Below are 110963 nucleotides of genomic sequence, written 5' to 3'. Positions count from 1 at the left end.
ATCTTCCTCAAAGACTTTCTTCCGGGCCTGGTAGTACATCACCTGATAGCCGCGCGTGACCATGGTGTAGAACACGTTGAGTCGCGTTTTTTCTGCCGGCTCGAATTCATCAGCCCCCTGTTCGAGGCCCCGCAGAAAAAGGTCCACCATGCCCGCCTCGCTCAGGATTTTCATATGGTCGCGGAAAATGTCGTAATAGCCGACCGCCGTTGCGATACGCTGCTGGTTCGCTGAATGCCTCAGCTGGAATCCGACAAAGATCAACGACGCAATCACCGCAATGGATGAGATGATCCCCGCCAGGAAGTATGTCTGTTCGAGGGTCATCCATGCTGCCTTTCAGTGGATTTCATTGGGTGCATCAGGCTGACCCGGCGCTCAGTCTGCATGATCATCTGCATCAAGGATGTCTCGTATCTGCCGTATCTTGCTTTGGCTGATCCGGATATTGATGTACCTGCCGATCTGAAGTCTCAAATGCTGCTGCGCTGCGACGCTGAAATCAGGATCTGTCCGCATCGCCTCGAAATCGAAAGATGTTACCAGGGGCAAGCTGACGTCCTGAAAACTGAAGTCCTCACCATCAGGTATTGCGTGCGCGGCGCTGAAGGTGACGTGCCGCCTGAAAGCGACATTATATTGAGCCAGCATCGCATTGATGTTGGCGTCGGACGCGACGATGTTTTCAAGGCTCTGGTCATACTCGATCAGACGCAAACGCAGTTTCTGGTTGTCGATCAAGGCAAGATTGCCCGAGCTGTTGAGATCTCGAAACGTGCCGGAAGGAGGCGGCGGATCGCCAAACACCTCTCCGTAGGCCAAGGCGTTTATGATGTCGTCTGACGTGTCAGGCGACACTTCTCCTCGCTCTAGGGCCACTACGAGAACTTCAAGGTCCTCAACGATCTCTCGGTAGAACTGGGAAAGCTCTGAGGCTGCTGCGTCAATATCCGCAAACTCCCTGCGCAGTTCCACGATCGACTGATCCGAGCGCGCCTGCAGCGATTGATCCTCATTCCAGTTGCTGACCTGCAAACCAAGGAACACACCCACGACCACGATCAGAAAGTCCAGCGCGACCGCAAACCAGTTCTGCTCTTTGACGTGTTTGGTGAGGCGCCGCAGGATCATGTAACCGCCTCCCTTTTCATGCCGTCCGCTGTGAGATCGAAGCTTCCGTCTTCAGCCTTTCTCAGTCCCTCCATGAAGGTGACAAACTCCGGATGGAGCCCTTTCCTGCCGAACGCCTCCCAGACCCAGAGCCCGCCTGGCGAATTCATCACGGAAATCATGTCCTTGCGGCAGTTGTACCATTGCGTTTCGGGCAACAGCTTCTCCTGATGCAGCTCATACATGGTCGAATAGACCTGCAGGAAGTGGCCAAGGTGGATGAGGAACTGCATGCGCTCGTCATCGTCCAACTGGTCGGGATTGTCCCAGCCTTTCCGGAACATGGACGCAACCTGGACGCTCCCGGCCGTCAGCGCATTGAATTGCCCCGACGCTTCGACCCATTGGAACCGCGCCGTTGCCCGCAGCTGCTGGGTGTTCTGGCGCACCTGCAGGGCCAGGTAGAGAATGCTCGGCGCGACGAGCACCACGGCCACGATCTGCGACAGGAGGTAGGCGTCATTGAGCGTCATTGGACGGGCTCAACCAGGCCGGCGATCGCGGGCGAGGCGGCAGGAATCTTGAGCCGGTCCATATACGCGGAGAGGAAATTCTCATCGACCGCGTCCACGATGGGGGTGGCATCCCTCTGCATGGCCGTGCCTTCCCAGCCTGCGGCCTGCATCGCCCACCAGTGCTTGGCGAAACGTGATCCGAAATAGAAGGGCGCCGTGTTGCTGATGTGCTGGCGCACCCGGGCGTCGGAGATCAGCCCGGCGTCGCGCATCATGAACATCTGGTCCCATTGCAGCATGACCGACACCAGGATGCTGCCTGCGGCCTGGACCTCGGTATCGCTCAGCGCTTCGGGCGTGCGGATCGCCTTGACCCAGATGGCCGACATCTCAGGCTTGGCGATATTGAGTTCGATCTCGGCAAGGAAGTTATTCTTCTGTTGGTCCATGGCGGCATGCGTCAGCGACGCATTCTGGCGCACCTCGATGATCAGCACGATCAGTCCCAGCAGCACGCCAAGATTGGCCGCCAGTGTCAACCAGCGATTGAGCCGGTCGAGATGCCTGCCGCGAACGACTGACTCTTCCTGTTGCGCCGTTTCGACTTCACCCGTGTCCACCATGCTCATCCCCCTGACGGGCGAGATTAACGGGAATTGCTGATTTGCCTAGAATTTTCCGAAATTGACCGAGTTCGGAACACGTATTGGGCGCACCGGCCGGCGATCAAAAACCGACTCACACAGGCCCGGATTCCAGAACCAGTGAGTCAAAGCGCCGGATATCTTCATAATATTTCTCGGTCAGTGGCTGGCGTTCCAGAAACGCATCCACTTCGGACACAAATATAGGGTTGAACCCCATCCGCCCGACGGTTTGCCACCACTTCCGGGTTCTCGGAATACCAAGATGGAGCGCGATCACGCCATGATAGGCTTCGTAGACCTGCTTGTTGATGATGCCGTCCTTGTACTGGAACCACTCCCATTCCCGCTGCCGCATCGCCGATATGAGGAAAAAGTGCATCTTCGACTGCGTCTCGGCGGACGGCACTTTCGAGCTCAGGAAAGCCTCACGCAGGTCGGGATTATCAATCCACTGATAGAGCTCCTGCTGGGTCTGCTCGATCATCCGTTGGCGAGACTGGGAGCGGGCCAGCCGGTTCGACTGCTCCACCTGAATTGCGAGATATATCAGCGTGGCGAGGACCGCGATCGCTGAGAGGAGGTTCGCAACTGCACCTATGTCACTGAGACTCATCACGCACCTGCCCCCGAATATCGACCCAAAGTGGTCACCCTTGCGATCAAGCTTTGCCGCTCTTTTGCATCATCCGCCACATGCCGGTGAATACAGGACGGCGCGGCGTCAGTCCGCCAACCGGTCTAGTGAACGTTGGAGGTTGGATCGGGCGCGCGCGTCCCAGAGGCCTCGGCCCGCATCCGTGAAGTAAAGTTCCTGGCGCTCGGCAAAGCCCTTCAGAATGCGCGCCCGCCCGGCTCGGAACGCCTCGTCGGGCACGAACCCATACTCCCTGCGCACATCGGTCTCGTACCGGTCAAACACAGCTGTCGGCGCACCCAGGATCGACAGGTCGATGTCGAGAAACAGGGCAAGGTCATGTGCATCGCTCGCGCTTAGACCATCCGGCACTTCATGCTTCGCCGTCGCCCGGATGATTTTCGCCGCGAAAGTTAGATCATCATCACTGATATGCCCGCGCCCCTGCTCCTCCAGCAGCTGAGCGCTCAGTTCCTCATTGTCCCCGCGTGTCGGATCGTAGATCGCATCGTGCCAGTAGAGCGCCCAGAGCACCGGCTCGGGCCGCGACCAGGCATCCGACAGGCTGTCATAATGTCGCTTCAGCGCGGTGATGTGATCCCAGGTATGATAATGCCGCTGCGGCTCGCCATAGCGGGCCTTCAGGCCCTCGATCAGCTCCGCAGGAACGCTCAAATCTCAGCCGGCTCCAGCGTCTCATTGAACCGCACCGGCTTGCCGCCGCCTTGTCGCGTGATCTCGCCGTCGCGCATCACGAAGCGCCCGCGGATGATGGTCGCCACAGGCCAGCCTTGCGCCTCGAAGCCGTCATAGGGCGTCCAGCCACATTTGGCCTTGGCCCATTCATGCGTGATGGTCTGCTTGTGCTTCATGTCAACGATGGTGAAGTCGGCATCATAGCCCTCGGCAATCCGGCCCTTGGTCGCGATGCCGAAGACGCGCTGCGGCCCGGCACTCGTCAGCTCGACAAAGCGGCGAAGGCTCAACTTGCCATTGTTCACATGCGTCAGCATCACCGGCACGAAGGTCTGCACACCCGGCATACCAGACGGAGACGCTGGATAAGGCCGCTCCTTTTCCTCGCGCGTATGCGGCGCATGGTCGGTCGCGACGACATCCACGATCCCGGCATTCAAAGCGCGCCAAAGCGCATCCTGATGGCGCTGCTCGCGCACCGGCGGGTTCTGCTGGGCAAAGCCCTTGAGCCGGTCATAGCAATCGGGCGCAGCCAGCGTCAGATGGTTCGGCAGCACCTCGACCGACGCGACATCCTTCGCATCGCGCAAGAGCTCCATCTCTTCCGCCGTCGAGATATGCAGCACATGGATGCGCTTGCCGGTCTTGCGGGCAATCTTCAGCAGCCGCCTGGTCGAGCTGACCGCCGCCTCGACATCGCGCACCACAATATGGCTGTGCCAGTCGCCTTCAACCGCAAGAGAACGCCGCTCTTCCAGTCTGTACTCGTCCTCCGAGTGGAACGCCGCCCGCCGCTTGATCGCGCGCAGCACGGCCTCAACGCCTTCGTCATCCTTCACCAGCAGGTCACCCGTCGATGCGCCCATGAAGACCTTCACACCGCAGCAGCCCTGCATCTGCTCCATCTCGGCGAGCAGGTGCGGGTTCTCATTCGTCGCGCCGGCATAGAAGGCATGGTCGACATCCATCCGGCCCTTCGCGCGGGCAAGCTTGTCGGTCAGCATTTCCGGCGTCGTCGTGGACGGGTTGGTGTTCGGCATCTCGAACACCGCCGTCACGCCGCCCAGCGCCGCAGAGCGCGCTTCGGTCTCAAGGTCGGCCTTGTGCTCCAGCCCCGGCTCACGGAAATGGACCTGGCTGTCGATCACCCCCGGCAGGATATGAAGCCCGGTCGCGTCATAAACTTCGCCAGCCTGCGACGCCTCGAATTTGCCGATGGCGACAATCTTCTCGCCGCGCACGGCAACATCGACAAGCTCTTCACCGCCCGGCGAAACCACCGTGCCATTCTTCAGGATAAGGTCATAGGTCTGGGTCATGGGGGCGTTATGCGCCGCTTGGTGCGGAATGTCACGAATGGCATGACATTCAACTGATCAAGTGAAACGGCGAAGTTTATCGTCACCCTCGACGGGCGCAGCCCGTCAGAGGGCCCATCTCCCATTATCAAGGAAGGCACCCGCTGGAGCGGCAGGAGATGGGCTCTCAGATGACCCTGTCGGCTCATCGAGAGTGACGCGTCAAAAGCAGGCGGCGTCCGTCGCTACCCCCCAAACGCCTCCAATTCCGCGATCAGCTCATCGGTCCGCGCTGTCACCTTGTCATAACTCTCATAATAGGCGCGGTAGCGTTCAGGCGGTGGCGGGTTCAGCCGATAGGTCGAGGTGTAGTCGAGGCAGGCTTCCGGCCGCCAGGTCTCATTGGCCCGCGTGAAGTAGGCCCGTTCGCTGTCCGCATCGGCGCGCAGGATCTCAAGGCGCATCACCCACGCCGATGCCTCACACGTGCCCAGCCGCGTGTCGCACACTCGCGCCGCGGCCTCTGCCGCCTGCAGTTCAGGCTCCACACTGTCGAGGAACGCCGCCGTGTTCGAAATCGCTGTCTTCAGCCGCTCCACATCCTGCTTGCAGGCAGAATAGGATTTGGTGGTCATACAGGATGCGAGCGAGACAGCGGCCAGCGGCAATGCGGCGATCAGAACCCGTTTCATCCTATCCTCCAGCCTCGCAGCGCAGACCCGAATCGGCACCAGCGCAACCTGCGCGAGCTAAGCCTGCATCGCATGCGCCTGCAAGCCAGACGGCAAATTCGCTCCGGGCTTGACCCGGCCTGCTGGACCCCGCACAGCGCTCGCAGACCAACCAGAACACAAGAGCCTCCCGCATATGCAAGCCTCCATCATGACCGGCCGCATCCAGCTCCTTCGCAAGACCGCCATTCTGATCGCTGGCGTCGCGCTGCTGACGGCCTCGTCCTATGCAGCCGTCCCGATGGTGCCGGTCCCTATCACCCTGCAGACGCTCGCCGTCCTCCTGGTTGGTGCCATCGCCGGTCCGCGCATGGGTCTCGCTGCGATCGTCTCCTGGCTCGGCCTTGCGGCTCTAGGCTTGCCTGTGCTTGCAAACGGGAATGGCGCGGCCGCCTTTGTCGGCCCGACCGCGGGCTTCCTCTTTTCCTTCCCGATTGCCGGCTTCCTTGCCGGTGTCGCCACCCGCACGATCGCAAAGAGCCACGTCTCCCGCTTTGGCGCCTTCATCACATTGCACCTCCTCATACTGGCCATGGGCTGGGCCTGGCTCGCGACAATCATCGGCCCCGAAGCCGCCTTCCTGTCCGGCGTCGTCCCGTTCATTGTCGGCGGCATGATCAAGAGCGCGCTCGGCGCAGCCATCCTCGCTGCGCTCGACAAAAACGGCCGCAGCGCCAAATAGACGGGAATCGGCCAGCCATCGGCCCATGATCGGCCCGGTTTCGGCCTGCCTGAAAACTGCTCACAGTTACGGAAATTTCTGGCGTATCCCGGCGGATATCCTAAATGCCTCCTATGGAAACACGCATTGTCCCGAACCGCTCCATCCTCGTCCTCGACGGCCCTGATACGCTCGCCCTGCTGGAGCGGCTGGTCACCAACAACACCCAGAACTGGCAGGCCGGAGAAGCCCGCTACGGCGCCCTGCTTACCCCGCAGGGCAAAGTGATCGCGGACTTCATCGCCCATCGCACAGAAACCGGCGCTGAACTCGATGTCGCTACCAATGCTGCCGGCGACCTCTCCAAACGCCTGATGATGTTCCGCCTGCGCGCCAAGGTCGAGATCGCTGTCAACGGCAGGCTCGCAGCAGCGATTGGCGACGATTTCCCGGCAGACCCACGCTCGGCTGACCTGCCCGGTCGCGGCGTGGTTGCGACAGGTTCCGCCCCGGAACTTACGCCCGAGGAATGGGACGCGATCCGCATCCCCGCCGGCATTGCTGAGTGGGGCAGCGACTTCCAGGGCGCAGACGTCTTCCCATGGGAGATCAATATGGACCGCATGGGCGGCGTCGACCTCAAGAAGGGCTGCTTTGTCGGCCAGGAAGTCGTCAGCCGCACCCATCGCCGCGGCAAGATCCGCAAGCGCACCTATGTCCTCCACGCGGAAAATATCACGCCCGCACAAGAGGTTACAGCTGGAAACGCCGTCGGCGAAGTTACCAGCGCGAGCGCCACGCACGCCCTCGCGCGCCTTCGCACAGACCGCCTCGCCAGGGCGCTGGAGGACGGCGAAACCCTGTCAGCCGCGGGAAAACCGGCCGAACTCGAAACGCCCGATTGGCTTTCCAATGAAATGGCGGCAAGCTTGACCGATGGGAATGAATCTCTCGCCTGACGAAACGCTGGCCTGCCGATGGGCCCCGGCAGATGATGTGCTTTACCGCGCTTATCATGACGAGGAATGGGGCGTGCCCGAATACGACCCGCGCGCTCTCTGGGAAAAGCTGCAACTGGACGGCATGCAGGCAGGCCTGTCCTGGATCACCATCCTCAGGAAACGTGACACCATCCGCGAGGAGTTTGACCTCTTCGAGCCGGAAAGCATTGCCCGCTGGGATGCCACCCGCATTGAAAAAGCCCTGCAGAATCCGGGCATCATCCGCAGCCCCAAGAAGATCCAGGCCACGATCGGCAATGCGCAGGTCTATCTCGACATGATGGACGCCGGCGAAAACTTCTCCGACTGGCTGTGGGCGTTCACCGGCGGCAAGCCCATCGTCAACCAGCTCACCGACATCAGCCAGGTACAGGCCAGGACGCCTTTGTCAGAAGACATGTCGAAAGCCCTCAAGAAGAAGGGATTCAAGTTCTGCGGCCCGGTAATTGTCTATGCCTTCATGCAGGCTGTCGGTATGGTCAACGACCATGAGACGCGGTGCCCTCGCCACCGGGAAATACAGGAGCTTTATTCATGAAAACCAGTGCCATCGCCGCCCTGACCGGCCTTATCGCCCTTGCCGGATGCGCCAGCTGGGAACGCCCATATGTCAGCGATGAGGGGGCCTGCGACGAGATTGTCGACCAGCGCGCCCGCCTCGACTGCGTTGCTGCCGCAGAACAGGCAGAGGATGACTGGCGAGAGGAAAAACGCCGCGAGGAAGACTGGAAGGACAAGGCCGACTGACACGTTTGCGCAGGGCCGGCCTCGACGTTGCCGCCCGCTTGGGTCTAGTCTGGCCCACATGATACTCCGGTCGCTGCCACGAGCCGGACAATGGGAGAATTTGAAACCTCATGACACCCGTCATTTCGGCAACCGGCCTGTGGACGCCGCCCTATTCCGTCACGAATGCTGAACTGGTCGAGAGCTACAATGCCTGGGCCGACCGTTGGAACCGGGAAAACGAAGCTGCCATCACGGCTGGCGATGTCGAGGCCAAGACGCACTCCTCGACCGAATTCATCGAGAAGGCGTCTGGCATCAAATCGCGCTATGTCGTTGAAAAGACAGGCGTGATTGACCCGGCCTTGATGCGCCCGGTCATCCCCGAGCGGTCAAATGAGGAAATCTCCATCCTCGCCGAGATCGCCGTAAAGGCGGCCCGTCAGGCGCTGGAGACGGCAGGCCGTGACCCGAAGGATGTCGACGCCGTCATCTGCGCCGCCTCCAACATGCAGCGCGCCTACCCGGCGATGGCGATCGAAGTGCAGGAGGCGCTCGGCATTGATGGCTTTTCCTTTGACATGAATGTCGCCTGCTCATCGGCCACGTTCGGCATCCAGACAGCGGCCGATTTCATCCGCGCGGGCAATGCGAAATCAGTGCTGATGGTAAATCCGGAAATCACCTCCGGTCACCTCAACTGGACTGATCGCGACAGCCATTTCATCTTCGGCGATGTTGCCACAGCCGTGCTTGTCGAGGACGTCTCCATCGCGCCGAAAACCCACTGGAAAATCCTCGGCACGCATCTCAAGACGAAATTCTCGAACAATATCCGCAACAATTTCGGCTTCCTCAACCGCGCCGACCCGTCTGGCATTGGTCAGCCGGACAAGCTTTTCGTCCAGGAAGGCCGAAAAGTGTTCAAGGAAGTGGTGCCGATGGTGTCGGAGATGATCCTGTCGGAGCTTGATCGCCTCGACCTCAAGCCCGAACAGCTCCGCCGCCTCTGGCTGCATCAGGCCAATGCCAACATGAACCGGCTGATTTCGACCAAGGTGCTCGGCCACGAAGCCTCGGACGATGAGAGCCCGACCGTCCTCGACGAGTACGCCAATACATCATCGGCCGGCTCGATCATCGCTTTCCACAAGCATTCCAGCGACTTCAGACCCGGCGACAAGGGCCTCATCTGCTCCTTTGGAGCAGGCTATTCTGCCGGGACGGTCTTTGTCGAAAAGGTCGGCTGACGCGACTAGTCGTCGTGGTCGTCTTCGCCGATGTCACCCCACAGGATGTGCTTGCTGGAACGGGCGGCCTCAACCGTAATGATCAAGGCCGCGCCAGCCAGGACCCACCACGCTGTAGCTGTATTGTTTGCTACGCTCATCACCAATTCCACCATCGTCATCACGCCTCGGGGCTTATCTTTGTTTCGTTGAGCCGACTATGACCCGCAGGCCTTAACGAGACCTGATCAGATCGCGGCTTAACTGCCGCAATTGGTAAGCAAAATGAGGGCTTTTCTTTACCCCGCTTTCCAGATGATTAAACAGTGCCCCCATGAGTTCACGTCCCGTCCCCGTTCCAAAAAAAGTCCCGGCCCGCGTCTGGCAGAGAATGCTGTCGGGACGCCGCCTTGACCTGATGGATCCGTCCCCCGTGGACATTGAGGTGGATGACATTGCGCACGGTCTTGCCCGCGTTGCACGGTGGAATGGCCAGACCATTGGAGACCACGCTTTTTCGGTCGCCCAGCACAGTGTGGTCGTGGAATCGATCTGCGGCCTGCTGGAGCCTGGGCTACGCCCCGGCGAACGGTTGATGGCGCTGCACCATGACGCCGCAGAATACGTCATCGGCGACATGATTTCGCCATTCAAGGCCGTGCTCGGCGATGGCTACAAGGAGATCGAAAACCGCCTGTCAGAGGCCATCCATATCCGCTTCGGCCTCCCAGCCCGTATGCCCGCCAGCCTGAAACGCCTGATCAAACGCGCCGACCATATCTGCGCCTGGTATGAAGCGACCCAGCTGGCAGGGTTCGGAACCGCTGAAGCCGACCGTTTCTTCGGCTCCCCGCCCCGCTCTATCCGGCTGGAGCTTGACCCGCAGGCCCCGACGCTCGCGCAAAAGACCTTTATCGACCGGCACGAAACCCTGCTTGCCGAGAAGGAAAACCGCCGGTGAGCAAGACCGCCCTGATCATCGGCCTGTCCGTCGTGATCGTTGCGACCGATGGCGGCACGCCCAGCGTGCTTGTCACCAGCCGACAGGGCGATCTGCGCGCCCTGCCCTTCGGTGCCTTCGACCCGGAACGCCACCGCACCTTCGAACTTGCCCTGCGCGGCTGGGTCCGCGAACAGACAGGGTTCGACCTGGGTTATGTCGAACAGCTCTACACATTTGGCGACCGCGACCGCGAAACGCCGGAAGCCACCCTCATTGATGTGCCGTCCAACGCCCGTGTCGTCTCGGTCGGCTATCTCGGCCTGACACCGGACCAGCAGCGCCTGCCGGAAGTCCTCGAAGCAAAATGGCGCGGCTGGTACAGCCATTTCCCATGGGAAGACCATCGCGGCGGCCGGCCGGCCCTCATCGATGCCGAAATCGCACCGCGCCTGCGCACCTGGGCCGCCGGCAGCGATACTCGCCAGGCGCGCGCCAATCTCGCCTTTGGTCTTGGCGGTCAGGACTGGATCGATGACCGGGTTCTCGAACGCTATGAGCTGCTTTACGAGGCCGGCCTCGTGACCGAATGCGCGCGCGATGCAGGCCTGCCCATACCCGATGTAAAACTTGGCGAACCGATGGCGTCTGACCACCGCCGTATCCTTGCCACTGCCATGGGACGCCTTCGCGGCAAGATCCGCTATCGCCCGGTCGTCTTCGAACTCATGCCCGAGCGCTTCACGCTTTCGGCCCTGCAGACGGTGAGCGAAGGCATTCTCGGCCTGCCGCTGCACAAGCAGAATTTCCGGCGCGCGCTTGACCGGATGGGCATGGTCGAAGGCACGGGCGAGATGATGTCGGAAACCGGCGGACGGCCCGCTGAACTGTTCCGCTTCAAGCGCGAAAAATTCCGCCGCAGCGCAGCGCTCGGGATCGCCACCCCGGCGGTCAGGCAGGGCAACTAGTCCAGCAGGCGGATGCCGGGACGCATGATCTTGATCATGACGGGAAACAGCACGAACCCGGCAACGAGCCCGCCAATATGAGCGGCCCAGGCAAGGCGCATGCCCAGCAGGCTTTGCACGAGGTCCGGCCCGGCCACCGCAATCACCAGATTGATGACCAGCCAGGGGAGCGACAGGCGCAACGCGCCGCGCAGACCGCCCATCATCCATCCGGCTGCAGCGAAGAAGCCTGACAGGGAAGACGATGCGCCGAGCGCAAAGATGGGATCCTGCTGCAGCATGGCCCAGCCGATCTCGGCCAGCGCACCCGCACCGGCACAGGCAAAGAAAAAGACGATGAAGGCCGCCGCGCCCCTCACATCCTCGCCGAAAGCCTTCGCGATGGCTGGCCCGAAAGCCACCATCATCGCCATGTTCATGAACAGGTGAAACACGCTGCCATGAAGAAAAACGTGCAGGAAAAGCGGACCGACATCGCCCAGCGGCCTGCCGACATAGGTGGTGTCGGGATCGTAAGCGACGACACAGAGATTCCAGAGATAGTCGCGAATCCCCCCTCCTCCCATCAGGTCGGCCAGGGACACGGCAATGATCGCGCCCGACAGCAGCAATACAATAAGGGGGAAGCCGTTGAAGACCGGCTCACGCGGAGGAGGGATGACCTGTTCCTGCTCATCAATTCGCATGCAGGCGATATGGGATGATGCGGCACAGATTGGAACCACAGCATGAAAATGCATTTGTGAGGCGATGTCATTTTAATGCAACACCGGACGCTTTGACCCAAAAACAGTCTGCGTTGACGCAATTTTATTGCCGCAAATTTCGCATTTTTAGAATTTATATCTCGAAAAACCCCAATCAGCCCTTAAACCGGTTCATATTTGGAGCATGCAAACTATATTAAAGTAGCTTGACCGCCTTACAATTTCCGAGCATGCGCAAGTCAAGGTTCCGCAAAGAGAACCTGACTTACCAGCTTCACCATGGGAGGATTCATTGACTGGCAAATTACTCTACACCTGTGCGCGGTCGGCGCTTGCGGTCGCATTGGGGACGACTTTCGTCGCAACGGCGAAGGCGCAGGAAGACAACACTCCGATCAGCGTGGAAACACCGGCAGGCGAAGACAGCGCGGAACTGCGTCAGACAAAAGTCACGGTCACCGGCTCATTCATTGCAGGCACGCCGGAAGATGCAGCGCTTCCGGTGGACGTTTTCGACTCTGCCGAGCTTGACGCCTCCGGCATCAGCTCGCCGCTCGAATTCATCAAATCGCTTCCATCCGTCGGCTCTGTCCTTGGGGACTCCAACCAGTTCAGCGGTGACGCTCAAGGCGCACAGGGCACAGGATCGATCAACCTTAGAAACCTCGGCGCCTCGCGCAACCTGGTGCTGATGAACGGGCGCCGCACCATCAACTCGCCAGGCGATGGCTTTGCCAATACCAACCTCATCCCTCTCTTCGCGCTTGAGCGGATCGAAGTTCTGAAAGATGGTGCGGCAGCGACCTACGGATCAGACGCCATTTCCGGCGTGGCCAACTTCATCACCAAATCCGGCTTTGACGGCATCGAGCTCAAGGGCGACTTCACCGCCATAGACGGTTCTGACGGCGACTATGAATACAGCGCCCTCTTCGGCAAGAACTTCGACAATGGGAACGTGATGATCGGCATCGGCCAGCAGGTCCGGTCCGAGCTCTCGACCACCGAGCGTGACTTCGTCATCCGTCCGTTTGACGTCAACCCGGCCCAGTGGTCGGTGCTAGGCAATCCAGGCACTTATATTCCAAAACTCGGCCCGATCTCGCAGGGCGCCGCCGGCACCTCGCTGGGCCTTGCCGTCGACGGTTCAGCGATCGGTGCATGCGACGCTATTGGCGGTACAGGCGGGACGCTCTCGGGCTTCCCGATCTGTCGTTTCAACTATGTCCCGTTCGACAATCTGGTTGAAGACCAGACCCGCACCCAGGTCTACGCGCAGGCAGATGCGGACCTGTCACCCAGTTTCCGTATTCACGCTGAAGCCCTCTATGCGAAGACGGATCAGACCAACAACCGGTATTCTCCCAGCTTCCCACCAACCCAGGGGCCGCTTGGACCGGGAAGTGCACAGGCCTTTTTCGTGCCCGACACCAATCCCGGTTACCAGGCTTTTATCAACCAGTCCGGCCTGGCAGGCGGTGCAGCCGATCCGGGCACGCCAGGCAGTTTCGCCAACCTGTTCGGAAGCTATGCATCCATACTTTTCTTCCGCCCCATCGGCTTTGGCGGCAATGAAGAGCTTTATGGCGGCAAAGGCGGCCAGGTCGGCCAGTCGATTGACGAAGCCTTTCGTGTTTCAGGTGGCTTCGCATGGGATATTACTGACAATCTGACCCTCGACACCGCCGCAACCTACTTCGAATCGGATCGCACCTTCTACACGCCGGATGTGGTCGGTCAGCGTTTGCAGGATTCCCTCGAAGGCTTCGGCGGCGAAAATTGTGACCGCGCGACCGGAACGGCTGGCGTTGGTGACTGCTATTACTTTAACCCGTTCCTGAACGGCCATGCGGCCAATCCAGCCCTCGGTATCGACAATCCAGGCTATGTACCCGGCAACGAGAACTCCCGCGAAGTGCTCGATTACATGTTCGAACCGAACGGCACCGACCAGAGCGAGGAAACGCTCATTCTGGACGCCGTCCTGTCAGGCGAATCTGGCATCCTGCTGAATGGCGGCAACCTCGCTTATGCCGTAGGTGCCCAGTATCGCCACAATGAGTTCTTCAGCGATCCGCTGAACAACCTGTCGAACGCTGACGTAAACCCGTGCCCGGTCGAGGGAGAGGTTGACTGCCCCCTTCCGCTCGGACCTTGGATCTTCCTTGGACAGACGCGCGAGAGCCGCTTGTCACAGAGCGTTTACGCGCTCTTCGGCGAAGTTTTCCTTCCGATCATCGATGATCTCGAAGCCACCGTCGCCGTTCGATACGAAGATTACGGTGGTTCAATCGGTTCGACGACCAATCCGAAAGTTTCCCTCCGCTACACGCCGACCGAATGGCTCACCGTGCGTGGCTCGGCCGGCACCACTTTCCGCGGCCCCGGCCCGGGCGTGGTCCGCGAAGGCCGCCTCACTACCGGCCTGGTTGGCATTGCGGCAGCCGGGAACAACTTCAAATCGGTCGATACGTTCGGCAATCCAGGCCTCAGCCCGGAGACCGCCTTCACTTATAATGTTGGCGCAATTTACGATAATGCCGGCCTGTCCGTGTCGGTCGACTATTGGAGCTATGACTTCGAGGACGAGCTCACACTGACGCCCGTCCAGGCCGTTGCGAGTGCTGTCGCCAATGGTCAGACCTCCGGCACGTTGCCGGTCAACTGTTCGCATCCGCTCGTTGACCGGATCACATTTGCCGACAATCAGTGTATCCAGGGCGTCACCGTCGGGAACGACATCCAGCGCGTGCGTGCCGACAACGTCAATGGTCCGGGGGTGAAGACATCCGGCATCGACTTTGCGGCAAGCTATGACTTCGATGCAGGCCCAGGTCTTGCGACGGTTGGTGTCAACGGCACCTACACGCTCGAATACGATGTTCGCGAATTCTCGCTGAGCGGCACCGTATTCGCACCGGCCTTCGACGCGGTGGGCTATGCCAACCTTGATCGCAGTGCAGCCCCGATTTCAGAGCTGAAAGGCAACCTGATTGCCAACTATGCGCTGGACAATATCAACCTGCGCTACACGCTCGACTATCTGAGCGGTGTGGAAGACAATCGCGGACCGACCGCTGCCGGCACGGGCACCACCAATTTCGGTGTCGCGGCTTCGGACTACATCCAGCATGACCTGCACGGCTCCTGGACGCTCCCCGTCGAATTTGCCGAAGTGCAGCTGACCGGCGGTATCGAGAACATCACCGATGAGGAGCCGGCACCGGCTCGCCTCGAACTCTCCTATAATCCGTTTGTCGGCAATCCGCTCGGCCGCACCTACACGGTCGGATTGCGTCTGCGCTACTGATCCGCTGCGGATCCAGCACCCCAAAAGCCCGCCGCCTCGTGCGGCGGGCTTTTTCTTTGCCCCGACGTCATCAATTGATTTCGCTCGCGCCCGCGTCACCATCGCGTGATGAGCAAGACACGAGACATCACTTTCGACAGCCTGCGTCCCCCTGCCCCCTGGATGGATGACACACATTCCATGTGGCGCCGCTCGGTGCGCGCCTTCATCGATAAGGAACTGGTTCCAAACATCGAGACATGGGAAGCCGACGGCGTCATTCCCCGCGACGTCTATCCGAAAGCGGCGGAAGCCGGCCTGATCGGCATGGGCTATCCGGAAGAGTATGGCGGCGCGGGCACCGAGTTTGACCGTTTCCACGGCACGGTTACCTCTGAAGAACTTGCCCGCATGGGGGCTGGCGGCGTCTCATCCGCCCTGATGATTCACGGCATCGGCCTGCCGCCCGTCATGGCACTCGGGACTGAAGAGATGAAACGCGAAATCGCCCCGCAAGTCCTCTCCGGGAAGAAACAGATCAGTCTCGGCATCACGGAGCCGGGCGGCGGCTCTGACGTCGCCCAGCTGAAGACGAGCGCGAAACGCTCCGGCAATGGCTGGGTCGTCCACGGCTCGAAGACCTACATCACAGGCGGCTGCACCTCGAAATGGCTGACGACGGCTGTGCGCACGGGCGGCGAAGGCATGGGCGGCATTTCTCTCATGCTCATCGACCTCGAAGCTGAAGGCGTCTCGCGCACCTCCCTGCCCAAGATGGGCTGGTGGGCGTCTGATACCGCCACCATCCATTTCGACGATGTCTTCGTCCCGCCGGAAAACCTGATCGGCGAAGTCGACAAGGGCTTTTACGGCATCATGGCAAATTTCAACGGCGAACGGCTCGGCATGGCCGCGCAGGCCACCGCCTATGCCCGCGTCTGCATTGAAGAAGCCGCCAGCTGGGCGCAGCAGCGCGAAACCTTTGGCAAGCGCCTCGCAGACCATCAGGTCATCCGCCACAAGATCTCGTCCATGTGCCAGCGCGTCTGGGCCACGACAGCCATGCTCGACCAGCTCACCTGGCGCGTCCAGAATGGTGAAGCGCCTGTCGCCGAGCTTGCCATGCTCAAGGTGCAGGCGACCGAGACGATGGAATTCTGCGCCCGCGAGGCGATGCAGATCCTCGGCGGGGCCGGCTTCATCCGGGGCCACCGCGTCGAGCGCATCTACCGCGAAGTCCGCGTCATGGCGATCGGCGGCGGCTCGGAAGAAATCATGCGGGACCTCGCCGCGCGGCAGCTGGGTGTATAGACCTTCAGCCCGGAAGCACTGGTAATTCCCGGCGAAACGTCCGACATTGAGCGTATGGCCCACGCAGAGACGCACGATCACATCCACGCCAACACGCCCTGCAGCCCGCAGGATGTGGACGCCTTCCTTTCAGAGGCAGAGACGCTTGCCGAGCGCAAGGGCCAGAAGCTGACCAAGATCCGCCGCAAGGTCCTGCGCCTCCTGCTCGAAAGCGCCGAACCCTCCAAGGCCTATGATCTGCTCGCCAATCTCGATGGCGAAGGCTCTGCCAAGCCGCCAACGGTCTATCGCGCGCTCGACTTCCTTCAGGATGTCGGCCTCGCCCACAAGATCGAAAGCCTCAACGCCTATGTCGCCTGCGGCCATGCGAGCCACAAGCACTCGGCCGTCTTCCTGATCTGCGATACATGCGGCGGCGCCGAAGAGTTGCATGCCACTGCCACAACTGATGCCCTGCAGGCCGAAACCAGCGCCGCTGGCTTCAGGCTGCGCCACGCCGTCATCGAAGTGCGCGGCACTTGCCGGGCCTGCACCGCGTGAGATGGACGATTGCCGCCATCGCGGCGTTTGCGTCCTCGTCCATCGCCCATGCCAGCGATGAAGACTTTCAGACGGCGGCCGCGGCTGGTGCGTGGTCCGGCTGCGTCTTCGAGGATGGCTATGCGCCCTACCCCATCGTATTGACGCCGCGCGGCAAGGACTTTTTCGTGTCCTATCCAGGCCTGTGCACTGGCGGCCATATCGGCCCCGAACTCGATGCGCCCTATGACGCCATCGAAATCATCATCGTGAACGCCGACAAATGCCTGCAAGGCCTGCCCATGGTCTACACGCTCGATCGCGAGACGTTGCGGATCGATTACCTCGCGGCAGGCACAGGCACCTATGCCTTGCTCACCCCTACTTCGCCGGGTATCACCCCTGCTGCTTGCAGCACCGTGGAGGCTATATCGTGATCGATCTCTGGAAAGGCATCGCCAACACCTGGGATTGCGACGAGATGGGCCACATGAATGTGCGGGTCTACATCCAGAAAGCGTTCGAGGGTCTCGGACACCTCGCCGGTGCCTGCCATCTCTCACACGCCTTCAAACCCAGCTCGCCGTCCACGCTGGTCCCTGCCGAACAGCATATCCGCTTCATCAGGGAAGCCCATCCCGGCCGCCCGCTCAACATGGTCGGCTGCACGCTCGACGTCGATGAAACCAGCACGACAGTATACCAGGAAATGCGCCACGGCGATGGCTCGGTTGCCGCTGCTTTCCGCACACGGTTGCTGCACGTCGACGCGACCAGCCTGAAACCCTTTCCATGGAACGCGCGGACGCGCGCCGCGCTTGAAGCTCTGCACGGCGAACCGCCTGCCGCCACCGCCCCTCGCGGGCTGGACCTCTCAGTCGCCCCGTCGCCGACGGACGAGATCTCACGCGAGATTGCCAGCGAGCGCGGCGCAAAGGTCATCGGCCTCGGCATGGTCCCGCCCGCCGATTGCGATGTGTTCGGTCGCATGAATCCCCACATGTTCATCGGCCGGATTTCAGACTCCGTGCCGAACCTCCTGCATGACTGGCGCAGCCGTGTCGCAAGCTCGGTGCCTGGTCAGGAAATGGGCGGCGCCGTGCTGGAAAACCGCATCATCTATCGCCGCTGGCCCAAGGCCGGTGACCTGTTCGAAGTTCGCTCATCGCTCGGCCGCGTGGAGGAAAAGGTCCATTCCCTCATCCACTGGATGCTCGATCCAGACACCGGAAAGCCATGGATGACCGCCGAAGCCGTCGCTGTCACCTTCGATCTGAAAAAACGGAAAGTCATCCCGACACCGGCCGCCTTGATGGACGAACTCGCCACCATAGCGCCTGGTGGTCTCTACCTCTAACCTGTCCCGTGCAGGCTGCGCCGCATCGGCCCTTCATCGCCGGCGGAAAAGCCTTCGATCAGACGCGCAATCGCAAGCGACAGCTCATCGCGAACCTCATAAGGCGCTTCCATCGGGTGGAAATGGCTGGTGTTCGGCCGCTCCTTGAGGACCAGGTCGGGGTTCTTGCGAACCATGAGATCGGTCACCCTCTCTGACAGGACCGGCTTGTGTTCAGGCCGCAGCACGACAATCGGGATCTTTTTCTTGCGGATCTTGCGCAAGGCGCCCCAGGGCTGGTTGCGCTGGCCATTGAAGGTGGCAGCTTCCCATTTCGGCTCGCAATTGAGGCGCCAGACCTGATCTTCACTGTCCTGCGGATTGTCATCGATGCGGCGAAAGCCATCCATGATGTAGTCATCGAGGAAAGGCGCGCGCCAGGATTTGAAGGCGCCCTTGCCATGATAGGCCTGCCGGATCGCTTCCTGGCTCGCAAACTCTGCGCGCCGCTTTCGGGCCTGCCGCGCCATTGCGTTTCCGCCACTCAGGACCGGCCGCAGGAAGGGCATCAGGTGCGCAACGAAATAGAAGCGCCGTGACAGGATCACCGGATCGACCAGGACGAGGCCCTTGACGAGGTCCGGTCGCTTGCCAGCCACCAGAACGGCGACGCATCCGCCCATGGAGTGTCCGCCGAGCACGACAGGCCGCGTCGCATTCTTTTCAAGCCACGCGATGACATCGTCGCGGTAGCGGTGCCACGACTTCATCTTCGCTGGAATGGCTGGCAGCCTGGTGCGCCCATGCCCGCGCAGGTCCAGCGCCGTTACCTTGGTGCGCAGGCCAAGCGGCGCCAGCAGCGATTGATACGTCATCGCATTGAAGCCCGTCGCATGCAGCCACAGCGCGGCCATCTCCAGGGCTGGATTTCCGAAATCGATGGCCTGCATTTCGCCATCGGGCAGGTCTGAGAAGAAGCGGCGCATCAGACGGACCCGAAGACCTTTCTGAGCAGCTCCGTCGTGCGGGCAACTGGGTTGTTCCGGATCTTCTTCTCCTCGACGGCAAGATAGTCAAACATGCCATCAAGGCCGAGATTGACCGCATGCGTGGTGAGCGAGGACTTGTAGTCGGTCGCCGCAACCGCCAGCATCGGAACGCTGGATGTCGCCGAATCGAGCGCCTGATAGGCTCCCGAACTTGTCAGCGCATTCTCGACATAAGGTGTGAACAGCTGGCGCAAAGAGGATTCCGTGCGCCCGCGCAGGAAATCGGTCGCCGCCGTGTCACCGCCGCGCAGCAGCCCGACAGCATCCTCGATCGTGATGGACTTCACCGCGTCAATGACAATCGTCTTGCCGGCCGGGACAGCGCTCTCGGCTGCCCTGTTCATGCGAAGCTGGAGGTCATCAAGCGGCGCAGACAGGCCAACCTTGGCAAGCTCACGCTGCACGTCGCCCAGCCTGCCCGGCAGCGGGATGCGGATGTTCGGGTCGGCCCAGTAGCCGTCCACGACACCAATCTGCGCGGCAACCCGCTCGGTGCCGATTTCAAGCGCCTGGCGCAGGCCTGCATCAATTTCGAATTGTGAGAGCTCTCCAGAGGTGCCCGATTGCGGATAGGAGCCGAGCACTTCTCCAAGAACGGCGCCGAACTCACCGCCCGTTCCATCTGTGGCGCATCCCGCCGGGAGCAGGCATGTCGCCAGGGCACCAATCATGATGGTACGCATCGTCTCTCCCTACGCCAGCTCTTTTGCTGATCCCGCTTTCAAAGTCTCATGCCTGATTGGCGAAAATCAATTCAGGAGGACTCTGCACCTGCACCGGTCGAGTGTAAAGCGCTGTCACGCGGCAGCAGCGAGTGATTTCACTGACGTCTCCGGACAGACGCGAACGCCCGTAATTTCCAATTTTATGTAAATTGGTGAGCTTAAGACAGTCTGAAGATCGCTGTCGCCTTGAGGAGGTGTCGGCCCGCCGTTGAGACATAGGCATGCATGAAGATCAGCGTCCGGGTCTGGCGATCGACCGTGCACTCGACATCCACTGCACCGCCCCGAAAATCCTCGCCCGTAAAGTCCAGACTCACTGAAACCGTCGAGGCGGACATTTGCCCCGCCACGTCGCTTGCGACCTGTTTCATGGCTGTGAGGATCAAGCCCGACAGGGCGGTTTCCGCACCGCTGGAAAGTTCGGCGCTTGCCTTGCCTTCCTGTGAGACCTGGAGCGAGGAATGGAGTTTGATGTCGGCTGGCGTGCTCATTGCGGTTTGCTAGGCGTTCCCGGTGCAAAAGAAAAGGCCTGCCGCGCGGGCAGGCCGATCCAGAGGACGTGATGGTGAAAGCGGGCCTCAGGCGACGGCGGCCTTGCGCTCTTCTGCTGCGGCCGGGTCGGCCACGACGAGATCGCCAAGATGGCCGATGCCGCGAATATCGTATGTACTCTCCATATAGCTGCCGACGCAGCCCATGAGCTGGCCGATCTGCTTGTGACCAAGGCCTATTTCGTGAAGCTTCGAAAACATGGCCAGCGAGACGTGCTGGCGCCCGCCTGGCGTCTGTTCGATAAGTCGGGCGATTGTACCGGTGGCAGCGCCGGTCTGCGCGCCGGTCGTGGCTGAAAGGGTGCGGGCCCCTGGCATGCGGGAGAAGACCTTCTCGATCAGCGGTGCACCCTGGCGCTCTGCCGTGTTGAATAGAACACCCAGCGCCTGGCGGGCAGATGCCTCGTCCAGACCGGTGGTCTTTGCCGTGGTGGAAATCAGGTCGTTCAGCATCGGGTCAGCCTCCTCGTCTCATGCCTCTGAGACTTCAGGATACGAGCCCGCTCTTGCCCGAAGGTTACCGAGAGGCCCCTCTGGCGTTCATTTTTCAGCCCCAATCCTTAAGGCACGTTAGGGCCGGGTAAAAATTTTGAGAGATTTCGTTAACCTTCGCGATGCCCGTAGTCACACAAGGCTGCGTCACCCTCGACCGCGCCGCGGTCTGAGGGCCCATCTCCGGACAGATCAGTTGGACCACGCAGAGGCCGTAGGAGATGGACGCTCAGATGAGCTGACGCTCATCGAGCGAGACGCATCGATATGGCACTGAATCAAATTTACATTCGCTCCGGCGCTTCGATGCCGAGAATGCCGAGCCCTGCTTCAAGCTGCTTGAGGACCGCTTCACACAGCGCGAGCCTTGAGCCACGCAAGCCCGCATCGCTCTCATTGGCAATCGGGTGCGCTGCATAGAGCGCGCTGAACGCCTGGGCGAGCGAGTAGACATGCTCACAGAGAATGTGCGGCTGGCGTTTGGCATGGCTCTGGGCGAGCGCGTTCGCAAACCCGTCCATGGCGAGCACCAGCGCTCGCTCCGTATCGCTTTCGATCCTTACTTCGCCCGGCTCGTGCCCTGCCTCTTTCGCGCGCCGCAGCAGCGACTTGATCCGCACAGCCGCATAGAGGAGATACGGCCCCGTCTTGCCCTCAAAGCTGGTAAAGCGCTCAAGATCGAAGACGTAATTGGTCGTGCGGACATTCTGCAGGTCGGCAAAGCGCAGCGCCGCCCGCGCCACAAGCGCGGCGATCCTTGCGCGCTCGTCCTCGCCGATTTCATCGGAAAGACCATTTTCGCCGATCTTCTTCTCGGCCTCGGCCAGCGCCATCGCATTGAGGTCGGCGAGCCTCAGCACGCCGCCCTCGCGCGTCTTGAACGGTTTGCCATCGGTCCCATTCACCGTGCCAAAGCCGATGTGCTCCAGCCTGTCTTCGCCGATCAGCCCTGCCATGTCGGCGGCGCGGAATACCTGTTCAAAGTGCAGCGCCTGCCTCTGGTCGACCACATAAAGCATGCGGTCGGGCTTCAGCGTGTCCATTCGGTCAACAATCGTCGCAAGGTCGGTCGCGTGATAACCGGTGCCGCCGCGCGAATTGATGACCATGAAGGGCGGCATCTCCTTCTTGTCGTCTTCGCGCGCGACATCGATGATCCAGGCTCCGTCATCCAGTTTGGCGAGGCCCTTCTCCTTCAACATCTCCACCATGTCGGGGATCAGCCCGTCGACGTCGCTCTCCCCCTTCCAGAGGTCGAACTCTACCCCGAGGAAAGCGTAATCGACTTTCAGCGCATCGACGGACACATTGATGAAATGCCGGAGCAGCGCCCGGTAGCCAGGATGCCCTGCCTGCATCTCGGCCACAGCCAGCTGGCTGGCCTCATTGCGTGCGGGGTCTGCTTTCGCCTTGGCGGAGGCCTGCGGATAGAGGCGTCCAAGATCCTCAATGGTAACCGGCGGCACCTCAGGATACGGCCCCTTGAAGTCCGGATCGAAATAGACAAGGTCCGGCTGCTCGGCGAAAAGCTCCGTGATGAGGTGGCCCATCTGCAGGCCCCAGTCCCCAAGATGCGCGTCGCCCGTGACATCATCGCCAAGGAACCGGAACAGACGGCACAGCGTATCGCCGATCACCGCAGAGCGCAGATGACCGACATGCATCGGCTTGGCTACATTCGGCCCGCCAAAGTCGAACACGACCTTTTCCGTTGTATCCAGCGTGCCGCCGCCAGCCTTGGCATCGCTGCGAATGGCTTCGGTCGCTTCAGACAAGGCCTCGCTTGAAACGCGGATGTTCAGGAATCCCGGTCCGGCAACATCGACCCGTTCGATTGGTCCCTGCCCTGAAATCCGCTGCGCAATTTTCGCGGCCAGATCGCGCGGCACCAGCCCCTGTGACTTGGCCGCGCCCATGCATCCATTGCACTGGAAATCGGCCAGTTCCGGCCGGTCCGACCGGCGCACAGCGCCCCAGCGGGCCTCAAACCCTTCGGCTTCAAAAGCGGCAGCACACGCCGCCGACAGTTGCGTGACGAGATCGCTCATGGCAGCCCCTTGAATGTCTGGTCTTAGCTGCCGGCGTCGAGACGGAAGCGGCGGCCTTCGCGGTTGAAGGCAAGTTGGTCATCGGTGAGGTCAAAGCCGACCACGACTTCGAAGTTCGCGCCCGAGATCGTGTCATCGGCGCGCGGTATGACGATGTCCTGGATGATTTCCTTGCGCCCATCAATGCCTCGGGAATCATAGGTCGCGTCGACCGTGAAATACTCTTTGGCAAGCACTTTGGAACTGCGGCGCGTCACCGCCACCCAATAGGTATAGCTGTGGCGGTTCGAATCGGCCTTCGGGCCTTTGCCAAATGCGAAATCGATCTCGACCTCGGCGCGCAGCGGCCGGTCATCGACATAGCGGCAAATCAGCTCGACGCCTGTGATCTCTCCGGTATAGGCGATATTGGTAAAGACGGGCTCGTCGCCCACCACCTCAACGATGCGGGAAGCCTCGTAAAGGGCGGACACTGGCGGGCATGGGCCGGCATTCTGGCGCGTGTCGAGCGCACGGCTCAACGGGTTGCTGCCACACGATGCGATGAAGAGTCCGGCTGCCAGAACAGCAAATACGCGCATACCAAATGCCTTGTGCTCTTGGCCTGAGGCTTCAGGCCGTCCATGTAAGGTGTGCAGTGTTACCGGGCACCAGCAAATGGCGCAACGCCTCATCTGCTTGTACCTGAGGAGGAATGGATGACAAAGCGGTCACTTGAGATACGCCTTGCAGCCCCGCGCGGCTTCTGCGCCGGTGTGGACCGTGCGATCCAGATCGTCGAGGAGGCGCTCACAAAGTGGGGCGCACCCGTCTATGTCCGCCACGAGATCGTCCACAACCAGCATGTGGTCCAACGTCTTGAAGGCCTCGGCGCCGTCTTCGTCGAAGAACTGGATGAATGCCCGACTGACCGCCCCGTCGTCTTTTCCGCGCATGGCGTGCCGAAAGCCGTCCCCGCCGAAGCCGACCGTCGCAACATGATCTATGTCGACGCAACCTGCCCGCTTGTCTCCAAGGTTCATGTCGAGGCGGAACGCCATTACAGGGCTGGCCGCGAAATCGTCCTCATCGGACATGCGGGCCACCCCGAAGTCATCGGCACGATGGGCCAGCTTCCAGACGGCGCCATCTCCCTCATCGAGACTGACGAGGACGCCTACGCCTTCCAGCCACAGGACCCGGCCAATATCGCCTTTGTCACTCAGACGACGCTCTCGGTCGATGATACGGCCGATATCGTCGCCATCCTGCAACAGCGCTTTCCGGGCATCTCCACGCCGCACAAGGAAGACATCTGCTATGCCACCACCAACCGGCAGGAAGCGGTGAAAGCCATGGCAACGGGCTGCGATCTCTTTCTCACCATCGGTGCCGAAACCTCCTCCAATTCCAAACGGCTCGTCGAAGTCGCCAAACGCGCCGGCGCGAAAGACAGCAAGCTCGTCGCCAGCGCGTCGGACGTGAACTGGGACTGGTTCGACGGCGTCGAGACGCTTGGCCTCACGGCAGGCGCGTCAGCGCCCGAAGACCTTGTCCAGGGCCTCATCGCCGCCTGCCGGGCGCGCTTCGACATCACCGTCACGCCCTTCACCACGGCCACCGAGACCGTCACCTTCAAACTCCCCCGCGTGCTCGCGGAAGAAGTCTGAACCTAGGCCACAGGCACGGTTCCGCCATCGATGACATACTCAGCGCCGGTGATCGCTCCTGCACGGGGTGACGCCAGGAATGCGACCAGGTCGGCCACTTCCTGAGGCTTTGCAGGCCGCCCAAGCGGGATACCGCCCAGCCCGTCCATGATCATCTGCTTGCCGCCCTCAAGGTCCGTTCCCGCCTTCTCAGCCAGCCGCTCGGCCAGCGCGATTGATGCCTCGGTCTCGATCCAGCCCGGCGACACGCGCACAACCCGCACGCCCTTCGGCGCGACCTCCTTGGACAACGCCTTGCTATAGGTCGACAGCGCCGCCTTGGCTGCCGCATAGGCGGTCGTCGACTCCGGCAGGGGCATCCGGCTCTGGATCGACGTGACATGCACGATCACGCCGCTACCCTGCCTTATCATTCCCGGCACGACGGCCCGGTCGAGACGCACTGCCGACATCAGGTTAAGGTCGATCTCTTGCTGCCAGATGTCGTCACCGAGCACGGCAAAGCCACCGGCAGGCGCGCTCGACCCACCGACGATGTTTGCAAGAATATCGATGCCGCCGAGGCGCTCTTCGGCCCGCCGCGCAAAATCGGTCGGGCCGGTCTCGTCTGAAAGGTCAGCCTGCATATACGTCGCGCCGTCGACGGGTTCATTGGGCTGCCGGCGCGAGGCGACCACGACCTTCGCGCCCGCATCAACCAGCGTCCGGACGACTGCCGCGCCGGCGCCCTTGGTGCCGCCCGTCACAACGGCCCGCATGCCCTCAAGCTTCAGCCAGCCCCCGCTCATTTGATCTCGAGCTCCACGACCTTGTCATCCTTCACGCGGAAGCGATGATCGAGCATGACTGGACTTCCCGGAAAGCTGCCCGACACTTCGGCGGTGACGATGATGAGATCATTCTCGGTCCGCGATTTCATCGGCACGGACTCGAACGGCGTCTTCTCATTCGTCTCGCGCCACCAGGTGGCGATATCTGGAAAGCCGACATGGTCCTTCTGCTCATCAATGATGTGCGCCGTGTCTGAAAAGACATGCTTCAGCTCATCCTGGCTGGCCCGCTTTGAGAGTTGGAAGAAGGCCGCGATTGGTTTCGACAAGGTCATTGCATTGCTCCTATTGGCCCCGCAGGGCATTCTGTCCTGCGACTTCAGATCGAACGGCACCAAATCGATGACAAGAACCGACCAGAAAGTGGGGAACGCACCTCCAGGTGAGAAACGTGAATACACTGCAGAATCCGCAGCGGCCGGGGTCGAAGAAATTATCCGGATGCTGGAGGGAAAGTGGAAACTCACCATCCTGTTCAACCTGTTTGGCGGTCAGACGCTCAGGTTTTCAGAGCTTGAGCGCGCCATTCCGGACATATCGCAGAAGATGCTGACGCAGCAGCTGAGGCAGATGGAAAAGGACGGCATCGTGCAACGCACCGTGTTTCCCGAAGTCCCGCCACGCGTTGAGTACCACCTCACCGATTGGGGGCAGTCGCTCTGCCCGTCTCTCGATGCGCTCCTGCAATGGTCGGAGAAGAAGCCGCACACCTGAAGGCGACTCTAGGGCTTGCACCCTCCGCCGCGCGGCGTAGAACGCCCGCAACAACGGAGATGCCCCATGATTCCACGCTATGCCCGCCCCGAGATGACCGCCATCTGGTCGCCTGAAAGCAAATACGGCATCTGGCTGGAAATCGAGACGCTGGCCGCCGAAGCAATGGAAGAGCTCGGCCAGATCCCGGCAGGCACTTCCGCCGCCGTGCGCGAGAAGGCAAGCTTCGATGTCGCCCGCATCGACGAGATCGAGGCCGAGGTGAAGCATGACGTCATCGCCTTCCTCACCAATGTCGCCGAACATGTCGGAGAGCCCGCACGCTTCCTGCACAAGGGGATGACCAGTTCGGACGTGCTCGACACCTGCCTCAACGTGCAACTGGTGCGCGCCGCAGACCTCCTGCTCGTCGGCATGGACCGCGTTCTTGGCGCCCTGAAGACGCGCGCCGAAGAACACAAATACACGCCCAAGATCGGCCGCAGCCACGGCATCCATGCCGAGCCGACCACCTTCGGCGTGACGCTCGCCACCTTCTATGCCGAGTTCGCGCGCGGCCGCGACCGCCTCGTCGCCGCCCGCAAGGAAGTCGCCACCTGCGCGATCTCCGGCGCGGTCGGCACCTTCGCCAATATCGATCCACGCGTAGAAGAGTATGTCGCCGAGAAGCTCGGTTTCGAGCCAGAGCCTGTGTCCACGCAGGTCATTCCGCGCGACCGCCACGCCATGTTCTTCGCAGTCCTCGGCGTCGTCGCCTCGTCGATCGAACGTCTCGCCACTGAAGTGCGCCACCTGCAGCGCACCGAAGTCCTAGAAGCCGAGGAGTTCTTCTCCAAGGGCCAGAAGGGCTCATCCGCCATGCCGCACAAGCGCAACCCGGTGCTGACCGAAAACCTCACCGGCCTCGCGCGCCTCGTCCGCTCGGCTGTGACGCCAGCGCTTGAGAACGTGGCCCTCTGGCATGAGCGCGATATCTCCCACTCCTCGGTCGAGCGCGGCATTGGCCCGGACGCCACGATTCACCTTGATTTTGCCCTCCACCGTTTGGCGGGCGTCGTCGAAAACCTGCTCATCTATCCGGACCGGATGATGGACAACATGATGCGCCTTGGCGGGCTGCATAACTCCCAGCGCGTGCTCCTCGCCCTCGTCGAAGCCGGTGTCAGCCGCGAGGACTCCTACCGCCTCGTCCAGCGCAACGCGATGAAGACCTGGGCCGGCGAAGGCCCCTTCCTCGACCACCTGAAAGCGGACAGCGAAGTGACCGCGAAGCTGACCGACGAACAGCTCGAAGCCCTGTTCGATCTCGACTACCATTTCAAGCGTGTCGACCTGATCTTCGACCGCGTCTTCAAGGGCTGACGCCAGCGTCATTTTCCTTGCAAACTGCGACATAATGGTCCACGATAGTTGAATACAACTATCGGTCCCGCGACCGGTTCGGACGCTCCTTCTGGAGCCATTGTGAATCCGCCGGCGAAACAGGGACTTGGGGAGGACCATATGAAGATCACCGCTGCCCACACGCTCGCAATGTCAGTCGCCGCCGCTGCGCTGGTCACGGCCTGCTCGCAAAGCTCCACGGAGACGCAATCGGGCCAGACTGCGCATGAAATGGACATGCAGCATGGCGAAGCGCCGGACGTCGATGTCGCCGAATATGCCGACAATTTCACCCTGATCGACCAGAATGGCGAGGCCCACGAACTCTTCTATCATGCCGACGCCCCGGCCGTGGTTATCATGACCCACGGCAATGGCTGCCCGATCGTCCGCGGCGCCGTGCCGGACTATCAGAAGATAGCCGCGCAATATGAGGCCCAGGGCATCAAGTTCTTCATGCTGAACTCGAACCTGCAGGACACGCGCGAAAGCGTGAAGGCGGAGGCCGAAGAATATGGCGTCACGCTGCCCGTCCTGATCGATGAAAACCAGCTCATCGGCGAGTCGCTGGGCGTCGTGCGCACCGCTGAAGTGTTTGTTCTGGACCCGGCCAAGGGCTTCAAGGTCGTCTATCACGGCCCGCTCGATGACCGCCAATCCTATGAGCGCGCAAGGGCAAAGGCCGACAATCACTTCCTTACCGAAGCGCTCGACCAGATCGTCGCAGGCCAAGACGTCACCGTCGAAGGCCCTGTCCTCAGCCCCGGCTGCCTCGTCAACTTCCCTGAGCGCGACAACAGGGAAGAGCACGCCAACATTTCCTACGCCTCCGAAGTCGCGCCGATCCTGCTCGACAAGTGCGCCGACTGCCACTCGGTCGGCGGTATCGCGCCCTGGGCCATGACCGACCATCAGACCGTGCGCGGCTGGGCCCCGATGATGCGCGAGGTGATCCGCACCGACCGCATGCCGCCCTGGAATGCCGATCCGCACGTCGGCAAATGGAAGGACGACAAATCTCTCACCAATGATGAGATCAAGACACTCATCCACTGGATTGAGGCTGGTGCGCCCCGCGGCGACAGCGAGAGTGATCCGCTGGCCGAGGCCAATCTTCAGATTCCCGAATGGCCGCTCGGCGAGCCGGACCTGATCCTCACCCTGCCGGCCTATGACGTCCCGGCGAGCGGCATCATCGACTACACCTATCCGGTCGTCGAGAACCCGCTGACCGAAGACAAATGGATCCGCGCAACCACGGTGAAGGCCGGCGCGCGCGAAGTCGTCCACCATGTGCTCTCCGGCTACATGTCGGAAGTGCCGGAAGACGGCCGGGGCTCAACCGGGCGCTGGGAGTTCTCAACGGGAGGCTATGCGGTCGGCGCTGAATCCACCATCGCCGAGGATGATATCGGCACGCCAATGCCCGCTGGCGGCGCAATTGGCTTCCAGATGCACTACACACCGGCTGGCAAGCCGATGACGGATGTAACGCAGATCGGCTTCTACTTTCATGACGAGGTCCCGAAATATGTCAGCCGCTCCAGCGTGATCCTCGACGCCTCGATCGAGATCCCGCCAAACACGGCCCGACATGTAGAGACCGCCTATCTGGAGATGCCGCACGATGCGATCCTTGAGCGCGTCTTCCCGCATGCCCACTATCGCGGCTATGCCTCGAACATGAAGATCCGTTTCCCGGACGGCCGCGAGGAACTCCTCATCTCCCTGCCGAAATATGACTTCAACTGGCAGCGTGGATACGAGTTTGATGAGCCGCTTGAAGTGCCCGCAGGCTCGCTGCTGATCGCCAGTTACACCTACGACAATTCTGAAAACAATTTCGCCAATCCGGACCCGAACGCAAAGGTGACCTGGGGCGAGCAATCCCATGAGGAAATGCTCTACACCTCCTTTTCCTTCCGCTGGGCGGACGAAACCTCGGACAATCGCAAGGACGAGTATCAGGAAGCTCTGAACGCCAATCGCCTGTTCGGTGCCATGGATGACAATATCGACGGCAAGATCGAACTGGCCGAACTGCGCGGCATGATGGGCGACCGCCTCAAGCCGGTTTTCCCTGCCCTCGACACCGACAAGAGCGGCGCGCTGTCGAAGGAAGAATTTGCCCAGATGAATGCGGTCATGCAGCGAATGCGCGAACGCGCAAGAAGCTCCGGCCAGCCATAAGGCGGCACCCTGCCAGTTAAAATGCAAAGGCCGGCTCGAATTCGAGCCGGCCTTTTCGTTTTGCGAGTTGGCGCCCGCGCTGCTTAAGCAGGCGTGTCCTCATGAGACCGCTCGGTCAGCTGCCAGGCTGACTTGTCGATATCGAGATCGTCGAACTTGTCCGCGTCGAACATCGGCACTTTCACGCCAGCTTTGCGCTGCGCGTCAAAGTCTCTCATGACGCGCAGGCCAATCGGGAAGAGCAGAGCCACAGCGAACAAATTCACCATCGCCAGCAGGCCCATCGTGACATCGCTGAAACTCAGCACATCGCCAAGCTGGACGGTCGAGCCGAGAACGACAAAGCCGATGACAATCACCCGGTAGATGTTCACCGCGATCATATTGTCCGGGATGTAGTAGTCGACGGCGTTTTCGCCGAGATAATAGGAATACATGATCGAGGAGAAGGCGAAGAGGAACAGCGCAAAGGCGATGAAATATTCCGCCCATCCGCCGACATGATCGGCGAGGGCAAGCTGCGTCAGCACACCCTGTACCTCGTCATCCACACCAAGGTAGGACTGCGTCGACAGGATGATGATCAGCGCTGTCACCGTGCACATGATGATCGTGTCAATGAACACAGACAGGGACTGTACCATGCCCTGCTGGGCCGGATGCTCGACATAGGCGGCCGCCGCCACATTCGGCGCTGAGCCGAGCCCCGCCTCATTGGAGAACAGGCCGCGATTGACGCCCATCATGATCGCGCCGCCAATGCCGCCGGCCACCGCCTCATTGAGGCCGAAGGCGCTCGTCACGATGGTTGCAAAGGCGCCCGGTATCTGCGGCAGGTGGGTGACCAGAACGAACAGGCCGAGAAGCGCATAGAAGACAGCCATCACCGGCACGATGATCTCCGCCACGCTCGCAATCCGGCGCACGCCGCCAAAGATGACAAGACTGACGACGACCGCAAGGCCAATGCCCGACCAGAGACGCGGCGTATCAAACGCGGAATCGATGGAACTCGTCGTCGCAAAGCTCTGGAAACAGATGAACGCAAAACCAAATGTCACCAGCAGCAGCAACGAATACACAAAACCCAGCACGGGCGCGGCCTTGCCGAGCTTCTTGCCGAGGCCGTGCTTGATGTAATAGGCCGGTCCACCGCGAAAGTCGCCATTATGCTCCTTCTGCTTGTAGAGCTGGGCAAGCGTGCATTCGAAATAGCTCGTCGCCATGCCGACAAGGCCGACAACCCACATCCAGAAGATCGCGCCCGGCCCGCCCAGCGCCAATGCTGCAGCAACGCCAGCAATATTCCCCCCGCCAACACGCCCCGCCACGGACAGCGCCAACGCCTGGAAGGAGGATGGCTGGTCTGTCTCATGCTGGAAGCCCTGGCCGAGGACTGAAAACATCGAGCCGAACAGTCTGAACTGGACACCCCGGGACCAGATTGTGAAGATGAGACCGAGCGGAATGAGAACGGCAATCAGAATCTTGCCATTGATGAGGTCGTTCAGAAAATCGAGCATGACATCCTTGAATTATCGCAGCATTCTGTCTCTTAAGCGGCTCGCAGACCGGAGTAAAAGCCGCGCGCTGCTGTTTGCTGTCCTTATACTAGGTCTGCTCGCCCCACAGGCGAGCCTTGCCGAAGCCCCGGTCAAGATCGTCAACTTCACGGCTGACTGGTGCGCCTCCTGCCACGAATTCGAACCGAAATTCGCCCGGGCTCTTGAAGGCTATACGGTCGACGAGGTTGAGCTCGTCACTGTCGACCTCACCCATCTGCGCTCAGGCGATGACAGCAGGCAGGCCACGATCAGGGCCTCGAAGGCTCTGCTGCGCGTACACAACGCGGCCTATCTCTGGGACTGGTATGGCGGATATACTGGCCTTGCCGTGATGATCGCATCAGACACCGGAGAGCCGATCAGCTGCGTCGACAAAACCTATTCAGCCAGGCAGATATCCGACCGCATCAAGCTCGCCGGCATCCTCGCGGAGAAAGCCGCGCCGGGCCGCCGCCGACCGGACGGTGCCGACTGCCCGGCACCACTGCGGTAGCAGGGCAACACTTCAGGCCCCGTGCGCGTTACCTGCTTCATCTCGCCTTCACGATGCCTCATTTAAGGGCGATAGCGCGCGGATTGCGTAATCAGAGATCCCTTTGCCGGAAAGGACACCATTGTCGGATCAGTCTCCCAACCGTTCGATGAATGACCGCCCGCCAACCTATGATGGGCGTGGCAGCAAGGAAAACTGGTTTCAGAGGACCCTGCCAGGCCGGCCAATCCTGAAATGGGGGCTGATCGTCCTTGCATCGCTGTTCCTCATCGCGCTGCTGGTCGGCTGGCTCTACTGGCAGAGCCTTTATCGCGGCATGCCGAGCCTGCCCTCAAATGAACAGCTCTGGGCCAAGGGCCGCGAGCAGGCGATCGAGTTCATCGATTCCGAAGGCGACACAATCGCGATCCGCGGGCCGCGTTATGGCCGCGCGATCAATCTGGAAGACCTGCCGGCCCACGTCCCGCAGGCCTTCATTGCTGCCGAGGACAAGCGCTTCTACGAGCATGACGGCGCGGACACCCAGGCGATCCTTCGGGCTGTCTGGGCCAATGTCACCTCCGGTGAAACCGTGTCGGGCGCATCGACCATCACCCAGCAGCTGATCAAGAACCTCGTCCTCACGCCGGAGCAGACGTTAAAACGCAAGGCGCAGGAAGTCCGCCTCGCCCGCCAGCTCGAGCAACGCCTGAGCAAGGAAGACATCCTCGAACTCTATCTGAACCGGGTCTATTTCGGGTCGGGCTTCTACGGCCTTGGCGCGGCGTCGCGCTTCTATTTCGGCAAGAATCCGGAAGAGCTGACCCTCGCCGAAGCCTCGCTGCTGGCCACCCTGCCGCAGGCCCCGTCCCGCCTCGCGCTGACCAACAACATGACCGACGCCAAGGCCCGCCAGACCTATGTCCTGCGAGAAATGGTCGAGGCCGGTTTTATCACCACCGCTGAGGCTGACGCTGCCAAGGCGCAGGAAGTTTCTCTCGCCGAGCCGCCCGAACGCGATCCGCAATTTGGCTATGCCCTCGACGCAGCAACAGAGCGGATCGACGAAATCCTGCCGACCCTGCCGGGCGATCTCATTGTCCAGCTGACCATAGACGCAGACCTGCAGGCCAGCATCGACGAAGCCTTCACCAAGCGCATGAGCGAAGACGGCACCGCCCTGAAAGCGAGCCAGGCGGCGGGCATCGTCCTCGACGGCGACGGGCGTATCCTCGCCATGTATGGCGGTGTCGACTACAGCAAGAACCAGTTCAACCGCGCCACGCAGGCAAAGCGCCAGCCGGGCTCGGCCTTCAAACCATTCGTGTTCGCAACCGCCATCAAGCAGGGGCTCACCCCCTATGATGTGCGCCGCGATGAAGCGATCACCATTGATGGCTGGTCGCCGGAAAACTATTCGCGCACCTTTTCAGGCCCGATGACGCTGACCGAAGCCCTGAAGGATTCGATCAATACGGTCGCAGCCGAACTCGGCCAGGAGGTCAGCGAGGAAGCCATTATTTCGCTCGTGAAAAATTTCGGCATGTCCGGTGATTTCCAGCCCCTGCCCTCCATTGCGCTCGGCAGCCAGGAAGTCACCCTTTCCGACCTTGCCCGCGCCTATGGCGTCTTCATGACAGGCGGGACGCGCATGGACCCCTATCTCGTCGAACGCATCTCCAATTCGCGCGGCGATATCCTCTATGAGCGCCCGGAATATGACAAGAAACGGGTCTATGACCGGCGCGACGCAGAGACCATGGTCGCCATGATGGAGCGTGTCATCACCGATGGAACCGGCCGCCGTGCAGCCATGAAGGGCTGGCAGCTTGCGGGAAAGACCGGCACCAGCCAGGACTCCCGCGATGCCTGGTTTGCCGGTTTCTCTGCCGTGCGCGTGGGGGCCGTCTGGGTCGGCAATGATGATGACAGCCCGATGGCCAAGGTAACGGGTGGCGGCCTGCCGGCAGCGCTCTGGCATGACATGATGGTGCTCGCCCATGAGGGGCTTGAGCCACAGCCGCTCGCCGGCGCCGGCTCTCTCATCACCCTCTCCCCCATGGCCCAGCGCCGCATCGCCTTCTACCGCGACCTCGGCATTGCCTTCGATAGCGCCGCGACGAACTAGCCTCCTTCGACCGCTTCGCGGCCACTTCCCCCGCACACGGGGGAAGACAGCCCCCCATTAGCGTATCGCCTTCCTCCCCCGTTCACGGGGGAGGTGCCGGCAGGCGGAGGGGGCCTACCGCACCGCCTCGAAGCTGTCTGCCTGTGCCAGGTCCCATTCGCGCGCGAGGTGTGTTGCGCCGGGATCAGCAAGCAGGCTGCCGGGTTCCAGCAGCTGGTAGGCCCGGTGCCCCGGCGCCGCGATATCTTCGGTCACCCGGTGCATGATGTGGCGCGGCGTCAGCTCATTGGGATGACTGCAGCCGGCTGCGCCGACCACCTCCATCAGCGCTTTCACGGTGTTGCGGTGAAAGTTTGCGACCCGCTCGGCCTTGTCCGGCACGACCAGTCCGCGCTGGCGGAACTTGTCCGTCGTGGCGATCCCCGTCGGGCAGGTATTGGTGTGGCAGTTGAGCGACTGGATACAGCCCAGCGAGAACATGAACCCGCGAGCCGTATTGACCCAGTCTGCACCGAGCGCCATTGAGGCCGCGATGTTGAAAGCGGAGATCTGCTTGCCGCTGGCCGCAATCCGCACCTCGTCCTTGAGGCCGCATCCCACCAGCGCATTGCGCACAAGGACAAGTCCCTGGCGTAGCGGGGCACCAACATGATCCATGAACTCGGCGGGCGCAGCGCCCGTGCCGCCCTCGCCGCCATCAACGACAATAAAGTCCGGCTTGATGCCCGTCTTCAGGATCGCCTTGCAGATCGCCAGGACTTCCCAGCGATTGCCAACACAGAGCTTCATGCCAACAGGCTTGCCGCCTGACATCTCACGCAGCTCCGCCACCCATTCCATCATGCCAACTGGCGTCGAGAAGGCGGTGTGCGCAGGCGGCGAGAAACAGGTCTGGCCAACCGGAATTCCGCGCGCTTCTGCAATCTCTTCGGTGACCTTCGTGCCTGGCAATACGCCGCCATGGCCGGGCTTCGCCCCCTGGCTGAGCTTGATCTCGATCATCTTGACCTGATCATCGGCGGCCACATCGCGGAAACGCTCGGCATCAAAGCTACCATCGCTGGCCCGGCATCCGAAATAGCCTGAGCCCAGTTCCCAGACGAGATCGCCGCCACCCGCCTTGTGATAGCGCGAAACCCCGCCCTCACCCGTATCATGATAGAAGCCGCCCTTGGCCGCACCGCGATTGAGCGCCTCGATGGCATGCGCCCCGAGTGAGCCGAAGCTCATGGCAGAGATGTTGAACACGCTCGCAGAATAAGGCTTTGCCGTCCCGTTCGCGCCGACCATGACACGCGGATCCACATCCTCATTGTGCCTGGCGGCAATCGAGTGCGACAGCCACTCATAGGGCGGCCGACCGATCTCGAGCTGGCTGCCAAAGGGCTCAACCGAAGAGACATTCTTCGCCCGCCGGTACACCATGGAGCGCTGTTCGTGATTGAACGGGCGGCCTTCAGTGTCGCTCTCGACGATGTAAGAGCGGAAAAACGGGCGCATTTCCTCAGCAATCCAGCGGATGCGCGCCAGGATCGGGTAATTGCGCCACAGCGAATGACGCGTCTGCAGAAGGTCATACAAGCCCAGCAAGGACAGCGCGCCGAAGACGGCAACCCCGATCCAGTACCACACGCTGACCTTGGTAAGACCGGCCAGAACTGCCGTCAGCACAAGGATCAGAAGCAATGGCAGGAAGCGGTACATGAAAAGCCCTCATCAGCGAACAGGGCTCAACATAAGGCCCGCCCCCGCCGGGGCAATGTCACTGAAGCCTGCCTCTCACGCTGATGCAGAATTTTTCCCGAATTGCGGAACCAAATGCGGCGGCATCTGTTGTGCTTGTTCTAGTTTCTTCGACGCTCGCATATCCGGACCATTTATGTGAGCGAAGAGGAGTGGCCGGAGCTTCCCTCGAAGTTCCGGCCTTTTCCGTTTCTGACAGGCTGCCGTTACCTAGTAGCCATTGATCTGCGCAAACCGGTCGCGGTGGAAGCTCGCCGAACCGAGCAGGGCTTCCTGAACGCGAGCCCGCTTCATGTAGAAGCCGGCTTCATGCTCGTCCGTCATGCCAATACCGCCGTGCAGCTGCACCGTATCATTCGAGACAAGGTGCACCGTCTCACCCGCCATTGCCTTGGCAAGGCTGGCCAGTTCAGCAATGTCATTACGCTGCTCATCGACCGCCGAAAGGGCGGCAGAAACGCAGGACGTGGTCAGCTCCAGATCGGTGAACATCTTCGCCGCGCGGTGCTGCAGGGCCTGGAAGGAGCCGATCAGCTGGCCGAACTGCTTGCGCGTCTGAAGGTATTCATGCGTCATCTCGAAAGCCGCGCGCGAGGAGCCGAGCATTTCGGCGGCGAGCGCGATCCGGCCCCGGTCGAGCACGGGTTCGAGAATGTCCATGCCCTTGTCGGGCGCGCCGAGCACATGGCTTTCCGGCACGTGAACGTCTTCCAGCGTCAGGTGTGCGGCACCATGGCTGTCGACCGTGTTCAGTGTCTGGACGCTGACGCCATTGGCATCGCGCGGGACGAGGAAGAGCGTCAGGCCATGCTTGTCGCCAGCCTCGCCGAACGTGCGTGCGACGACGATGAAGACATCAGCGTGATGACCGTCCTGCACATACTTCTTCGCACCGTTCAGCGTATAGCCCTGGCCATCGCGTTCGGCTTCCGTCGCAACGCCGGCCGGATTGTGGTGGCTGCCCTCGTCGAGCGCGAGCGCGGTGGTGACTTCGCCTGACGCGATCTTTGGCAACCATTCCTGCTTCTGGGCTTCAGAGCCGCCCAGCAGGATGGCCGATGCGCCGATGCAGGCAGTCTGCAGAAGCGGCGTGGAGGCCAGCGTGCGGCCCTGCGCTTCCATCACCTGGCCAAGTGCGACCATGCCCATGCCGACACCGTCATACTCTTCCGGGATCAGCACTCCGAAAAAGCCAAGCTCGGCAAGCTTCTGGCGGCCTTCCGGGTCGACCCCGTTCTTGCCGCTGTCGCGAAGGCCGCGCAGGTGTTTCACCGGCAGCTCATCACGCGTGAAATTGATGGCGGTATCCCGCAGCATCTCCTGGTCTTCAGTCAGGACAAAACTCATCTTCGTTTCCTACTCTTTACAAGGCCTGCGCACCCAGGCGCGGCCGTTCATATTCTTGTTGACGACTACTGGTGATCGCGCAGGCCGAGCACGCGCTTGGCGACCACGTTGAGGTTGATCTCGCTCGTGCCACCCTCAATCGAGTTGCCTTTGGAGCGCAGCCAGCCACGCGTGACCATCTTGGCCCCCTTGTCAAAGCCTTCGCCTTCCCAGCCGAGGCCTTCCGTGCCGAGCGCTTCAATCATCAGCTCATGCTTGTCCTGGTTCATCTTCGCCGCGGCGTATTTGATGATCGAGGCCGTGTGACCGACTTCCTGGCCGGCTTTCGCCTGCTCCTGGCTGCGGCGCACCGTCAGGCCGAACGCTTTAGTGTACATCTGGTGGTCCGCGATGCGACCGCGCAGGTCACCATCGAGCAGCTTGCCGTCGCTATCGGTCCCGACATGGATCTTGGCATATTCCTCGAGCTCCAGCATGCCGGAGCCGCGCGCCGAACCGAAACCGCTGGCGGAAATGGACGAGCGTTCGAATTGCAGCAGACGCTTGGCAATTTTCCAGCCGCCATTCACCTCGCCAACGAGCTGGTCCTTCGGCACTTTCACGTCATTGAAGAAGGTCTCACAGAACGGCGACGAGCCTGAGATCAGCTTGATCGGCCGCGTCTCGACACCTTCGCTCGCCATGTCGAACAGGATGAAACTGATACCTTCATGCTTGACCGTATTGTCGGTGCGCACCAGGCAGAAGATCCAGTCGGCCTGGTCGGCATAGGACGTCCACACCTTCTGGCCGTTGATCAGGTAATGATCCCCCTTGTCCTCACACTTGGTCTGCAGGCCGGCAAGGTCAGACCCTGCGCCCGGCTCCGAATAGCCCTGGCACCAGCGCGTGCGGCCATGGATGATGTCCGGGATGAAACGTTTCTTCTGCTCTTCATTGCCAAACTCCAGAAGCGCCGGACCGAACATCCAGAGGCCGAAGGAGTGCAGCGGGATGCGCGCATTGATCCGCGACATTTCCTGGTTCAGCACCTTCACCTGTTCGCGGTCGAGCCCGCCGCCGCCATATTCCTTGGGCCAGTGCGGCGCGGTCCAGCCGCGCTCTGCCATGCGCTCAAGCCAGACCTTTGAGTCCGGATTCTTGAATTTCTCGCGGCGCCCGCCCCAGACAACTTCGTCCTCAGGTTGCGGCGTGCGCATGGATTGCGGGCAATTTTCTTCGAGCCAGTCACGAACTTCCTGACGGAAGGTTTCGAGATCGGACGGTGCGTCATAAGGCATTGTTTCAGTCTCCTCCGGGCCTGCTTTTGTCGGCTTGTGATAGCACACTAGCGCGCAGGGATCGCTGCGGCCAAGCCTAACTTTGCGTCATATCACAGCGCAAAAGGCACATCAGTATAGCCAGTTTTCACCAAGTCGGCCTCAGCGGCCGAAACGACCGAAGAAACTGTGCTCCGGACCGGTCTCGAAGCCTGCCACATTGAACAGGTGCACAACCGCAATGAAGATGCCGAGTACGCAGAACACCATGATCAGCCCCCAGGGCAGCTGGTGCGGCCGGCCATCCTTGCGTTCGCGCTTGCCCAGCTTGGTGTTTGCCAGGACAATCAGCGCTCCGAACAGGAGGATGGCGAGGACAGGGAAGATCCAGGCGGCCATGCAGACACGTGCTCCAGGGGTTCAGGCTGATGCGGTGTCTTTGCCCAGAATGACGGACGGACCGCAAGCCCGAAGACCGCCCTGACTGCAGCCAGCGTATGGAGCGGCCAGTAAAGTGGCCGTGTCACGAGCGCCATGAAGCGCGAAACGGACCAGCGCCCCGGCGCCGCCAGGTCCGCAAGCAGCGCGCAGACATACCCCGTTCCGAACAGGCCGAGGCTGTATGGGTCGGGGCTTAGTTCCGGAACGACAAGCCCCAGCACGACAATCAGCGTCATCGGCCCATGAAGCAGGGCGCTGAGCAGCGCTCCACCCAGCATGAGGTTGAGCGTAATCCAGCGCAGGAGGCCAAGCTCGGACATGAGCCGCACCGGATTGCGCATCACGACGATCAGGGTCTGCATGAACCCCTTGATCCAGCGGCTGCGCTGGCCAAGCCAGGCCGGGAACCGGGTTGGCCCCTGCTCATGGGTCGGGCTATGGATGAATGCTGTCCGGCCACCCATCCGGGCGATGCGCAGGCCAAGATCGGCATCCTCCGTGACATTCCACGCATCCCACGCCCCCATGGCGATCAGGTCCCTGCGGCGAAAATGATTGCTCGTCCCGCCCAGCATGACCGGGTGCCAGATCTTCGCGACCGCCGGAACGAAAAGGCCGAACTGGACGGCATATTCCAGTGCCCAGTGAGCCGCGAGGAACCCGGCCGACGGATTGGTCGATACCAGCGGCGCCTGCGCGCAGATCGCCTGCGGCCCATGCCGGTCGAAAGCCCGCAGCGCGTCTTTCAGCTGCCCCGGGTCCGGCCGGTCTTCGGCATCATAGATCGTGACAAACTCGCCCGTCGCGAAGGCCAGCCCATAGTTCAGCGCACGCGGCTTGGTCATCGGATCGCCTGCGGGTACCGTCAGCACGCGTGCGCCATCCGGCAGCGCAGACCGAAGCGCTGCTTCTCTCGTGTCATGGTCGTCGGCCTCGACCAGAAGGATGATGTCGAGCTTGTGCCGGGGCCAGTCGAGCGCTGACAGGTTGCGCGCAAGCTGATCGACCATGGCGGCTTCATGGCGCAGCGCGACCAGCACCGAATAGACAGGCAAGTCATCTCGCAATGCATCTGGCAGGGTCGCTTTGCGCGAAAACCGCAGCCAAACCCCCATGAGGGTGAGGATAAACCGCCAGAAGATGACCATGGCGAATACCGCATAGGCAAACACCCAGAAGGCCGTCAGCGTCAGATCGGCCTGCCAAATGGCGCCCGCCAGAAGGGCCACCACTAGGAAGAGCGCGATCATGGCTTGAAGAGGCGTAAACAGCTTTTCGGCGCTGAGCGAAGGTGGCAGGATCATTGACTGCGACAGCGCTTCGCGAACTGTGCCAGGCGGCACCTCGGGTTCAGGCACAGCCTCCGGCACAAAGCCTGGCCTCAATCGAACGACGTTCGACCGGTCTTCACGTCCCAACCCCATAGTGTCGAATGGAAACCAGAGAGATAATTATTTCAAGTTTTTTGCTCTCAACGAGAGAGAAATTCGCCAAGACTGTGACCACTTTGCCATGCCGCCTCCACGCGCGGCGCAATTCGCCAGTCCCCTACTGCACCAATGGAGGCGTTGGCGTCCCACCCAAAGGCTTCGCCGACGCCTGATTCCACCTTGGCCAGCAGCCAGCGATGGGCAGCTGAATACACCGGCGAGGGCGCGCCAATTAGCTCGATGAAGGCGCGCGCCAGCAGGTCTGCCGCCTCCTGCGGTGCCAGATCAAGACTGGCCGTCGCCCACTCGGGCGTCGCATGCAGCACCCAGGTTTCAGCGTTGCCGCGCCCCGGCTTGGAGCCGTCGCGGGCGACCCAGGCGAGAGGTCCCTGCCTCACACTGGCACCGTCCCAGTCAACGCCCACATCCCCCTCAAACGCCAGCATCGCGGCCCAGCAGGGGGCCGAACGGACGCCGCTTGCCTCACTTGCCAGGCGAGGGCTCACCGGCTCCAGCAGGCTCGCCGCCTGTTCCGCCGGAATGGCGCAGACCACCGCATCGAACGGGCCATCGCGCCCGCCCCCCTCAAGAACCAGCGTCTTCACAGCCCCATCGGTCTCGATTGCCATCACACGCGAAGACCAATGGACCTTGTGGGTCTCGGCCATGGCCTTGATGAGCGCGTTCATCGAAGGCGTTCCTACAAACATCTCATCCTCAAGGGATCGCTCGGCGAACGTCCAGCGCCCCTCCGCAGTCTCTGCGGTCACGAGGCGCGGTGACCATTGTGCGATCGCCCCGGCATCCATCAGCGGCTTGAGACGCGTCCGGAACGCTTCGCTTCGCACCGTGAAATACTGCGCCCCATGATCCCATCGGCACTTGCCGGAGGGCGTCTGTGCGCGGCGGGTCGACATCCGGCCACCCGCGCCGCGCCCCTTGTCATGGAGAACAATGTCATGGCCGGCACGGCTCAGCTCGTCGGCCGCCGCCAGTCCGGCAATTCCCGCGCCAATGATCGCGATCTTCATGCAAGGGCCCTCTTCGCCGCCTCAATGTGCACCTAGTCCATAGGCCAATCTGGCAAAGCGCGGGGAGCAAATTAAATACAGCCACCGGTCCTGCACTTTCCGGAAAGACCAGCGTCATGTCCCGCGCCACAAGAAAGACCACCGGTTCGAACCGGAAGGCCAGTCTGCCGGGCAAGACCTGCCCAGTCTGCCAGCGACCTTTTGCCTGGAGAAAGAAGTGGGACCGCGTCTGGGATGAAGTGAAATACTGTTCCGAACGGTGCCGAAGAGCATCCCGGAGCGGCTGAGTCGCCATTCTTATCGAAAAACAACAAATATATCGCCTTGATTCTATTGAATTTCATTGTTTTTCACAAAATTCTTATTGCTTTTCGATAAGACCATCCCTAACTTCAATTCATCGGCGGCGCGGATAGGCCAAGCCCCGAAAAAACCAGAGACCGGCAACAAGACCGGAAACATGCAACGAAGGAGTATTTTAGATGCAACCGCTCGCCTCCCAGAGCTCCACCGCCGCAGCCAACCACGCTCCGGCCCTGTCCACGGCACCGATGGTCGAGACCATCGCGACCGCTCCCGGCGGTCAGGTCGCCAACGACAACACGGCAGCCTGGAAACCCAGCCTGCTCGTCCTTCGCCGGCGCAGACTGAGCCGGCGTGCGAACCGCAGCTAAGGAGAGTGGAAGAGCCGGACAACTCCTTGCGCCGGTCCGGCCTTCCCTGACAGAGCCGCCCTGCCCCGCCCGGCAGGGCGGTTCAACCTTGTGGGCTAGGCAAGCGTTTTCGGCCTGACAAAGTCCACCAGCCTGAAATGAACCGGCACATAAGGTCCATCATCCTCACTCTCGAAGAGGGCCGCTGCCCCCGTCGGGAATTTCTCGGCGAGCTTCATCGCTGCGCGGTGATTTTCGCTTCCTGCCTGCGAAAGGATAAATCCCGCCAGTTCGTGCAGGCCCGGATTGTGCCCGACGAGGATCACGCACCCATAGTCTTCTGCGACTTTCTTGATGAGCGCTTCCATGGCCGGAATGCCCGCGAGATAGAGGTCATCCGAAACCGTTGAGCGACATTCGGGGACATGTCTGGCAAGGTGCCTCCACGTCTCCCGCGTCCGCCGTGCCGATGAAACGAGCGCATGGTCCGGCTGCCAGCCCGTATCGCTTAGAAAGCTTGCAACAAGTTCTGCATCTTGATGCCCCCGCTCAGTCAGCATCCGGTCGCGATCCTTGATGCCCTCATTCCAGGGTTCGGTCTTCGCATGGCGCATGAGTATGAGGCGTTTCATGCGTCAGTCAGGCTCCGCAGGACCTTAGTAAAATTAAACACCTGAATAAGCCCCTCGAGCTTGCCGCTGCACAGGGCGCGGCCCATCTTCCGCCGCAAGATAACGCAATTGATGGAGATTTCCATGAGCCTTTTGCTCGGTGATACCGCGCCGGATTTCGACGCAGAAACAACGCAAGGCAAGATAAGCTTTCACGACTGGGCCGGCGATGACTGGGTTGTGTTCTTCTCACACCCGGCTGACTTCACCCCGGTCTGCACCACCGAACTCGGCTTTACAGCCAAACTGAAGGATGAGCTGGCCGCGCGCGGTGCCAAGGCGCTCGTCATCTCGGTTGACTCCGTTGAGGACCACAAGAAGTGGATCGAGGACATTGAGGAAACGCAGGGCGCGAGCGTCTCTTTCCCGATCATCGCTGACACCGAAAAGAAAATTGCGACCCTGTATAACATGATCCACCCGAAAGCCGACCCCAAGGTGACGGTGCGCGCGGTCTATGTGATTGACCCGAACAAGAAGATCCGGGCGTCCATCATCTACCCGCCGAGCGCCGGTCGGAACTTCAATGAAATCCTGCGCCTCATTGACTCCATGCAGCTCACCGACGGCTACAAGGTCGCAACCCCCGTCAACTGGCAGCAGGGCGAGGATGTCATCATCGTGCCAAGCGTTTCGGATGAAGATGCCGACAAGCTCTTCCCGAAGGGTTACACCACGGTGAAACCATACCTGCGTGTTACGCCTCAGCCGAACAAGTAGGCAAGCAGGCCTCACGCCAATAAAAGAAGCCGCGTCGGATCGCTCCGCGCGGCTTTTCTTTTGTGCTCACCATTCCCGCCTAATTCGTCAGCAGCTTCAGCAGCCTGGCACCGCGGCTCTTGCGTTTGCGCCGTGTCTTCAGGCCAAGACGCTCACGCACCGATTGCGGCTTGCCGTGGATCGCGCGCAGCAGGTCCAGCCGCTTCATCGCGGCTGATTTTCTGGATTTCCGGATCGTGAGAGCGATGGTTCACCTCGTCAGGTTGCGGGTCCACCCTAGCACAGATGCGCCTATGTCCGAAGGCCATCGCCTGTGATTGGCGGGGCGCGACGTGTCAGCTGGCTGGCATCATGATCTTGCCATTTACCAGGTCGGAATAATCCGTCACAAGCGCTTCGGTCACTTCGCCCGGCTTGTAGTCCACGTCTCCGATGGAGCGCACAGGCGTCAGCTCAGCCGCCGTTCCGGTGATGAAGCATTCGGAGAAGGTCGACAGCTCTTCCGGCAGAATGGTGCGTTCGACGATCTCTATCTGGCGGGCCTCGGCGAGCTTGATCGCCGTCTGCCGCGTGATCCCGTTCAGGAAGCAGTCCGGTGTTGGCGTATGCAGCGCGCCATCGCGCAGGAAAAAGATATTCGCGCCGGTCGCCTCTGCCACATGTCCGCGCCAGTCGAGCATGAGCGCATCGGCGAATCCCTCGCGCTCAGCTGCGTGCTTGGACAGCGTACAGATCATGTAGAGACCTGCCGCCTTGGCTTCGCAGGGTGCAGTCTTCGGATCAGGCCGACGCCATTTGGCATGCGTCATCGCAATGCCCTTCATCTTGTCGGCGAAATAGTCGCCCCAGTGCCAGACCGCGACAGCGAGGTGGATCGTATTGTTCTGCGCCGAAACACCCATCATTTCCGATCCGCGCCAGGCAATCGCGCGCACATAGGCACTGTCCAGGCCGGACCGGGCCAGTGTCTCGACCTTCGCTGCCTCGATTTCATCAACTGTGAACGGAATATCGAATCCAAGAATCTGCGCCGATTTATGCAGGCGTTCGGAGTGACGGCGCGACTCGAAAATCTTGCCACCATAAGCGCGTTCGCCCTCGAACACGGCGGACGCATAATGCAGGCCGTGCGTCAGCACATGTACTTTCGCCTCACGCCAGTCAACGAATTCGCCATCCATCCAGATAACGCCGTCGCGGTCGTGATACGCTTGAGCTGCCATGATTTTCTACGTCCTTGCTTGAACTTCGTACTGAAAACCGCTCCATTCTCAGACTGTGGCATCCGAAGTCAACCAGAAGCCGGGCGAAACGGGGCGGGTAGATCCGCGACTCTTTCTCAGGGAGGAAGAGCTCGATAATGGTATCGCCTTGTTGCTTGCAAGCGAAAGAACAATTGCAGAGGCGCTTCGTCGCGCCCAGAAGCAGACCGGACTCAACATGCCGGCCCTGAAACTGATGATGACAATCCGCTTCCAGCCTGACCGGACAGTGACCGAACTACGCCAGCTGACCGGTGCGACCACCCCTACGCTCGCCCGCCTCCTCGGCGAACTCGACAAGCGTGACCTCGTGCACAAGAAACAGGGTGGACGCGATGCCCGCCGACGTCGCCTGACCCTGACCGGGAAAGGCGAAGACCTGATCGCGCCGATTGTGACCGACCTTCGATCCTCCCTGCGCGAAGCCTATCGCGAAGCCGGCGCAATCGCCGTCGCCGGAAGCCGTGCCGTCCTGGATGCCCTTACCCGATGAAGGAAGCCCCTCACATCCTCGTTGTTGATGATGACGACCGCATCCGGACGCTGCTGAAGCAGTATCTCACCAGCCAGGGCTATCGTGTGACGGCCGCGGCCCATGCGGCGAGCGCCCGCAAGCTGCTCACCACACTCGATTTCGATCTCGCCATCCTCGACATCATGATGCCGGGCGAGACCGGGCTCGACCTGCTCGAAAGCCTGCGCCGGAAGGGCGTCAATAGCCCGGTCCTCCTGCTCACCGCGCGCGGCAACACGTCGGATCGCATCGAAGGCCTCAAGCGCGGCGCCGATGATTATCTTGCCAAGCCGTTCGAGCCGGAAGAACTTTCGCTGCGCGTTGCCGCCATCCTGCGCCGCACGCATGTCGAGGAAACGCCAGAGGAGATCGAGATGTCCGGCCTCGTCTTCAATCCGAAACGCGGCGAACTTTTCGAAGGCGACAAGCGCGTGCGCCTTACCGAGGCCGAATTGCAGCTTCTCTCATCGCTCGCCTTCCGGGCTGGAGAACCTGTCAGCCGCGAGGAACTCGCCTCCAATTCGCCGGGCAGTACCGAACGCTCAATAGACGTGCAGGTCACCCGCCTTCGCCGCAAGATCGAGCCAGACCCGAAACAGCCCATCCACATTCAGACCGTCCGCGGCATCGGCTACCGGCTCATGCCTGACTGAAACTCGCAACGTCCCGGCGCGGCGACGCACCGAATGTCCGCGAATATTCCCGGCTGAACTGGGATGGGCTCGCATAGCCGACCCGGAAGGCCGCGTCGGACGCGTTCAGCCCTTCACTCAACATCATCTCCCGCGCCATCAGCAGGCGCAGCCGCTTCTGGTATTGCAGCGGCGAAAGCGACGTGACCGACTTGAAATGCTGGTGAAACGAGGACAGGCTCATCCCTGACAGGCTGGCCAGGTCCTCCACAATGACCGGCTCGACAGGGTTGCTGCGAATTTGGGCAATCGACCGCGCAATCTTCTGCGCATGGCTTTCGGCGCGAAACAGTCTTCGCGCCTGCGCGCCGTGCGGCCCTGTCAGCAGCCAGTAATAAAGCTCGTCGAGAACGGCCGGTGCCAGAACCGAAAGTGCTGCAGGCCTGTCGAGAAGGGCCACCAGTCTTTCGAATGCATTGCGCATTTCGACGCCGAGATCAGCCACGAACACACCGACGGCGCACTTCTTGTCTTCGCGCCCATTCGCATCAATCTTCTCTGCAACCCGCATCATCGCGGCGACGTCGATATCCAGGATCACGCCGAGGAATGTCCCTGCGTCTCCAAGGCGCGTCACCCGACCCTGAACGGGCAGGTCGACGCTCACCAGGAGAAATTGCCCCTCATTATACTTGTACACCTGATCCCCGACAAACAGCTGCTTGTCTCCGCGCAGGTTCAGGCAAATCTGCGGTTTGTAGACCACGGGTCCGGGCGTGACGGGCTTGGCGCTTCGCAGGATTCGGAGCGCTTCAAGTGGGGTCCTGAAGGAAGCTTCGTTCTCGGGATGACGGTCCAGCCAGTCATCTATCGTCTGGGCAAGCGTATCGGTCATGGACTGGAAATAGGCAGGCGGCGGATCAGCGCAAGCAGTCTGGAGAATTAGGCAAGAAGTCCGGACGATCCGGCATTAAGCGCGCGGTGGGGTCTTCCTATCTCCCCTGCTTCCGCAGTGAAGGAACCCTCCCATGTCATTTGATACCAAATCCACACACCCGATCGCGCTCATCACAGGCTCCAGCAGAGGCCTAGGCAAGAGCGAGGCGCTCGCACTCGCAAAGGCCGGCGCAGACCTCATCATTACCTATCATTCCAGCGCCGACGAAGCCGATGCGGTTGTTCGCGAGATTGAAGCGCTCGGCCGCAAGGCAGTCGCCCTTCAGCTCGACGCGTCCGATGTGTCCACATTCCCGCGATTTGCCGACACCGTGAAGTCAGCTCTCTCGCAGACCTGGAACACCGACAATTTCGACTTTCTCGTCAACAATGCCGGCACGGCGGGCGGCTCGACGATCGCCGATACGAGCGAGGCTGACTTTGATGACCTCGTGAATATTCATCTCAAAGGCGTCTACTTTCTCACCCAGACGCTGCTGCCCCTGATCGCCGACGGCGGACGGATCATCAACACCTCATCCGGCCTGACCCGCTTTTCGTATGCGGGCTTCTCGGCCTATGCGATGATGAAAGGCGCGATTGAAGTCTTCACCCGCTATCTGGCTGTGGAGCTCGGCGAGCGCGGGATTACAGCAAACACGGTCGCGCCCGGCCCGATCGCCACTGATTTTGGCGGCGGTCTCGTTCGCGACAATCCCGAGTTCAGGAATAGCCTGGCGGATCAGACCCCGCTTGGCCGGGTCGGCGAGGCAGACGATGTCGGCGGCGTTGTCGCCAGCCTGCTGACCTCCGCCACGAGATGGATCAATGGAGAACGGATCGAAGTCGCCGGCGGCTTCAACCACTAGCCTTCCAGGCTTCCTTCCGTTCGCGCCTTCTGTCTTCCCGGCAGAAGGCGCTTTCGCATGGGGCGCGTGCCGGTTAAGTCAGACGCATGCCGAAGCGTTTCCACATCCGTCTCCGGGACATCACGCCGCGCGGACTTTATCCGCGCTCGGTGCTGATGGTCGTGCTGCCGATGATCCTGCTTCTCTCGGCGGTGACCTATATCTTCTATGACAGCCACTGGCGTCACACGTCGCGCAAGCTCAGCCAGACCATCTCATCGGAAATCCAGTTCATGGTCGAGCTGCGCCGTCAGTATCCCGACCAGTTCGACGCCCTGCGCGACGAGGCCAGCCGCTCCATGCAGCTCGATGCTACGGTGCTTGAGAACTCCAGGATCCCGACCGAACAGAAACGTCTCTTTTTCTCCGCGCTCGACGATATTTTCTCCCGGGAGCTCGACGTCTCGCTCGACCAGCCCTTCTGGTTCGACATTTCCGGCTATGGCGAGAAGGTCGAGATCCAGGTCCAGGACGGGCCGGACGTCATCCGTTTCATGGCCGAACGCGACCGGACCTTCTCGACCACCGGGCACATCTTCATCGTCTGGGTCATCGGCGCATCGGGCATCCTGATCGCTCTGGCGCTCGGCTTCCTGCGCAACCAGGTCCGCTCCATCCTGAAGCTGACCGAGGCCGCAAAAGCCTATGGCCGCGGCCGCGATGCGGATAATTACCGCCCGTCCGGCGCAACGGAGATCCGCGATGCTGCCCGCGCCGTGATGGACATGCGCACCCGCCTCACCACCTTTGCCGAACAACGCACAACCATGCTCGCCGGCATCAGCCACGATTTGCGCACGCCGCTTACCCGTCTCAAGCTCCAGCTCGCCATGATGGAAGAGACTGACGACATTCGCGCCGCCCGCGAGGATCTGCGCCAAATGGGAGCGATGCTGGATGAATATCTCGCCTTTGCAAGCGGGGTGGAGGGCGAAGCCCCGACGGAAATGCGCTTTGACACGCTGGTCGCCGACACGGTGGCTGCGCTCGGCGGCCAGGCCACCATCCGCAAGGCTGACGCCGTCAGCATTATCGCCCGTGAGGGCCTCATCCGCCGCGCAGTGACCAATCTCATCTCCAATGCGCAGGGCTTTGGTGACCGTGTCGAGATCGATATCATCGAAGGCCCGCACATGGCTGAGCTTGTCATAGATGATGACGGGCCAGGCATTCCCCCGGACGAGCGCGAAGAGGCCTTCCGCCCTTTCCACCGGCTCGACGCGTCGCGTAACCAGAACGTTCCCGGCACCGGGCTCGGCCTTTCCATCGCTCGCGACACTGCCCGCCAGCATGGCGGCGACATCCGCCTCGAAGACAGCCCACTTGGTGGTTTGAGGGTACGGCTCAGACTGCCAATTTAAGATGACAGATCAGGTGTGCGTCTCGCTCGATGAGCGCCAGCTCATCAGAGCGCCCATCTCCTGCGGTTTCAACGCATCGCCTATGGCAAAGTTTGGAACTGGGCTCTCAGATCACCTGACGGTGATCGAGAGTGACGCGAGACTGCAATTGAGGAATGCTTTTTAAAAGCCCACCGGCGCAGCCAGCCCCGGTGCGCTGAGGCAGATCACCTTGAACCGCCGCCCCATCTCGGCCGGATCGACCAGCCGGGTCACACCCTTGTAGATCTCTTCGGCCCGCCCCTGATTGGCCCTTATCAGCGCATGCATTCGCGCTTCAACGCCCAGCCCCATCAGGAACGGTCCCTGCTCGACCGGCCCATGCACGCTGAGGCCTGCCTTCTCCGCCAGTCGCCGCAACCGCCCGAAATCGACATCGACGGTAAGGTCACTGCTGCCCGGCAGCGCGAGCGGCCCGACCTGAAGACCGCGCTGAAACGCCCGCAACGTGTCGCCCGGTGCGCCTTCGGACACGCCATAGTCGATGAACAGGGCCCGCCCCGGCACAACCGAAAAGGCATCCTTCAGCACATCGACAAGCGTTTCCAGTGCCGGCTGCACCTCGAAGGATGTCGCCCCGTCGCGCATCTCGAAAGCTGGCGCATTCGCCTTGTCGGTCGCAATGCCAATCGCAAGGTCGCCCTGGTCATCAAGGCCGACCACCTTCTCATGCCAGTCACCGTCCGACTGCACGAACTGGCGCGCCGGCAGGCAGTCCAGCCATTCATTCGCGATGAGGATGAAAGGCGCCTCACCAATCGACTGGAACGCGCCCAGAAAACTGGGATGAAGATCCGACAGCCGTTCCTTCTGCGCCGCCGAATAGACCGGGCTCGCCTCATTGATGGCGACATCGAACCCCTGCCCGCCATTGGCCTGACGCACCGCCCGCATTATATCGTCCATCATCGTGCCGCGGCCAGCGCCTGCTTCAACCAGTGAAAAACGCTCCGGCGAGCCAAGCGCTTGCCATTCATGCAGCGCCCAGAGGCCCAGCATCTCACCGAAGACCTGGCTGATTTCAGGCGCTGTGATGAAATCCCGACCGATCCCCGGACGTGTCGCATAGTAGCCGTGTTCCGGGTCGTGCAGGCAGGCATTCATATAAGCCGAGACCGGCATCGGACCGCCTGCCCGGATCAGGGATTTCAGCTTGCTCGCAAGGCGCGTCATGCCCCCGCAGTGCTGACTGGCGGCTTGCGCAGCGCATTCCAGACAAGGAAAGCGCCACCGATCCACATCGGAAGCGACAGGAGCTGGCCCATGGTCAGCCAGTCCGGCATCACGCCCCAGGTAAAGCTGTCAGGCTCGCGGAACTGTTCGGAGATGGTCCGGCCGGCACCATAGAACAGCAGGAACAGCCCCGCTGCGAGGCCCGGACGTTTCAACAGGCCGAACTTCCAGACGAGGACTGAAATCACGATAGCAGGGACGAGGCCTTCCAGCGTCGCCTCATAAAGCTGGCTCGGATGGCGCGGCATCTCATTGCCGGTATAGACCCACGCATTGGCGTTCCAGTCATAGGCCGATGGCGTGCCGCCAGCATTGCCTTCTGGGAACACCATGCCGACCGACGCGTCCGTATGGCGGCCATAAAGCTCGGCATTGATGAAGTTCGCGCAGCGGCCAAGGAACAGGCCAATCGGCGTCACGACACCGGCAATGTCGCCAATCGACATCAGCTTCACACCGCGCTGCTTGGCGACCAGCAGGATCGCAATCGTCACGCCCAGAAGCCCGCCATGGAAGGACATGCCGCCTTCCCAGATACGCAGCAGGCTCATCGGGTCGCGCTGCACGCTGTCGAACTGGAAGGGCAGCTGGTAAAACAGGATATAGCCGATCCGCCCGCCGAGGATCACGCCCAGCGTTGCGTAGAACAGCAGGTCGTCAATATCGTCCTTGGTGGCCGGGCTCGTGCCGCCCCACAGCTTCGGACGCGCCGCAAGCGCCAGCGCATAGCGCCAGCCAATCACCAGGCCGGCAATATAGGCCAGCGCATACCAGCGGATGGGAAAGCTGCCGAGGCCGGCAAAGCCCAGATCGATCTCGATCAGCGCCGGGCTGAACTCCGGAAAGCTGAGCGCGCTCGTCATCAGTGCGTACATTCGTCGTCTTTCCCCTTGAAGCGACCTGTCCTATGTCGAAGGCCACTGACTAGTCAGCCTCACATTCTGCGGCAAGGAGTAACCACATGGCCGGAACAAATCCAATGCTAGATGACCTTGCAGGCCTGATGACGGGCGCAATGGGCGCCGCACGCGCAGCTGGAGATGAAGCAAAAACCGCCATGCAGGCCCGCGTCCGCTCCATGATCGCCGACATGGATCTTGCCGAACGCGACGAAGTCGAAGCCCTGAAGGCCATCGCCCTCAAGGCACTTGAGCAGGTCGAGGCGCTGGAGAAACGCGTCGAGGCGCTGGAAAAAAGGAAAGGCTAGCTAGCGCCGAAGATATTCGCGCAGCGCAGCGCCATAATCGCGGTTTGCGAGTCCGGCAAACGGCTCAGCGGATATGCACTCCTCCAGCACGAGAGCGTCCTCGGACTCGACCGCGACAGAATGCATGGAGCATCCCCTGGTCGAGACCAGCGTCACTTCTCCGGTAAGCTTTCCCTTCCTGAACCTTGACCGGCTCTTGCTCACGGGCAGGAAATCCCACTCCGGTTCGATGGAGACCTGACACAGAAAAGCATGCGCCGACTGCGACCATTTTCCCTTGTTGAAGGGCGAAAACTCGCACGCGTTCGAAAGCCATCGCCGCACATCGTCCTGGAGCGGCATGGCAGACGAGAACTGCAGGCCCCAGAGATCAATCTGGCCGCGTTGGCCGAGCTTGCGCTTGACCTGGAAATGGGTCTGGTCACGCAACTTCATGAGCAGGTCGCAGCACCCCTTCCTGAAGATATATGTGTCCGTCCGCCGGCTATCGTCGACCCGGTCCCAGCTCGCAAAGAACTTCGTCATCTCATCTGTCTGGCAATTGTTCGGCCAGCATCGAAACTCGTAGCGGCTTTCCATCGGCTCATGCCATGCTCCGGGAGGGGGCGTGTCCGTTCGGCGCTGAAGCTCAATGGCTTCCGGAAAAGCATACGACACAGGCATTTCGGCAGCCGAACCAGACATGTTGGGCATCGACAAAACTCCACTTCAAGCAATCGGACCACCGGTTCTCCAAACTGGCTCACCTGCCACAGGTTCCCGCCATCCGGTGCAAAAGCGTCAATTATTTTGCCCGGCAAGGCTGACACTCTTGATCAGGGCGAACACCTCCTGGCCGACCACCAGGTCGAGGTCGCGAAGAGCGGCCCTCGTGATGCGGGATTTCAGCGTCCCGGTTCCCGGCAACACGCTGAGATCAATCTCGACCCCGCCCGCCTCAGGAGACAGGGCAGTGATCCTGACCGGCAGGATGTTTCGGATGCTGAGCCCCGTCGGACGCGTCAAGGCAATCGAGACATCCCGGGCATCCACGAACAATCGTACGACGGAATTTTCTGCGAGACTTTCATTCAGGGGCAGGTGCAAGGCCTGTCCTTTCAGATCGACCTGCGTCACCCCGAGGCCGGGATCGTGAGACCTGACCACAGCCTCAACAACGCTGCCCTGCCGCGCGCCGTCGGTGAGCGGGGCAAGGTCGAGCATGTTCAGCACGTCACCAATCGGCCCATGCGCTGTCACATTGCCCCCCTGCAGCACCAGCACGCGATCGGCGAGTGCGGTGACCTCTTCGATGTCGTGGCTGACAAAAAGCGCCGGAATTCCAAAGCGCTCCGGCAAGTCTCTCAGATAGGGCAGAAGCTCCCGCCGGGCCGCACGGTCAAGCCCAGATAGCGGCTCATCCAGCAACAGCAGACGCGGGCGCGAAACTATGGCCCGCGCCAGCGCAACCCGGCGCGTCTCGCCGCCTGAAAGGCCTTCAACCGGGCGTTTCAGAAGCGGCGTGATCCCCGTCGCCTCGACCACATCGCCGACGGATATCCCGTTTCCATCCTTGCGGCTGCGCCGGTCGGCATAGTCCAGGTTGCCCTCTACGCTCAGATGCTGGAACAGCCGTCCATCCTGGAACACAAGACCAACCCTGCGGTGCTGAGGCTTCACGAGCGTCTTGCCATCGCGCACCCAGTCCTGATCACCGAGCCGCACGCCGCCTTCCTCCGGCACGTCCAGCCCGGCGATACAGCGCAGCAGGGTTGTCTTGCCGCTGCCGCTCGGCCCGAACACCGCCGTGACACCCTCGAGTGGAATGGCCTCCGCGACGCGCAGGTCAAATCCCTTTCGTCTCAGGCGGAAGTGGCAGGAGAGCAGCTCAGCCGACACGGACAGCATGCCTCCGGTTCAGCGCGTAGACCGCGAACAGCACCACAAAGGAAAAGATGAGCAGGCCCGCCGACAGGATATGAGCCTCGCCATAACTGACCGATTCAACATGCTCATAAACGGCAATCGACACGACGCGCGTGCGGTCCGGAATATTGCCGCCCACCATCAGCACCACACCAAATTCGCCAATCGTGTGCGCGAAGGTGAGCACACAGGCCGTTATCACGCCGCGCCGGGAGGCTGGAAGCATCACCGACCGGAAAGCATCCAGCTTCGACGCGCGCAGCATTGCCGCTGCCTCCATCGGCCCTCGCCCGACAGCCTCAAATGCAGACTGCAGCGGCTGCACCATGAATGGCAGCGAATAGAGGATCGACGCAACGACCAGTCCGGAGAATGAAAAGACCAGCGTATCGCCCATGACAGATACCCAGAAACTGCCGATTGGCGCGGTCGGGTTCATCGCGATCAGCAGGTAGAAGCCGATCACGGTCGGCGGCAGGACCAGCGGCAAGGCCGTCACCGCCTCCACCACCGGCTTCAGCCGCGAGCGCGTCATTGCCAGCCAGTAGGCCAGCGGCAGGGCCAGCACGAACAGGATGACCGTCGTAACCAGCGCCAATTGCAGGCTGAGAAGGACTGGGCCGAAATCCACCATCATTCGGGCACGCGGTAATCGTGCCGCTCAATGATGTCATGCCCTTCGCTCGAACGAAGAAAGGCGATGAAAGCTCGAGCCGCGTCGTTCTCGGCCGCCCGCTGGAGCAGCACACCATCCTGCAGAATCGGGTCATGCAGCTCTGCCGGCACCGCCAGGCTCCAGCCGATACTCCCGGCCGTAGTAATCTGCGACTGCGCAACAAAGCCGAACTCGGCACTGCCCGTGCTGACCAGCGCAAACACCTGCCCGATATTGGCGCCGCGCACGATCCTGTCTTCGACACGTTCGACCAGGCCGAGGGCTTCCAGAGCCTGCATCGCAGCAGCGCCATAAGGGGCAAGATCGGGATTGGCGATGGCGAGGCTCTGAAACCGGCTTTCAAGCAGCACGGCGGCGATGTCGCTATCGTCCCTCGGGACATTCTCGATATTTGCCGTCCAGAGCGCCAGCGCCCCGACAGCATAGGTGAACCGGCTGCCATCAACGATGAGCCCGGCCTCTTCCAGCATCAGAGGGCGCGTGACATCGGCGGCGAGAAACACATCGAAAGGCGCGCCATTCGTAATCTGCGCATAGAGCTGCCCGGTCGCCCCCGACACGATATCCACATCAAAATCGTATGCGGCCTCAAACGCCTCTTCGAGCAGGTCGGCCGTCGCGGTGAAGTTGGACGCCACTGCAATGAGGGCATCCGGTTTGCTGGAGACAAAGCCGCAGGATGTGAGGGCCACGGCCAGAACCGGCCAACTCAAACGCAAATGCATCTTCATGATCTGTCGTTCCTCGCCCAGATCGCGGCACGATCCTGTCCAGCTCATCCTGCAACGATTAAGCCCTTAACTGCGATCTGTGTTTGCGCCAAGCCTGCCTACATGCGAGGCAGCGGGACCAGCCGTCCACAACTCTTGGGGGAAGAGCGGTTGCAGGGACGCGCCCCCGTGTTACCGTCCCGATTGGTGACAAGCCGTCACGCCGATTCGGAGGACCAAGCCGATGAGCCTCAACCTCGAACAGTCAACAGAGAATATTGCAGATCCTCTGGATCTCGTCGAAGCATGTCTCGAAAGCGCAGGATGGGAACATCAGCGCGATGAGGATGCTGCCATCCAGTGCATTGCCCAGAGCCGCTGGGGCGAGATGGGCGCGCTTTTCGCCGCCCGCCGTGAGCCACCGGCCTTGCACTTCACGCTGACGCTCGACCTCAAGCCGACCGCTGCCCGCCAGCAGGCGATCTCCAAGCTCGTCCTGATGGCGAATGAGCGCCTCTGGCTCGGCCATTTCGACTACTGGATCGAAGACAGTGTCCTGCTGTTCCGCCACACGCTGCCGCTGCTTGACCGCGATGAGGCAGAACCCGGAGAAATTCGCGCCGTGCTTGCAGCAGCGACCGATGCCGTGAACATGTTCGTCCCGGCCTTCAACTTCGTGATCTGGGCCGGCAAGTCACCGGAAGAAGCGATCGACGCGGCGCTCTTCGAAACAGACGGCGAAGCCTGACAATTGATGACGCGCCCTGATGCCGGACTGACCCTCGTCGGCGGCGGGCGGATGGGATCTGCTCTTGCGGGAGGGTGGATACAATCGGGCTATGAAGGCCAGATTGCCGTTCACGATCCAAAGCCCTCCGATCAGCTGAAAGCTTGGGAAGCGAACGGCAAGATCAGGCTCAATCCGGCTCCGTCGCCTGCTGCAACGCTCGTCGTCGCCGTAAAGCCGCAAGTCTTCGGCACCATCAGTGATGAACTCAAAGCCTTCGTCGGGCCAGACACGCTCGTCCTCTCCATCATGGCCGGCATCACGCTGGATGGGCTGGCCACCGGCCTCGGCACGCCCCGCGTCGCCCGCGCCATGCCGAATACGCCGGGCCTCATCGGCAAGGGCATGACGCTCCTCTGCCTGCCGCAGACGGCATCTGCAGACGATGCGAACGCATTGCACAAGCTCCTGTCCCCGCTCGGCGATGTTGAGGGCCCGATCACCGAAGACAAGATATCAGCGGCGACCGCGATCTCCGGCTGCGGCCCGGCTTACGGCTTCCTCCTCGCAGAAGTCATGGCAGCGGCAGGCGTCGCGCATGGCCTCGACGCTGACATGGCACTTCGCCTGGCCCGAAAAACCGTTGAAGGGGCCGGCGCGCTGATGATGTCCTCAGATGAGCCGCCATCCACGCTCCGCGAGAATGTCACCTCACCCGGCGGCGTGACAAAGGCCGCACTCGACGTCTTGATGCGGGACGGTGCGATGCCATCTCTAATGGAAGAGGCCGTTGCAGCCGCAGTCAGACGGGACCGTGAGCTCTCCGGCGAATAGCCAGGGAGTGCCCCATGAGCGACACCAACAAGCAGATTCTCGAAAAAGGCGTCCGCGCCGCCCTTGAGCTTGCCGCCGGGACGGACTGGAGCGAACTGACCCTCGCCGCCATCGCCGACAAGGCCGAGCTGAAGCTCGAAGACTTTCACACAGTCGGTGACAAGGACACGATTGCGGACGCAGTCGAAGCCTATTTCGACAAGGCGATGAGCGAAGGCTCATTCGACGCCGATGAGACCCCGCGCACCCGCCTGTTCGATGTCATCATGATGCGCTTCGAGGCGATGGAGGCGCATCGCCCGGCCCTGCTCTCCCTGATGAAATGGCGCCAGACCCAGCCTCTCCGCATGATCGCCTTGCTGGCCAGCCGCCAGGCGTCCGCCGAATGGGCAATGGTCTGTTCCGGCCTCGACAAAAAGGGCGACCTGCCAAAGCCGCTCCGTTCCACCGCAATCGCCTGGGCCATCGCGCAGGCCGAACGTGCCTGGCGCAGGGAAGACAGCGCCGACATGTCACGCACCATGGCGAAACTCGACGGCGAACTTCGCAAGATGGAAGAGCGCGCAGACTGGATCCGCAAACCCTTCGCAAGGCGCAAATCCGCCGCGCCGGAAGCCGAAGACGCCCCTTCCGGCGCATGATGCAGAAAGACAACACGCAGGCGCCAAATTCTCACGAACGCGCTGTTTTCCACCTGCGCGATTGCCCGCCTCGACTCCAGCTTTAATCGGCGGTTGGCTGTCAGAAATATTTGTCGTTTCCGTCACAAATCCTGTGCCTGACTCTGGATAGGACGCCCCCGATCTTACCGAGGGGGTATCCTAATGATCAGACAATCACTGCTGCTTTCCAGCGCCATCCTGCTCGCCGGCCAGCACGCCTCCGCGCAGGACAATCAGCCCGCATCCGAAGACGAATTCAAGCTCGACAAGGTCGTTGTAGAGGGCACCCTGCTCTCGCGTCAGCGAGGCATTGAGGACAAGCGCGACGCGCTGCAGATCATCGAAGCGCTCGGCGCCGATGAACTCGGCCAGCTGCCCGACAAGAATGTCGGCGAAAGTCTCAACCGCCTCGCCGGCGTCAGCATGCTCGTCGAGAAGGGCGAAGGCCGCTATGTCCAGATCCGTGGCATCAACCCGTCGCTGAACAATGTCACCATCAATGGCGCCAATATCGGCTCGCCAGAGACCGAAGGCGGCGGCCGCAATGCCCCGCTCGATATCATCGCGGGCGGCGTGCTCGGCTCGGTTCAGGTCATCAAGGCCCCGACCGCCGATATGGACGCCCAGGGCATTGGCGGCACGGTCAATGTCGAGACCAAGTCCCCCTTTGACCGCCCGGACGATTTCTACGGCTATCTCACCGCCCGTTACGGCTTTGAAGAGATCGAGCCCGAATCCAATGCCTATGGCGGCGAAGACCCATACGGCATCGACGGCACGCTGTCCGGCAAGGCCATGGACGGCAAGTTCGGCTGGCTGGTTGGAGGCTCATGGTCTGACCGCGAATATATCGCGCCCGGCTATTATGGCGACGACTGGCTGAGCTATGATGCCGACCCGGTCACCGGATCGGTCGGTGGCTCTGCGCCCCAGAACGTCAAGAACAACTATTACGTCATCGGCCGCGAACGCCTGAACCTCAATGGCATGGTCGAGCTTCGCCCCGACACCAATTCGAGATATTTCGCGCGCGCCTTCTATGGCAGCTGGGACGAGTACCAGCACCGCAACCGGTATGAGCAGAACTTCGACAATGACATCGTCTTCGACACGCCGACATCCGGCACGGTCGGCCTGAACCGCATTGCCGCGAATATCCGCCTTGAGGACGCCGAAAAGAAGGTCTTCTCCTTCGCAGCGGGCGGCGAGAACATCATTGACGCCTTCACGCTCAATTACGAAGTCATCGCGAACCAGAACGAGATCAGCGAGCCATATTCCTATTGGGAATGGCGGTCCGGACGCGATTTCGGCCCCGGCACCTTCACGATATCTGGCGACGGCATTGTCGACATCACCCCCGATGCCGGCACACCGGACCGCCAGGATCCGTCTCTCCTGCCTTTCCGGCGCGCCCGCTTCAAGAATTCCGACATGCAGGAAGACGGCCTCACAGGCCAGCTCGACCTGCGCTGGGACATGGATGAGGTCACCTGGTTCAAGACCGGTGTGAAGGCCCGCCAGACAGATCGAAGCTGGGACCATGAAACCCTTCGCTTCGATCCAGGCACCAGCGACCTGGACCTCGGTACCTCGCCAGCCTTTACCAATGGGGCATTCACCAATTGCTTCGAGAAAGGCTGCGCGCCAAATATCTTCATGGATGTCGATGCGATGGACGCCTTCCTCGCGGACCCGGCCAATGCCGCCTATTTCGAGCTGAACGAAGGCGCCACTTTCGTCCAGGATTATGCCGCCGACTATGACATCACCGAAACTGTGCTCGCCGCCTATCTCATGGGTGTGCGCGAATTCGGCCCGCTGGAACTCATCGGCGGTGTCCGTGTCGAGGCCACAGATGTCGACTCCCAGGGCTACCTCCTCGAAGACGGCGAAGCCCAGCGCATCAGCGATGGCGGCGACTATGTCACCGTCCTGCCGAGCCTACTCGCCAACTACAATGTCACCGAAGACCTGATCCTGCGTGCATCGGTGACCCGCGCGCTCGGACGCCCGGACTTCGATGCCATCGCGCCGCGGTCATCCTATTCCGAAGAGCTCGGCATTGCTGGCCTCTCCATCGGCAATCCGGAGCTCGAAGCCCGCGTGTCGTGGAATTATGACGCCAGCATCGAATGGTATCCGAACGACCTCACCCTGCTCTCAGCGGCGGTCTTCTACAAGGATATCTCGGACGATCTCGTCGGCGTCTCCGAGCGTTACACCACCACCGACACCATCAATGCCGCTCTTGCCGCGCGCGGTCTTGCCGGCGCTGTCGATACGACGGGCCTGACCGAGCTTAACATCTCGACCACCATCAATGCCGGTAGCAGCGAGCTGAAAGGCCTTGAGCTGATCGCCCAGACGCAGCTTGATCCGTTCCTGCCAGATGCGCTGGATGGTTTCGGCGTGTCAGCCTCGGCAACCTTCCTTGATGGCGAGACCGAAGTGAACGGCCAGACCCTGCCCCTCCTGAACCAGGCCGAGCAGACCTATGCCTTCACCGCCTTCTACCAGAATCACGGCTTCGACGCGTCAGTGAGCTATGCCTACAATGACAGCTTCCTGACCGACGTGAACCTCAACGACTCCTCGGTCAATCTCGACCAGGGCGAGTTCGGCCGCTGGGACGCAAAAGTGTCCTATGAGGTCATGCCGGACTTCAAGATCTTCGCCGAGGCGGTGAACATCAACAATGAACCGACCAGCGAATTCCAGGGCGGTGACGAGCAACAGCGCACCGAATGGGAATATGTCGGCCAGACGCTGTATCTCGGCTTCAGCTATGGCTTCTAGGCAGAACGCCTGAATGCCAGACCACGGCACCCGGACGCTGCTCCGGGTGCCGTTCCTTCCTTGTCGATACGAGGCTGCCCATGACCCGCCTGCTCCCGCTTCTCGCCCTCATCCTGCCCGCCGCCTGCGTGAGCGCAGAGCCGCCAGCCAGCATCCCGTCTCACGAGGTCGCGGACTATCAGGCCCCGGCCATCCAGCAGCTGACGGCAACCACGATCCGTGAATACGAGGCCCCCGAAGCCGATCAGGGCGTCGCGGTCGACCGGACTTATTTCTACCCCGTCGACAATTCCGTCATCGGCAAGTACCGGCTCGATACGGGCGAACTCACCGCCCGCTTCGCCGCGCCCGGCAAGGGCCTCCTGCGCCACATGAATTCCTGCAAGACGGAAGGCGCGCGCCTGCGCTGCGCAAACTCAAATTATTCGCTGACCCCTATGGGCTCGTCTGTGGAGTATTTCGACACCGCCACCATGTCCCATGAGAGCAGCCACAGCCTCGGCATGATGGATGAGGGCTCGCTCACCTGGATTGACGATCTCGGCGGCGGCTACATCGCAGGATTCGCCCATTATGGCGGCAATGGCGGCCTCGCCTTCAAGGATGCGACCTTTGCAAGTGTCGTCACCTTCGACAAGGACTGGCGGCGTACCGGCGGCTGGCTCTTCCCGCAATCGGCGATTGACCGCATGGCGCCCTATGCAGCTTCAGGCGGCGCGATAGGACCGGACGGCCTGCTCTATATTCTCGGCCATGACCGCCCGGAACTCTACGTCCTTGCAAAGCCATCCATGGGTCCCGTCATGCTTCATGTCGCGACCATCGCCCTCGAGGCCGAAGGTCAGGCCTTCAGCTGGGCGGCCGATGGCAGCCGCACCGTCTACACAATCGACCGGCGCAGGGGAAAAGTCCGCGCGATTGATTTGCCGGCCGTCGGCCTCGCGGCGCAAGAGATGCAGCGCTTCCGCTAACCGCTGGAGACGCGCCAACCGCGATGAGGCCGTTTTCTTTTTCCCCGATCCGGCCTAATGCGAAGGGCATGGCCACAATCCCCCACATCCTCGCGCCGCGCATCGCTGGCATGAACGGCATCCGTCACGGCTTTTTCGGCCGTCAGGGCGGCACGTCCGAAGGTATCTATGACAGCCTCAATCTCGGCCTCGGTTCTGATGACAAGCCGAAAGCGGTGATGCGCAATCGCCGCCTCGTGGCGGACCAGATCGGCGCAACAGAAGTCGACCACCTCCTTTCCTGCCACCAGGTCCACTCGGACATCGCCATCCTCGCGACCATGCCATGGGGCCCGAACCGCCCGCAGGCCGATGGCATGGTGACAAACCTGCCCGGCATCGCCCTCTGCATCCTGACCGCTGACTGCGTCCCCGTCCTCTTTGCTGACCGCAAGGCCGGCGTCATCGGCGCCTGCCATGCCGGCTGGAAGGGCGCACTTGGCGGCATCTGCGAAGCAACCATCGCGAAGATGGAGGAAGCCGGTGCGCAGAGAAAGGACATCCACGCCGCTGTCGGCCCCTGTATCGGTCAGGAAAGCTATGAAGTCGGCCCGGAATTTCGCGACACTTTCCTGGCTGAAGCGCCGTGGAGCGCAAACCTCTTTCACCCCGGCGAAGGTGACCGGTTTCACTTCAATATCGAGACTTTCGTGAAAAACCGGCTGACGAAACAGAAGCTCGCCTGGGTCGACGTCATCGGCCACGACACGTGCGAGATGGATGACATGTATTTCTCCAACCGCCGCCGCAACCATCGCGGCGAACCCGACTATGGCCGCCAGGGCTCGGTCATCATGCTTGAGGACTGATCCTTACCCTGAGCCTGTAAGCTCAACTTGTCGGCCTTATGCGATGTTTGAAATAGCCCGACATGGTGAGCGAAGTCGAACCATAGAGGGCGGATGAGTGCAAATGGCTGAGATCATCGCCGCCTCTCCTCAGGGGAGGGTCGGGGTGGGGTCTTCGGCATCAGACGCACGCGCCCTCCCCCGCCTTGGAGTCACCCTTTTCCTTGCGACTCGACGCGTCCTCGTCCAAAAGCACCGCAAACAATCCAACGGGAAGGGCTGACCCGCGATGAAACTGATTACCTGCAACGCAAACAAACCGCTTGCCACTGCCATTGCAGATCATCTCGACTGCCCACTCTCCGACGCCGAAATCAAGAATTTTTCCGACAATGAAATCTTTGTGCGGATCAACGAGAATGTGCGCGGCGAAGACGTCTTCGTGATCCAGTCAACCTCGAAGCCGGCCAATGACAATCTCATGGAGCTCTTGATCTGCATCGACGCTCTGGTGCGCGCCTCGGCGAGCCGGATCACAGCCGTCATCCCTTATTACGGCTATGCCCGCCAGGACCGGAAGACCGACGGCCGCACGCCCATCTCCGCCAAACTGGTCGCCAACCTCATCGCCAAGGCGGGTGCCGACCGGGTGTTGACCATGGACCTGCATGCCGGGCAGATTCAGGGCTTCTTCGACGTGCCGACTGACAATCTTGTCGCAATGCCGGTGATCGAGTCCGACATCCGCCGCGTCCATCCCGGCGCAAACGTCATGGTCGTGTCCCCCGATGTCGGCGGCGTGGTGCGCGCGCGCAACCTCGCCAACCGTCTCGGCTGCGATCTCGCCATTGTCGACAAGCGTCGCCCCGAGGCTGGAAAGTCCGAAGTCATGAACATTATCGGTGATGTCGAAGGGCGCCACTGCGTCCTCATCGACGATATCTGCGATTCCGGCGGCACGCTGTGCAACGCCGCCGCCGCGCTGAAGGACAAGGGCGCATCCGGCGTCAGCGCCTATGTCACGCATGGCGTCCTCTCCAACAATGCCGTCCAGCGCGTCGAGAAATCCGTCATGGATGAGATCGTCATCTGCGATACGATCCGCCCGACTGAGGAGGACTACAAGTCCAAGGCGCTGCGCGTGCTCTCCGTCGCGCCCCTGCTCGGCGAAGCGATCCGCCGCATCGCCAACAATGAGAGCGTGTCGAAGCTGTTCGACTAGATTAGCAGCCGACGCTGATCCTAGCGCGGCATATTCATCAGCACACTCATATCGGTATAGTGGGCTGGCAAAGGCCGCGCGGTGAAATCTCCGTGCTCGAACCTGATCCAGTGGCCGCCAGCATTCATCTCGGTCAATCTGCGCTGCTTGTCATAAGTCAATTGCAGTGTTGCCTGCGCATCGCTCATGAGAAACATCGCGCACTCGCCTGATTCAAAGATACAGTTCCGCTTGCCGCGCTCAATGCGGTTCGCACTGTTCGGCATGGAAGAAAGCATCTTCTGACCTTCTGGCGTCGTCGCCTTTACAACCTTGTCCCATTCAAAGGCTTCCATGGCCATATCCGGCAGATCGAAGGTGCGAATACCGCCAATGGCCTCCATGGAAGACATTCCTCCCAATCCGGGAATGGCGCCCCCTGACATGCCAACCGCAAGACCAGCAAACTGGTCGAGATCGAACCTTACCCAACCCATGCGAGGGTCCTGCACATACATGACGCCGTCCTGCATGAGGGCGGTACGGCCTTGAACCTTGTATTCGGTGAGGTCATTCACCGGGTCCCAATACGCGACAACGTCGCGCGTCTGGCTGAACGTCATGCGGATGCCGCAAGAACCGTTCTGCACATCGATCGCTCCAAGTTCGATGGTTTTCCGTCCGCCATCAACTGTCGGCAAGGTGAGGTTGATGTCCACACTTCCTGTGCCGCCGGTCGCATTGAAGACAAGATCACTTGAGATGGAACCGGAACTGGAAGACAGGCGCACATCGCCGCGCGCCAGCGCGCGCTTCAGCTCAGCATTCGACACTGACCCTTCAAGCTCAATCTGGGCCTGGCTACCGGCCTGCACGCAAGGAGGAATGTCAAAGCCAATCGGCGTCACCTGCATCTTGAGCTCGTATGACTGCGCTGTTGTAGATGTCGCATCCTCTGCAACATTGGTGACCTTGACGATTGCTGGGTCGGCTTCCTCTCCTGGCGCGCCAAATATCAGGGAGACATGACGCTCATTCGAGCCCTGAACTTCGCCGTCCACGATGACCGTCAGATCATTCGCCCGTTCTGCATTTTCGGTATAGATAATGCGGGCATAGACCCGGTCGCGGTCTTCCAGCTTCTCCCATTCTGCTGGCGCGAAGGCAGCGGCTGCCTCCTCATAGCGAGCAGCAATCGCCCCGACCTCACCAGCCTTGATGTTTGCATTGCCAAATCCCGGGCTGCGTATTTCGGTAACCAGGCTGGGAGAATTGATCGCGGCGGCCTCGGGTCCGAAATAGGATTTGCTATCGGTGTGATCGGCAATCAGCCTGTTGAAGGCCTGCTTCAGTCCGCTGCCCTTTCCCTTCAGATACGTGTCGATCCAGCCGGCACCATCGCCGGCCGGGCCATCACTGGTGAGCTCCGGCATATAGCTCACAGGCCCTTGGGGGCTTAGCCCTTCACCGAGATAGTAGAAGAAGTGGCCCCGGCCATATGGGGCATCGGTCTGGGTGAGCGGCTGGTCATAGCGCGGCGTATCAACGATTATGCTTTCGGGAGATGCGCCATATTCACGTCTGGCCCAGGCCAGGCCGACCGCCTCGGCCAATCCTTCCGAGACCCACTCATGGGTTTCCAGTGCCCCCCGACTATCCAGCCCCATGACCACGCCATGGTGCAGCTCGTGTGCGAGCGAGCCAGCCTGGAACGCCAGGGTCTCGCCGGCAAAAGCAGGACCATCCCCAAGCTGAACCTCATCCAGAACACCTGCGACCGGCAGTTCAATCTCACCGCTTTCTGTATACGCCGCGGACATGTTGCTCTGCATCTTGGCAACTTCCCGCGAAGAACTGTCATTCAGAAAATAAATCCGTCCGGAGTCCGGGTTTTTCTCTGAGTTCTTGATGACGGGCGCCGCGAATTCTTCGCCTTGCAGCCAGTCGCTTATCCGCTGCATTTCGGGTTCGACCCATGTCTTCAGCTTGGCGGCTTTCTCGATGCGCAGCTGAACTTTCGCTTTCTCTGCGTCGGAACAATAGGGGCAAGACGTGTGGAGCGACGTTTCATCCAGCTGCCACTCCTTTTGTGGCCAGGTGTCCGCGACCGCCGGAAGGCCGGCCAGGCTGCCCATCAGGGCGAATGCGGAAATTGTGCGCTTTGTTGAAATCATTTGCGTCTCCCCTTTGAAAACCGTAGCGCCCCGACCGCGAGCAGGCAGACCCGGTTTTTTCTTCACGGGCGAACCGGCCCCATGCTCATCAGCGCTGTACGCCAGGCGGCATTTATTGAATGCCAGCACGCCGAGTATGCCGCCCCTGCCGCGCGTGTCAAAAACGCTGACCGGGGTTTTCAGGGCGCTTTCACATTCGCACGGAACGCGCCCCTGATCGCATGTGTTGTCTTTCAAAGGATAACCCCAGAAGAAAGGGCCAAACCATGGCTGACGGCGCACGTCTCGACAACACCCTCACAACCATCAACCCCGCGACCGGCAAGGAGCTGGAGCGCTATCCGATGATGAGCGACAGCGAAGTCGAACAGGCTGTGAAAGCCTGCCACGAAGCCTTCCTCGACTGGCGGCACGTCTCTCTGCAAGACCGCGCGGAAAGGATCCGCGCCATCGGCAAGGCCCTAAAGGACAACAGGAAAGAGCTGTCAGAGCTCATGACCCGCGAAATGGGCAAACTCGTCAAGCAGGGCGAGCAGGAAGTCGACCTCTGCGCAGGCATCTGCGACTGGACGGCGGCCAACGGCCCGGAGGAACTGGCCACCGAGACCCGCGACCTCGAAAACGGCGCGAAGGGGCGCATCGCCTATGCTCCCATCGGCGTGATCTACGGAATCCAGCCCTGGAACTTCCCGACCTATCAGGTCATCCGCTATGCCATCGCCAATCTGATGGCGGGCAATGGCGTCCTCCTCAAGCATGCCGAAAGTGTCACCGGCTCCGGCCTGTTGATCGAGAAGATCTTCCGCGAGGCCGGCCTGCCTGAAAACCTCTTCACCGTGCTGCGCATCAGCCATGACCAGTCCGATACCGTGATCGATCATACGCTCGTGCGCGGCGTCACCCTGACCGGCAGCGCGGCCGCCGGTGCCGTAATCGCCGAAAAAGCCGGCAAGGCGCTCAAGAAGACCGTGCTCGAGCTTGGATCGAATGACGCCTATATCGTGCTCGAAGACGCCGACCTTCAGAAGGCGGTCAAGCAATGCGTCATGGGCCGGGTCTACAATAATGGCGAGACCTGCGTCGCCGCCAAGCGCTTCGTCGTCGTCGATGCCATCTATGACAGGTTCCGCGACGCCTTCGTTGAGGCCATGAAGGACGTGAAACATGGCGATCCGATGGGAAGCGAGGCCGATATTGGTCCGATGGCCCGCGAAGACCTTCGAAATGACCTGCACGAACAGGTCGAAAAGAGCGTCGCCGGGGGCGCAAAAATCCTCTGCGGCGGCGAAATCCCTGAGCAGGATGGCTGGTGGTATCCGGCCACCGTCCTCGACAATGTGACGCCCGGCCAGCCGGCTTATGATGATGAGCTGTTCGGCCCGGTCGCCTCGCTCATCCGCGCCAGGGATGCCGACGATGCCATCCGCATCGCCAATGACAGCCGCTTCGGCCTCGGCGGCGGCATCTTTACCACCGATACCGACAAGGCGATCAAACTTGCCGAAAAGCATTTCGACACCGGCATGGTGTTCATCAATGGTTTCGGCCTTGCCCAGCCGGACATGCCGTTTGGCGGGGTGAAGAATTCAGGCTATGGCCGCGAACATGGCGGCTTCGGCATGAAGGAATTCGTGAACGTGAAGGCGATCAATCTGATGGGCTGATGCTCCCATGATCATCCTGCAAAAGAAAAGACCCCCATCCCGGCCATAGCGTCCGGAATGGGGGCCTGGCAGGCCGCTCGGGCGTCAGGATTAGCGAGACCCGCCAGCAAACAGGACAAGACCTTCAGCCATCATAGGGTCGTGTGGCTGATATTCAGTCTCGCCTGTTTCTTCGTTGAGCGTTTTCTTCCAGTGTTCGAGGTGAAGGTGCGGCCCCGTCGCACGGCCCGTCATGCCGACCGAACCGATTCTGGTGCCGACAGTAACCTCATCACCCACCATCACATCGCGACTGGCAAGCTGCGCGAACCGCATCTTGCTGCCATCGCCAAAGGCGATCTCGATCGTCTCGCCATAGGCCGGCTTGAAGCCTGAGAAGACGACCGTACCACAGGACGGCGTGTAGACCGGTGTGCCTTCGGGCACCGCAATATCAGTTCCCTTGTGCCAGGCGCTATCCTTGCTGAAAGGGTCCTTGCGCTTGCCGAACTTGCTCGAGATGCGTGCTGTGTTCGACTTGACCACCGCATGTTCGAAGCTGACCGGCTTGGCCGCCGCCTCCTCACTGGTCGGCATTGCATCCTTGCCAGCTTCAGCCAGCGCAAAGGGGGCGAGAGCGAGAGCAACGAGGCTGGCACTCATGGCCATGATCGGACGCGTCTGCATGGGTCTCGTCTCCAACAGGCGTGAAAGGCGTTTCGGCAGGCTACGTCTCTTGGGCAGGATGAAGGCCGCCACTGGCAGCATGCGTGTGGGCGCACTGATCCGTGCGGCATGGGCCAGCGTGCGGGCATAGCCGAACCGGTCACCGCTGATCTCAGACGCGATCTCGTCGCACACCGCCTCGCGCCAGAAATCGAGCTCGCGGCGCATCATCCAGGCGAAAGGCGAGAACCAGAAGAGGTCAGCCACCAGCCGCTCCAGCGGCCGCGTGACAAGGTCACCGCGCTTCAGGTGAACGCATTCATGGATCACGATCTGGCGCAGGTCCGACGGATTGTTCAGCGCTTCAGGCACATAGACAGAGCGGGCAGCGACGCCGGCAATGAAGGGCGACCCGCCATCGATCAGGCGAATGGCAGGGCCCCGCTCGAGCCCCAGACTGCTCAGGGGAAGGGCAATCGGTTGCTCATGATGGGGCACCGAGCGGGATTTGAGATGCTGGAGGCGCATCTGGCCAAGCGCGGACGCTCCGCACCGGAACATCCATCCAGCGATAAGGACACCGAGCAGCGTCGGCGCGGTCCAGCCCCATTCGGGCCCGGAAACGGCGCTCTGCAGATTGACGGATGCAGAGGCGACAACGCCTGCGGCTGGCTCGACATAGGGCAGGTCAGGAATAGCCGATGGCAGGTCCTTCGGCAGCAGTTTCAGCAAGGGAATGATCGCCAGCGGCAGGACAGACAGTACAGCCGCACCACGCCAGACCATCTGCGCAAACCGTGCGCTGACGCGGCCATTCGTGATCAGGCTGGCAAAACCGGCGAGGAAGCCGGTCCACAGCAGCACGAATACGACAAACCAGGCAACGCTCATGTCTATCTCCCCTTCTTCGCACGCTCAGCGTCTTCAGCCGCATTGATGATGGCATCGAGCTCATCAAGCTCGGCCTCCGACAGGTGCGGACTGTCAGCAAACAGCGCCGCCGGAAGCGGGCCTTTCAGGTCGAGGACCTGGCGCGTCAGCTGCCGGACCAGCCCGCCCAGCGTCTCAACGCGGTCCAGCACGGCGACATAAAAGGCCGCTGAATCTGCGGACTCCCCGTCCCGCTTGACCCAGCCCTTGCTTTCCATGCGATTGATGACGGTGCGCGTTGTCGAGAGTTGCCAGTTCTGCTCCGGTCCGATGGCTTCATGGATTTCCCGCGCGGTGCGCCGACCGGCTGACCACAGATATTTGAGAATGACGAGTTCTGACCCGTTTGGTTTGGACATGCTTTTTCTGACCCTTCAAAGCGTTACATGTGTAGTATGTGACAGCTGTAGCGAACTTTTGTCAACCTAAATTCGAGTTCATCCTGCCCCGCGGGAAGACGCCAGTGGACAAGGGCCCATTCGCCGGGCAGCACGGGCTGATCCGGCACGGTTGCGCGCGCGGCATGTTTCCTGTATTGCCCACCGCTTCGAAAGGACGGCGCAAGGCCGCTCCTGTCAGGCTGTCACCGGCGAGAAAGCTCGCAGGCGGACTTCAGGGCGAAAGGAAAAGACAATGTCTCAACAAATCAGTTTCAATGTGGAAGTGCGCGCGCGCACAGGAAAAGGCGGCGCACGTGAAGCCCGCCGCGAAGGCAAGGTGCCAGGCGTCCTTTATGGCGGCGGCCAGGACCCGGTCGCAATCAGCCTGAAGCTCAACGAAGTGATCAAGGCGATCAATACCGGCCACTTCCTCACCTCGACCGCGCACCTCGTCCATGAAGGCAAGAAGCAGCTGGTCATCCCGCAGGCCATCCAGATGCATCCTGTCAGCGACATGCCGATGCACGTTGACCTCTACCGCGTCAATGAGAGCCAGGTCATCTCCGTCGAAGTGGCTGTCCACTTCCACAATGAAGACAAGTCGCCTGGCCTGAAGCGCGGCGGTGCACTCAACGTTGTGCGTCACGCTGTCGAACTCAATGTTCGCGCAGACAGCATTCCAGAACAGCTCGACGCAGACCTCACCGGTCTCGACATCGGTGACAACGTCAAGATTTCCGACATCAAGCTGCCGGATGGCGCAGAGCCGACCATTACCGACCGTGACTTCACCATCGCAACCATCACCGGTCGCATGGCAGAAGCCGCACCTGAAACGGACGAAGACGCACCAGAGGCTGGCGAAGTCGAAGCCATCAACCAGTCCGATGACGGTGGCGAAGAATCCGAGGACTAATATCCTGGCTGACGGGCTGGCTTTCGGGCCAGCCCCAATCGCCCGATTCTGATCGGCTGCGAAACACGGAGCCTGTCATGCACATTCTTGCAGGCCAGGGTAATCCCGGTCCGAAATATGCCGGCAACCGGCACAATCTCGGCTTCATGGTGCTCGACCGGATCGCGGCTGACTACAGTTTCGGCCCATGGAAGAAACGCTTTCAGGGCGAAGCGGCTGAAGGCACCGTCCGCACGAGCAACGGCCCCCAGAAAGTCCTGCTGCTAAAGCCCCAGACCTTCTACAATGAGAGCGGACGCTCGGCTGGCGAGGCCGCACGCTTCTACAAGCTCACGGCAAATGACGTAACCGTCTTCCATGACGAGATCGACCTCGCACCCGGCCGTGTGCGCGTAAAGCGTGGCGGCGGACATTCCGGCAATAATGGTATCCGCTCCATGATCGCGCATCTCGGCGCGGATGTGCGCCGTATCCGTCTCGGCGTCGGCCACCCCGGCGACAAGTCGATGGTCATGCCCTATGTGCTGTCCGATTTTGCGAAAGCCGAGAAAGACTGGGTCGAAGCCCTTCTGGACGCGGCCTCGCGCGCCCTGCCGCTCCTGCTCCAGGAAGGCGACGAGCGCTACCAGACCGAAGTCCTCCGCCTCGCCCCTGCCCCGAAATCCGACCCGAAACAGGCGCGCGGCGAGTAAGAACTGCCCGCTCAGCCCGCCGGCACCTCCCCCGCGGGAGAGGAAATCACGACGCTTGCGCCAGGTTCCATCTTCCCCCGTTCACGGGGGAAGTGGCCGCGAAGCGGTCGACGGGAGCCTGACCTTTTTTCATTGGTTCAAAACGCCTTTACAAGGCGCGTCACGCTCGATGAGCGGCACGCTCATCTGAGCGCCCATCTCCTGCCATCGCGATAGGCTCGCGCTGAACGGACGGGTGATGGACCCTCAGACCGCTTTCGCGGTCGAGGGAGACGCCGCGGGTAAGGCTACTCCCCATCCTCCGACGTATCATCCACAATCGGCCCAGGGCGAAGCGTGCGCGTATTGAGCAGTGAGCGCGGGATCTGTCCTGCCGGGCAGGTCTCGGAGAAGACCGGCGCGAGCTGGGCATTGCCGATTGCTGGCATGCCCGGCGTCGCGACCTGTTCGGAGCGGAACACCCAGGCGAGCAGCATCATCAGCGCCACACCGCCAAGGATAGGGCCAAGAATGTGCCAGCCAATGGCCGGCTCCTCATCGACAATGCCGCTTATCTTCGGTGCCCGATACGGCATGGCTGATGGCGCAGGCGCCCTTGGGGCGGGCGTCCTTGGCGGCGGTGCAGCGGGTGCCTTCGGTGCCACAGGCTTTGTCGCAGCTGCAGCTTTCGCCGCAACAGGCGCAGCCGGGGCCGGAGCAGCCGCCTTCTTCGGTGCCGCTTTCGCCTTTGCCTTTGGCTTTGGCTTTGGCTTTGGCTTTCCGGCAAGCGAGATCGGGTCCTTCGGATGCGCCTTCTTCCACGCATCCTTGCCCGCCTTGTCGCGCGGCTCAAGCAGCAGGAAGTCCTTGAGATCCTTGCGCTTCGTCGCTGTCTCCAGCGCCGACAGAATGTCAAAAAAACCATTCGGCGTGCGCTTCGGGCCAATACCCGTGAGGCTCGCGCGCTCATCCTTGTCGAACGGCTCGTCCGGCACCGTCGCATCGAGGCCCGCCTGCATCAGCGCCTTTGGCCGCGAGCGCGCCAGATGCGCCATGGCGTGCACCCAGTCGCTGTCCGGCCTGGTCGTGTCGCAGGCCGCCTTCGACCAGAGCACCAGCACCTTGCCGGCCTTGTTCGCATCATTGAGGTCACGCGCTGTCGGCGTCGTATGCTCACGCGCCTTGTCGAGGCGCACCTTGAATTTCAGGGATCGCAGCCGCTTTGCGACATGCTCGGCCTTCGTCATGTCCGGTTTCGCCGCGACAATCATGATGTCGTAGGCCATAAACCACCTCCACACTCTATTTTGCGGGTTTCATGCAAGCTCCGCGCCGCAAATGTCCAGTAAATACCAGTTCAGGCGGACAAAACACCCTGTCTTCCAGCGCGAAATGCGCTATGCCGCGCGCCAGTAAGCGCGAAGAAGGAGCGATCCATGGGGTTCAAGTGCGGTATTGTCGGTCTGCCAAATGTGGGCAAGTCCACCCTGTTCAACGCCCTGACCCAGACCGCCGCTGCTCAGGCCGCGAACTATCCGTTCTGCACGATTGAGCCGAATGTCGGCGAAGTCGCCGTGCCTGAACCACGCCTAGAGAAGCTGGCCGAGATCGCAGGTTCGAAGGAGATCATCCCGGCCCGCATGAATTTCGTCGACATTGCCGGCCTCGTCGAAGGTGCCTCCAAAGGCGAAGGCCTCGGCAACCAGTTCCTCGCAAACATCCGCGAAACCGACGCCATCATCTATGTCCTGCGCTGTTTCGAGGATGACGACATCACCCACGTCGCCGGCCGCGTCGACCCGATTGCCGACCTCGACATCGTCGAGACAGAGCTGATGATCGCCGACATGGAAAGCCTCGAAAAGCGCCGCGCCGGCGTCGAGAAGAAAGCCAAATCCGGCGAGAAGGAAGCAAAAGAGACGCTCGCCCTGCTCGACCTTGCCCTCGCCGAACTCAATGAAGGCCGCCCGGCCCGCTACGCCGACGTGCCGAAGGAAGACCGCAAGGCCTGGCGCATGCTGCAGCTGCTGACCTCCAAGCCCGTCCTGCTTGTCGCCAATGTCGATGAGGACAGCGCGGCCACCGGCAATAAATATTCCGAGATGGTGATGGAACGCGCCGCAAAGGAAGGCGCAGAAGCTGTTGTTATCTCCGCCCAGATCGAGGCCGAAATGGCCGTGCTCGACCCGGCAGAGCGCGCCGAATTCCTGGAGATGCAGGGCCTCGAAGAGCCGGGCCTCAACCGCCTCATCCATTCCGGCTACAAGCTGCTCGGCCTGCAGACCTATTTCACGGTTGGCCCCAAAGAGGCCCGCGCCTGGACGATCCGTCAGGGCTGGACCGCCCCGCAGGCCGCCGGCGTCATCCACGGCGACTTCGAAAAAGGCTTCATCCGCGCTGAAACCATCGCCTATGAGGATTTCATCGCCCACAAGGGCGAAGCCGGCGCGAAAGAAGCCGGCAAGATGCGCCAGGAAGGCAAGGACTACATCGTCAAGGAAGGCGACGTCCTGCATTTCCGCTTCAACGTGTAACGCCGCTTCAGTGTGTGCGTCACCCTCGACCGCGAAGCGGTCTGAGGGCCTATCTCCAAATACCGAGGAAGGCGCACACGGAGATGGCGGGAGCTGGGCTCTCAGATGAGCCTGCTGGCTCATCGAGAGTGACGCCATCATCGTCTGTCTTGGAACAGGGGCGAGATTGGATAGGATCAGCCACATGCCCAAACTCCTCATCGTCTACTTCTCCCGCACCGGCGGGTCTGAACAGATGGCCAAGGCCGCCGCAGACGCCGCCCGCGCTGAAGAGGCCTGCGAAACCATCCTCAAACGCGCCACCGACGCTGGCCCGGACGATCTCCTCACTGCCGATGGCTACATCTTCTGCGCGCCGGAAAACCTCGCCGCGATTGCTGGCGGCATGAAGGAATTCTTTGACCGCTCCTACTATCCTGTCCTCGGCAAGATCGAGGGCCGACCCTATGCGCAGATGATCTGCGCAGGCTCCGACGGCGAAAACGCCCTCAAACAGACCGCCCGCGTCGCAACCGGCTGGCGGCTGAAAATGGTGCAGGAGCCTTTCATAATCTGCACCCATGCCCAGACGAAGGAAGACATCCTCGCCAACAAGACGATCGGCGAAGCCGATCTCGAAAAATGCCGCGAGCTCGGCGCAGCCATGGCCGCCGGGCTGGCCATGGGGGTTTTCTGAACACCTAAAAAGCCCTCATCCTGAGCGAAGTCGAAGGACGAGGGCGCGCTGTGTGCTTCCCGCCTCGTGGTTCGACTTCGCTCACCATGAGGCTCATGAAACCATCAGCCCATCACCTCGGCACCTCCGCCGTCTGATACACTGACAGCGTATGCCCGTCCGGATCGGCGAAATCTGCCGTCCAGCCGCCATCGGGCGCGTGCGAGACCGGGGTGACAATCGTCACCCCCTTGTTCACCAGCCCCTCGACGAGCCCGTCTATCCCGCCCTCTTCCAGGTTGAACACGACCACCGGGCTGTCGCCCCTTTTACCGTCCATCTGGAAGAAGATGAGGCTCATGCCGTTGCCGACATCGGCCATCAGCCAGTCGGCGCCGTCAAACTCCCCCGCATCGCCTTCCATGCGCTGCAAGTCGAGGCCGAGTGTCTCCCTGTAGAAGGCTTCGGTGCGGTCAATGTCGGCGACGTAGAAGACAATGGCGCCAATTGCGGTTTTCGTGAGCATGATCTGGTCTCCTCTATAAGTGCTCACCTGCCTGTTGCCGCGAGCCGCTGTGTTGTGAGCGAGCCAGCACAAAAAAATGTCCGTCCGGATCATGGCTGGCGAGAAACCCGCCGCGTTTCTTCAGCCGTTCAACCATCTGGCGGCGCATTGCCCCAAAGGGCAGCGCCCCCTGCAGGGCCATGTCCGGCACCGGCCCGGCCTCGATGGCGCGCTTCAACTGCGACACGCGCTGGCGCAGGGCTGCATCCGACAGGCCAAGCAGCCAGCCAATCTCGCTGCGCGTCGCACCATTCAGCGCCAGCAGCGCCGTCAGCCGGAGCGATGGCGGCAGGCGTGCAAGGTCCGGCCTGTCCGCGCCCTCGCGATGCACGGCGGCAGCAACCTCCGCCCAGGCCTCTTCGCGCGCCCGCTGCCGCACCACGCCCCGCGCCAGCATCCGCGCCTTGTTGCGCACCGTACCGATCAGCCAGGCCCGCCCCTGTCCTGAGGAAAAGTCCGTCCGCCCCGCCTCGATCGCCGCAAGCAGCGCCTGCTGCACCACATCATCAGCCTCGTCGGCGCTGCGCACATGGCGACGCGCGATAGCTTGCAGCGATGCCCGTAGCTCTGCACTCATTGCCTCACCCCTTTGTTCCTTGTATGTTCGCGCCAATCACGCCGCCGAGTCAAGGCCCGAATCGGTTTAGGAGTTGCCTCATGGATCCCATCGTCACCATCGGCCAGACAGGCCTCGACCTCATCCACGTCATCCTGTTCGTGGCCTCTGCCGCTCTTGCTGGTGTGCTCATCTGGATGCGCGGCGAAGTGCGCAACAGGTCTGGCGAACTCGAGCGCGACCTTGCCCATGCCGAGAGCCAGCGCGACGAGCTGAGGGAAGAGCGCGAGCGCCTGACCCAGGAACTGAAGACGCAGATGCTCGTCTCACAGGAGGCGCGCGAAGCCCTGGCCGCCGCAAAGGCCCGCGCCGAAGAGGACGAGAAGCGCTTTGCCGATCTTGCGCAGGGCGTGCTGCGACAGGCCCAGAAAGACTTCATCGACCGCGCTGACGAGACCTTCAAGAAGCACCGCGAAGGCGCGCAGGGCGAACTGAAAGAGCTTATGAAACCGATCGGCGAGAATTTCGACGAGTTCAAGAAACGCGTCGCCGACATTGAAAAAGTCCGCGCCGAGGACAAGTCCGCGATCCAGGAACAGGTAAAGGCGATTGGCGAGAGCCTCGTGCGCAACACGGCCGAGACCGGCAAGCTCGTCAACGCCCTCACCGCGCCGAAAGGCGGCGGCCGCTGGGGCGAGATGACGCTCCGCAATGTCATGGAGCAGGCCGGACTTTCAGGCCATTGCGACTTCAATGAGCAGGTCTTCGACCAGACCGAGGATGGCCGCCAGCGCCCGGACGCCGTCATCCATCTGCCCGGCGGGCGCCAGATCGTGATCGACTCCAAGGTCTCGCTCGACGCCTATATGAACGCCGCCAATTCAGGTGATCCGCAGCAGCGCGCCGTGCATCTGAAAGCCCACGCGACCAGCGTCCAACGCCATGTCGATACGCTGGCGTCAAAATCCTACCAGTCGAACTTGGATGAGCGCGTCGATTTCGTCGCCATGTTCATTCCGGGCGAGAACTTCTTCGCGGCTGCCCTCGAACACGCGCCCAACCTCTTGGAGCGCGCCTATTCGCGGAATGTGATCGTCACCACGCCGTCCACCCTGATCGGCCTTGCCAAGACGGTCTCCTATGTCTGGCGTCAGGAAAAAATGGCCGAGAATGCTCGCGAGGCCGCCAAGCTCGGCGAAGAACTCTATCGCCGCATGGCCACCATGTCCGAACATATGGAACGTCTCGGCAAGGCACTGAACAGCGCCGTCGGCCATTACAACTCGGTCAACAGCTCCTTCGACAAGCGCGTCCTGCCCACCATGCGCCGCTTTGAGGAACTCTCCATCGCCCCGCCGGACAAACAGATCGGCGAAACCAAACGCATCGAGGCGACCGCCGAAGAAACAGACCGCACACCCGAACTCGATTTCGATGGCAAGGGCAGCAAGGAAGACGCGGCCTGAACTCTCTATCTGCGCCTCCCCGTGGCTTGTCCACGGGGCCCATCTCCTGACGGGCCCACAAAAGCAAACACCGAAGACGGGCACCACGGACAAGCCGTGGTGATGCCTCTCTCGTAAGTCACCCCCCATTATTGATTTCCAAACCCCTTCGCCTTATCTCAGCGCCATGGCCATTCGCGAAATTCTCACCGTCCCGGACCCGCGTCTGAAGGAAGTCTCAAAGCCCGTCGAAGGCGGCGTCACGGATGACATCCGCGCGCTGATGGATGACATGCTCGAGACCATGTACGACGCGCCCGGCATCGGCCTTGCCGCGATCCAGATCGGTGTGCCGCTGCGCGTCATCGTGATGGACCTTGCCGGCCAGGATGAAGAGCCGCAGCCGCGCTATTTCGTGAACCCGGAAATCCTGCCGCTGACCGAAGACAAGGCGCCGTATGAAGAAGGCTGCCTCTCCGTCCCCGACGTCTATGAGGAAGTCGAGCGCCCGACCGAGTGTCGCATCCGCTATCTCGACTATGATGGCAACCAGCAGGAAGAAGTCGCCGAAGGCCTCTTCGCCGTCTGCATCCAGCACGAGATGGACCACCTCGAAGGCACCCTCTTCATCGATTATCTCTCGCGCCTGAAGCGTCAACGCGCGGTCGAGAAGGTGAGGAAAGCCACCCGAATGAAAGCCAAGGTCGGGGCCTGATCATGCTGCGCAGGCTGTCAGGCTCAAGCGCTGCAACCAAATTAGTGTTGTTCCTCGGTGTTTTGGCATTTGCGCTGCACGGTTTGAATTACGGTCCTGGGATTCTATCGCTCGAACAGCCAGAGCCAGTCTGCAAAGCCCATTCGATATTCACGATCATTTGCAATCCTTGGCTTTGACCCGCTTCCATCTTGCCTAATCCCCCCGCTTCGCTAGACCCCGCCACATGAGACACCCGCTCCGCATTGCCTTCATGGGAAGCCCGGATATTGCCGTTGATGTGCTCGCCGCGCTGGTCGAGGCCGGCCATGAGATCGCCTGCGTCTATTCCCAGCCGCCCCGCCCCGCCGGACGCGGCAAGAAGCTGACACCGACGCCCGTCCACCGCTATGCCGAGGACCACGGCTTTGAGGTCCGCACGCCGAAATCGCTAAAGCCCGCCGAGGAAAAAGCCCGCTTCGCAGCCCTCAATCTCGATGCAGCCGTCGTCGTCGCCTATGGCCTCATCCTACCGCAGGAGGTGCTGGACGCGCCGCGCCTTGGCTGCATGAACATGCACGCCTCGCTGCTGCCTCGCTGGAGAGGCGCGGCGCCGATCCAGCGTGCCATCATGGCAGGTGACGAGATGACCGGCGTGCAGGCGATGATGATGGAAGCCGGGCTCGACACCGGCCCCGTCCTCGCCAGTTCCGAAGCGCGTATCTTCCCCTTCGAGACCGCCGGCAGCCTGCATGACCGCCTCGCAGAACTCGCCGCAGAGCTTGCGCCCCGCGCCCTCGAAGGCCTCGCCGATGGCAGCCTCAAACCTGTGCCCCAGACCGAAGACGGCGCGACCTATGCCTCCAAGATCACGGCCGATGACCGCCAGATCGACTGGAGCAAACCCGCCGCCAAAGTCGATTGCCAGATCCGCGGTCTCTCCCCCTTCCCCGGCGCCTGGTTCAACTGGACCTCGAAGCCCGACGACGAACCCGTCCGCGTAAAGGCGCTGATGAGCCGGCTCTCAGAGCAGACGCATGACGCCGCGGCCCCCGGCACGTTGCTCGACGACAATCTCCTCATCGCCTGCGGCGATGGCCATGCCGTGCGCCTCCTCAACCTGCAAAAGCCGGGCTCCCGCGCCATGGACGCCGAAGACTTCCTGCGTGGCAACAAGATTGAGGCAGGGAGCCGCTTCGAATGAAGGATATCTGGATCCGCCCGGCCCGCGCCGAAGATGCCGACGCGATCAACGCCCTCAATGATGCTGCCTTCGGCACGCCGGATGAAGCGAAGATCGTGACGCAACTCCTCGCAGACGGCGACAGCCTCGCCTCGCTGATCGCGCATGATGATCGCGACATCCTCGGCCACATCCAGTTCTTCCGTATACTGATTGACGACGAGGACATCGCCGCCGGTCTCGGCCCGATGAGCGTCAGCCCAGACCGCCAGAAATCCGGCATAGGCCGTGGACTGATCAAGCTCGGCATGACGATGATGGAAGGCCAGGGCCGGCAGCTTGTCTTCGTGCTCGGCCACACGGACTATTATCCGAAATTCGGTTTCAGCCCGGAGGTCGCGGCCCGCTATGACGCGCCATGGTCCGGCCCCGCCTTCATGGGGATCGAGCTCAGCAACACCGCGCCCCGCACGGGCACGCTCACCTATCCCAGAGCCTTCGGGGCTGCTGCATGACACAGCGCATCCGTCTCCTCGTCGAATATGATGGCCGTCCCTTTTATGGCTGGCAGCGTCAGGAGGGGCAGCCCTCCGTACAAGGCGCGCTTGAAAGCGCCGCTGAAGCCCTCGACGGCAAGCCCGTCTTCGTGCAGGGGGCCGGGCGTACCGATGCCGGCGTGCACGCGACCGGACAGGTCGCCCATCTCGACCTCACCAAGCCGCGCCCGATCCGCAAGGTGGCGGACGCGCTCAACTACCATCTTCGCCCCGACCCCATTGCTGTCCTCACCGCCGAAGACGTGACCGAGGATTTTCACGCCCGCTTCAGCGCCACAGGCCGCGCCTATCGCTACATCATCCAGGTCCGCCGTGCCCATCTCACCTTCGACAAGGGGCTGATCTGGCGCGTCCCCGTCCCGCTTGATGTACGCAAGATGCAGGAAGCGGCAGACCACCTGATCGGCGAGCATGATTTCTCGACCTTTCGCGATGCCCAGTGCCAGGCCAAGAGCCCGGTGAAGACGCTCGACACGCTGAATGTCAGCGCCTATGGCGACCGTATCGAAGTGACGACCACTGCCCGCAGCTTCCTGCATCGCCAGGTCCGCTCCATTGTCGGCAGCCTCGTCGAGGTCGGCCGCGGCATGCAGGAACCGGGCTGGGTGAAGGACATCCTTGAAGCCCGCGACCGCGCGGCCTGCGGCCCCGTCGCGCCGGCGGACGGGCTCTATCTCGAGCGCGTCATGTATGACGGGGACGCATGAGAGACCGGCGGCGCATCGTCATCTCCGGCTGCTCGTCTGGCGGCAAGTCCACCCTCCTGAATGAACTCGCCCGCCGGGGCTTCCGCACGGTGGAAGAGCCCGGCCGCAACATTGTTCGCGAAGCGCTTGCGACCGGCGGCGATGCCCTGCCCTGGGTCAATGCGGAGGCCTTCGTGCGCAAGGCCATCGAATACGCCCACGCCACACTGGCATGGGTACGCACCCATGACGGCCCGGTCTTCTTCGATCGCTCCGCAGTGGACGCCGCCGCCCATTTCGAACGCCTCTCCATAGCGATGCCCGAGGACCTCGAAAAACTCTGCCACACGACCATCTATTCCAGCCCGGTCTTCATGGCCCCGCCATGGTTCGAGCTCTACGAGCAGGATGATGAACGCCCGCTCTCCTTTGAGACCGCCGTGCTGGAATACAATTATCTCCGCCTCGCTTACCCCAAACGCGGTTACGCAATGATCGATCTGCCGAAATCGAGTGTGACTGCCCGTGCCGATTTCGTGCTGCGGTGTCTGGGGCTCTGACCCCTCCTCGGCCCCTCCCCAGTGGTGAGGGGGCGATCACTGCATTGAACTCACCAGAACGCCTTCGACCTTCGACGTCGCTCAGGATGAAGGCTTTTTTTCAAATGACTCATCAGGCTTCATGGTGAGCGAAGTCGAACCACGAAGCCGCTGGACGCTGAACGCGCATCTTGGCGCTCCTCTCTTCGGAAGGCCCCTTGTGGGGCTCATCAGACCCTGCCGCCCGGCAGGCGCGGCTTCAGCCAGTCGAGCACGGTGGCGAGCGCCTTGTCCGCCTCATGATCATTGAGCAGCTCATGATAGCCACCGGCGAACTCGACAAGCTGCTTGTCCGATGCCCCAATCGCCTCAATGAATGCCCGACTGCCCTCGATCGGGGTCAGCCGGTCGGCATCGCCATGGATCACCAGCACCGGCACATCCCAGTCCGAAAAGCTGCTGCGGGCACGCTCGAGCACCTTGATCGCCGTCGCGCCGAGCCGGGCCGCAGGCGCTTTCGTGATCACCATCGGATCGTTGCGATATTTTTCAACCACCGCCGCATCACGTGAAATGGCATCGGCATCGAGCGGCGGCGTCAGCCTGGCCGTGGGCGCAATCGAGGCAAGGACGCCCGCAACCGTCTTCAGGGCCGGATTAAGCTCGATCTTCAGCGCTGGCGCGCTCAAAACCGCCCCGCTCACCCCTTCCGGGCGATAGGCGACACTCGCCGCCGTAATCAGCCCGCCGAGCGAATGCCCCATCATGAAGAGCGGCTCTTCGCGCGTCTCCAGCACTTCACGCGCGGCAAGATGATGCGCCACGGCCCGTTTCATGTCCGTCGCCCCGCGCGGGCCCGGTGAGCGCCCATGCCCCTCGGCATCGAACGCATAGACATTGATGTCGAGCGCGTTGAGGTTCGGAATGAGGCGATTGTAGCTCATCACATAACGACCGGCATATTCGCCGTAGCCATGCTGCAGCAGCAGGCTCGCGCGCGGGCTGGCCACCTCCCAGGCATAGCCCTGCACCTTCTCGCCAAACGTCCAGCTCTTTGCCTGCTTCGCCATGTCCGCCTCCATCAGGGCCTCGCCCGCAGCGTGTATCGCACGGGCTGGTGATCGGTGATCTGGAAATCGAGGTCCAGCCCCGCCGCGCTCACCACTTCGACATTGGGTGAGACGAGCAGGCCATCGATGATGGTGCGATAATTCTCATCGCGCGCATAAGGCCGCTCGTTCGTCCGCACAGTTGGAACGCTCGGATCGACCGCGATCTGCCAGCCATCTGGCAGCTCATGTTTCGGAAAATCATGGATCCAGAACAAGGCGCTGTCGTCGGACGTTGAGGCAAAATCCGTTGGCGTCAGCCGCATGTTCCAGTCCCCACCCACGGCGACAGCGCGGCCACTTTCGTAATGGCGCTTGGCCAGATCAATCACCGCCAGCAATTGCAGCAATCGCGTATTGGCACCTTCATCAAAGGCCGACAGATGGACATTGATCAGGGTCCAGGGCACCCCGCCTTGCTCAAACTCCATGACCTGCACGTGGTAGCGCCGCTGGATGAAACCCATGATCGGCTCAGGCTCTTCCGGCAAGCGGACAATCTCGACCGTGAGCGGAGCGCCGCGCCAGAACATGCCGATGCCGTGGCGCAAGGACAGTGGTGACGGAAGAAGCCGTGTCTTGATGTCGGCGGTGAAGAAAGAGCCGTAGCCTGGCAGCACCTCACGCACGCCAGCAACAACATCCACGCCGCGATTGAGAAAACCGCCACGGGCCAGTTCCTGGAACAGGAATACGTCGGCGTCCTGCGCCCGCAGCACATCCTGAATACCGGCAAGGTTCTTTTCAACCACAGCCCTGCTTGGCGGCTGCAGCATCTCGCCCCCATCAGCCTTGAAGTCAGACTCAGCACCAAGCCCGGCATAGCCGAGGTTCCAGATCATTACGCTTAGCGTTTCTTCGCTGCCTGCCTCCTGCGGCGAGGCTGGGACCGCGTCCATCGGGATGGAGCCGTCGCGCAATGTGACGTAGCGCACTGCCAGTGCGTAAATGACCAGCAGCGCGACGAGTATCAGCGCAATCCACAAGACCTTCACACCGTTCCCTCTTGTCTGGGCGAAGGCATCTTCGTGCTCGCCTCCGGCTTGTTGAACCGCTCCGCACTCCACTGGAAGATGCCGAGCAAGGCTGCAACGCCGCCCCACTGATCGCTCATCCGCGACAGAAAGCCAAGCAGCGCCTGATCGTCGACCAGCCTCAGCCAGATATCGGTATATCGTGAATTATAATCGGGTGAGGCCGCAAAGAAGTCCGGCCTCATCGGTGCCATGGCATTGAGCACATCGCCGATGAAATTGCTGTACTGGCCGGTATAGACCCAGATCCCCGTGACAACGACCAGCGCAAGCGCGGTAAACGTTGTCAGATAGGTCGCAAACATCGCCTCCTTGGCGAAGGCGCGGCGCAGCGGCGTATAACGTACAACAAGGTTGAACGCGAACAGGCCTGCCGCGAACACAAAGACCGGCGACATCGATCCTTCCAGCCGCTTCAGCACGGCCTGCGTGTCGAGGAAGACCATGTTCAGCCCGCTCGTCTTCGCCGCAATGGCTTGCCCGCTGAGCCCTTCTGCCTGGGCGAGCACAAGCGCGGCCTCGGTCGAAAACTTGTTCGCATCGATGACCGCCTCTGCGATCATCAGCGCCGCGAGCAGGCAGATCCCGGCAAACAGGATGGTGCTGAACACGCCGTACACCATATAGGTCGCCGTCAGCCGCTTCTTCTCGCCCGGAAGCCCGGTCATGCCCTTATAGACACCGTAGAGATAGACGCCGACCAGCACGATGACGAAAAAGCCGCCGCAGAACAGCGGATACGACGTCAGGATCGATACCGGTGAAACCTCTTCACAGACCTGGTCGATCGCGGCGACAAACAGCGCGCCGGCGGTGATGATGAACACTTCGCCGACCGCGCCGCTGAGCTCCAGCGGCTTCTCGCTGTCCCCGAAGAACATGGAATGCTCGCGCTTCCAGATCGGCCCGGCCACAATATAGGCCAGCACGACCGAGATGACGGCAGCAAGCCAGCACCAGAATATCAGCACGTCCCCCTCCCCGGTCTCCTGCGCAAAAGCTGCTACAATTCCCGGGGCAAGGCAATCATTTCAGGCGTGCCTCACTCTAAGTCTCCGGAGGGGTGGCAACGTCGCGTGCAACGGCCTGATGCGACGCTAGAAAAAGCCCGACATGGTGAGCGAAGTCGAACCACTGGCGAGCGATTGTTTGAAACGATTGCGCCCATCGCCCCTGCCCGTCTATCCAGAGCCTGTCAAAGGAAGGAGGGCCCGCGGTGGGGCTCCTAGGAAATCGCTTCGCGCAGCAGGTGCAGCGCTTCCGCCGCAAACAGCCGCATATTCTGGCCGCGATCATCCAGTCCGGTCTCGAGCGTGCGGGACAGTTTCACATCGTCGCCGTCCAGCGCCACGCAGGTATGACCCGCCGCATCACCATAGGAATTGCCGCCCGGCCCGGCCGCCCCCGTCTCGCAGAGGCCCCAATCCGCCTTCAGCCGTTCCCGGATCGTCGCGGCGGCAAAGCGCGCATAGGGCTCGCTGGACGAGCGCATGTCACCGAGATCCGCCTTGCTGAGCCCCATCAGGCCGCGAAACGCTGCCGGTGCATAGATGACGCCGCCGCCCCGGAAATAGGCCGAAGCGCCCGGCTGGGCGAGCAGCGCTGCCGAGATCAGACCGCCGGAGGAAGATTCCCAGATGCCAATCGTCTGGCGCCGGGCTTTCAGGATCGCGCCGATCTCCTCGGCGATGGGAAGAAGTGTCTGCATGGTGAGACTTCAACCAGCAGAGCCGCCTCTTCACAAGCATGCAATGTCCCCGAAGGCTGGCAAGTGCGGCCAAATGAACTAGTCTCAAGGGAAAGTCATCGAGGGAGGAGAGACCAGGATGAGACCTGTCCGGCTTTTCGCAGCGGTCGCCGCCGCATTCATTCCATTCACCGCCGCAGCCGAGCCGGTCGACTATGAACTCGCGCCCGTCGCGACCGACGCCTTCCTCGAAGACGCAGCGACGCAGACCGTCTGGTCCGACGCAAATTACCAGGCCTTGATCAGTGCTATTGAGGGCCTTCGCGCACACGGCCTGACGCCAACAGACTACCACCTTGAAGAGCTTGTCCTCGCCGCCAATCCACAGGAGCGCGACTGGATCGCCACCGACGCCTGGATGTCAGCCGCCGCGCACATGCTGTACGGCAAGCTCAACCCCGTCAGCATCGAGCCGGACTGGACCGCCGCCCGCCGCGAGGCCGACCTCGCCGCCGTCCTCGCCTATGCCCTTGAAACCGGCACCATCGCGACCAGCCTCGAACAGCTTGCCCCCGTACAGCCAGCCTATGGCGCGCTGAAGGATGAACTGGCCGCCCTGCGCAAGGATGCCGGCAAGCCGATCAGCAAGGTCTCTGAAGGCCCGGCCCTCAAATCAGGCATGACAGGTCCTCGCGTCGTTGAGCTTCAGGCCCGCCTCGTCCAGCTTGGCCTGCTAGAAGAGGCACAGGCCACCGGCACGATGGACGCCGACACGGTGAACGCGGTCGAGACCTTCCAGACAGCGGAAAACCTCGACGCGGACGGCGTGGTTGGCGCAGCTTCCATTCGCGCGCTCAATCGCGGCCCGCAGGCCCGTATCCAGCAGGTCCGCGTCAATATGGAACGCTGGCGCTGGCTGCCGGGTGACCTCGGCCAGAAGCATCTGCGCGCCAATATTGCGGGCTTCGACGTCACCGCCTACGAAAATGGAGAGCCCCAGCGCACCCACCTCACCATTGTCGGCAAGCCCTATCGCCGGACGCCGGTCTTCTCTGACCAGATCGAATACATCGTGTTCAATCCCTGGTGGGAGACCCCGCCCAGCCTCGCCAGGGCCGACAAGCTGCCCATGTTCAAGAAGGATCCGGGCTCCGTCAGCCGCCTCGGCTTCCAGGTGCTTGACCGCTCCGGCCAGCCTGTGAACGCCTCGACGATTGACTGGAACGCCATCCCGGCCGGCACCATGCCTTATCGCATCCGCCAGGCACCGGGGCCGCAGAACGCGCTCGGCCAGGTCAAGATCATGTTCCCCAACCCGCACAATGTGTACCTGCACGACACGCCCACGCGCGGCCTCTTTGCACAGCGCCAACGCGCTTTTTCTTCCGGGTGCCTTCGCACGCAGGACCCGATTGGCCTGTCGGAATGGTTGCTCAAGGACACGCCGGGCTGGGACCGCGCAAAGATTGACACCGCTGTCGCCTCGGCAAAGGAAACGCGCGCCAATCTCGCCGCGAAAGTTCCCGTTCACATTCTATATTTCACCGCCGTCAAGGATGAGGCCGGTGGCATCCGCTATCTCGACGACATTTATGCACGCGACAGCCGCGTCCTGACGGGCCTCGGCATGACGCCTGATGAGAGCACGTCCTGACGCACCGTCAGCCATTGAAACCGTGCCCGGCCGCACTGATCTGCTCTGCGGACAGATTCAGGATGCCCTCGCATGAAATACTATGAAGACGTGGTGCCCGGCACGGTCACCCATAGCCCGCGCAGCTACAAGGTCACGCGTGAGGAGGTCATCGAGTTTGCCTCCAAATATGACCCGCAGCCCTTCCACCTCGATGATGAAGCCGCAAAGAACACCTTCTTCGGCCGTCTCTCGGCGTCGGGCTGGCACACCGCTGCGATGACGATGCGGCTGATGGTCGAGACCATGCAGCACGGCGAGCCGCAGGCCGGTCTCGGCTCTCCCGGCATTGACGAGCTGAAATGGATCAAGCCCGTCTATCCCGGCGACGAAATCCGCATAGAAATGGAAATGCTTTCCAAGCGCCGCATGAAGTCGCGCCCCGATATGGGCCTCACCCGCTCCCAGAACCGTGTCTACAACCAGGATGACGAACTGGTGATGACTTTCATCGGCAATGGCTTGATCCGCGTCAAAAACCCCGACGCCCCGATCGAGGACTAGGCCCGCGTCAGTTCGAACCGTTTGCGATAGGCGTGCGGCGGCGTGCCCACGATTTCGCGAAAGGCCGACCGGAAGGTCTCGACGGAGCCAAAACCAGATTGCGCGGCAACATCGATCAGGCTGAGCTCGGTCTTCTCCAACAGGCCCATGGCCCGGAACACGCGCTCCCGGCGCAGCCATTTGAGCGGCGTTGTGCCCGTTCCGTCCCTGAACCGGCGCAGGAAGGTCCGCTCGCTCATTCCAGCCACGTCAGACATGTCCGAAATCGAAAGCGGCTGGTCGAGACGCTCCCGCGCCCAGTCAAGCACGCCCGAGACCGACTGACCCGACCGCTCCTGGATCGGCGCTTCGATATATTGCGCCTGCCCGCCGTCACGGTGTGGCGGCATGACGAGGCTTCGCGCAATCCGGTTGGCCATCTCGGCCCCATAATCCTTGCGGATGATGTGCAGGCTACAATCCACACCCGCACTCGATCCTGCCGACGTTATGACATCGCCGTCATCGACATAGAGCACATCCTCGACCGTCTCGATCTTCGGGAACTGGCGCTTGAGCTGCCCCAGATCGCGCCAATGGGTGGTTGCCCGCCGTCCATCCAGAATTCCGGCATGCGCCAGCACATAAGCGCCCGTGCAGAATGACACCATCCGCGCACCATTCTTCCGCGCCCCTCTCACCGCTTCAAGCATCGGCTCAGGCGGGCACTCATTCACGTCCCGCCAGGCCGGAATGATGACAGTGTCGGCGCTGGAGACGGCATTATAGCCGTGATCGGGCTGCATCGTCATCCCGCCAATCGTGCGGATCGGCGCGTCAGGACCAGCCACCAGAAAATCATACCAGACCGCATCGATGATCTCAGGGCGCGCCCAGCCGAAAATCTCGGTCGCAATGCCAAACTCGAACGGCCACATCCGGTCATAGGCCATGACGGCGACGCGGTGCTGGCTGTGCGTGGTGTCTGGCATGGCAGGAATTCCCGTTTGGCGAAAACCTACCACATAATGGCATTTCCGCCAATTCAAGCGGGTCTCGCCAATCCCCATTCTCCTGTCAAGGCGCATAGTCGCGCCGGAAAGGACATCGTCATGGAACAGTTTTCCCTCGCCGCCAGCCTTACCGCGCTGGCCATCGCAACCGCTTCAGCATTTCAGCCATCGGACCTGCCCCCTCACGCCCCCGGCCCGGCAAATATGGCGCGCGACAAGACAGCACTCGCACTCGCCCACATCGAACGCGGTGAGAAAAACGAAGCGCGGGATGCCCTCGAAGAGGCCCTGCGCGCCGATGCCAGCTACGAGCCTGCTATCCTCCTCATGCAGGATTACCGGTATCGCGGTCCGCAAGCGAAATAACGCTCAGGCCTCGTCCACCCGCGTCAGCCAGAAGGCACCGCGGTCGCCCTCGCAGCCACATTTTACGGGGTCGATGCAGGGCATGGTCCATAGCCCTTCATATTGCCTCCCGTCCGGCCTGGCTTCGCCCGAACAGTGAAATGGCGCACGCTTCAGCGCGCCTTCCTGCATGTGCACGTCAAGCAGCGCCTGCGTGCCCGTCAGCTCGCCTTCTATGTCAGTCGGCACGCGCATGATCTCGGTGGTACCGTTCAGATAGGCCATGCTGGAGCGCCCACTGAAGAAAGCCCCTATCCGGACGAAATCCACGACGGCCTTGAAGTCGATGACCGTATTCATCGACTTCATCCGATAGGCGAGATGCAGCTCCCACCGGCCAGCCGCTTCGGGCTCGGCATCGGCAAGCCCGACCAGCGCGTCAGGGCGCGTCAGCGTATCGGCAGGACTGTCAGCGATCGATCCGTCTCCAATAACCTCAAACGCGCGCCGGGCGCGCATGAGAAGACCTAGCCTGCACAGTCATTGATGGCGGCCCGGTGCGTCTTGCCCAGGGCGTTGGACACCTGCAGCGCGCTGCCCGGCGTGTCGGCGAGGACCACATCGACCACCTCGTCCCAGCGCTCAACCAGCGACAGTGCCGGATCAGTCTCGTTCAGGTAATAGCTCGCCATCTCGGCATAGGTGTCGGCATCTTCGGTCGAAGACCGGAAAGCTTCCGTCCCGCAGGCGCACACTTCGGCGCTGTAGCTGGGCATCATGTCCACGCACAGCGCGGTGATCGGATCATCCGTCGAGGCTGTTTCGGCTGGGGCAGCTATCTCTGCTGATACTTCGCCGGCCGGGGCTTCGACGCTTGCATCCGGCCCCGTCGTTTCGTTGGCCGGCTCCCCCGCCGAACAGGCCGCCATGAGCACCCCCGCCAGCAGCACCACTCCGGAAACAGTTCTCATCGCGTCCTCCCTAGGATTGAAAGAACGAGACTAAGCCGCGAATGCGAAGATGCAAACTCAGGCGGAAACTGCCTAGGGCCGCAGCAGCTCGTTGATGCCGGTCTTAGACCGCGTGCGCTCATCCACCGTCTTGATGATCACCGCGCAATAGAGGCTCGGTCCGCCCTTCGGGTCCGGCATGGAGCCGGGCACAATCACCGAATAGGCCGGCACTTCGCCCATCACCACTTCACCTGTCTCGCGATAGACAATCTTGGTCGACTGGCTGAGGAAGGTCCCCATGGCGAGCACCGAGCCTTCGCGCACAATGACGCCCTCGGCCACTTCGGCCCGCGCGCCAATGAAGCAATTGTCCTCGATGATGGTCGGATTGGCCTGCAGCGGCTCCAGCACGCCGCCAATGCCTGCGCCGCCTGAGAGGTGCACATTCTTGCCAATCTGCGCGCAGGAGCCGACCGTCGCCCAGGTGTCGACCATGGTGCCTTCATCGACATAGGCGCCGATGTTCACGAAAGACGGCATCAGCACGACACCGGACGCAATGAACGAGCCGCGCCGCGCCACCGCATTCGGTACGGCGCGCAGGCCTGACGCCGCGAAATCATCCGCGCTCCAGCCATCGAACTTGCTCGCCACCTTGTCCCACCAGGTCGAACCGTCTGGACCGCCCTTGATCGGGCCGTTGGCATTGAGGCGGAAGGAGAGCAGCACGGCCTTCTTCAGCCACTGGTTCACGATCCAGTTGCCATCCGCGCCCTTTTCAGCCACGCGCGCCTTGCCGGAATCGAGCATGGCCAGCGCTTCCTCGACCGCGTCGCGCACCTCACCCTTCGTGTCGGTCGACACGCTGGCGCGGTCGTCCCAGGCCTGATTGATGATTGGTTCGAGATTGGCGGTCATGAGGCGCGCTCCGGTGTTCTGAGGTTCGAATATCGCGCCCGTATAGGCGACAAGTCTGGCGAGGTCATCCCCGCAAAGGAAGATCAATCGGCACTCGATGCTGCTGCCATTCGGAAGAACGTGCCAAGGAAGACAAAGAAGATCACGATATGTGCGAGAAACACCCAGAGCAGGTAGATCACGATGACCTCGATCGACGGCGTCACGTACAGCCCGAGCGCGGACAGGAGCAGTGTGATGACCATGGAGATATAGCCCAACATCACCAGCAGGATGATGAAGGGCGTCGGCGCCTTTCGCCGCGTCCGGCGGTAGATGTAGAACAAGAGGTAAGGCGAGGTGAAACCGGCAAAGGCATAGACGGTCCATTTCAGCGCGACACTGTCAGGCAGGGCGCTGTAGGCGAGACCGAGCGCCGCCATGGCAAGAAATACATGAGACAGGCCGACTTCGACCAGGAACCGGACGACAAGATACTGATAGGGCGGCATGGGCTTGCCGAGGGTCTGGCGCAGCGTAGCCACCACAGTCATGAACGCCACGGCCCCGAGCATGATCTCTATATAGAGCTCAAGAAAGTCCCCATACAGATCCACCGTCCACCCTACTCATTGCCACGTCATGCTGGAAGCCTAGACCAGATGGGCCCGCCCGACCAGCCAGGCGGCTATTCCGGCCCGCGCACTCAGGCTGCCCTGACCGGCGTCACCTGTCTTGGCAGCTCAAGCACGGCCCCGCCAATCGAGACGGCCAGTTGCGGCGCAACCGTGTTGAAGTCCGTATTGCGCGACTGGAACAGCTCCGGCGACATCACCTCGAATGTCCACTCATACGGCATGTCACGGATCATCTCGGCGACCATGGGAAGCGTGCTGCCACCGCCCGTCGGCAGGATTTCGACCACCTGCTGGCCGCCTCCGGATGCCGCGATATTCCGCGCCCAGTCCACGGCCGGCGCAACCGCCTGATAGAAGGTCTCCGCCAGACGCCGCGAAAAGCCACGCACATGCTGGTCGGCGAGGAATTCATCCAGCGTCAGTTCGACAAACTGGTCGCCCATTTCCGGCATGATCCGGCCCTCTGCAAACAGCGACTCCTTCAGCTCGCGCTGTTGCGCCCGGATCATCGACATCGCCCCACGCGCCGCCGGATCGTCCGGCAAGAGGCCCGCCTTGTACATCAGGATACGGCGCAGCTGCATGTCGAGATAGTCGCCCGCCTCGCGCAGCACCGTCGCGCTGCCATCGATCTCGGCAACCACATTGCGCCCGGCCACACCGGTGGTAAACGCGGCAAAGTCTGAGGTGCCGCCGCCAATATCGGCGACCACAACCACCCGCCGCCGTGTCGGGCGGATAGACGCCGCAGCGACAGCCGTCGCTTCCGGCACGGTCGCGGTACCCTGCGCCGAAATCTCGAAAATCTTCTCGTCCGGGAAGTCCGACGTGTCGGGTATGGCGGCAAATGCCTCCATGACGACGTCATGCTCCACGCCCTCTTCGGAGATCAGCGCATCGCCCAGCCGGTCGACAAGGATGAAGGCATGGCGCACCAGCTCACGCAGCATCTGTTCGCCCCATTGCGCCCGGTCACGCTTCCAGGCCGGACGCGTGATACGGCACAAAGGCGGCCAGGACAGGTTCTGCTCGCCCGCGGCCTGCTCGGCCCGGCGCAGAAGGTAAGCCAGAAACAGCGTGATCAGCTGCTTGGCCGTATACTGTCCGGTCGGGTCGATCTCTGCCGGCAATTTGTCATCCAGCGCGTCGAGCGCATGCGTCGAGAGATACTGCTTGGGCGAGGAAAACGCCACGCGCCCGCGCCGTTCATTGCGCCGCGCCGACGTCTCGGCCTTCTTTCCGAACCGCACCGATGCCTCATCCACGAAAAGCAGCGACGGCAGCAGGTATGGATTGTGAGACTGGTCCTTGCCGATGGCCAGCGGGTGGATGCACTGCTCATCAAGATCTGCCAGCTGCTCGGAATCGACGATGGACACCTTGGAATAGGCCGTCCCGAAATCGATACACCCGATGCGCGTCACGTCACGCGCAGCCAATAGTCTCTTGATCCAGCTTGCAGCCATGCGTCCCTCTGCTTCTACCTGCCTAATCCAATGGCGCCGCGAGTCCCCGAAGGATGACGAGCTCTTCGCCATCCCTCACGCGGATTATGGGCTGTTTCATGACGATGGCGTCCTCGCCGTCATCCATGTCATCTGTCGCCTCGAAATAGACCGGGTCGAAGGCCACGGTCTCGTTACGTTTGTGTAGGGTTTCGAGCCCGCGCTTTCGCGCTGCCATGCGCAGATTCTGGAACACATTTTCCGCCGCCAGCGAGACCTGTTTCATCGCCGCCTCATTCTGCCCGTCCAGCGCTTTCTCCAGCGCCCCGAAGCGGCCATCAAAGGCCGGCATGGACTGAAGCGCCATGGCGAGCAGCTTCTCGCTCTCGCTCCACGCCGCTTCGGCCATCAGGTCCTGTCCCGCCGATTCCGGAATGTCCTCAGGCGGCGCCGTATCGCGCTTTGTGGCGGGTTTGCTGGCCTTGCCGGTAAAGAACGCCTTCAGCGCCTCTCCATCTGCGCCGACCCGCTCGCGGACGCCTTCCAGCAACGCATTCATCGCGCCGAGCTTCATCGCGGCCTGCGGCACATCCATCGGAAAATCGCTGGCAAGAAAATCCCATCCCCTGACCGTCAGCTCATGCGTGAAGGGGGACTTTGTCGTCTTCACCAGGCCAAGATTGCCCAGCCGCCCGCGATGCCAGGCCGTCATGCGAAGCCCGTAGCGCGCGCCGAGGTCGGCCGCCTCCTTCAGGGGTCCGCCAGCCGCCATCAGCGCGACCAGAACGCCTCGTTCGACGGGTGTCAGATCTGCCACAGACTATACCTTGCTCGCTCATACCGGGTCTGGCGCGGCGCATCGCACCGGCCAAAGCGAGTACATTCTGCGGATTCGCAGGCCAGCAGCAAGACGGTGATGTCGGTGGCAAGGGGCCGCACCACTTACGACCCGCCACTCCATGAAGCGATCCGCCGGTTCACCGACACGCTGGAGCCCGATACCGCAGCGGGCCAATCCAACAACTTCAACTACAAACCCATTGCCTACGACATCATTCCTCGGCAGGCAGCGGGCTGAGAAACGCAAGAACCTGTCGGATGAACCCCGTCAGGTCATCGGTGAGATAGTCCACATGCGGATGGGCCGCGTCATTCAGCCCGGCGGGCCTTGCCTCGACCGGTTCATGGCTCCAGTCCTTGCCCGACCGCACGAGGACTGTCGCAAACCCCATCTCATGCGCCGGCTTCAGGTTGCGCTCAAGGTCCTCAAAGAAGACCGCCCGGCCCGGGTCGATCTCATGCGCATCGCAGAAGGCGTCATAGGCCGCCTGTGACGGTTTGGGGTGAAAGCCCGCATCCTCAATGCCGAACATGCCGTGGAAATGGTGGTGAAGCTCCATATGTTTCGTCACCCGTTCGGCATGCCCGCGAGACCCATTGGTGTAGACAATCTTGCGGCCCGGCAGCGCCGCAATCGCGTCGCAGAGGCTCGGCAGCGGCGGGATGGGTGACAGGTCGATCTCATGCACATGCGCCAGGAACTCGGCAGGGTCCATGCCATGCATGGTCATCAAGCCCTTCAGCGTGGTGCCATGCTCGGCATAATACTGCTTCTGGAGCGCCCGCGCTTCGGCCCGGTCCATGCCGAGGAAGCGCGCGACAAAATCGGTCATGCGCTGGTCGATCTGGGCAAACAGGTCACACTCTGCCGGATACAGCGTATTATCGAGATCGAAGACCCAGGTATCGCGGCCTTCAATGCGGCTCATTTCGAGGGCAGGAAGGGTCAAGAATCGGCCTCGGCAAAGTCTCGTTCGAAGAATTCGTACATCAGGCGGCGGTTTTCCGCCGGCGGCGTCGCCTTGAACAGCCCCGTGCGGTAGGCTGACGCCTCGCAATCCTTGCGCCCGAGGATCGCGAACCGCACCCGCGCCACGCAGAACGGATCGGCCGCATTCTTCAGCGTCCGCAGCTTCCCGTCCTCTTCCATCTCGGCAAAAACGAAATGCTCCGCCGTCAGCAGCGGCTCATCGATGACACGCGCGCAGCCTCCCGATTCCAGCATCCACCAGCCGCGGCTTTCCCAGCCCTCGCCGCGACGGCGCGCAATCGCGGACCAGATGCGGTTGCGCGTGCGATTACACAGGGTCATGCCGATATTGCGGCCCCGCTCCTGCGCGATCTGCTCCAGCACGTCGATCAGGTCATCGTCCGAGGTTTCCGCCGGCAGATTGTTCTGCGACAGGAATTCGCCAATAGCGGTGCGGGTCTTGCGCCCGATATTGCCGTCAATATTGCCATTGAAGACGCCCGCATCGGCGAGCAGGCGCTGCACGCCAGCCGCCGCAGACTCAGCCGCGCTGAAGTCTTCGGTCTCGGTAAAACTTGTGCGCCAGCTCGACTTGTTCTCAACCAGCACAGGCCTGAAGTCGCGCGGCTCAAGCCCCATGGCCGAACAGTCCTGAGGGCTCTCGACAGAGAAACTGCCAGACGAGTCCACACAGAGCGGGAAGTCCCCGCCCCAGATCTTGCGTCCGCCGCGATGCGCCGTCGATGAGCGCCCGAAAAGATAGTGCACTCCGGGCTTCAGCTCGCCGGCCAGCGCCAGTTCGCACGCGCCCGGCCTCAGCCGTTTCCAGCCATCCACGACAACGCCCTGGCCCTCATAACGGGCGACCGCCGCCTCGATCACATAGGAGGTCCGGTTGCACAGCGTCCAGCCTTGCTGGCGCGCCTGCGCCTCGGCGGGTCCACTGCCCAGTCCGGTCAGCCCGGCCAGCAGCCAGAGCCCCAGTCCTGCAAAAATGGATCTAGAGAACAATCGTACCTGCGCCATGTTCGGTAAACAGCTCCATGAGCAGGGCATGCTTTGCCCGGCCGTCCAGAATGACAGCCCCTCCGACGCCATTCTTGACCGCTCCGGCAGCTGTTTCAAGCTTCGGTATCATTCCACCTGAAACTGTCCCGTCAGCGATCAGCGCCGGGATGTCATCGGCCTTGATTTCACGCAGCAATTCGCCGGCCTTGTCCTTCACGCCCACAACATCGGTCAGCAGCAGCAGGCGGCTCGCCCCCAGCGCTTCGGCAATTGCGCCCGCCGCCGTGTCCGCATTGACATTGTAGCGCTTGCCCTCGCCATCGAAGCCGACCGGCGCGATGACCGGGATGAAGTCGTGATCATAGTCGGTGAGCAGGTTCAGCACTGACACATCGACCGCTTCCGGTTCACCGACAAACCCAAGATCGATCACCTGTTCGACATGGCTGTCAGGGTCTTTCGTCGTCCGCGTCGCGCGCTTCACACGCATCAAATCAGCGTCCGAGCCCGACAGCCCGACCGCCTTGCCGCCCGCCTTGTTGATGGCGCGGACGATGGATTTGTTGATCGGGCCGGACAGCACCATCTCGACCACTTCCATGGTCGCATCATCGGTCACGCGAAGTCCATCGCGAAACTCCGACTGAATACCGAGCCGCCCCAGGAGGCTCGCAATCTGCGGCCCGCCGCCATGCACCACAACCGGGTTCACCCCCATATGCTTCAACAGCACGACATCGCGGGCAAACGCTTGCGACAGCGCCTCGTCCACCATCGCATGGCCACCATATTTGATGACCACGGTCTTGTTGTCATAGCGCTGGATATAAGGCAGCGCCTCGGAAAGCGTTGCCGCCGTAAACTGGCCGGGAATGGGGGTCGTATCACTCATGGGGACGGCGTGTAGCGGGTTTTGCGAAGCGGGGGAAGCCAGGCCAATTTCGACCCATCGGCTTGATGTCCCCGCCTGGTCTGACCAATATGCCGCCATTGGAAGGGGGGGATCGATGAAAAGCTGGATTAAATCACTACTGCTGCCTGCGGCCCTCCTGCTGACGGGCTGTTTCGAAATTGAGCCGAAGCGCTCCCAGCAGGTGCTCGGCTTTCTGCAATTTGCCTATGGTGCACCTGTCGCCCCCTTCCCCTCGGGCCTCTACCGCGAAGCTGCGGGCGAATATTACCTTATCGAACAGGACCTCGACGCCAGGATCGCGATCTACAACATCCACAGGTCTGACGCATCCGGCACCCCAGTCACCACCGGGGCAAAGGGTGACGCTGCAATAATATTCAAGTTCCGTGACCTGGGTCATCTCATGGTTCACTATGGTGCGGAGATCACGCTCCACTGGCTGATCTTCCATCCGGACGACAAGATGATCGAAGTCCGGGAGCTGGCATGCGACATGCTCACAATGGCCCAGCGCGACGAGCTTGGCTTTGACCGCCACGGCGACACATGCAAGCCGAAGGATGGCGCAAATGCGGCCTTGGCAGCGCTTTATGCCATGCAGCAATTCGATTCCTCGAAGGGCAAGATATGGCGACTGAAACCGGTCTCCCAAGTGACCGCTGCCCCGGCACGGCCAGGCCTCGGCACCACTGAAAGCGAAGAAGACACAGCACCGTCTTCGCCGCCTCCGCTTCCCTCTGAGACCGTCGCTGCCCAGAAGCCTGCACCGGACGCGGTTTTCCTGAACATCCTCAAAGGCAGCACCATCTATCTCAACGCCCCCGACGCCTCTCCGCCCTCCTGGGAGGAAATCGAGCTCAAGGAGGACGGCTCCCTCCTCACGACCACGGTCTGGCCGGAACCGGATGGCAATGAGCGTTCATTCAAGGCTGGGGATGGTGTCTGGACTATGCGTGGGCGGCGTCTGTGCGTTACTCGGATTGCTGGCGAGGACTGCTTCATACTTAGCGTCTCCGCAGGCAAGCTGAACGCCACTCGCCCACGAAACTCAAGGCCCGCCTTTACCGACATCCGCTCCCGCCCGGCGAAACACCCTGCCAAGACGCTTGCACTGCCAGGCCTTCAAGACATCGACTAGTCGCCCCTTTTCCAGGCTGTACAACACATCCTCATCCTGAGTTGTGCACATTGACGAACGGCGCACTGCGCCCGTCGCGCAGGATAAGCAGAAAAACCTTCGCCTTCCCCGCCCTTGCCATCGCCAGCTGCTTTGCCGCCTGAAACCTTGCCGCGCCGTCAGCCAGGCCGCCTTGCCAGCACGAACCCCACCGCCATAAGCGCCAGTCCAGCGAGGCGCATCGCTGAGATTTTCACCTCGATGGCGCCGAACCATCCGAAATGATCAACCAGAGCGGCGGAGACAAGCTGCCCGATCAGCACCAGCATCACTGCCGTCCCGACGCCAATGCGCGGTGCCGCGACCGTGATCGATAGGATGTAGAAGACGACCACCAGCCCCGCGACGCCGAGCCAGGCTTTCGGGTGCGTGACGAGATCGGGCGAAACCCCACCCCATCCAGCCGCAATGGCGAGCGAGACGATCAGCGCCGCCCCAAACAGCAAGATGGCCGACTGGGCCGGGCCGACCGCGGCACCAAGCGATGCATTCGCCGCAGCCATGAGCGGGATGCCAAAGCCGGCCAGCAACATCGCCGCTGATAGCGCAAGCGTATTGCTCACCTGCCGGTCGCTTCGTCTCGCGCCGCATTGGCGCGGTGCACGGTCGTCGGAAGTCCGCCAAAGCCCCAATTCTCCAGCTCCACCTCATCAATCACGATGTGTGTCGTCTGAGGGTTCTTGTTCAGCACACGCACGAGCAGGTCCGTGACGCCCTTGATGAGCTCGGCCTTCTGTTCGGCCGTGACGCCTTCGCGCGTCACCTTGATATTCACATAGGGCATCGGCCCCTCCTGTTCAGTTCGGTCTGATCTCGAAGACCTTGGAGATGATCTGCCAGCGCCCATCTGTGCGCACGAGGCTCAGGAAGTCGGTGAAGTCACGCGCCCCGATGGAGCAGCGCACCCGCGCATGGGCCGTATTGGCTCCGGCAAGATCGATGGCATCAATACTGTCCCGCCGGGTTTCATTGCGACTCGCGGGCGATTCCCGCGCGTCCACGACCGGGAAATACTCTTCCATCGTACGGTGGAGCAGCGCTTCGCCATCATCCGCCGTGGCGTAGATGGCGCGTGGGTGAAACACCCGCGCAAGCCGGTCAGTATCGCAATGATAAAGCCCGTCGAAATAGTCCTGCAGGACCTGTTCGATGTCGGCGAGAGCGCTCATGCCGGCACAAGCCCCTCGGCCCGCAGCGCCTTGATGACCGATGGCCGCGCACCGATTTTCGCATGATACGCCATCAGCTTCGGCCAGGCATCGAGCGGCTGCTTGATAAAGCCGGTCCAGTTGAGGATCACGAAGGCATAGGCGTCGGCCACGGTGAAATCCACGCCCGTGAGATAGGCCCTGTCGCCCAGCCAGGCTTCAAGCTGCGACAGCTTGGTGTTCAGCGTCTCCTTGTCCGCATCACCGGCTGAACCACGAAAGAATGGCCCGAACGCCTTGTGCAGCTCACTGCCGAGGAAGGACAGCATCTCGATGACCCGCGCGCGGGCAAGACCGGAGGATGGCAGCAAGGTCTCATGGCCTTCGCCGAGATAGGTCAGGATGGCGATATTTTCGGTCAGCACATCGCCACTATCGAGCTTCAGCGCCGGCACATAGCCGCGCGGATTGATCTTGCTGTAATCCTCGCCGCTGGCCGTCACGCCATTCTTGGTATCGGCCTTCTCCAGCGCCGCGTCCGCGCCGATTTCGTTGAGAATGATGTGCGACGACATCGAGCATGCGCCCGGCATGTAATAGAGCTTCATGGGGAGGGGTCCTTCCTGGTCAGGTGTAAGGGACCGAAGACATGGCGGCAGCAGTTTCCATTGACAACCTGGTTTCTAATGGTAACCAACGGAAACGGGTTACCCCGGAGAAACCAGGTTTCACGACATGCCCCTTCCCATGCGCAAGAACAAAGGTGCCCCCCTGCCCGGCCCGTGCTCCCTTACCCAGTGCATGGCCGTGATTTCAGGGGCGTGGGCGCCGAACGTCATCTGGAGCCTGCGGGCAGGTGCCCGTCGGTTCAGCGAACTGCGCGCCGACGTCCCGCCTGTCTCGGCCAAGGTCCTCTCCACCCGGCTGCAGGAGCTTGAGGCGCGCGGCGTCCTCATCCGCAATGTCATGCCCACCTCGCCGCCCTCTGTCGAATACAGCCTGACAGATCTCGGCCGAGAGCTCATCCCGGCGCTGGAGGCGATCGTCGAAGTTGGCCACAAACTGAAGCAACGCCAGGGGCTTGCCAGCACGCCGTGAGAGACCAGCGCCAGACCATCCCGCCCGGCGCCCACCCACGAATACTTCCGGCCCAGAATATACACGAATCCGACACAGAAGTGCGTTGAAATTGTTACATAATTTCAATTCGTTCATCTTTGTGTCCCGTCAATGATCCGTCACACGGAAATGCTAGTCGCCCCTCGCCTAACAGGGGAGCGACCTATGGCAGATTCGACCATTCAGAAACCTGGTGCCGCATTCGACGATAGCGAGAATTACGGCTCCAACCCGTCCGGCAACCGCCGGTTCTCAGACGTGTTGTCCGCCGTGTCATCGTCACGCCGCCATGTGCTTCGCGGCGGCCTTCTCGGCGCCGCAGCAGGCTTCCTCGCGCCGTCCATGGCGCATGCCCACAAGGGCAGGAAGGATGATGATGATCGCCGCGGCAAGGGCCATGGCCGCCGCGACAAGCTGATCGACTTTGAAGACGTCACCATCGCGCAGGCCACGGCCGACCAGTCCATGCCGACCATTTCCAGCGACTATGAATACCAGGCCTTCATCCCGTGGGGCACGCCCATTGAGCCGGGCGTTGTCGCCGAATATGCCGGCGACCCTTCGACCCGCCCGACCCCGGAAGAAGCCGCCCTCCAGGTCGGTATCGGCCATGACGGCATGCATTTCTTTCCGGAGCGCTCGGCCCATCACAAATATGGCAAGGGCAGCTCGTGCCATAAGGGCATGCTCGCCGTGAACCATGAGTATGGCGGCAACCAGCACGTGCTCGGCAAGCCGTCCCCGACCTCCCTCACCGATGTCCGCCTGATGCAGAACGTCATGGGCGTTTCCGTCATCGCCATCGAGAAGCGCTACCGCTCCTGGGAAGTTGTCGCCAGCCCGAATACCCGCCGCATCACCGCCAACACGCCGATGGCCTTCTCCGGCCCGGTCGCAGGCTCCGAATATCTCGACAATCCGGCCGGCAACATCCCGCTCGGCACGATCAACAATTGCGGGTCCGGCGCGACGCCCTGGGGCACTTACCTCACCTGCGAAGAAAACTTCAACGGCTATTTCGGCACCAATAATCCGGCCTGGTCCCCCAGCGCCTCGCAGGCCCGCTACGGCTTTGCAGCGGGCGGCTTCGGCTATGACTGGCACAGCTTCGACAAGCGTTTCGACCTTGGCGACGAAGACTATGCCAATGAGTGCAACCGCTTCGGCTGGATCGTCGAGATCGACCCCTACGATGCCACGCAGATGCCGGTGAAACGCACCGCCCTCGGCCGCTTCAAGCATGAAGCCATCGCCATTGGCGAGTGCCGCAATGGCCGTATCGCCGCTTATATGGGCGACGACCAGGCGGACGATTATTGCTACAGATACGTCTCCGACAAATCCTGGAAACAGGCCATCGCAGACGGCGAAAGCCCGCTCGACCACGGCACACTCTATGTCGCCCGCTTCAATAGCGACTTCACCGGCGAGTGGCTTGAGCTCTCGATCGACAATCCGGCCCTTGCCGGACACTTTGCGAGCCAGGCGGAGCTGCTGGTCAACACACGCCTTGCCGCAGACATTGTCGGCGCTACGCCGATGGACCGCCCGGAATGGACCACGGTCGCCCGCGACGGCTCGGTCTTCTGGACGCTGACCAACAATTCCGGGCGCACCGCGCCAAATGCTGCAAACCCGCAAGCCCCGAACAGCGACGGGCACATCATCCGGACGAAGGATACAGATGACTTCCTCGGTGACAGCTTCACCTGGGAGATCTTCCTCCTCGCTTCTTCGACCCGCGGCACGCCCGGCGTCTTCACCGATCCCGACGCCGCCTTTGTCGACCCGGAAGGCCGTCTCTTCATCGGCACCGATGGCGGACAGCCTGACGGCCTGCAGGACCAGGTCGTCGTGCTCGACACCAGCGAGGATGACCCGAAGCCGCGCCGCCTCCTCGTCGGTGTGCGCAATGACGAGCTGACCGGCTGGGCCCACACGCCGGACTACAGGACCGCTTTCGTCAACGTCCAGCATCCGGGCGATGGCAATCCGGCCCTGACCAGCTTCCCCGCGCCCTTCAACGGCACAACGATCCCGCGCGATGCGACCCTCATCATCACGCGCAAGGATAACGGTGTGGTCGGTTCCTGATCGCCCTTCAGGCCCTCCCCCCCGGCCACTTCGCGAAAGGCGGCGTTCAGAAGAGCGCCGCCTTTTTTCTGCCCGTCATTTGCCGGCCGCGCCGTGAAGACCATATCGCCTTCCATGCATTAGACCCCTGCCTCTGCCCCAATCCCCGCCATGGAGCCCCCGATGATCCGCGCCTTCACGCTCGCCGCCGCAACGGCCGCCGCCCTGTCTGCCTGTTCCAGCCAGCCGGATTACCGCGCAGAAACCGCCCCGCCGCCCACGGTCGCCAGTGTCGATCTCGAGAAATATACCGGCCTCTGGCATGAGATTGCGCGCTATCCGAACCGTTTCGAGGAAGGCTGCACCAACACCACCGCCGAATACTCGATCCGGGAGGATGGCAAGGTCTCCGTTATCAATAGCTGCACCCTCGAAGACACAGGCGAGACGAACCGCGCCGAAGGCGTCGCGACCCCGGTCGAGGGTTCGAACAATTCAAAACTCAAAGTGAAGTTCGCCCCGGAATGGGTCCCGTTCGCCTCCGGCGATTACTGGATCCTCCACCTCGAACCAGATTATTCAGCCGCCCTCGTCGGCTCCCCCGACGGCAAATACCTCTGGATCCTCGCCCGCGAGAAGAACCCCGGCGAAGCCCTCATCGAAAAGATCAAACTGCGCGCCGAGGAGTTGGGGTACGAGACCGACCCGCTAATGTTTGCGGGGTGACTAGCTTCGATCCTTGACGCCCTCATCCTGAGCGAAGTCGAAGGACGAGGGCGCACTGCGGAGATTTTCTCAGCAACCAAAGGCCCGCATTAGAATTTCGGCGCCACCCTGCTTTTCGATTTTAGACATTTCAGAAACTATCCGGCGACACATATTTAGTTGAAGCTGCCTCAGTGTAGTGTTGAATGTATCCCAATCCTCACAGAAGCCGTATGCTCCGCGATAGTTCCGGATGAGATTGTTTGCCTTGTTCGCCGAGATAAGAATCCAGTTCTTCTGATTGCGCCGATTGTCGAAATCGAAGTTACAGGACTCTATGACCGATCTTTCAATCCTGACTTTTGACGAAGCGGGAATGCGGAAAACTATTGGGCCGTCTGTTGAACGAACCAGCTGAACTCCTAAAAACTCAAAGTTCTCATGTGGTCCGACAAGCAATGTTTTTGGCTTTTCCGGCGGTTGCCCCATTTCGTGGACCGTTAAGCCTCTCGCAACGACCGCTTCCCTGTAACTATCAAAGCTCTTGAGGACTTCAGTCTTCTTCGGACCGAAGAACAACATGTCGTCCACATAACGATGAAATCCACCAACGACTTTCGTATCTAAGTCCATCAGAAACAAAAATGCGAACATCGGAGACAACGGCATTCCCTGACGAATGCCCGTGCCTTTGCTGAGCCCTGCCTTTTGGAAAATCGCCTTCTCGTCAATTGAACGTTGGGCTGTTTCGCACCTAACAGCGGCGAACATGAGTGGATGTAACGATCTGAATCGAACCCGCTTCTTGATTACAGCGTTCATGGCTGACCGATCGATTGTATCGAAATACTTCGATAGATCTGCGCGCACTACAAAGTCACTCTTGTTAATGGCGCGCTTGATCACTTTCAGCGAGCTTTGAACCCCATCTCCTGTACCTTGCAAGGAGCTAAAACTTCTCGGCGTCTGCCATTGTTTTCCATACTTTTCTGCCAAGAAGCGCACCAAAACTTTTTGGACGAACCGGTCGCGAATTGTAGGAACGTTGATCAGTCGGATATTGCCGTCGCTTTTTGGGATCGCAATCGGGCGCAGCTTTTGGAAGCTATAAGCGCCATATCGAATTCTATCCGAAATATCCTCGATTTGCTGACCGATGGAATTTGCAAAGTCAGCTCGAGAGACACCATCCACGCCTGCCAATGTACTTCTGGAGAAGGAACTTTTGTGTTCATCCCACGCGTTGGCCAAATTCTTCTTTGAATAAAGTTGATGGAGCGCGTTCATGCTTACCGGTCAGCGGGAATTGCGTACAGCGCCAAGGTAAGGTGAGGCCTCAACAACCCAAGATCGCTGATCCAACAAACGACATCGTCGAATGTCACGGACTTGCGCCTGGGCTGTGCGGCCGAAGGACTTGCAGTTTGCCACCTCTCAGATTCGGTGAGAACCCAATCGCGAGCGATGCTTACTTTAACGCCTCCGGCAATCTCAATTTTAGAGCGATTGAAAGCCCAGCGCAATGCCCCTCGCAAACAAAGAACAAAACATGAACAATCTTTTGCCCGCGCCCTACCTTGGGCGGCTCGCCGTTCTGAAAATTGGTACATGGCCTTCATCCCTATTGCTGTACATCGGGCCAAGTGACCCACAATCCTCCACTTCAACAACCCAAGATCGCTGATCCAACAAACGACATCGTCGAATGTCACGGAATTGCGCCTGGGCTGTGCGGCCGAAGGACTTGCAGGTCGCCAACTCTCAGATTCGGTGAGAACCCAATTCGTTCGCAAAGGTAGAATGATACAGAACCGGAAAGCCGTCAATGTTCTTGTTTCATTCCTGCTCAATTTTCATCCCCCTCCCCGCGCGCCCGTTGCATACTCCCTCGCATGATCGACTGGCAGACCATCTGCAAATGCCACCAGATCGTGCCGGTCCGATACTGGCCGGTGCTGTGGTTCTATCTGGCCTGTCTGCGGCTCACGCTTGATGAGGCGTGGGCGGATGGCTGTGATGGCCTTGTCTGGTCCCTGAAGCCCAATGGCGTCATCTACATCAAATATTGCGGAGAGACCGCGGCCGAGCGCGCCGCGCGCGCCAGCCTGTCGCCGGAGTTTGACCGCGCGCCCTGGACGCGCCTCGCCCCGCCGGATCTCGGCCCGCTTTCAGCGCTCTTTTCCGGTGAACCGGGCATCGGCCCGCAACCGGCCTGCTTCCGGCCTGTTATCGAGCGGCTTTCGGCCTCTTTCTGGCCGCCCCCAACCGCCTCGCCCCTCGCGCCCGGTCCGCCCCCCTGAGGCGGTTGAGACGCTTGGGGTTCTTGAGCCCTTTCAGGCCCTTCAGGTCCCTGCACCCCCGCCTCCTACCTGCCACGCCCAGCCCTGCCCTACTCTAAGTGAGTGATCGCTTACTCCAAAAATGACACGCCGCCGCGCTCCACCAAGGGAGTCCGCGGCCGCCCGGGCTGCGCGCCGAAGCGCTGGCGGTTCAGGCCGGGCCGCTCATCTCTGCGGATCAGGCGCGAGACAGGCTGGCTGGATCGAACAGCACCTCGCCATCCTCCCCGACGACCTTGCTGGCGGGCCGCTGGTCGAGCAGGCCCAGCACCGTCCGGCTCGGCCGGCAGAGCTTCACACCTTTCGCCGAACAGACGATGGGCCGGTTCACGAGCACAGGGTACGCCAGCATCGCCTCCAGCAGGGCTTCATCGCCCACCCCGTCTTCGAGCAGGCCAAGCTCCGCTGCTGGCGATTTTGTCTCCCGCAGCGCGGCGCGCACCGATAGCCCCGCCGCCGCAAACAGGCCGAGCAGCTGCGCCCGCGTCCAGCCAGTTTCCAGATACGCGATGACGCTGTGCGCCTCCCCGCTCGCCTCGATGAGCCGCAGGACATTCCGTGACGTCCCACACTCCGGATTGTGATGAATGACGATCATGCCCCACTCTCCGGAAAGCGCCCCCGCGTCCGGTTCGCAACCGCCACCAGCGACAGCATTACCGGCACCTCGACAAGCACGCCGACCACGGTTGCGAGCGCCGCGCCGGAGGTCAGCCCGAACAGGCTGATCGCCACCGCCACGGCAAGCTCGAAGAAGTTCGACGTTCCGATCAGGGCGCAGGGCGCCGCAATCGCATGCGGCACTTTCAGCGCCCAGGCCGCGCCATAGGCGACCGCGAAGATCGCATAGGACTGGATCAGGATCGGCACGGCAATCAGCGCGATGACCAGCGGCCGCTTCAGGATGACATCGCCCTGAAAGCCGAACAGCAGCACCACGGTCAGAAGCAGGCCGATCACCGAGGCCGGCTTCACCGCGCCAATGAACCCGTCGACGCCAGCCTGTCCGCCCCTCGCCATCAGCAGGCTGCGCGCCGCGATCCCGGCGACCAGCGGCACCACGACATAGAGCCCGACCGACAGGAGCAGTGTCTCCCAAGGCACGGCGAGGTCGGTGATGCCCAGCAGCAGCGCCACGATGGGCGCGAAGGCGAAGACCATGATCGCATCATTCACGCTGACCTGTACCAGCGTATAGTTCGGGTCTCCCCTGGTCAGCTGCGACCAGATGAAGACCATGGCCGTACACGGCGCCGCGCCAAGCAGGATCAGCCCCGCCAGATACCCTTCGGCATCCTCGGGCGGGATCAGTCCGGCAAACACATAACGGAAGAACAGCACGCCCAGCGCCGCCATGCTGAACGGCTTGATCAGCCAGTTCACAATAAGCGTGATGAAGAGCCCCTTCGGCTTCTCGCCGACGCGCCGCAGGCTGGCAAAGTCCACGCCGATCATCATCGGCCAGACCATCGCCCAGATCAGCACCGCGACAGCAAAGTTCACATTGGCGTATTCGAGCCCCGCCAACGCGCCGAAGACGCCCGGCACCACCTGGCCAAGCCCGATGCCGGCGATGATCGCAAGCGCGACCCACGCCGAAAGATAGCGTTCAAAAACACCCATGAATTCAGCCCCGCTCGAGCCCTAGCAGCAGCCGCCGGACGGCTTGGCTGGCTCGGCCGGTTCAGACGGCACACAGCACGCCGCCTGCGGCATGCCGGTCGGCGTCAGGGCAAGCCGCCCGCCTTCCGCCTCGGCCCCGCCGCCATAGGTCGCCGCCTCGCCATGCGTGAGGAACACCTCCCAGGAGACCCCCGCCGGGTCGGTCACCCAGCTTTTCTCCGACGACGCATAGCAGCACACCGTCTCGCCCTCCTCCAGCACCGGTGCATCCGCCTTCGACAGCTGACCATACACCTCCGTCAGCTCCTCAGCCGTCTCGACCTGGATGCCAAGATGCTCCACCCCTGCCGGCGCGCCGCGCTGGCTGATGGCAAGGTTCACGCGCGGATCATCCAGCATCCATTTGGCATAGTCCGGCTTGGTCACCACCGGTTCGGCGGCAAACAGCGTGGAATAGAAGCGCGTCGCCTCGGCAAGGTCATCGACGGCGATATGGACGTGAAGGCGTTTCATGGGAGGCTCCGTTTCTTGTCTCAGCAAATGGGGGTTTCAGGGGCGCAGCAGCGGCTCGCAGCCATCTCGACTGGCCCGGCCACGGCGCGCTCGCCCGCGCAGCAATCCTCCATCAGCCAGACGACAAGTTCACTGACGGCATCGAAGCGCACCGAATAGATGATGGACCGGCCCTCGCGCATACCTTCGATCAGACCGGCCTGCGAGAGGATGTTCAGCTGCGCCGACAGCGTATTGGCCGGCACGCCCAGCGCATCGGCAATCGCCCCGGCAGCCATGCCGGACCGCCCCGCCCTGACCAGCAGCCGGAACACCTCCAGCCGCCGCTCCTGCGCCAGCGCCGACAAGGCTTCAATCGCGGTTTTCGTTTCCATATTTCCAATATCGTGGAATTGTGGAAACGAGTCAAGACTACGAGCGCAAGGCGGAATTTGCCGCGTCATCCGGGCCTCATGGGCGGTTCTGCGACGCCTTCATCCATGAGCGTCTTCATCCATGAGCGTCGCTGTACGCACCCGAGCCGCAATCTGACCGGCCAGCCCCCGGCGGGCGCAATGTGGCCAGGGGTTGCGCGATTGTCGCTTCTCCCGAATTCGCTACCGACACTGCGCGCGACGTGCTACTAAGGCGCATGAAAATTCATCGAGGAGCGCAGCATGCCCCATGATCACGCCAGAGCGGTGCCCCTGAAGCCCGGCGCCTCGGCTCCGGCTGAGGGACCGAACGCTTATAGCAGCCTCTTCGACCATAGTCTTGATTGTGTGAAGCTGATCGACCGCGATGGCCGGCTGATGCGGATCAACCAATGCGGATGCACCGCTCTTGAAATTTGCGATCCAGCTGACGCGGTCGGAAAATCCTATTTCGAATTCTGGTCCGGAACGGACGCCAAGAATGCCCGCGCCGCTGCAGAGGAGGCGGCCCGGACGGGGGCCGCCCGGTTTACAGGAACGTACATTCAGCCATCCGGCAAGTTCAGTGTCTGGGATGAAGTCCTGACATCGATACGCTCTGCCAGCGGAGACCTGACCGGCTATCTCATCATTTCGCGCGACATCACCGAGCTGACAAAGGGGCTGAACCAGCATGACGCCCTGGCCCGGCTGGGCGCGCTTGCACTCGGCGATGGCGAGTTCGACGATTTTCTTCAGACTCTGACTGAGACATTGTCGGATGTGCTCAACTGCCCGCTGGCCAAAGTGCTGCAATTTGCCGACGAAGGCGACCATCTGAACCTGAAGGCCGGAGTTGGCTGGAACCCCGGCCTGGTCGGAAAGGCCCAGGTTGGCGTGGATCGCGATTCCCAGGCGGGCTACACGCTCATGGTCAATCGGCCGGTGATTGTCGCTGATCTGGAAACCGAAGAGCGGTTCTCCGGCCCCTTATTGCTGCGCCAGCACAAGGTGCGCAGCGGGCTGAGCGTAGTCATTCCCGGTGAGGAATCCCGGCCATTCGGAGTCCTCGGCGTGCACGCGCAGGGGCTGCTCCAGTTCACGCGTATGGATGCCGATTTCCTCCAGTCGGTTGCTCACCTGATTTCGGCCCGCTGGCGCCAGCATTGCGCCAGGCGTGACCAGCTCATCCTGATGCGGGAAATGTCTCACCGGTCGGGAAACCTGTTGCAGGTGGCCGATTCCATCTTTCGTCAGTCCCTGAGGTTCACCTCCGACATCGAAGCGGTGAAACAGAATTACTCAGCCCGGTTGGGCAGCATGGCGCGCTCGTCAATGGCGCTCGCAAAAAGCGGCTGGTCCAAGATCAGTCTGCACACGCTGGCCTCAGAGACGCTGAGCCCGTTCGGGGACGCTATCCAGGTGTCCGGACGGGATATCGTCGTCGAAGGCGAACTGGCCTTTGATCTCAGCATGATCTGGCACGAACTGGCGACCAATTCGGCCAAGTATGGCGCGCTGAAATCGCTTGAGGGCGAAGTGCGGCTGTCCTGGTCCGTCGTAAGGCACGCCGAGGGTCAGGTGCTGGAAATTGAGTGGCACGATACGTCTCCGCCATGCAGCGACACTACCGGCGGCGGTTTCGGCAGCCGACTGATCAGGCAGCTGGTTGAACTGAAGCGGAAGGGCACGATCGAGATCGTCGAAACGCCTCACTATGCCTGCAAGCTGTCTGTTCCCCTGCTGAAAGGGAAAGACTGACAGACGCCGGCTGGTGCCGCGGGCTCCAGTCGCGCGCATGCTGCAACCGCTGCGCACGGGCCTGACGCTCAGGCCGGTCCCGCCCGTCGGGATCATCGAGTCTCAATGTCAGATTTTCCCTCTCAGGAAATATGGCAAGCTCGCCGTGATCAATACCTGCACCCTCGAAGATACGGGCAAGACAAAGCGCGCCAAAGGCGTCGCGACCCCGGTCGAAGGCACCAACAATTCAAAGCTCAAAGTGAAATTCGCGCCCGAATGGGTCCCGTTCGCCTCCGGCGACTACTGGATCCTGCACCTCGAACCGGACTATAGCGCCGCCCTCGTCGGCTCCCCCGACGGCAAATACCTCTGGATCCTCGCCCGCAACAAAACCCCCGGCGACGCGCTTCTCGAAAAGATCAAACTGCGCGCTGAAGAATTGGGGTACGAGACAGAGCCGCTTTTGTTTGCGGGGTGAATCACTATTTGCACGATCGTCGAAAGCTATATGTGAATCTATTCAATCAGGCTCAGTTCATATTCTGCGTGACCCAACTTGGTGTGCGCTTCTATGATCTGCTTCTCCGCCTCTCGCCGCTGACCTCGATTTTCCGAACTCGCTAATCGATTGGCAAAGATCACAGAATTCTCCAAAAGCGCCAAGCATTCCTCAAGCCGGTCATCCAACCTCCTGCACTGGGTGGGAGCCACCGGTCGATCAGCCCATAATCCAAGAGCGAACTTGGCATCATCTATTAGCGATTGAGCCTCAAAACTATCGTCGTCTCTGGCCGCGTCTGAATGTTTGATGAGAACATGTTTCAACTTGAACATCCGAGATCTGACAAAATCGACGTACTCCGCTTTCGTTGCGCGGAGGTCTTGGACAAGCGAAGCGAGTTGGTCGAAATTTTCATTCCACTCAATGATCAAGCCTTCACCGTCGTCTTCTCCAATGGCGCTTAACTTGTCTTTTTCGTCGAGCTTTGGATCAACCCAAGTAGCTTTGGCCAAATAGCCAATAAAGTTACGATGTTCCTCAGTTGGATAAATAAAAACAGTTACAATCCCAGCTTCCGACTTTGAATGAGTTTTTCTAGATTGTTCATTTCGATAGTACTGACTCGCGCGCGCTTCGCTCGTCAGCTGATATATCAGTTGCCTTACCTCCGTTTTCGTCCATGGGCGCTCGCTGATGACTAACGAAACATAGTAAGCTACTCGCCGGACTGCGCCCGTGCTGAAGTCTTCCTCATCGAACAGTTGATAGGCCGTCTTCGAAAAAATTGGCGTTGCGATGTCTGCAAATTTTGCAACGCTGCTGGCATCGATCCTCTGAGAAAACGGCACTCGGACTTTGAAACTTTCTCCGGCGGCAATTGCATTATTGCCTGTCAGTAGCGTCCAGAAACATTGCTCTTCCCACGGATCGACTATTATACCGATGACCGGCAATGAGTGTTCGCTCCAATAGCGATGATGCTGGGCACTGAACCGGAAAATGAAGTGTGCCTCTTCACGTTCACGGAAATAGCTATCCCCACACTTTATCTGTACCGATATTAGTCGGCCTGTTGGACGCCCGTCCTTAACAATTTCTATTTCTGCGTCGATGCCGTGATCCTGCGTTGGCTTCTCTCTAAATATAAGCCCGATCTTTCCCGTCTTAAATCGAGCCAGCGCCACGCCAATGTCAGAAAGTATGCCAGAGGGAATATTAGATTGAGTCTCGTTCATAAGATCATCTTACAGACAAAAACCTCAACTGATGATAGGCAAATTTTCAATCTATCCCCCTCCCCCCGAGCCCGTTGCATACTCCCTCGCATGCTCGACTGGCCGACCATCTGCAAATGCCACCAGCTTGTGCCGGTGCAATACTGGCCGGTGCTGTGGTTCTATCTTGCCTGCCTGCGGCTTACGCTGGCTGAGGCGTGGGCGGATGGCTGTGACGGCCTTGTCTGGTCGCTGAAGCCCAATGGTGTCATCTACATCAAATATTGCGGAGAGACCGCGGCCGAGCGCGCCGCGCGCGCCAGCCTGTCACCAGAATTCGACCGCACCCCCTGGACGCGCCTCGCCCCGCCTGATCTTGGCGCGCTTGCGGCACTCTTTTCCGGTGCGCCGGACATTGCACGGCATCTGGACGGGTTCTGGACGGTTCTCACACCATGTCCGGTCGCCTCGCACAGCCTCCTGCCACCCTGAACCTCAGCCCTCCCGCATAGGCCCTCATTCTGAGCTATGTCGAAGGAGGAGGGCGCAGATGACCATTATTCAGCTGAGCTCGCCGCGCTCCCCCGGAGCCTGCGGCCGCTGGCGCAGCCATCATCGCCGTCCTAGTCCAGAGCCCGCATCATGAACACGGAATGCGGGTCCCTCACATAGCCTTCGAATGGGCCGCAATAGTCGAAGCCGTGGCGCTCATAGAGCCGCCGGGCCGGCGCGAAGGCGGGCTGTGCGCCGGTTTCCAGCATCAGCCGCGAATAATACCGGCTCCGCGCCTCTGTCATGATGTGCTTCAGCATCGCCTGGCCCAGCCCGGCCCCGCGAAACTGCGCCACCGTATGCATCGACTTGATCTCGCCCGACCGCCCGTCCGACAGCACCTTCAGCGCCCCGCAGCCGACCAGCTTGTCACCGTCCCGCATCTCCCAGACCGTCATTTCTGGCCTCTTCAGCCCGTCGATCAGCAGCGCATGCGAGCTTTCCGGCGGCGAGGTCTCCAGCATCAGCGCCTTGTGCGCGGCAATCAGCTCGCGAAAATCCTTCCGGTCGAGGTCTGCAGTCTGGATGCTAAGGGGCATGTCCGGGCGATTTTCGTCGAGAGCCCGGCGTCTGGCAAGCCATGAATGGGGCGCACTGCGTTTATTCAATCCTCGTTCATCTGGCAGTCAGACGGGCTTTGTTAACCCTTGTTTCATGACAGGAAATCCCACACGGAGGCCGCCCATGACCCAAGCGCGCAAACCAAGGCTTGTTCGCTGGTGCGCCGGTGCCGGCCTGATTGGCGCAGCGCTGCTGGCAAGCGGCTGCACGACCTATGGCTATGACAGCTACTACACCTCGGGTGGCTACTACTCGGATGGCTACTATTCCGACGGCTACTATTCCGGCGACCCCTACTATCATGGCGACAGCTATTACGGCGCCGACTATTATTATGGCGGGGATGGCTACTATTACGGCAATACCGGCTATTACGACCGGACGGGGATCTTCTTCACCTACTCGCCAACCTATGTGACCGGCTATTCAGGCTCCTATTATCGCCACAACCGCAACCGCTATCTCGAGTTGCGCAATCGTCACCGTCACCATCGCGGCGACCGGCATGCCGGCTATCGTGACCATCGGCGCGACGGCGACCGCGGTGATCGCCATCGGAGGCGGGACGATGACCGGCGTGACCGCGACCACGGACGCCGGGGCGATGATGGCCAGCACCATGCCAATCGTGGTGATGGCGGACGCGGGAACTGGCAGGGCCGACGCG

The 110963-nt window shown here is 61.4% G+C and carries 123 protein-coding genes (1 of these 123 running past the window's edge); 57 read left to right on the top strand and 66 right to left on the bottom strand.

The genetic code is table 11. The annotated features are described in order from the left end of the window. The 8 genes from B8746_RS08615 to B8746_RS08580 form a co-directional block, all read right to left on the bottom strand. Positions 1-327, bottom strand: partial view of a hypothetical protein gene (locus B8746_RS08615; RefSeq protein ID WP_084393288.1) — the 5' portion only. It extends 165 nt beyond the left edge of the window; the window shows 327 of its 492 coding nt (coding positions 1-327); the start codon lies at positions 325-327; its stop codon lies beyond the left edge, outside the window. Between the two features lie 51 nt (positions 328-378). Further along, the gene (locus B8746_RS08610; RefSeq protein WP_084393287.1) at positions 379-1131 is read right to left on the bottom strand and encodes a hypothetical protein; all 753 of its coding nucleotides are present in this window, start codon (positions 1129-1131) and stop codon (positions 379-381) included. After that, complete coding sequence (locus B8746_RS08605) at positions 1128-1643, bottom strand: hypothetical protein (protein WP_084393286.1); 516 nt, start codon at positions 1641-1643, stop codon at positions 1128-1130. The genes B8746_RS08610 and B8746_RS08605 overlap by 4 nt, the downstream gene beginning before the upstream one ends. After that, entirely contained in the window at positions 1640-2248 is a 609-nt protein-coding gene (locus tag B8746_RS08600) for a hypothetical protein (protein ID WP_084393285.1), read from the bottom strand. The genes B8746_RS08605 and B8746_RS08600 overlap by 4 nt, the downstream gene beginning before the upstream one ends. Before the next feature lie 115 nt (positions 2249-2363). Continuing rightward, complete coding sequence (locus B8746_RS08595; protein ID WP_084393284.1) at positions 2364-2885, bottom strand: hypothetical protein; 522 nt, start codon at positions 2883-2885, stop codon at positions 2364-2366. 108 nt (positions 2886-2993) lie between these two features. Continuing rightward, positions 2994-3581 (bottom strand): HD domain-containing protein, encoded by a 588-nt coding sequence (locus B8746_RS08590; RefSeq protein WP_084393283.1) that lies wholly within the window; start codon positions 3579-3581, stop codon positions 2994-2996. Beyond that, positions 3578-4921: a dihydroorotase gene (locus tag B8746_RS08585; protein WP_084393282.1), complete on the bottom strand. Its 1344-nt coding sequence runs from the start codon at positions 4919-4921 to the stop codon at positions 3578-3580. Before B8746_RS08585 ends, B8746_RS08590 begins: the two co-directional genes overlap by 4 nt. A gap of 224 nt (positions 4922-5145) precedes the next feature. Next, the gene (locus B8746_RS08580) at positions 5146-5592 is read right to left on the bottom strand and encodes a hypothetical protein (RefSeq protein WP_084393281.1); all 447 of its coding nucleotides are present in this window, start codon (positions 5590-5592) and stop codon (positions 5146-5148) included. A 175-nt stretch (positions 5593-5767) separates the two neighbouring features. On the opposite strand from B8746_RS08580, the gene B8746_RS08575 reads away from it, so the two are divergent. From B8746_RS08575 to B8746_RS08555, 5 genes are all read left to right on the top strand, one after another. Further along, positions 5768-6313 (top strand): biotin transporter BioY, encoded by a 546-nt coding sequence (locus B8746_RS08575; protein WP_233124115.1) that lies wholly within the window; start codon positions 5768-5770, stop codon positions 6311-6313. A gap of 104 nt (positions 6314-6417) precedes the next feature. Beyond that, the gene (ygfZ, locus tag B8746_RS08570; protein WP_084393280.1) at positions 6418-7251 is read left to right on the top strand and encodes a CAF17-like 4Fe-4S cluster assembly/insertion protein YgfZ; all 834 of its coding nucleotides are present in this window, start codon (positions 6418-6420) and stop codon (positions 7249-7251) included. Continuing rightward, positions 7229-7831 (top strand): DNA-3-methyladenine glycosylase I, encoded by a 603-nt coding sequence (locus tag B8746_RS08565; protein WP_084393279.1) that lies wholly within the window; start codon positions 7229-7231, stop codon positions 7829-7831. The genes ygfZ and B8746_RS08565 overlap by 23 nt, the downstream gene beginning before the upstream one ends. Beyond that, positions 7828-8040, top strand: a complete 213-nt coding sequence (locus tag B8746_RS08560) for a hypothetical protein (protein ID WP_084393278.1) — start codon at positions 7828-7830, stop codon at positions 8038-8040. Before B8746_RS08565 ends, B8746_RS08560 begins: the two co-directional genes overlap by 4 nt. Positions 8041-8150: 110 nt before the next feature. Further along, positions 8151-9269 (top strand): beta-ketoacyl-ACP synthase III, encoded by a 1119-nt coding sequence (locus B8746_RS08555; protein ID WP_084393277.1) that lies wholly within the window; start codon positions 8151-8153, stop codon positions 9267-9269. 5 nt (positions 9270-9274) lie between these two features. Here the strand turns inward: B8746_RS08555 and B8746_RS17515 are convergent, their stop codons facing one another. After that, positions 9275-9409 (bottom strand): hypothetical protein, encoded by a 135-nt coding sequence (locus B8746_RS17515; protein WP_267905932.1) that lies wholly within the window; start codon positions 9407-9409, stop codon positions 9275-9277. 173 nt (positions 9410-9582) lie between these two features. Here B8746_RS17515 and B8746_RS08550 point away from each other — a divergent pair, with 173 nt between their 5' ends. Both B8746_RS08550 and B8746_RS08545 read left to right on the top strand, forming a co-directional pair. After that, a complete protein-coding gene (locus tag B8746_RS08550; protein ID WP_233124113.1) occupies positions 9583-10209 on the top strand; it encodes a YfbR-like 5'-deoxynucleotidase in 627 nt (208 codons plus the stop codon). Then, entirely contained in the window at positions 10206-11156 is a 951-nt protein-coding gene (locus tag B8746_RS08545) for an NUDIX hydrolase (RefSeq protein ID WP_084393275.1), read from the top strand. The genes B8746_RS08550 and B8746_RS08545 overlap by 4 nt, the downstream gene beginning before the upstream one ends. Here the strand turns inward: B8746_RS08545 and B8746_RS08540 are convergent. Continuing rightward, positions 11153-11842, bottom strand: a complete 690-nt coding sequence (locus tag B8746_RS08540; RefSeq protein WP_158084573.1) for a rhomboid family intramembrane serine protease — start codon at positions 11840-11842, stop codon at positions 11153-11155. The two genes, B8746_RS08545 and B8746_RS08540, sit on opposite strands and share 4 nt — an antisense overlap. Before the next feature lie 313 nt (positions 11843-12155). Here B8746_RS08540 and B8746_RS08535 point away from each other — a divergent pair, with 313 nt between their 5' ends. The 5 genes from B8746_RS08535 to B8746_RS08515 all read left to right on the top strand — a co-directional run bounded on the left by B8746_RS08535 (position 12156) and on the right by B8746_RS08515 (position 18339). Continuing rightward, positions 12156-15173 (top strand): TonB-dependent receptor domain-containing protein, encoded by a 3018-nt coding sequence (locus tag B8746_RS08535; protein ID WP_084393273.1) that lies wholly within the window; start codon positions 12156-12158, stop codon positions 15171-15173. Positions 15174-15281: 108 nt separating this feature from the next. Next, positions 15282-16463 (top strand): acyl-CoA dehydrogenase family protein, encoded by a 1182-nt coding sequence (locus tag B8746_RS08530; protein ID WP_084393272.1) that lies wholly within the window; start codon positions 15282-15284, stop codon positions 16461-16463. A 54-nt stretch (positions 16464-16517) separates the two neighbouring features. Then, the gene (locus B8746_RS08525; protein WP_084393271.1) at positions 16518-17003 is read left to right on the top strand and encodes a transcriptional repressor; all 486 of its coding nucleotides are present in this window, start codon (positions 16518-16520) and stop codon (positions 17001-17003) included. Further along, positions 17000-17419, top strand: a complete 420-nt coding sequence (locus B8746_RS17385; protein WP_233124110.1) for a hypothetical protein — start codon at positions 17000-17002, stop codon at positions 17417-17419. Before B8746_RS08525 ends, B8746_RS17385 begins: the two co-directional genes overlap by 4 nt. Then, positions 17416-18339, top strand: a complete 924-nt coding sequence (locus B8746_RS08515) for a thioesterase family protein (RefSeq protein ID WP_233124108.1) — start codon at positions 17416-17418, stop codon at positions 18337-18339. The genes B8746_RS17385 and B8746_RS08515 overlap by 4 nt, the downstream gene beginning before the upstream one ends. Here the strand turns inward: B8746_RS08515 and B8746_RS08510 are convergent. The 6 genes from B8746_RS08510 to B8746_RS08485 form a co-directional block, all read right to left on the bottom strand. Beyond that, the gene (locus tag B8746_RS08510; RefSeq protein ID WP_233124105.1) at positions 18336-19304 is read right to left on the bottom strand and encodes an alpha/beta fold hydrolase; all 969 of its coding nucleotides are present in this window, start codon (positions 19302-19304) and stop codon (positions 18336-18338) included. The genes B8746_RS08515 and B8746_RS08510 overlap by 4 nt on opposite strands. After that, positions 19304-20050 (bottom strand): DUF4197 domain-containing protein, encoded by a 747-nt coding sequence (locus B8746_RS08505; RefSeq protein WP_084393269.1) that lies wholly within the window; start codon positions 20048-20050, stop codon positions 19304-19306. The genes B8746_RS08510 and B8746_RS08505 overlap by 1 nt, the downstream gene beginning before the upstream one ends. A gap of 200 nt (positions 20051-20250) precedes the next feature. Continuing rightward, positions 20251-20583, bottom strand: a complete 333-nt coding sequence (locus tag B8746_RS08500; RefSeq protein WP_084393268.1) for a hypothetical protein — start codon at positions 20581-20583, stop codon at positions 20251-20253. An 87-nt stretch (positions 20584-20670) separates the two neighbouring features. Then, on the bottom strand, positions 20671-21096 hold the full coding sequence (locus B8746_RS08495; protein ID WP_084393267.1) for a hypothetical protein: 426 nt from the start codon (positions 21094-21096) through the stop codon (positions 20671-20673). 323 nt (positions 21097-21419) lie between these two features. After that, complete coding sequence (gene argS / locus B8746_RS08490; RefSeq protein WP_084393266.1) at positions 21420-23183, bottom strand: arginine--tRNA ligase; 1764 nt, start codon at positions 23181-23183, stop codon at positions 21420-21422. 23 nt (positions 23184-23206) lie between these two features. Next, positions 23207-23764 carry a hypothetical protein gene (locus tag B8746_RS08485; RefSeq protein ID WP_233124103.1) on the bottom strand — a complete coding sequence of 186 codons (558 nt, stop codon included), beginning with the start codon at positions 23762-23764 and terminating at the stop codon, positions 23207-23209. A gap of 117 nt (positions 23765-23881) precedes the next feature. Between B8746_RS08485 and ispH the strand changes: the two genes are divergently transcribed. Further along, positions 23882-24832, top strand: coding sequence for a 4-hydroxy-3-methylbut-2-enyl diphosphate reductase (gene ispH, locus B8746_RS08480; protein WP_084393265.1), 951 nt, complete (start codon positions 23882-23884; stop codon positions 24830-24832). Positions 24833-24834: 2 nt separating this feature from the next. Here the strand turns inward: ispH and B8746_RS08475 are convergent, their stop codons facing one another. Next, positions 24835-25620, bottom strand: a complete 786-nt coding sequence (locus B8746_RS08475; protein WP_084393264.1) for an SDR family oxidoreductase — start codon at positions 25618-25620, stop codon at positions 24835-24837. After that, on the bottom strand, positions 25617-25937 hold the full coding sequence (locus B8746_RS08470; protein ID WP_084393263.1) for a nuclear transport factor 2 family protein: 321 nt from the start codon (positions 25935-25937) through the stop codon (positions 25617-25619). Before B8746_RS08470 ends, B8746_RS08475 begins: the two co-directional genes overlap by 4 nt. 67 nt (positions 25938-26004) lie before the next feature. Here B8746_RS08470 and B8746_RS08465 point away from each other — a divergent pair, with 67 nt between their 5' ends. The 3 genes from B8746_RS08465 (at position 26005) to B8746_RS08455 (ending at position 29949) form a co-directional block, all read left to right on the top strand. Then, complete coding sequence (locus tag B8746_RS08465; protein ID WP_084393385.1) at positions 26005-26376, top strand: winged helix-turn-helix transcriptional regulator; 372 nt, start codon at positions 26005-26007, stop codon at positions 26374-26376. A 66-nt stretch (positions 26377-26442) separates the two neighbouring features. Continuing rightward, positions 26443-27738 carry an adenylosuccinate lyase gene (gene purB / locus B8746_RS08460; RefSeq protein WP_084393262.1) on the top strand — a complete coding sequence of 432 codons (1296 nt, stop codon included), beginning with the start codon at positions 26443-26445 and terminating at the stop codon, positions 27736-27738. A gap of 141 nt (positions 27739-27879) precedes the next feature. After that, positions 27880-29949: a redoxin domain-containing protein gene (locus B8746_RS08455; RefSeq protein ID WP_198943719.1), complete on the top strand. Its 2070-nt coding sequence runs from the start codon at positions 27880-27882 to the stop codon at positions 29947-29949. A gap of 83 nt (positions 29950-30032) precedes the next feature. Here the strand turns inward: B8746_RS08455 and B8746_RS08450 are convergent, their stop codons facing one another. Beyond that, positions 30033-31472, bottom strand: coding sequence for an alanine/glycine:cation symporter family protein (locus B8746_RS08450; RefSeq protein WP_084393261.1), 1440 nt, complete (start codon positions 31470-31472; stop codon positions 30033-30035). Here B8746_RS08450 and B8746_RS08445 point away from each other — a divergent pair. Continuing rightward, entirely contained in the window at positions 31471-32007 is a 537-nt protein-coding gene (locus B8746_RS08445) for a thioredoxin domain-containing protein (protein ID WP_158084572.1), read from the top strand. The genes B8746_RS08450 and B8746_RS08445 overlap by 2 nt on opposite strands. A 121-nt stretch (positions 32008-32128) precedes the next feature. Further along, a complete protein-coding gene (locus B8746_RS08440; RefSeq protein WP_084393259.1) occupies positions 32129-34114 on the top strand; it encodes a transglycosylase domain-containing protein in 1986 nt (661 codons plus the stop codon). Between the two features lie 114 nt (positions 34115-34228). On the opposite strand, the gene B8746_RS08435 is transcribed toward B8746_RS08440, so the two are convergent. The 6 genes from B8746_RS08435 to B8746_RS08410 form a co-directional block, all read right to left on the bottom strand. Then, the gene (locus B8746_RS08435) at positions 34229-35818 is read right to left on the bottom strand and encodes an FMN-binding glutamate synthase family protein (RefSeq protein WP_084393258.1); all 1590 of its coding nucleotides are present in this window, start codon (positions 35816-35818) and stop codon (positions 34229-34231) included. Positions 35819-36067: 249 nt separating this feature from the next. After that, on the bottom strand, positions 36068-37204 hold the full coding sequence (locus B8746_RS08430; protein WP_084393257.1) for an acyl-CoA dehydrogenase family protein: 1137 nt from the start codon (positions 37202-37204) through the stop codon (positions 36068-36070). 65 nt (positions 37205-37269) lie between these two features. After that, on the bottom strand, positions 37270-38484 hold the full coding sequence (locus B8746_RS08425) for an acyl-CoA dehydrogenase family protein (protein ID WP_084393256.1): 1215 nt from the start codon (positions 38482-38484) through the stop codon (positions 37270-37272). A 141-nt stretch (positions 38485-38625) separates the two neighbouring features. Continuing rightward, entirely contained in the window at positions 38626-38862 is a 237-nt protein-coding gene (locus tag B8746_RS08420; protein WP_084393255.1) for a hypothetical protein, read from the bottom strand. Beyond that, the gene (locus tag B8746_RS08415) at positions 38811-40262 is read right to left on the bottom strand and encodes a glycosyltransferase family 2 protein (protein WP_158084571.1); all 1452 of its coding nucleotides are present in this window, start codon (positions 40260-40262) and stop codon (positions 38811-38813) included. The genes B8746_RS08420 and B8746_RS08415 overlap by 52 nt, the downstream gene beginning before the upstream one ends. 113 nt (positions 40263-40375) lie before the next feature. Continuing rightward, positions 40376-41365, bottom strand: a complete 990-nt coding sequence (locus tag B8746_RS08410; RefSeq protein ID WP_084393253.1) for an NAD(P)/FAD-dependent oxidoreductase — start codon at positions 41363-41365, stop codon at positions 40376-40378. 116 nt (positions 41366-41481) lie between these two features. On the opposite strand from B8746_RS08410, the gene B8746_RS08405 reads away from it, so the two are divergent. Beyond that, positions 41482-41652 (top strand): DUF2256 domain-containing protein, encoded by a 171-nt coding sequence (locus B8746_RS08405; protein WP_084393252.1) that lies wholly within the window; start codon positions 41482-41484, stop codon positions 41650-41652. Between the two features lie 195 nt (positions 41653-41847). After that, entirely contained in the window at positions 41848-42039 is a 192-nt protein-coding gene (locus B8746_RS08400; protein WP_084393251.1) for a hypothetical protein, read from the top strand. Between the two features lie 95 nt (positions 42040-42134). On the opposite strand, the gene B8746_RS08395 is transcribed toward B8746_RS08400, so the two are convergent. Next, positions 42135-42650: a SixA phosphatase family protein gene (locus B8746_RS08395; RefSeq protein WP_084393250.1), complete on the bottom strand. Its 516-nt coding sequence runs from the start codon at positions 42648-42650 to the stop codon at positions 42135-42137. Positions 42651-42773: 123 nt separating this feature from the next. On the opposite strand from B8746_RS08395, the gene B8746_RS08390 reads away from it, so the two are divergent. Beyond that, a complete protein-coding gene (locus B8746_RS08390; RefSeq protein WP_084393249.1) occupies positions 42774-43409 on the top strand; it encodes a peroxiredoxin in 636 nt (211 codons plus the stop codon). Between the two features lie 79 nt (positions 43410-43488). Here B8746_RS08390 and B8746_RS17510 read toward each other — a convergent pair whose 3' ends face one another. Next, the gene (locus tag B8746_RS17510; RefSeq protein ID WP_267905931.1) at positions 43489-43617 is read right to left on the bottom strand and encodes a hypothetical protein; all 129 of its coding nucleotides are present in this window, start codon (positions 43615-43617) and stop codon (positions 43489-43491) included. A gap of 127 nt (positions 43618-43744) precedes the next feature. Beyond that, positions 43745-44632, bottom strand: a complete 888-nt coding sequence (locus B8746_RS08385) for a branched-chain amino acid aminotransferase (RefSeq protein ID WP_084393248.1) — start codon at positions 44630-44632, stop codon at positions 43745-43747. A gap of 55 nt (positions 44633-44687) precedes the next feature. Here B8746_RS08385 and B8746_RS08380 point away from each other — a divergent pair, with 55 nt between their 5' ends. Beyond that, complete coding sequence (locus B8746_RS08380; RefSeq protein ID WP_084393247.1) at positions 44688-45164, top strand: MarR family winged helix-turn-helix transcriptional regulator; 477 nt, start codon at positions 44688-44690, stop codon at positions 45162-45164. After that, positions 45161-45838, top strand: a complete 678-nt coding sequence (locus B8746_RS08375; protein WP_084393246.1) for a response regulator — start codon at positions 45161-45163, stop codon at positions 45836-45838. The genes B8746_RS08380 and B8746_RS08375 overlap by 4 nt, the downstream gene beginning before the upstream one ends. Here the strand turns inward: B8746_RS08375 and B8746_RS08370 are convergent. Further along, entirely contained in the window at positions 45825-46712 is an 888-nt protein-coding gene (locus tag B8746_RS08370) for an AraC family transcriptional regulator (protein WP_084393245.1), read from the bottom strand. The two genes, B8746_RS08375 and B8746_RS08370, sit on opposite strands and share 14 nt — an antisense overlap. Before the next feature lie 133 nt (positions 46713-46845). Between B8746_RS08370 and B8746_RS08365 the strand changes: the two genes are divergently transcribed. Beyond that, positions 46846-47622 (top strand): SDR family NAD(P)-dependent oxidoreductase, encoded by a 777-nt coding sequence (locus tag B8746_RS08365; protein WP_084393244.1) that lies wholly within the window; start codon positions 46846-46848, stop codon positions 47620-47622. 86 nt (positions 47623-47708) lie between these two features. Next, the gene (locus tag B8746_RS08360) at positions 47709-49022 is read left to right on the top strand and encodes a sensor histidine kinase (protein ID WP_084393243.1); all 1314 of its coding nucleotides are present in this window, start codon (positions 47709-47711) and stop codon (positions 49020-49022) included. Between the two features lie 162 nt (positions 49023-49184). Here the strand turns inward: B8746_RS08360 and B8746_RS08355 are convergent, their stop codons facing one another. Both B8746_RS08355 and lgt read right to left on the bottom strand, forming a co-directional pair. Next, positions 49185-50234, bottom strand: coding sequence for a class I SAM-dependent methyltransferase (locus B8746_RS08355; RefSeq protein WP_084393242.1), 1050 nt, complete (start codon positions 50232-50234; stop codon positions 49185-49187). Next, complete coding sequence (gene lgt, locus B8746_RS08350) at positions 50231-51169, bottom strand: prolipoprotein diacylglyceryl transferase (RefSeq protein WP_084393241.1); 939 nt, start codon at positions 51167-51169, stop codon at positions 50231-50233. The genes B8746_RS08355 and lgt overlap by 4 nt, the downstream gene beginning before the upstream one ends. Before the next feature lie 86 nt (positions 51170-51255). On the opposite strand from lgt, the gene B8746_RS08345 reads away from it, so the two are divergent. Then, positions 51256-51501 carry an accessory factor UbiK family protein gene (locus B8746_RS08345; protein ID WP_084393240.1) on the top strand — a complete coding sequence of 82 codons (246 nt, stop codon included), beginning with the start codon at positions 51256-51258 and terminating at the stop codon, positions 51499-51501. On the opposite strand, the gene B8746_RS08340 is transcribed toward B8746_RS08345, so the two are convergent. The 4 genes from B8746_RS08340 to modA form a co-directional block, all read right to left on the bottom strand. Next, positions 51502-52194, bottom strand: a complete 693-nt coding sequence (locus B8746_RS08340; protein WP_143434561.1) for a hypothetical protein — start codon at positions 52192-52194, stop codon at positions 51502-51504. 87 nt (positions 52195-52281) lie between these two features. After that, entirely contained in the window at positions 52282-53379 is a 1098-nt protein-coding gene (modC, locus tag B8746_RS08335) for a molybdenum ABC transporter ATP-binding protein (RefSeq protein ID WP_158084570.1), read from the bottom strand. Beyond that, on the bottom strand, positions 53369-54040 hold the full coding sequence (modB, locus tag B8746_RS08330; RefSeq protein ID WP_084393383.1) for a molybdate ABC transporter permease subunit: 672 nt from the start codon (positions 54038-54040) through the stop codon (positions 53369-53371). Before modB ends, modC begins: the two co-directional genes overlap by 11 nt. Then, positions 54040-54813 (bottom strand): molybdate ABC transporter substrate-binding protein, encoded by a 774-nt coding sequence (gene modA / locus B8746_RS08325; protein WP_198943718.1) that lies wholly within the window; start codon positions 54811-54813, stop codon positions 54040-54042. The genes modB and modA overlap by 1 nt, the downstream gene beginning before the upstream one ends. Before the next feature lie 223 nt (positions 54814-55036). On the opposite strand from modA, the gene B8746_RS08320 reads away from it, so the two are divergent. The 7 genes from B8746_RS08320 to B8746_RS08290 all read left to right on the top strand — a co-directional run bounded on the left by B8746_RS08320 (position 55037) and on the right by B8746_RS08290 (position 62834). Next, positions 55037-55540 carry a type III secretion system chaperone family protein gene (locus B8746_RS08320; protein ID WP_084393236.1) on the top strand — a complete coding sequence of 168 codons (504 nt, stop codon included), beginning with the start codon at positions 55037-55039 and terminating at the stop codon, positions 55538-55540. A 6-nt stretch (positions 55541-55546) separates the two neighbouring features. Continuing rightward, positions 55547-56353: a pyrroline-5-carboxylate reductase gene (proC, locus tag B8746_RS08315; RefSeq protein ID WP_084393235.1), complete on the top strand. Its 807-nt coding sequence runs from the start codon at positions 55547-55549 to the stop codon at positions 56351-56353. Between the two features lie 14 nt (positions 56354-56367). Next, positions 56368-56994, top strand: coding sequence for a hypothetical protein (locus B8746_RS08310; RefSeq protein WP_084393234.1), 627 nt, complete (start codon positions 56368-56370; stop codon positions 56992-56994). 183 nt (positions 56995-57177) lie between these two features. Then, positions 57178-59814 carry a TonB-dependent receptor gene (locus B8746_RS08305; protein WP_084393233.1) on the top strand — a complete coding sequence of 879 codons (2637 nt, stop codon included), beginning with the start codon at positions 57178-57180 and terminating at the stop codon, positions 59812-59814. An 80-nt stretch (positions 59815-59894) separates the two neighbouring features. Further along, positions 59895-60785, top strand: a complete 891-nt coding sequence (locus B8746_RS08300) for a hypothetical protein (RefSeq protein WP_084393232.1) — start codon at positions 59895-59897, stop codon at positions 60783-60785. A gap of 68 nt (positions 60786-60853) precedes the next feature. Then, positions 60854-61633 carry a peptidoglycan editing factor PgeF gene (gene pgeF / locus B8746_RS08295; RefSeq protein WP_233124090.1) on the top strand — a complete coding sequence of 260 codons (780 nt, stop codon included), beginning with the start codon at positions 60854-60856 and terminating at the stop codon, positions 61631-61633. A gap of 268 nt (positions 61634-61901) precedes the next feature. Beyond that, positions 61902-62834, top strand: a complete 933-nt coding sequence (locus B8746_RS08290; RefSeq protein ID WP_084393231.1) for a ribose-phosphate pyrophosphokinase — start codon at positions 61902-61904, stop codon at positions 62832-62834. A 20-nt stretch (positions 62835-62854) separates the two neighbouring features. Here B8746_RS08290 and B8746_RS08285 read toward each other — a convergent pair whose 3' ends face one another. Continuing rightward, positions 62855-64987, bottom strand: a complete 2133-nt coding sequence (locus B8746_RS08285) for a hypothetical protein (protein WP_143434560.1) — start codon at positions 64985-64987, stop codon at positions 62855-62857. 266 nt (positions 64988-65253) lie between these two features. Here B8746_RS08285 and B8746_RS08280 point away from each other — a divergent pair, with 266 nt between their 5' ends. After that, complete coding sequence (locus tag B8746_RS08280; protein WP_084393229.1) at positions 65254-66651, top strand: NAD-dependent succinate-semialdehyde dehydrogenase; 1398 nt, start codon at positions 65254-65256, stop codon at positions 66649-66651. Positions 66652-66741: 90 nt separating this feature from the next. Here the strand turns inward: B8746_RS08280 and B8746_RS08275 are convergent, their stop codons facing one another. Both B8746_RS08275 and B8746_RS08270 read right to left on the bottom strand, forming a co-directional pair. Beyond that, positions 66742-68187 (bottom strand): M23/M56 family metallopeptidase, encoded by a 1446-nt coding sequence (locus B8746_RS08275; RefSeq protein WP_084393228.1) that lies wholly within the window; start codon positions 68185-68187, stop codon positions 66742-66744. Between the two features lie 2 nt (positions 68188-68189). Continuing rightward, on the bottom strand, positions 68190-68585 hold the full coding sequence (locus tag B8746_RS08270) for a BlaI/MecI/CopY family transcriptional regulator (protein ID WP_084393227.1): 396 nt from the start codon (positions 68583-68585) through the stop codon (positions 68190-68192). Positions 68586-68859: 274 nt separating this feature from the next. On the opposite strand from B8746_RS08270, the gene B8746_RS08265 reads away from it, so the two are divergent. Both B8746_RS08265 and pth read left to right on the top strand, forming a co-directional pair. Further along, positions 68860-69522: a 50S ribosomal protein L25/general stress protein Ctc gene (locus B8746_RS08265; RefSeq protein ID WP_084393226.1), complete on the top strand. Its 663-nt coding sequence runs from the start codon at positions 68860-68862 to the stop codon at positions 69520-69522. Positions 69523-69599: 77 nt separating this feature from the next. Beyond that, the gene (gene pth / locus B8746_RS08260) at positions 69600-70214 is read left to right on the top strand and encodes an aminoacyl-tRNA hydrolase (protein WP_084393225.1); all 615 of its coding nucleotides are present in this window, start codon (positions 69600-69602) and stop codon (positions 70212-70214) included. A 287-nt stretch (positions 70215-70501) separates the two neighbouring features. Here pth and B8746_RS17245 read toward each other — a convergent pair whose 3' ends face one another. After that, entirely contained in the window at positions 70502-71479 is a 978-nt protein-coding gene (locus tag B8746_RS17245) for a hypothetical protein (protein WP_084393224.1), read from the bottom strand. Positions 71480-71629: 150 nt separating this feature from the next. On the opposite strand from B8746_RS17245, the gene ychF reads away from it, so the two are divergent. Beyond that, entirely contained in the window at positions 71630-72727 is a 1098-nt protein-coding gene (gene ychF / locus B8746_RS08250; protein WP_084393223.1) for a redox-regulated ATPase YchF, read from the top strand. A gap of 184 nt (positions 72728-72911) precedes the next feature. After that, positions 72912-73403, top strand: coding sequence for a flavodoxin family protein (locus B8746_RS08245; protein WP_084393222.1), 492 nt, complete (start codon positions 72912-72914; stop codon positions 73401-73403). A 112-nt stretch (positions 73404-73515) separates the two neighbouring features. Here B8746_RS08245 and B8746_RS08240 read toward each other — a convergent pair whose 3' ends face one another. Both B8746_RS08240 and B8746_RS08235 read right to left on the bottom strand, forming a co-directional pair. Beyond that, entirely contained in the window at positions 73516-73908 is a 393-nt protein-coding gene (locus B8746_RS08240; protein ID WP_084393221.1) for a VOC family protein, read from the bottom strand. A gap of 13 nt (positions 73909-73921) precedes the next feature. Then, complete coding sequence (locus tag B8746_RS08235; RefSeq protein WP_084393220.1) at positions 73922-74524, bottom strand: RNA polymerase sigma factor; 603 nt, start codon at positions 74522-74524, stop codon at positions 73922-73924. A gap of 80 nt (positions 74525-74604) precedes the next feature. Here B8746_RS08235 and B8746_RS08230 point away from each other — a divergent pair, with 80 nt between their 5' ends. From B8746_RS08230 to B8746_RS08205, 6 genes are all read left to right on the top strand, one after another. Further along, on the top strand, positions 74605-75969 hold the full coding sequence (locus B8746_RS08230) for a DNA recombination protein RmuC (RefSeq protein ID WP_084393219.1): 1365 nt from the start codon (positions 74605-74607) through the stop codon (positions 75967-75969). 166 nt (positions 75970-76135) lie between these two features. Further along, positions 76136-76663, top strand: coding sequence for a peptide deformylase (gene def / locus B8746_RS08225; protein ID WP_084393218.1), 528 nt, complete (start codon positions 76136-76138; stop codon positions 76661-76663). Between the two features lie 226 nt (positions 76664-76889). Further along, positions 76890-77846, top strand: coding sequence for a methionyl-tRNA formyltransferase (gene fmt, locus B8746_RS08220; RefSeq protein ID WP_084393217.1), 957 nt, complete (start codon positions 76890-76892; stop codon positions 77844-77846). Further along, a complete protein-coding gene (locus B8746_RS08215) occupies positions 77843-78340 on the top strand; it encodes a GNAT family N-acetyltransferase (protein ID WP_084393216.1) in 498 nt (165 codons plus the stop codon). The genes fmt and B8746_RS08215 overlap by 4 nt, the downstream gene beginning before the upstream one ends. Next, positions 78337-79089: a tRNA pseudouridine(38-40) synthase TruA gene (truA, locus tag B8746_RS08210; protein WP_084393215.1), complete on the top strand. Its 753-nt coding sequence runs from the start codon at positions 78337-78339 to the stop codon at positions 79087-79089. Before B8746_RS08215 ends, truA begins: the two co-directional genes overlap by 4 nt. After that, the gene (locus B8746_RS08205) at positions 79086-79628 is read left to right on the top strand and encodes an AAA family ATPase (protein WP_084393214.1); all 543 of its coding nucleotides are present in this window, start codon (positions 79086-79088) and stop codon (positions 79626-79628) included. Before truA ends, B8746_RS08205 begins: the two co-directional genes overlap by 4 nt. Positions 79629-79837: 209 nt before the next feature. Here B8746_RS08205 and B8746_RS08200 read toward each other — a convergent pair whose 3' ends face one another. From B8746_RS08200 to B8746_RS08185, 4 genes are all read right to left on the bottom strand, one after another. Then, the gene (locus B8746_RS08200; RefSeq protein WP_158084569.1) at positions 79838-80677 is read right to left on the bottom strand and encodes an alpha/beta hydrolase; all 840 of its coding nucleotides are present in this window, start codon (positions 80675-80677) and stop codon (positions 79838-79840) included. A gap of 11 nt (positions 80678-80688) precedes the next feature. Further along, positions 80689-81711: an endonuclease/exonuclease/phosphatase family protein gene (locus B8746_RS08195; protein ID WP_143434559.1), complete on the bottom strand. Its 1023-nt coding sequence runs from the start codon at positions 81709-81711 to the stop codon at positions 80689-80691. Further along, a complete protein-coding gene (locus B8746_RS08190) occupies positions 81708-82721 on the bottom strand; it encodes a hypothetical protein (protein ID WP_084393211.1) in 1014 nt (337 codons plus the stop codon). Before B8746_RS08190 ends, B8746_RS08195 begins: the two co-directional genes overlap by 4 nt. Before the next feature lie 254 nt (positions 82722-82975). Beyond that, on the bottom strand, positions 82976-83458 hold the full coding sequence (locus B8746_RS08185; protein WP_084393210.1) for a CinA family protein: 483 nt from the start codon (positions 83456-83458) through the stop codon (positions 82976-82978). Positions 83459-83576: 118 nt separating this feature from the next. Between B8746_RS08185 and B8746_RS08180 the strand changes: the two genes are divergently transcribed. Then, a complete protein-coding gene (locus B8746_RS08180) occupies positions 83577-85091 on the top strand; it encodes a L,D-transpeptidase family protein (RefSeq protein WP_084393209.1) in 1515 nt (504 codons plus the stop codon). A gap of 72 nt (positions 85092-85163) precedes the next feature. Next, the gene (locus tag B8746_RS08175; RefSeq protein ID WP_084393208.1) at positions 85164-85634 is read left to right on the top strand and encodes a MaoC family dehydratase; all 471 of its coding nucleotides are present in this window, start codon (positions 85164-85166) and stop codon (positions 85632-85634) included. Here B8746_RS08175 and B8746_RS08170 read toward each other — a convergent pair. Continuing rightward, positions 85631-86605: a helix-turn-helix domain-containing protein gene (locus B8746_RS08170; protein ID WP_084393207.1), complete on the bottom strand. Its 975-nt coding sequence runs from the start codon at positions 86603-86605 to the stop codon at positions 85631-85633. The two genes, B8746_RS08175 and B8746_RS08170, sit on opposite strands and share 4 nt — an antisense overlap. 120 nt (positions 86606-86725) lie before the next feature. On the opposite strand from B8746_RS08170, the gene B8746_RS08165 reads away from it, so the two are divergent. Then, the gene (locus B8746_RS08165) at positions 86726-86992 is read left to right on the top strand and encodes a hypothetical protein (protein ID WP_143434558.1); all 267 of its coding nucleotides are present in this window, start codon (positions 86726-86728) and stop codon (positions 86990-86992) included. Between the two features lie 3 nt (positions 86993-86995). On the opposite strand, the gene B8746_RS08160 is transcribed toward B8746_RS08165, so the two are convergent. The 6 genes from B8746_RS08160 to B8746_RS08135 form a co-directional block, all read right to left on the bottom strand. After that, entirely contained in the window at positions 86996-87490 is a 495-nt protein-coding gene (locus tag B8746_RS08160) for a hypothetical protein (RefSeq protein ID WP_084393205.1), read from the bottom strand. Positions 87491-87498: 8 nt separating this feature from the next. Then, a complete protein-coding gene (locus B8746_RS08155) occupies positions 87499-87942 on the bottom strand; it encodes a hypothetical protein (protein ID WP_143434557.1) in 444 nt (147 codons plus the stop codon). A 72-nt stretch (positions 87943-88014) separates the two neighbouring features. Next, positions 88015-88842: a 2,3,4,5-tetrahydropyridine-2,6-dicarboxylate N-succinyltransferase gene (gene dapD, locus B8746_RS08150; RefSeq protein WP_084393381.1), complete on the bottom strand. Its 828-nt coding sequence runs from the start codon at positions 88840-88842 to the stop codon at positions 88015-88017. 83 nt (positions 88843-88925) lie between these two features. Then, positions 88926-89438 carry a hypothetical protein gene (locus B8746_RS08145; RefSeq protein ID WP_084393203.1) on the bottom strand — a complete coding sequence of 171 codons (513 nt, stop codon included), beginning with the start codon at positions 89436-89438 and terminating at the stop codon, positions 88926-88928. A gap of 89 nt (positions 89439-89527) precedes the next feature. Beyond that, positions 89528-90925 (bottom strand): Hsp70 family protein, encoded by a 1398-nt coding sequence (locus tag B8746_RS08140; protein ID WP_143434556.1) that lies wholly within the window; start codon positions 90923-90925, stop codon positions 89528-89530. Between the two features lie 22 nt (positions 90926-90947). Beyond that, complete coding sequence (locus B8746_RS08135; protein ID WP_084393201.1) at positions 90948-91721, bottom strand: hypothetical protein; 774 nt, start codon at positions 91719-91721, stop codon at positions 90948-90950. A gap of 99 nt (positions 91722-91820) precedes the next feature. Between B8746_RS08135 and B8746_RS17110 the strand changes: the two genes are divergently transcribed. Beyond that, a complete protein-coding gene (locus B8746_RS17110) occupies positions 91821-91982 on the top strand; it encodes a hypothetical protein (protein WP_158084568.1) in 162 nt (53 codons plus the stop codon). Here B8746_RS17110 and B8746_RS08130 read toward each other — a convergent pair. The 3 genes from B8746_RS08130 to argB are packed head-to-tail and all read right to left on the bottom strand — an operon-like array spanning position 91957 to position 94614. Continuing rightward, on the bottom strand, positions 91957-92694 hold the full coding sequence (locus tag B8746_RS08130) for a pyrimidine 5'-nucleotidase (RefSeq protein ID WP_233124088.1): 738 nt from the start codon (positions 92692-92694) through the stop codon (positions 91957-91959). The two genes, B8746_RS17110 and B8746_RS08130, sit on opposite strands and share 26 nt — an antisense overlap. Beyond that, positions 92691-93725 carry a DUF1036 domain-containing protein gene (locus B8746_RS08125; RefSeq protein ID WP_233124085.1) on the bottom strand — a complete coding sequence of 345 codons (1035 nt, stop codon included), beginning with the start codon at positions 93723-93725 and terminating at the stop codon, positions 92691-92693. Before B8746_RS08125 ends, B8746_RS08130 begins: the two co-directional genes overlap by 4 nt. Continuing rightward, positions 93715-94614: an acetylglutamate kinase gene (gene argB / locus B8746_RS08120; RefSeq protein ID WP_084393199.1), complete on the bottom strand. Its 900-nt coding sequence runs from the start codon at positions 94612-94614 to the stop codon at positions 93715-93717. Before argB ends, B8746_RS08125 begins: the two co-directional genes overlap by 11 nt. A gap of 115 nt (positions 94615-94729) precedes the next feature. Here argB and B8746_RS08115 point away from each other — a divergent pair, with 115 nt between their 5' ends. Further along, on the top strand, positions 94730-95773 hold the full coding sequence (locus tag B8746_RS08115; protein ID WP_084393198.1) for a hypothetical protein: 1044 nt from the start codon (positions 94730-94732) through the stop codon (positions 95771-95773). 158 nt (positions 95774-95931) lie between these two features. Here the strand turns inward: B8746_RS08115 and B8746_RS08110 are convergent, their stop codons facing one another. The 4 genes from B8746_RS08110 to B8746_RS08095 are packed head-to-tail and all read right to left on the bottom strand — an operon-like array spanning position 95932 to position 97568. Further along, positions 95932-96375, bottom strand: a complete 444-nt coding sequence (locus tag B8746_RS08110; RefSeq protein WP_233124083.1) for a DMT family transporter — start codon at positions 96373-96375, stop codon at positions 95932-95934. Continuing rightward, a complete protein-coding gene (locus B8746_RS08105) occupies positions 96372-96596 on the bottom strand; it encodes a tautomerase family protein (protein WP_084393196.1) in 225 nt (74 codons plus the stop codon). The genes B8746_RS08110 and B8746_RS08105 overlap by 4 nt, the downstream gene beginning before the upstream one ends. Before the next feature lie 13 nt (positions 96597-96609). Continuing rightward, on the bottom strand, positions 96610-96981 hold the full coding sequence (locus B8746_RS08100; RefSeq protein ID WP_084393195.1) for a nuclear transport factor 2 family protein: 372 nt from the start codon (positions 96979-96981) through the stop codon (positions 96610-96612). Continuing rightward, a complete protein-coding gene (locus tag B8746_RS08095; RefSeq protein WP_084393194.1) occupies positions 96978-97568 on the bottom strand; it encodes a glutathione binding-like protein in 591 nt (196 codons plus the stop codon). Before B8746_RS08095 ends, B8746_RS08100 begins: the two co-directional genes overlap by 4 nt. 127 nt (positions 97569-97695) lie before the next feature. Between B8746_RS08095 and B8746_RS08090 the strand changes: the two genes are divergently transcribed. From B8746_RS08090 to B8746_RS08080, 3 genes are all read left to right on the top strand, one after another. Continuing rightward, a complete protein-coding gene (locus B8746_RS08090) occupies positions 97696-98058 on the top strand; it encodes a winged helix-turn-helix transcriptional regulator (protein WP_084393193.1) in 363 nt (120 codons plus the stop codon). Positions 98059-98244: 186 nt separating this feature from the next. Continuing rightward, positions 98245-100173, top strand: a complete 1929-nt coding sequence (locus B8746_RS08085; protein ID WP_084393192.1) for a PhoX family protein — start codon at positions 98245-98247, stop codon at positions 100171-100173. A gap of 162 nt (positions 100174-100335) precedes the next feature. Then, positions 100336-100878: a lipocalin family protein gene (locus B8746_RS08080; RefSeq protein ID WP_084393191.1), complete on the top strand. Its 543-nt coding sequence runs from the start codon at positions 100336-100338 to the stop codon at positions 100876-100878. Positions 100879-100947: 69 nt separating this feature from the next. On the opposite strand, the gene B8746_RS08075 is transcribed toward B8746_RS08080, so the two are convergent. Continuing rightward, positions 100948-102144: a reverse transcriptase domain-containing protein gene (locus tag B8746_RS08075; RefSeq protein WP_084393190.1), complete on the bottom strand. Its 1197-nt coding sequence runs from the start codon at positions 102142-102144 to the stop codon at positions 100948-100950. 605 nt (positions 102145-102749) lie between these two features. Here B8746_RS08075 and B8746_RS08070 point away from each other — a divergent pair. After that, positions 102750-103157, top strand: coding sequence for a hypothetical protein (locus tag B8746_RS08070; RefSeq protein WP_084393189.1), 408 nt, complete (start codon positions 102750-102752; stop codon positions 103155-103157). A 217-nt stretch (positions 103158-103374) separates the two neighbouring features. On the opposite strand, the gene B8746_RS08065 is transcribed toward B8746_RS08070, so the two are convergent. The 4 genes from B8746_RS08065 to B8746_RS08050 are packed head-to-tail and all read right to left on the bottom strand — an operon-like array spanning position 103375 to position 105706. Beyond that, positions 103375-103794: an arsenate reductase family protein gene (locus B8746_RS08065; protein ID WP_084393188.1), complete on the bottom strand. Its 420-nt coding sequence runs from the start codon at positions 103792-103794 to the stop codon at positions 103375-103377. Then, a complete protein-coding gene (arsB, locus tag B8746_RS08060; protein ID WP_084393187.1) occupies positions 103791-104819 on the bottom strand; it encodes an ACR3 family arsenite efflux transporter in 1029 nt (342 codons plus the stop codon). Before arsB ends, B8746_RS08065 begins: the two co-directional genes overlap by 4 nt. A 21-nt stretch (positions 104820-104840) precedes the next feature. After that, complete coding sequence (locus B8746_RS08055) at positions 104841-105332, bottom strand: ArsI/CadI family heavy metal resistance metalloenzyme (RefSeq protein ID WP_084393186.1); 492 nt, start codon at positions 105330-105332, stop codon at positions 104841-104843. 20 nt (positions 105333-105352) lie between these two features. Further along, positions 105353-105706, bottom strand: coding sequence for an ArsR/SmtB family transcription factor (locus tag B8746_RS08050; RefSeq protein ID WP_084393185.1), 354 nt, complete (start codon positions 105704-105706; stop codon positions 105353-105355). 282 nt (positions 105707-105988) lie between these two features. Between B8746_RS08050 and B8746_RS08045 the strand changes: the two genes are divergently transcribed. Beyond that, a complete protein-coding gene (locus B8746_RS08045; RefSeq protein WP_084393184.1) occupies positions 105989-107485 on the top strand; it encodes a PAS domain-containing protein in 1497 nt (498 codons plus the stop codon). A gap of 37 nt (positions 107486-107522) precedes the next feature. After that, a complete protein-coding gene (locus B8746_RS08040) occupies positions 107523-107945 on the top strand; it encodes a lipocalin family protein (protein ID WP_084393379.1) in 423 nt (140 codons plus the stop codon). Between the two features lie 38 nt (positions 107946-107983). On the opposite strand, the gene B8746_RS08035 is transcribed toward B8746_RS08040, so the two are convergent. After that, entirely contained in the window at positions 107984-109204 is a 1221-nt protein-coding gene (locus tag B8746_RS08035; RefSeq protein WP_084393183.1) for a DUF4365 domain-containing protein, read from the bottom strand. A 90-nt stretch (positions 109205-109294) separates the two neighbouring features. Between B8746_RS08035 and B8746_RS08030 the strand changes: the two genes are divergently transcribed. Next, positions 109295-109675, top strand: a complete 381-nt coding sequence (locus B8746_RS08030; RefSeq protein WP_084393182.1) for a hypothetical protein — start codon at positions 109295-109297, stop codon at positions 109673-109675. 131 nt (positions 109676-109806) lie between these two features. Here B8746_RS08030 and B8746_RS08025 read toward each other — a convergent pair whose 3' ends face one another. Beyond that, positions 109807-110274 (bottom strand): GNAT family N-acetyltransferase, encoded by a 468-nt coding sequence (locus B8746_RS08025; protein WP_084393378.1) that lies wholly within the window; start codon positions 110272-110274, stop codon positions 109807-109809. A 145-nt stretch (positions 110275-110419) separates the two neighbouring features. On the opposite strand from B8746_RS08025, the gene B8746_RS08020 reads away from it, so the two are divergent. After that, positions 110420-110963: hypothetical protein (locus B8746_RS08020; RefSeq protein ID WP_084393181.1), on the top strand; the 544-nt coding region annotated here is incomplete at its 3' end.

It is taken from the genome of Henriciella pelagia, from assembly GCF_002088945.1.
GTDB lineage: Bacteria > Pseudomonadota > Alphaproteobacteria > Caulobacterales > Hyphomonadaceae > Henriciella > Henriciella pelagia.
This window is presented reverse-complemented; position numbering and strand designations above follow the sequence as displayed.

Excerpts from the sequence above, each read along its gene's own strand:
- arsB (WP_084393187.1), bottom strand. The coding sequence starts at position 104,819 with ATGGGTGTTTTTGAACGCTATCTTTCGGCGTGGGTCGCGCTTGCGATC.
- B8746_RS08270 (WP_084393227.1), bottom strand. The coding sequence starts at position 68,585 with ATGTCCAAACCAAACGGGTCAGAACTCGTCATTCTCAAATATCTGTGG.
- B8746_RS08500 (WP_084393268.1), bottom strand. The coding sequence starts at position 20,583 with ATGAGCACGCCAGCCGACATCAAACTCCATTCCTCGCTCCAGGTCTCA.
- B8746_RS08420 (WP_084393255.1), bottom strand. The coding sequence starts at position 38,862 with ATGGCCGCCTGGATCTTCCCTGTCCTCGCCATCCTCCTGTTCGGAGCG.
- B8746_RS08575 (WP_233124115.1), top strand. The coding sequence starts at position 5,768 with ATGCAAGCCTCCATCATGACCGGCCGCATCCAGCTCCTTCGCAAGACC.
- B8746_RS08080 (WP_084393191.1), top strand. The coding sequence starts at position 100,336 with ATGATCCGCGCCTTCACGCTCGCCGCCGCAACGGCCGCCGCCCTGTCT.
- B8746_RS08240 (WP_084393221.1), bottom strand. The coding sequence starts at position 73,908 with ATGCTCACGAAAACCGCAATTGGCGCCATTGTCTTCTACGTCGCCGAC.
- B8746_RS08070 (WP_084393189.1), top strand. The coding sequence starts at position 102,750 with ATGATCGACTGGCAGACCATCTGCAAATGCCACCAGATCGTGCCGGTC.
- B8746_RS08365 (WP_084393244.1), top strand. The coding sequence starts at position 46,846 with ATGTCATTTGATACCAAATCCACACACCCGATCGCGCTCATCACAGGC.
- B8746_RS08095 (WP_084393194.1), bottom strand. The coding sequence starts at position 97,568 with ATGAAGCTCTATTACATGCCGGGCGCATGCTCGATGTCGTCGCACATC.
- B8746_RS08030 (WP_084393182.1), top strand. The coding sequence starts at position 109,295 with ATGCTCGACTGGCCGACCATCTGCAAATGCCACCAGCTTGTGCCGGTG.
- B8746_RS08310 (WP_084393234.1), top strand. The coding sequence starts at position 56,368 with ATGAGCGACACCAACAAGCAGATTCTCGAAAAAGGCGTCCGCGCCGCC.
- B8746_RS08025 (WP_084393378.1), bottom strand. The coding sequence starts at position 110,274 with ATGCCCCTTAGCATCCAGACTGCAGACCTCGACCGGAAGGATTTTCGC.
- B8746_RS08455 (WP_198943719.1), top strand. The coding sequence starts at position 27,880 with ATGAAGATCACCGCTGCCCACACGCTCGCAATGTCAGTCGCCGCCGCT.
- B8746_RS08345 (WP_084393240.1), top strand. The coding sequence starts at position 51,256 with ATGGCCGGAACAAATCCAATGCTAGATGACCTTGCAGGCCTGATGACG.
- fmt (WP_084393217.1), top strand. The coding sequence starts at position 76,890 with ATGAGACACCCGCTCCGCATTGCCTTCATGGGAAGCCCGGATATTGCC.
- truA (WP_084393215.1), top strand. The coding sequence starts at position 78,337 with ATGACACAGCGCATCCGTCTCCTCGTCGAATATGATGGCCGTCCCTTT.
- B8746_RS08305 (WP_084393233.1), top strand. The coding sequence starts at position 57,178 with ATGATCAGACAATCACTGCTGCTTTCCAGCGCCATCCTGCTCGCCGGC.
- B8746_RS08555 (WP_084393277.1), top strand. The coding sequence starts at position 8,151 with ATGACACCCGTCATTTCGGCAACCGGCCTGTGGACGCCGCCCTATTCC.
- B8746_RS08200 (WP_158084569.1), bottom strand. The coding sequence starts at position 80,677 with ATGGCGAAGCAGGCAAAGAGCTGGACGTTTGGCGAGAAGGTGCAGGGC.
- B8746_RS08505 (WP_084393269.1), bottom strand. The coding sequence starts at position 20,050 with ATGCGTACCATCATGATTGGTGCCCTGGCGACATGCCTGCTCCCGGCG.
- B8746_RS08530 (WP_084393272.1), top strand. The coding sequence starts at position 15,282 with ATGAGCAAGACACGAGACATCACTTTCGACAGCCTGCGTCCCCCTGCC.
- modB (WP_084393383.1), bottom strand. The coding sequence starts at position 54,040 with ATGGTGGATTTCGGCCCAGTCCTTCTCAGCCTGCAATTGGCGCTGGTT.
- B8746_RS17245 (WP_084393224.1), bottom strand. The coding sequence starts at position 71,479 with ATGGCCTACGACATCATGATTGTCGCGGCGAAACCGGACATGACGAAG.
- B8746_RS08040 (WP_084393379.1), top strand. The coding sequence starts at position 107,523 with ATGCTGCAACCGCTGCGCACGGGCCTGACGCTCAGGCCGGTCCCGCCC.
- B8746_RS08065 (WP_084393188.1), bottom strand. The coding sequence starts at position 103,794 with ATGATCGTCATTCATCACAATCCGGAGTGTGGGACGTCACGGAATGTC.
- B8746_RS08165 (WP_143434558.1), top strand. The coding sequence starts at position 86,726 with ATGGAACAGTTTTCCCTCGCCGCCAGCCTTACCGCGCTGGCCATCGCA.
- B8746_RS08550 (WP_233124113.1), top strand. The coding sequence starts at position 9,583 with ATGAGTTCACGTCCCGTCCCCGTTCCAAAAAAAGTCCCGGCCCGCGTC.
- B8746_RS08600 (WP_084393285.1), bottom strand. The coding sequence starts at position 2,248 with ATGGTGGACACGGGTGAAGTCGAAACGGCGCAACAGGAAGAGTCAGTC.
- B8746_RS08215 (WP_084393216.1), top strand. The coding sequence starts at position 77,843 with ATGAAGGATATCTGGATCCGCCCGGCCCGCGCCGAAGATGCCGACGCG.
- purB (WP_084393262.1), top strand. The coding sequence starts at position 26,443 with ATGATTCCACGCTATGCCCGCCCCGAGATGACCGCCATCTGGTCGCCT.
- proC (WP_084393235.1), top strand. The coding sequence starts at position 55,547 with ATGACGCGCCCTGATGCCGGACTGACCCTCGTCGGCGGCGGGCGGATG.
- ispH (WP_084393265.1), top strand. The coding sequence starts at position 23,882 with ATGACAAAGCGGTCACTTGAGATACGCCTTGCAGCCCCGCGCGGCTTC.
- B8746_RS08510 (WP_233124105.1), bottom strand. The coding sequence starts at position 19,304 with ATGCGCCGCTTCTTCTCAGACCTGCCCGATGGCGAAATGCAGGCCATC.
- def (WP_084393218.1), top strand. The coding sequence starts at position 76,136 with ATGGCCATTCGCGAAATTCTCACCGTCCCGGACCCGCGTCTGAAGGAA.
- B8746_RS08290 (WP_084393231.1), top strand. The coding sequence starts at position 61,902 with ATGAAACTGATTACCTGCAACGCAAACAAACCGCTTGCCACTGCCATT.
- argB (WP_084393199.1), bottom strand. The coding sequence starts at position 94,614 with ATGAGTGATACGACCCCCATTCCCGGCCAGTTTACGGCGGCAACGCTT.
- B8746_RS08410 (WP_084393253.1), bottom strand. The coding sequence starts at position 41,365 with ATGAAGATCGCGATCATTGGCGCGGGAATTGCCGGACTGGCGGCGGCC.
- B8746_RS08090 (WP_084393193.1), top strand. The coding sequence starts at position 97,696 with ATGCCCCTTCCCATGCGCAAGAACAAAGGTGCCCCCCTGCCCGGCCCG.
- B8746_RS08495 (WP_084393267.1), bottom strand. The coding sequence starts at position 21,096 with ATGCTGAACGACCTGATTTCCACCACGGCAAAGACCACCGGTCTGGAC.
- lgt (WP_084393241.1), bottom strand. The coding sequence starts at position 51,169 with ATGTACGCACTGATGACGAGCGCGCTCAGCTTTCCGGAGTTCAGCCCG.
- B8746_RS08585 (WP_084393282.1), bottom strand. The coding sequence starts at position 4,921 with ATGACCCAGACCTATGACCTTATCCTGAAGAATGGCACGGTGGTTTCG.
- B8746_RS08390 (WP_084393249.1), top strand. The coding sequence starts at position 42,774 with ATGAGCCTTTTGCTCGGTGATACCGCGCCGGATTTCGACGCAGAAACA.
- B8746_RS08280 (WP_084393229.1), top strand. The coding sequence starts at position 65,254 with ATGGCTGACGGCGCACGTCTCGACAACACCCTCACAACCATCAACCCC.
- B8746_RS08155 (WP_143434557.1), bottom strand. The coding sequence starts at position 87,942 with ATGAGAACTGTTTCCGGAGTGGTGCTGCTGGCGGGGGTGCTCATGGCG.
- pgeF (WP_233124090.1), top strand. The coding sequence starts at position 60,854 with ATGGCCACAATCCCCCACATCCTCGCGCCGCGCATCGCTGGCATGAAC.
- B8746_RS08175 (WP_084393208.1), top strand. The coding sequence starts at position 85,164 with ATGAAATACTATGAAGACGTGGTGCCCGGCACGGTCACCCATAGCCCG.
- B8746_RS08180 (WP_084393209.1), top strand. The coding sequence starts at position 83,577 with ATGAGACCTGTCCGGCTTTTCGCAGCGGTCGCCGCCGCATTCATTCCA.
- B8746_RS08230 (WP_084393219.1), top strand. The coding sequence starts at position 74,605 with ATGGATCCCATCGTCACCATCGGCCAGACAGGCCTCGACCTCATCCAC.
- B8746_RS08205 (WP_084393214.1), top strand. The coding sequence starts at position 79,086 with ATGAGAGACCGGCGGCGCATCGTCATCTCCGGCTGCTCGTCTGGCGGC.
- B8746_RS08405 (WP_084393252.1), top strand. The coding sequence starts at position 41,482 with ATGTCCCGCGCCACAAGAAAGACCACCGGTTCGAACCGGAAGGCCAGT.
- modA (WP_198943718.1), bottom strand. The coding sequence starts at position 54,813 with ATGAAGATGCATTTGCGTTTGAGTTGGCCGGTTCTGGCCGTGGCCCTC.
- dapD (WP_084393381.1), bottom strand. The coding sequence starts at position 88,842 with ATGACCGCCAATCTCGAACCAATCATCAATCAGGCCTGGGACGACCGC.
- B8746_RS08285 (WP_143434560.1), bottom strand. The coding sequence starts at position 64,987 with ATGATTTCAACAAAGCGCACAATTTCCGCATTCGCCCTGATGGGCAGC.
- B8746_RS08055 (WP_084393186.1), bottom strand. The coding sequence starts at position 105,332 with ATGAAACGCCTTCACGTCCATATCGCCGTCGATGACCTTGCCGAGGCG.
- B8746_RS08275 (WP_084393228.1), bottom strand. The coding sequence starts at position 68,187 with ATGAGCGTTGCCTGGTTTGTCGTATTCGTGCTGCTGTGGACCGGCTTC.
- B8746_RS08035 (WP_084393183.1), bottom strand. The coding sequence starts at position 109,204 with ATGAACGAGACTCAATCTAATATTCCCTCTGGCATACTTTCTGACATT.
- B8746_RS08470 (WP_084393263.1), bottom strand. The coding sequence starts at position 25,937 with ATGACCTTGTCGAAACCAATCGCGGCCTTCTTCCAACTCTCAAAGCGG.
- argS (WP_084393266.1), bottom strand. The coding sequence starts at position 23,183 with ATGAGCGATCTCGTCACGCAACTGTCGGCGGCGTGTGCTGCCGCTTTT.
- B8746_RS08050 (WP_084393185.1), bottom strand. The coding sequence starts at position 105,706 with ATGGAAACGAAAACCGCGATTGAAGCCTTGTCGGCGCTGGCGCAGGAG.
- B8746_RS08140 (WP_143434556.1), bottom strand. The coding sequence starts at position 90,925 with ATGGCTGCAAGCTGGATCAAGAGACTATTGGCTGCGCGTGACGTGACG.
- B8746_RS08375 (WP_084393246.1), top strand. The coding sequence starts at position 45,161 with ATGAAGGAAGCCCCTCACATCCTCGTTGTTGATGATGACGACCGCATC.
- B8746_RS17110 (WP_158084568.1), top strand. The coding sequence starts at position 91,821 with ATGTCGGTGGCAAGGGGCCGCACCACTTACGACCCGCCACTCCATGAA.
- B8746_RS08525 (WP_084393271.1), top strand. The coding sequence starts at position 16,518 with ATGGCCCACGCAGAGACGCACGATCACATCCACGCCAACACGCCCTGC.
- B8746_RS08100 (WP_084393195.1), bottom strand. The coding sequence starts at position 96,981 with ATGAGCGCTCTCGCCGACATCGAACAGGTCCTGCAGGACTATTTCGAC.
- B8746_RS08360 (WP_084393243.1), top strand. The coding sequence starts at position 47,709 with ATGCCGAAGCGTTTCCACATCCGTCTCCGGGACATCACGCCGCGCGGA.
- ygfZ (WP_084393280.1), top strand. The coding sequence starts at position 6,418 with ATGCCTCCTATGGAAACACGCATTGTCCCGAACCGCTCCATCCTCGTC.
- B8746_RS08105 (WP_084393196.1), bottom strand. The coding sequence starts at position 96,596 with ATGCCCTATGTGAATATCAAGGTGACGCGCGAAGGCGTCACGGCCGAA.
- B8746_RS08560 (WP_084393278.1), top strand. The coding sequence starts at position 7,828 with ATGAAAACCAGTGCCATCGCCGCCCTGACCGGCCTTATCGCCCTTGCC.
- B8746_RS08435 (WP_084393258.1), bottom strand. The coding sequence starts at position 35,818 with ATGTACCGCTTCCTGCCATTGCTTCTGATCCTTGTGCTGACGGCAGTT.
- B8746_RS08115 (WP_084393198.1), top strand. The coding sequence starts at position 94,730 with ATGAAAAGCTGGATTAAATCACTACTGCTGCCTGCGGCCCTCCTGCTG.
- B8746_RS08385 (WP_084393248.1), bottom strand. The coding sequence starts at position 44,632 with ATGGCAGCTCAAGCGTATCACGACCGCGACGGCGTTATCTGGATGGAT.
- B8746_RS08595 (WP_084393284.1), bottom strand. The coding sequence starts at position 2,885 with ATGAGTCTCAGTGACATAGGTGCAGTTGCGAACCTCCTCTCAGCGATC.
- B8746_RS08565 (WP_084393279.1), top strand. The coding sequence starts at position 7,229 with ATGGGAATGAATCTCTCGCCTGACGAAACGCTGGCCTGCCGATGGGCC.
- B8746_RS08580 (WP_084393281.1), bottom strand. The coding sequence starts at position 5,592 with ATGAAACGGGTTCTGATCGCCGCATTGCCGCTGGCCGCTGTCTCGCTC.
- B8746_RS08085 (WP_084393192.1), top strand. The coding sequence starts at position 98,245 with ATGGCAGATTCGACCATTCAGAAACCTGGTGCCGCATTCGACGATAGC.
- B8746_RS08610 (WP_084393287.1), bottom strand. The coding sequence starts at position 1,131 with ATGATCCTGCGGCGCCTCACCAAACACGTCAAAGAGCAGAACTGGTTT.
- B8746_RS08425 (WP_084393256.1), bottom strand. The coding sequence starts at position 38,484 with ATGCCTTATGACGCACCGTCCGATCTCGAAACCTTCCGTCAGGAAGTT.
- B8746_RS08170 (WP_084393207.1), bottom strand. The coding sequence starts at position 86,605 with ATGCCAGACACCACGCACAGCCAGCACCGCGTCGCCGTCATGGCCTAT.
- B8746_RS08540 (WP_158084573.1), bottom strand. The coding sequence starts at position 11,842 with ATGCGAATTGATGAGCAGGAACAGGTCATCCCTCCTCCGCGTGAGCCG.
- B8746_RS08605 (WP_084393286.1), bottom strand. The coding sequence starts at position 1,643 with ATGACGCTCAATGACGCCTACCTCCTGTCGCAGATCGTGGCCGTGGTG.
- B8746_RS08075 (WP_084393190.1), bottom strand. The coding sequence starts at position 102,144 with ATGAACGCGCTCCATCAACTTTATTCAAAGAAGAATTTGGCCAACGCG.
- B8746_RS08045 (WP_084393184.1), top strand. The coding sequence starts at position 105,989 with ATGCCCCATGATCACGCCAGAGCGGTGCCCCTGAAGCCCGGCGCCTCG.
- B8746_RS08355 (WP_084393242.1), bottom strand. The coding sequence starts at position 50,234 with ATGACGCGCCTTGCGAGCAAGCTGAAATCCCTGATCCGGGCAGGCGGT.
- B8746_RS08465 (WP_084393385.1), top strand. The coding sequence starts at position 26,005 with ATGACAAGAACCGACCAGAAAGTGGGGAACGCACCTCCAGGTGAGAAA.
- B8746_RS08430 (WP_084393257.1), bottom strand. The coding sequence starts at position 37,204 with ATGAGTTTTGTCCTGACTGAAGACCAGGAGATGCTGCGGGATACCGCC.
- B8746_RS08185 (WP_084393210.1), bottom strand. The coding sequence starts at position 83,458 with ATGCAGACACTTCTTCCCATCGCCGAGGAGATCGGCGCGATCCTGAAA.
- B8746_RS08300 (WP_084393232.1), top strand. The coding sequence starts at position 59,895 with ATGACCCGCCTGCTCCCGCTTCTCGCCCTCATCCTGCCCGCCGCCTGC.
- B8746_RS08395 (WP_084393250.1), bottom strand. The coding sequence starts at position 42,650 with ATGAAACGCCTCATACTCATGCGCCATGCGAAGACCGAACCCTGGAAT.
- B8746_RS08160 (WP_084393205.1), bottom strand. The coding sequence starts at position 87,490 with ATGCGCGCCCGGCGCGCGTTTGAGGTTATTGGAGACGGATCGATCGCT.
- B8746_RS08320 (WP_084393236.1), top strand. The coding sequence starts at position 55,037 with ATGAGCCTCAACCTCGAACAGTCAACAGAGAATATTGCAGATCCTCTG.
- B8746_RS08265 (WP_084393226.1), top strand. The coding sequence starts at position 68,860 with ATGTCTCAACAAATCAGTTTCAATGTGGAAGTGCGCGCGCGCACAGGA.
- B8746_RS08445 (WP_158084572.1), top strand. The coding sequence starts at position 31,471 with ATGACATCCTTGAATTATCGCAGCATTCTGTCTCTTAAGCGGCTCGCA.
- pth (WP_084393225.1), top strand. The coding sequence starts at position 69,600 with ATGCACATTCTTGCAGGCCAGGGTAATCCCGGTCCGAAATATGCCGGC.
- B8746_RS17510 (WP_267905931.1), bottom strand. The coding sequence starts at position 43,617 with ATGAAGCGGCTGGACCTGCTGCGCGCGATCCACGGCAAGCCGCAATCG.
- B8746_RS08245 (WP_084393222.1), top strand. The coding sequence starts at position 72,912 with ATGCCCAAACTCCTCATCGTCTACTTCTCCCGCACCGGCGGGTCTGAA.
- B8746_RS08340 (WP_143434561.1), bottom strand. The coding sequence starts at position 52,194 with ATGCCCAACATGTCTGGTTCGGCTGCCGAAATGCCTGTGTCGTATGCT.
- B8746_RS08235 (WP_084393220.1), bottom strand. The coding sequence starts at position 74,524 with ATGAGTGCAGAGCTACGGGCATCGCTGCAAGCTATCGCGCGTCGCCAT.
- B8746_RS08450 (WP_084393261.1), bottom strand. The coding sequence starts at position 31,472 with ATGCTCGATTTTCTGAACGACCTCATCAATGGCAAGATTCTGATTGCC.
- B8746_RS08400 (WP_084393251.1), top strand. The coding sequence starts at position 41,848 with ATGCAACCGCTCGCCTCCCAGAGCTCCACCGCCGCAGCCAACCACGCT.
- B8746_RS08485 (WP_233124103.1), bottom strand. The coding sequence starts at position 23,764 with ATGCGCGTATTTGCTGTTCTGGCAGCCGGACTCTTCATCGCATCGTGT.
- ychF (WP_084393223.1), top strand. The coding sequence starts at position 71,630 with ATGGGGTTCAAGTGCGGTATTGTCGGTCTGCCAAATGTGGGCAAGTCC.
- B8746_RS17515 (WP_267905932.1), bottom strand. The coding sequence starts at position 9,409 with ATGAGCGTAGCAAACAATACAGCTACAGCGTGGTGGGTCCTGGCTGGC.
- B8746_RS08475 (WP_084393264.1), bottom strand. The coding sequence starts at position 25,620 with ATGAGCGGGGGCTGGCTGAAGCTTGAGGGCATGCGGGCCGTTGTGACG.
- B8746_RS08370 (WP_084393245.1), bottom strand. The coding sequence starts at position 46,712 with ATGACCGATACGCTTGCCCAGACGATAGATGACTGGCTGGACCGTCAT.